Here is a 114,708-nt window from a genome sequence, read left to right as displayed (position 1 = left end):
CCCTGCCGCACCGGCGTCGAGGCGGCCAAGACGATCTGGCGGTTGCAGCCCGACACGTCGATTCTGTTCTGGTCGAATTACTCGGACGAGGCCTATGTGCGCGGCATCGCGCGGATCGTGCCCCAAGGGGCCGCTTACGGTTACATCCTCAAAACCGCCTCGGAAGAGCGCTTGCGTCTGGCCTTGCGGGGGCTGTTCATCGAGCAGCAGTGCGTGATCGACCGCGAGATTCGCGGCGTTCAACTGAAGGCCCACGATCAGTTGTCCGGGCTGAGCGACGGCGAATACGAAGTGCTGCAGGACATCGCCCTCGGCCTGACCGACCGCACCATCGCTACCCGCCGCAACCTGTCGCTGCGCAGCGTGCAGAACCGGCTGCAGCAGCTTTACGAAAAACTCGGCGTCTACCAGCCCGATGCGGCTGGCGAGCGCAGCACCGCCTTCAACCTCCGCGCCCGCGCGGTCAACGTCGCCCTGCTCCGCCGCCTGCTCAACCGCACCGCGCTGGAACAGGCCGAAGCCGAACTGCAACTGTGGCTGAAAAACCCGGCGCGGCATCGGGTTGGACGGGACTGAGAGAAGATCAAGAGCGTCTGCCTGGGGGCAGACTGTTTCGCCTTCGGCGACTTACTTTTGAAAAGCACCAAAAGTAAGCAAAAGTGCCTGCTCCTGGTTGGGCCCCTCGTACCTCGGGGTTCCTTCACTCCGGTCTCGCTCCGTGGGCCCGCCGCCATCCGCCATCCATGGCGGGGGGCGGCTCTCGCGGCATCCATGCCGCTCGGCCCACTCCGCGAAACCTGCGTTCAGCCTGCACCAAGGTCGCGTTTTGCGGTGACTGGACTTTTTGTGTACGAAGATCAAAAGCAGATCAAAGGCAGATCAAGGGCGGGCCAAGCGCTGAGGACTTGTGGGAGTGAGCTTGCTCACGAAGGGGCCGGTACATCCATCGGATATCTGGTGTTTTGAATAAAGTATTCGCGAGCAAGCTCGCTCCCACAGAGAGGGGGGCTATCAGCAAAGATCTCGGCGCCTGAGCTGGCCTCTTCCCGGCTAAAGCCGGGCCCACTAAAAGCAGCGCGTACAGTCAGTAGGATTGACTCTGACTGTAGGACCGGCTTCAGCCGGGAAGCCTTTGATCTTGATTTGCTTTTGATCTTCATGCGGTAAAAGTCCAGACACCACAAATGCGACTTGGGTGCAGGCCGAACGCAGACGACGCGCAGTGGGTCGAGCCGCATGGATGCGGCGAGAGCGCCGTCAGGGCATGGATGCCCGTTCGGCGCGGGCCCACGGAGCGTCGTCGGAGTGAGGGAACCCTGACGAAGGAAGGGCCCAACCAGGAGCAAGCACCCTTGGTTACTTGGGGTGCTTTTCCAAGTAACTCGCCGAAGGCGAAATGTCTGCCGTTAGGCAGACCCATCTCAGCCGCACCGCAGTGTCGCTGTGGGGAACGCGAGATCACCTCCGCTTGTCGATTAAAGCGAGACCGCGACGCGTCGCTCAACTGAACGACGCCACCCAGGAGTATTGCCTATGTGCAGGAACCACACGCGTAACCCCATCCTCTGCCTCATCCCGCCGTACCTGCTGGATCAAATCGCTCGCAACGGCAACAAGGCCCAGCGCGAAGCCGCCCTGCGCACCCGGGCCAAGGACAACACCTTCCGCTCCCTGCGCCTCAGCGCGCAACCCGACCGACGCGCCGTGCACCTGGCCGCTGCAGCACCCACCGGCAAACGCCGTTCGATCTACACCGCCGACGGTGGCGAAACCCTGCCCGGCACCCTCGTACGCGGCGAAGGCCAACCCGCCAGCGGCGACATCGCCGTCGACGAAGCCTATGACGGCCTCGGCGCCACCTTCGACTTCTTCTTCGACGTCTTCGACCGCAACTCCATCGACGACGCCGGCATGGCCCTCGACGCCACCGTGCACTTCGGCAAGGGCTACAACAACGCCTTCTGGAACTCCGCCCAGATGGTCTTTGGCGACGGCGATCAGTCACTGTTCAACCGCTTCACCATCGCCCTCGACGTGATCGGCCACGAACTGGCCCACGGCGTCACCGAAGACGAAGCGGGCCTGGTCTACTTCAACCAGGCCGGCGCGCTCAATGAATCGATGTCTGACGTGTTCGGCTCGCTGATCAAGCAGTACGCCCTGAAACAAACCGCCAAGCAGGCCAGTTGGCTGATCGGTGAAGGGCTGTTCACCGACAAGATCACTGGCAGCGCCCTGCGCTCGATGAAGGCCCCGGGCACCGCCTTCGACGACAAAGTGCTGGGCAAGGACCCGCAACCCGGTCACATGGACGACTTCGTTCACACTTACGACGACAACGGCGGCGTGCACATCAATTCGGGCATTCCCAACCATGCGTTCTATCAACTGGCGACGCGCATCGGCGGTCATGCCTGGGAAAAGGCCGGGCGCATCTGGTACGACGCGCTGCGCGACTCGCGTCTGCGCCCCAATGCCGGCTTCGTTCGCTTTGCGCGGATCACCCACGATGTCGCCGGCCGGCTGTACGGTGTAGGCGAAGCAGCCCAAATCGCGGTACAAGAAGGCTGGGCGGCCGTGGGCATTAACGCGCAATGATCCGCCATGGCCATCTGGCAAAAGAAGGAGCCACGAACATGCGTATCTCATTCAGCGAAAGCGGCGGGGTCGCCTATTTTCCCGGGCTGAGCAAGCCTAACACCATTGAAGTGGATGCCCTGCCCGAACCCGATCAGCAAGAGCTGCGGCAACTGATCGACGCGTCCCGGTTCTTCGCGCTGCCCGAAGGTCGGCGCCCGGCCCGTGCGCTGCGCGGCATGCAGCATTACACGCTGACCATCAGCGAAGGCGACCGGGAGCGCACGGTCTGCGTCCCCGCCCCGGTGGAATCCGGCCCGCTGCAGGGCCTGATGCAATGCGTCAGGCGCCACGTGTCCGGCTAGACCCATGACCGCGCGCCGGGCAAACCCCTAGCTCGGCGCCATCACTCCCTGCTCATCAGGAATGCCGTGACCAACCTTCTCTCTCCTGTCCTCCGTCACTTCACGCTAACAGCCTGCAGTGCCGACGCGTCACACGGTGCCGATCGATGATGCCTGTCCGCCGCCTGTGCCTGGTCCTGGGCGACCAGTTGTCCTTCGACCTGGCCTCCCTTGCCGACCTCGACCCCCAGCGCGACGCCGTGCTGATGGTCGAGGTCATGGAAGAAGCCACCTACGTCGCCCATCACCCGCAGAAAATCGCCCTGATCTTCAGCGCCATGCGCCATTTCGCCCAGGCGCTGCAGGAGCGCGGCATCATCGTTCAGTACGTAGCGCTGGACGACCCGCTGAACACCGGCTCGGTGCCGACTGAATTGCAGCGCTGGCACGCGTCGTTGCAGGCCGAAGAAGTCCACGCCACCGAGTGCGGCGACTGGCGCCTGGAGCATTCGATCAGGGAATGCGGCCTGCCGCTGGTCTGGCACAGCGACACGCGCTTTCTGTGCTCCCGCGAAGAGTTTGCCAAATGGGCCAGCGGCAAGATCCAGCTGCGCATGGAATTCTTCTACCGCGAGATGCGCCGCAAGCAACGGTTGCTGCTCAACAGCGACGGCACGCCCGTAGGCGGCGCCTGGAACTTCGACGCCGACAACCGCAAGGCGCTGCCGAAGAAGGTCTCGGCGCCCTACCCGGCGCGCTTCGCCCCGGACGCCATCACCCGCGACGTGCTGGAGCTGGTGCGTGAGCGATTCGCCAGTCACTACGGCTCTCTGGACAATTTTGACTACCCGGTGACCCACGAAGACGCCCAAGCGCTGTGGCAGTACTTTCTCGATTACGGGCTGGCGGCCTTCGGCGACTATCAGGACGCCATGGCCATGGACGAGCCCTTCCTCTTCCATGCGCGCATCAGTGCGGCGCTGAACATCGGCCTGCTGGATCTGCGCCAGCTGTGCAGCGACGTCGAGTCGGCCTACTGGTCGGGAGGTGTCGCGTTGAACGCGGCGGAGGGCTTCATCCGCCAACTGATCGGCTGGCGGGAATACGTGCGCGGCGTTTACTGGCTGAAGATGCCGGATTACGCCGACGGCAACTCATTCGGCAATACCCGGGCGCTGCCGGAGTTCTACTGGACCGGGCAGACCAAGATGAACTGCATGAGTCAGGCCATCGGCCAGAGCCTTGAACACGCCTACGCTCATCACATTCAGCGGCTGATGGTCACCGGCAACTTCGCCCTGCTGGCCGGCATCGCGCCCAAAGAGATCTGCGAGTGGTACCTGGCGATTTACATGGACGCCTTCGACTGGGTCGAGTTGCCCAACACCCTCGGCATGGTCATGCACGCCGACGGCGGTTATCTGGGTTCCAAGCCCTATTGCGCCAGCGGCCAGTACATCAAGCGGATGTCCGATTACTGCGGCAGCTGCGCGTACAAGGTCAAGGAAAGCACGACGGAGGACGCCTGCCCGTTCAATTCGCTGTACTGGCATTTCGTGATGCGCCACAGCAACCTGCTGCGGGGCAATCAACGGATGAGCATGGTCTACAAGAACCTCGACCGCATGACCGAAGCAAAACAGGACGCGCTGTGGCAAAGGGGCGAGTCGCTGCTGAGCAAGCTCGACGCCGGAGAGGCGATTTGAAGAAGAGCGAACTGCCGGTGAAAACCTGCGCCGTCTGCGGGCTGCCGTTCACATGGCGGAAGAAATGGGCGCGCTGCTGGGATGAGGTGCGTTACTGCTCGGAGCGTTGCCGACGGGGCAAGGGCTCCGAGTCGTGAAAGGGTTTATTCAGCATCGGTGGGCACACATGGGGTGCGACGACTGATCAGTGGAGCTGCGCGCGGCTGGCTCTGCCAATCAGTCTGATCAACAACTGCTGCTTGGGGCCTGCCGTGGTCTCGCGGGCCACCTTGATCAAATATTCCTGAGGAATAAGCCCTCCCGCTTCGGCCAAGGCTTCGTAAATGGCAAACAGCCGCGAATCAATCGTCGTCTCCTCCGCGCATTCGATCAGATAGGCAACTCCGGGACTGGCTTGTTCGTTCACAATGGATCCTCCTTGTAGGTCAGTTACTTCAAAGGAGAGGCAGGCGCGGCGGGAGTTCCCATTTTCTGGACTGGGCTTCCCCGAACGGTGGAACCCTTATGCCGGCGCGCCTGAATATCAGTTTTCGCTTGCCAAAATCCGGTTGCCCCCTTAAACAGAGCGTGCCGTTTCAGCACCTGCGACGACTTGCCACGCGTTTTCTGCCCATTGCGTCCTCGCAATCCGGCGTCGTAACAGGCCTGCCGAAACGCCCAGACACCTGCAAAGCATGGAGACGCCAGGTAAACCCGATGACAGGAAATACGTCAGACACACTCCCCCGCACCCGTCGCGCACCCAAGGGTGAAAAGCGCCGCGAAGAACTGCTCGACGCCGCGCTGCAACTGTTTTCACTGGAAGGCTACACCGGCGCCTCCATTGCCCGCATCGCCGACATCGTCGGCATCTCGGTGGCGGGCGTGCTGCATCACTTCCCCAACAAGGTCGCCCTGCTGATGGGCGTGCTCGCGCGCCGCGACGAGGTCAATCACAAAGTGATCAGCAGCTTGCACAGCGAGCCGACGCTGCAGGGCTTCGTCAGCGGCCTGCGGCAAATCAACCGTTCCAACGCAACAGCGCCCGGCGTGATTCGCGCGTTCAGCATGCTCAATGCCGAAAGCCTGGTGGACAGTCACCCGGGGTGGCAGTGGTTTCAGTCCCGCTACGTGACGATTCACGGGCGCATGCGCGCACGGCTCGACCATCTGGTGGTGACCGGCGAAGTGCGGGGGGATGTGGATCTGGACGCGATCGTTCACCAGATTCTGGCGATGATGGACGGGCTGCAGCTGCAATGGCTGCGCTTCCCGGAGACGGTGGATCTGGTGCAGCGTTTCGACAGTTACATGGCTCAGGTCGAGCGCGACATCCGCGCATAAAAAATGAGGCGATCCGGGCTGGCCGGATCGCCTCATTCTCTGTTACTCAAGCTCGGATTGTCACTCGGGGTCCGCGCCTGGCCAGCGCCGGGGAAACGCCCGACGCCAGCCCACTGCTCAGCCCTTTCCCGCTGTGATCACTCAGTACTCGGTGTTGCCGTCGTAGTCCGTGTTGCCATTGGCTGCGTCGGTGTCTTTGGCCTGATCAAGCACGCCGCCGGTCTTCACCGCTGGCAGGGTCACTTTGACCGAGTTCAGCGCCGAACGTGGCAGCGGGTTGCTGGTGGTGGTCGACAGTTCCTGACGGAACGGGTTAACCAGCTTGGCGTTCAGACGGATGTCGTCCGAGGCCGCGCCCAGGCTGATGTTGAAGGTGTCGGCATCGATCACCCACTGCTTGCTTGCCTCGTCGAAGTACGCCAGCGAACGGTCGTTCAGTTCGATGGTAACGTGACGGGTTTCGCCCGGCTGCAAGAAGACCTTCTTGTAGCCTTTCAGCTCTTTGACGGCACGTTCGACTTTCGGGTTCTGCTGGCCGACGTACAGCTCGGCGACTTCGGAACCGGCACGCTTGCCGCTGTTGGTCAGGTCGAACGAGACCTTGATCGGCGTGTTGCCCACTGCAACGCCCGGGGTTACCGAGATGTTGTTGTAGGTGAACTGGGTGTACGACAGACCGTGACCGAACGCGAACAGCGGTTTGGTGTTGGTCTTGTCGTAGCCACGGTAGCCGAGCATGGTCAGGTCGTTGGCGTAGCTGATTTCCTTGACCTTGGTGCGTGTGTTATCGAAGTTCGGGAAATCCTTGTACAGCGGATTGTCTTCGATGTTGCGCTCGATACTGATCGGCAGCTTGCCCGACGGGTTGACCTTGCCGAACAGGATCTCGGCCAGGGCCTGACCACCGTTCTGACCCGGGTAGAAGGCGTGCAGCGCAGCCGGCACCTGGTCGATCCAGTCGCTCATTTTCAGCGCGGTACCGCCGTGCATGGTCACCACGGTGTTCGGGTTGGCCTTGGCGATGTTCTGGATCAGCTCGTTCTGGTATTCAGGCAGATCGAAGCTGTGGTCGAAACCTTCACCTTCGTATTCAGCGCTGTTACCCACGGCAACCACGACCGCGTCGTATTGCGACAGGTCGGACGGTGCAGTCAGCGAAGCGGTCGACATTTGCACGCCCACCAGGCCGCCCATGGTCGACAGGTAACCGTCACGGCGCGAGTACTCAAGCTTCACGTCGTAAGCCTTGCCGGCTTCCAGCTTGATCTTGCCGGAAACAGGAATGGTCGGCGGAATGCTCTTGTTGGTGATGTTCTCACCGTCGCCGTTGTCGATGACCTTCTCGCCGTTGACCCACAGACGCACGGCGCCGTCGGCACGGACTTTGAAGACCTGGTCGCCGCTGATGGTCGGGGTGACCTGACCGCTCCAGCGAATCGAGGTGTTGGCGGTGTCGCCGTTGCTCGGCACCTTGTCGCTGGACCAGTCCAGGTTGACGTAAGTGTCGATCTGGGTGGCCGATGGGTCGCCGGACCAGGTGGCGTTGTTGAAGTACTCGGTCTTCATGCCAGCGACGCTGTTGCCTTTGCTGTCGGTGGTGGTCCAGTGCATGGCTGTCGGGTCGAGGGACAGGGTGTCAAGGAACTCGACCTGAGCGCCCGGGGCGATCTGGCGCAGACCGCTCAGTTCGCTGATGTAACGGGTAGCGTCAACGTGAGCACTGCCGAAACCGGTCGGTGGTGCGTACTTGGCCAGGTCGCCAACGACGGCGATGCGCTTGACCTTGTTCTTGTCCAGTGGCAGCACGTCGCCCTGGTTTTTCAGCAGCACGATACCTTCGCGAGCGATGTTCAGGGCGACCTTGTTGCTGGTGGCGCTGTTCATGTTGTGCGTGGTCAGCGGTGCAAACTTGTCGAACTGGTACAGGTAGATGTTCTTCAGGATGCGGCGGACCTTGTCGTCGATGGTCGCCATGTCCAGCTCGCCACTGTCCAGGTACGGCTTGAGCACCGAACTGTTCATCTGGCCGCCCATCATATCCAGGTCGGTGCCGGCCTGTGCTGCTGGCAGACCGTGCACGACAGCGTTGTAGTCGCTCTGTACCAGGCCCTTGAAGCCCCATTCCTTCTTCAGGATGTCGGCGATCAGGTGCTTGTTCTCGCAAGCGTACTCGCCATTCACTTTCTGGAACGAGCACATCATCATCGCCACGGTGCTGTTCTTGGTGGCGGATTCGAACGGCGGCAGGGTCATCTCGCGCAAGACGCGCTCAGGCATGACCTGATTGAGGATGAAGCGGTTGGTTTCCTGATCGTTACCCGCGTAGTGCTTGGCTTCCGCCCAGACGCGACGCTGCTGGATACCGTTGATGACCGCAGGGCCGAGGCTGGCACCGAGGAACGGGTCTTCACCGGAGAGATATTCGAAGGCACGACCGCTCCACGGCATGCGGTACAGGTTCATGCCGGGGCCGGTGACGAACTGGTAGCCGCCGCTGGCAGTGTCGTAGCCCAGGGCGCGACCGAAGTCGATGGCGCGGCGCGGGTTGAAGGTGGCCGCCAGGTTCGGGCCGGACGGATAGACCACGCCCGGATCGTTGCCTTCGCTGGTGTAACGGATGCCTGCGCCGCCGTCGGCGCCGTGGATCTGTGGCACGCCGTACTGGCTAAGGGGTTTGACGTCCCAGCCGCCGATGCCGCCGATGTAGGCCAGCTTTTCTTCCTGAGTCATCTTCGCCAGGGTTTTTTCTGCCGCTTTGTCAGCGCGCAGTTCCTTGGCCGCCAGTTGCTCTTGGGTCGTGGTGTCGGCTGCGTTGGCGTGGCAGATGGCCAGGCTCAACAAAGCCAGTGCCGAGTGGGCACCGAAAGTTTTACGGTTTCGCATAGGGGACGCTCTCCAAGTATCACCCGCGCTCATTTGTCGCAGTTGACACGCCACAAGCCTTTGTTTCAGGCATGACTCGGCCTATACCGAAGTTCTCGAAAGAACATCGGTGAGCGGGAAAGTGGCGTTACAACGTGACGATGAGTGTGGGCAATTTGATCTTCTGTAACTAACGTTAATGGCGATGAGCCACCGAACTGCACGAGCGTTGCCCGAGACGTTTAAATTAAGGCAATTGTTTTCAAGTGATGTCAAACAAAAAAATCAATCTCGAACAAACTCGACATTTTTTGATACATCATCTGAACTCTTGCTAAACCTACAGGTCTGTAGGTTTAGCAATTTTCACCGCTGGACCCCTAAAACCCCGTAAATACAGGGTTTCAGTCATGGGGAAGGCGGTGAGCCAGCGCTGGACACCGGCGTCGGGATCATTTCAAACACATGACAAACATTGGAGAAACATCACATGAAACTGCCAGCACTGGGCGCCATCGCTGCACTGACTCTGTCGTTTGCAACTGCAACTATGGCCGCTGACTCCGACACTCAGGAAACTATTTCTGGCGCAGCAGATTCCACTGTCATGACCCAGACACAAGATACAAAAGCCGTTAAGAAAGCCACCAAACAGAATCAGGCCGATGAAAACAAGCGCGGTCGTCCAACCGCCAACACTTCGTCTGCGACAAACTAACGCACTGCCGTTTAGTTGCTGTTAAGCAGCATACTGTTATTGCACATTATGTATTCACCCCAGAGGTCTCGTCAGAGGCCTCTCTTATTTGAACCGGTGCTGTGTCCATTCATCTGTCCCCTATCAATAGCCAACAACTCACCGCGCACTCGGCCGAAGCGCTGTGTGCCTGGCTGTTGGCCAATGCCGGGCTGAAGACAGGTGATCTGGAGCGGGCACAGCGACTGGCCCAGGAATCGGAAGGCAGTTCGCTGACGGAATTGCTGACTCGCCTGGGGTTGGTCTCGGAACTGGACCTGGCCAGGGCGTGGGCCTCGACGCTGCAAGCGCCCTTGCTGCTGGCGGAAAACGTGACGCTGTCGGGTGAACCGCTGCCGGAATTGAGCGAGCGCTTTCTGCGCCACTATCGCCTGCTGCCCATCGGCGCTTATGCCGATGGCGTGCATGTGTTGGCCGCCAACCCGGGCAATGCCTATGGGCTGGAGGCCGTGGCCTACGCTTGCCAGGCGCCCGTGTACGTGTCGGTCGGTGCGGGCAGTGAGGTCGACGGGCTGATCGAGCGTTATTACGGCCAGGGCCGTTCGGCCATGGGCTCGCTGATTGAAACCCTCGACGAACACGGCGGCGCCGAAGAAGACATCGAGCACCTCAAGGACCTCGCGTCCGAGGCGCCGGTGATCCGGCTGGTCAACCTGATTCTGCAACGGGCCGTCGAGCAACGCGCCTCCGACATTCATATAGAGCCCTTTGAAAGCCAGCTGAAAGTGCGTTACCGCATCGACGGTGTGCTCCACGAAGCCGAGGCACCGCCCTCCAGTTCTTCGGCGGCAATCATTTCGCGACTGAAGATCATGGCGCGGCTGGACATCGCCGAGCGTCGCCTGCCCCAGGATGGCCGCATCATGCTGCGCATTCAGGGTAAAGAGCTGGACTTGCGGGTGAGCACGGTGCCCACCAGCTTCGGCGAGTCGGTGGTGATGCGTCTGCTGGACCGGCAGACCGTCAGCTTCGACTTCCCCAGCCTGGGCATGGACGGCGAGCGCCTGCAGAACTTCCTCGGCGTGCTGGAAAACCCCCACGGCATCCTGCTGGTCACCGGCCCCACCGGTTCCGGCAAAACCACCACGCTGTACACCGCGCTGTCACGGCTCAACACCGCCGAGCGCAAGATCATCACGGTTGAAGACCCGGTCGAGTACCAGCTTGAGGGCATCAACCAGATTCAGGTCAAGCCGGCCATCGGCCTGGACTTTGCCGGCGCCCTGCGCTCCATCGTCCGCCAGGACCCGGACGTGATCATGATCGGCGAGATGCGCGACCTGGAAACCTGCCGGATCGCCATTCAATCGTCGCTGACCGGTCACCTGGTGCTCTCGACGCTGCACACCAACAGTGCCGCGGCGAGTATTACGCGATTGCTGGACATGGGCGTCGAGAGCTACCTGATCGCGTCTACCGTCAAAGGCATTCTGGCCCAGAGGCTGGTGCGCCGGCTCGATCCGCTCACGCGCGTCGCCTTCGAAGCACCGCCGGAACTGGTCGCCGAACACGGTCTGGAGCGCTTCACCGATCAGCGCCCGATCACCCTGTATCGCCCCGCCAGCGAGTTGCCCGGCGGCGGTTATCACGGCCGTAGCGCCATCACCGAATTGCTGGTGATGAATGAAGAGCTGCGCGGCCTGCTGATGCGCCAGGCCGATGCCTCGACGCTGGAGCAAGCGGCCCGTCGCGGTGGCCTGCGCACCTTATACGAGGAAGGCCTGCGTCAGGCCGTGGCCGGCGTGACCTCCCTCGAAGAGGTGCTGCGCGTGACGCGCGGCGACTGACCATGGCCCATTTCAAATACCGCGCACTGGATGCCGACGGCGTCGCCCAACACGGCACCCTCGAAGCTGCCGATCAAAACGCGGCGACAGCGGCCCTGCACAAGCGCGGTCTGCTGTTGCTAAGCCTTGAAGCCAGTGCCAACAGCGGCCTGCGCGCGGCCATGCGCCGGGGTGCGATGAACGGCGCGGCGCTGGTGAGTTTCACCCAGCAACTGGCGACCCTGCTCGGTGCCGGCCAGCCGCTGGAACGCGCCCTGACCATCCTCCTCAAGCAGACCCACGAGCCCAAGCGCCAGGCGCTGCTTGAACGGATTCGTGAACAGGTCAAGGCCGGTAAGCCGTTGAGTCAGGCGTTGGAAGAAGAACACGGCCAGTTTTCCAGCCTGTACATCAGCATGGTCCGCGCAGGCGAAGCCGGCGGCTCCCTGGAAAACACCTTGCGTCAACTCAGCGAATACCTGGAACGCAGTCAGATGCTGCGCGGCGAAGTCATTAATGCACTGATCTACCCGATCTTTCTGGTGGTCGGCGTGCTCGGTTCGCTGGCCCTGCTGCTGGCGTACGTGGTGCCGCAGTTCGTGCCGATCTTTCGTGACCTGGGCGTGCCGATTCCCTTCATCACCCAGGCAATCCTGTGGCTGGGGGAATTCCTCAGCGCCTACGGCTTGCTGCTGCTCGGCGCGATCGTCGGCCTGATCTGGACCGTCGCGGTCCTGCGCCGGGATCCGCAACGACGCCAGCGCCATGACCGGCGCCTGCTGTTTATCAAAGTCATCGGCCCGCTGCTGCAGCGGATCGAAGCCGCGCGTCTGGCGCGGACCCTCGGCACCCTGCTGAGCAACGGCGTTGCGCTGTTGCAGGCGATGACCATCGTCCGTCAGGTGTGCGGCAACTTCGCCCTGCGCGCCCAGGTCGAGCAAGCCACCGAGTGGGTCAAGAGTGGCGGCACGCTGGCCCAGGCATTCGGCGAGCAACCGCTGCTGCCGGAACTGGCGCTGCAAATGATCGAAGTCGGCGAACAGGCCGGCAACCTGGACGGCATGCTGCTCAAGGTCGCCGACGTGTTCGACGTCGAGGCCAAGCGCGGCATCGACCGTCTGCTCGCGGCCCTGGTGCCCAGCCTGACCGTTGTCATGGCGGTGATGGTGGCGGTGATCATGCTCGCCATCATGCTGCCGCTGATGAGCCTTACCAGTAACATTTGAGGAAATACACATGTCCCGATTCAACCCTGCCCAAGGCCGTCGCCAGGGCGGTTTCACCCTGCTGGAAATGCTCGCCGTGATCGTGCTGCTGGGCATCGTCGCCACCATCGTCGTGCGTCAGGTCGGCGGCAACGTCGACAAGGGCAAATACGGCGCAGGCAAGGCGCAACTCGCCAGTCTCGGCATGAAGGTCGAAAGCTACGGCCTGGACGTCGGCACGCCGCCGGCCAATCTGCAGCAGCTGGTGACCAAGCCGGCCAATGCCACCGGTTGGGCCGGCCCGTACGCCAAGCCCTCGGACCTGAAAGACCCGTTCGGCCATGCGTTCGGCTACCGCTACCCGGGCGAGCACGGCAGCTTTGACCTGATCTTCTTCGGTCAGGACGGCCAGCCTGGCGGTGACGGCTACAAGGCCGACATCGGTAACTGGGAATAACATGCACGCCCTGCCCCGCGCCCGCGGCTTCACCCTGTTCGAATTGCTGGTGGTGATCGTTCTGATCGGCATCAGCGTCGGCCTGGTGAGCTTTGGCGTGGGTCGGGGTTTACATGCGGCCAGTGAACGTCGCGCGCTGAGCGAAGTGGTTCAGTCCCTGCGCGCCGCGCGGGTGCAGGCGATCGTCACCGGGCAACCGGCGCAGACGCGTTTCGATCTCGGTCATGGGCGCCTTCAGGGCCCCCACATGAAACCGGTGCAGCTGCCCACCGACATGCGCGTGCAACTGCAGACCGCTGACGGCCTGGGCCCGGCGTTCGAGTTCTACCCGGACGGCGGTTCCAGCGGCGGCCATCTGCTGTTGGCCCGGGGCGACAAACACTGGCGTGTCGACATCAACTGGCTGACCGGCAACGTTCAGTTGCGCACGCTCAATTGAGGCGTCAGCGCGGTTTCACACTGCTGGAGATGCTTGCCGCCCTCGCCGTGCTGGCGGTGTGCAGCAGCGTGCTGGTGGTGGCGTTCGGGCAGAGCGCGCGGGCCTTGCAGCAGGCGCAACGCAGCGACCGGCTGAGTCTGGCGGCGCGGTCGCTGATCGATGAAGCCAGCGCCAGTCGCTTGCAGCCGGGTCGCACCGAGGGCAAGTGGAGCGGCGTGAACTGGCAGATGGACGTCAGCGCGCTGCCTCGCGGCAATGCGCCGGCCACGGCCTGGCGGCTGGACCTTGAGGTGAGCGACGGAGCGCGCCGCGCCCATTACAGCAGCCTGCAAGTGCGCAGCGCGGGCACCGGAGCCGGGCAATGACGCGTCGAAGCCAGGGTTTCACGCTGCTCGAAGTTTTGGTGGTGCTGAGTTTGCTCGGCGTGCTGCTGACCATGGTCGGCGCAGCGATCACCGGGGCCAACCGCGCGATGGCCAAGGCCGAGCGCTACAGCACGCGGCTAGATGAAATACGTTCGACGCAGAATTTTTTGCGCAGCGCCATCGCTCAGGCGCTGCCCCTGGCGGCCAGCGGTGCCGAGCCCGGCCAGGCGCCGGTGTTCGAGGGCGACGCCCAGGCCATGAGCTTTTATGCGCCGCTGCCCGCCACACTCGGCGGCGGTTTGTACCGGCACAGCGTGACGCTGGCGGCCGGTCAGCGTTTGCAAGTCAGCCTGGAGCGCTTGCGCGGTCAGGCCTTGCTGCCGGCCGAGGAGCCCCAGGTGCTGCTGCATCAGGTGCGTTCGCTGCAGTTGAGTTACCGCGGGGTGTCGCCCACCGGTGAATCCACCGCGTGGCTTGATCACTGGCCGTGGCCGGGACGGTTGCCCGTCAGTGTGCGCATCGACGCGCAGCTGGCCGGCCCCGTGCCGTGGCCGTTGCAGAGCATCAACCTGCGCCTGGACCTGTCCGGCGAGGCGCACACGTTATGAACGGCCGTCGGCAAAAAGGCGTGGCGTTGCTGCTGGTGTTGTGGGTGCTGGCATTACTCAGCACCCTGCTCGCCGGCTTGCTTGGCTGGGTGCATTTGCAGAACCGCCAGGCCCTGTGGCAACGCCAGCACACCCAGGCGGTGCTCGCGGCAGAAGCCGGGATCGGCATGGCGGTGCTGGCGCAGCTGGATCGCGACCCGCGGCAACACTGGAAAGCCGACAACCAGCCCCACGGATTGCGTTTCGACGAGGCCGCGCTGGCGGTGAGTCTGGGCAGCGAGACCGGCAAGCTCGACCTCAACGCAGCGCCGGCTGAATCCTTCGCCCGCCTGCTGGTGGCGTGCGGCGCGAACCCGGACCTGGCGCGGCAAGTGGCCCAGGGCCTGGAACAGCGTCGCGGCGGTGGCCGGGCACCGCTGCGGATGGTCGAGGAAGTGCGTGAACTGCCGGGCATCGGCCAGCCGATGTACCAGTGCGCCAGCTCCCACGTCACGTTATGGAGCGGCCTGGCCGCGCCCGATCCGCGCATGGCCTCGCCCTGGCTGCGGCAAGCGTTGGGTCTGCCGCAAGCGGGCCCCGCGACCGAAGACGCAGGCCCGGTCATCAGTATCCGAAGCCAGGCGACATTGCCCGGCGGTTACACCACGACGCTCAACGTCACGTTGTTATTGAACCCATCGAAGGAGGGAGCGCGACCGTATCGCGTTCTGCGTTGGCAAGAATGAAGCAATCACTTTTACAGCAGCTGGCGCCCTTGCAGGCCCGGGTGCGCAGTCAGTGGCGTGACAGCCCGGCGCAGCATCTGTGGCAGGCCTGGCTCGAGGAGTTGCAGGCGCTGCTGCCCGCCGGCGTCCGCGCAAGGCTGATGCCCCAGGTGCGCGAGCGCCTGATCGACTGGCCCTTGCCCGAGCACATTGCCCACGAGACCGGCGAGCGGCTGATCCTGATGCTCCCCGCCGGCATGGTCCTGGCGCAGCCGCTGCAGTTGCCGCTGGCGGCGCTGCGCGATCTGCACAGCGTGGTGGGTTTCGAGCTCGACAAGTACACGCCCTACCCCCGCGAGCAGATGCATTACGTCGCGCGGGTCACTAGCAAAGGCAAAGCCCTGGCGCAGGTGCTGCTGGTGGCGGTGCTGCGCGAGCGTTTGCAGCCGGTCATAGACACCTGCACGGCACGCGGCCTGCCGCTGTACGCCGTGGATGCGCGCAACGCCAAGGGCGAGCGGCTGAATGTCGATCTGCTGCCCGCCCAGCTGAAGCCAGCGGTGGCAGGCTCCGCACGCCTGCCGCGTTTCCTTGCCGTGGTCTGCGGCGCCTTGCTGCTGACCTGCATGGTGCTCTGGCTGGACGCACGCACGGCCCAGGTTGAAGCGATGCAACAGCACGTCGACGAACAACGCAACCAGGTGCAAGCCGTGCAGAACCTGCGCCGCGAGCTGATCAATACCCAGGGCGCCGCGCGTTACCTCGCTCAGCAAAAGGCCGCGCAGCCGACCACCTCCAGCGTGCTCGCCGACCTCACCGGTTGCCTGGGCGCCGACACCTGGGTCGAGCAGTTGGAGATTGCCGAGGGTGGCAGCGTGTCGATCACCGGCCAGAGCGTCAAGGCCAGCGCCCTCATCAGCCGCATGAAAGACTGCCGTACCCTCACCGACGCGCAGTTCCAGGGGATCATTCAGCCCGACGCACAAACCGGCAAAGAGCGCTTTTCCCTGCGCGCCCAATTGCGCAAGGAGGCCGCCGATGCGCCGTGAACTGACACCCCGTGAGCGTCGCGGCGCCGCGCTGATTGCCCTGGCCCTGGTGCTGTGGGCGGCCTGGTGGCTGCTGGTGCAAAGCTGGTTTCTCGACCCGTTGAGCGACTTGCAGGACCAGGCCGACACCCTGCGCCACCAGGAGCAGCGCTATGCCGGCGCCCTCGCCCAGCGCGACAGCCTCGAGCAGCAGTTGCAGGCCGCGCGCCGCGACCCGTCGAGCCGCAGCAGCCTGTTGCCCGGCGAAGACCCCAGCGCCGTGGCCGCCGATCTGATGCAACGCAGCCTCGATCTGGTCAAGGCTCACGCCGATCAAGGCCCCGGCTGCCAGGTCACCCAGCGCATGCCGATCACCCCCGAGCGCGACAGTGCCGAGCCGTATCGTCAGGTCAAAGTCAGCCTGACCCTGGACTGCGCCATGGAGCCGCTGGTGGCTTTGCTACACGAACTGGAATACGGCCAGCCGTTTCTGTTCATCGACAACCTGAGCATTCGCCGCGCCACCTCGGCGCCAGCCACTGGCGGCGCCGGACGCTTGCAGGTTCATCTGCTGTTGCGCGGGTATCTGCAACAGGCCGCGCCGCACAAGGCGCTGCCGTCCAACGCCCCCGCCGCCGAGCCAGAGACCGAATCCCGGCAGCAGCCTGATCCCGCCGAGCAAGCCGATCTGGATGAGCAACCTGAACCACCGACACCGTCCGAGGAGCCTGACGCATGAAGTTCGACTCCCTTACCCTCGCGCTCGGCGCGGCCACGGTTGCCCTCGCAGCCGTCGCCGTCAGCCTGAGCATGGGCGCCGTTCAGGACATCGACTGGTTGCCGGCCGGCGAGGCGCGCGAAGCCACACCATCGGCCGGGCCTGCGGCATTGCCTGCGCTGCCGGCCCAGGCCCTCGCACTGACGTGGCAGCAATCGATGTTCAGCCCGGAGCGCAAGCCTGATCTGGTCACTGGCAAATCCCAGGCCTCGTCCCTGGATGGCATCAGCCTGAACGGCGTGATCATCGACGGCGCTTCGCGCTGGGTGCTGCTGCAACTGCCGCAGAAGCGCCGCCTCAAGCTGGCCGTCGGCAGCACGCTGGACAACGGCTGGACCCTGGATTCGGTCACGCCGCAAAACGCCACTTTCAGCCATCAGGGCCAGACCCGCGAACTGCGTCTGCCCATGCTGCGCCTTCCGCCGCCGTCGAAAGTCCCCCCTATTACCCTTCCAAACGTACCCACACCATGAACAATCGCACCTCTGAGTTTTTCCGTTTACGCAGCCCGTTGTTGTGCCTGGCCACCGCCGTGGCCCTGGCCGGATGCGCGTCCACTCCGGAACGTTTTGAAAACGATCCGGCCCTGATGCAGGAAGCACTCAATGGCACCGGCTCGCAGCGCGGCCCGGTCAGCGATCCGGTCGAAGCGCCGAGCCCGAACAACCCTGGCGCCAGGCCTGCGCCTGCGCGCCAGCAGATCATTCGCGGCAACCAGACGTTCGTGCGCGGTGCGGGACCGGCGCAGACTGGCGCGGGGGGGAAAGGTGCGTCGGCCGCCGCCGGTGACATCACGTTCAACTTCGCCAACCAGCCGATCGAAGCGGTGATCAACACCGTGCTCGGCGATTTGCTGCACGAGAACTACAGCATCAACCAGGGCGTGAAAGGCGACGTCAGCTTCTCCACCTCGCAGCCGGTGAACAAACAGCAGGCGCTCTCGATTCTGGAAACGCTGCTGTCGTGGACCGACAACGCGATGATCCGCCAAGGCGACCGTTATGTGATCCTCCCGGCCAACCAGGCTGTGGCCGGCAAGCTGGTGCCGGAAATGCCGGTGGCGCGACCGGCTACCGGGCTGTCGGCGCGGTTGTTCCCGCTGCACTTTATCTCGGCCACCGAGATGCAGAAGCTGCTCAAGCCTTTCGCCCGTGACAACGCGTTCTTGCTCGTCGATCCGGCGCGAAACGTGTTGAGCCTGGCCGGTACGCCGGATGAACTGGCCAACTACCAGGACACCATCGACACCTTCGACGTCGACTGGCTCAAGGGCATGTCCATCGCCGTGTATGGCCTGCAACGCGCCAGCGTCGGCGAGCTGATGCCCGAGCTGCAGAAGATGTTCGGCCCGGACAGCGGCATGCCGTTGGCCGGCATGGTCAAGTTTCTGCCCATTGAGCGGACCAATTCGGTGGTGGCGATTTCTTCCCAGCCGCGTTACCTGAGCGAAGTCGGTGACTGGATTCACACCATCGACGAAGGCGGCGGCAACGAACCGCAGATGTACGTCTACGACGTGCGTAACATGAAGGCTTCGGACCTGGCCAAATACCTGCGGCAGATCTACGGCAACGGCCAGATCAAGGACGACAGCGCGGCCAAGGTCGCGCCGGGCCTGCGCACGCGTTCGCTGTCATCGCTCAACGGCAGTGGCACCGGCAGCAGCGGCGGCATGGGCGTGGGCGGCCAGGGCCTCAACGGCAGCTCCGGTATGGGCGGTGGCATGGGCGGCGGCCTGGGTTCGGGCATGGGTGGCGCCAACGGCGGTTTGCAGAACGGCACTCAGCAAGGCGAAGAAGAGCAGGACGGCGAAACCTCCGAGGACAGCGCTGACAGCAGCACTCAGGGCGACAGTTCGGATGCCGCAGCCAGCGGCTCGGGCGCCAGCAAGCGCCTGGATGACAGCACGCGGATTACCGCGCAGCAGAGCAGCAACCAACTGCTGATCCGCACGCGCCCGGCCCAGTGGGCCGAGATCGAATCGGCCATCAAGCGTCTGGACAACGCACCGATGCAGGTGCAGATCGAGACGCGGATTCTTGAAGTGAACCTGACCGGCGAGCTGGACCTTGGGGTGCAGTGGTACCTCGGCCGGCTGGCCGGCAATTCCACCAGCACCACCGTCGCCAACGCCCCTGGCAGCCAGGGCGCGCTGGGCGGCGGCGGTGCAGGCCTTGGTGCCGATTCACTGTTTTACTCATTCGTCAGCAACAACCTGCAGATCGCGCTGCATGCGCTGGAAACCAGCGGCCGCACCCAGGTGCTGTCGGCGCCGTCGCTGGTGGTGATGAACAACCAGCAGGCGCAGATTCAGGTCGGTGACAACATCCCGATCAGCCAGACCACCGTGAACACCAACGTCTCGAACACGACCCTCAGCAGCGTGGAATATGTGCAGACCGGCGTTATTCTCGACGTCGTGCCGCGCATCAATCCGGGCGGCCTGGTGTACATGGACATCCAGCAGCAGGTCAGCGATGCCAACGATGCCAATGGCACGGACAGCAACGGCAATCCGCGCATTTCGACGCGCTCGGTGTCGACTCAAGTGGCGGTGCAAAGCGGCCAGACCGTGTTGCTCGGCGGCCTGATCAAACAGGACAACGCCGACACCGTGTCTGCGGTGCCGTATATGGGCAGCATTCCCGGCCTGCGCTGGCTGTTCGGCAACACCGTCAAGAGCAAGAAACGCACCGAGCTGGTCGTCCTGATCACTCCACGGGTCATCACCAGCAACAGCCAGGCGCGGCAAGTGACCGATGACTACCGTCAGCAGTTGCAGTTGATCAAACCGACGCCGCCAATGAGCAACCGTTAAGTCGGCTGTTTGATCGTTCCCGCGCTCCGCGTGGGAATGCCGCCCCGGACGCTCCGCGTCCCCAGACCTCACTCGGTAACGGGATTGCGGGCAAGGCGACGCGGAGCGTCTCGGGATGCATGCCCACGCAGAGCGTGGGCACGATCAGATACACAGTGGGCATGCACGATCGCGCGGTTGCTTACGCCACGGCCGGCCTCAAATTGCTTTACTCGCGCACGTGAAACTCTGGGCCGCCCGCGCACACCAAGACAGTACCCCTGACTGGCGGGTATGAGCCCGAGAGAGAGCATGCAATTGGACAGCAACGACGGTTTGCATTTTCATGACGATGAGCTGGCGCAGGCGCGGCGCTTTAACAAGAAGCTGGCCTGGCTGCCGCGATTTCGTATCCGCAACCGCTTCACCCCCCTTCTAATTCAGTCGCTGTTGCGCGTCGGTCAGCTCAATGGCGCGGCCAGGCTGGCCCGCCATGGCCTGCACGCTGAAAGCACGATGGCGAACCTCGACGGTCATCGGGTGCCGCTGCGGATCATCCGGCCCAAGGGCAAGGCCAAAGGCGTGGTGCTGGACATTCATGGCGGCGGCTGGGTGATCGGCAACGCGCAGATGAACGACGGCCTGAACATGGCGATGGTCCGGGCGTGCGATGTGGCCGTTGTTTCGGTGGATTACCGGCTCGCCGGGTCGACGCCGGTGCAAGGGCTGATGGAGGATTGTCTGGTTGCAGCGCGCTGGCTGCTGGGTGACGGTTGCCCGGAGTTTGCCGGGCTGCCGGTGATCGTCGTCGGCGAATCGGCAGGCGGGCATCTGGCCGGGGCGACGCTGTTGCAGCTCAAGGCCTGGCCGGAGCTGTTCAAGCGCGTGTGCGGCGCCCTCCTCTATTACGGGGTTTACGACCTGACCGGCACACCGAGCGTACGCACGGCGGGGCCAGATACGCTTGTGCTGGACGGCCCGGGCATGGTCGACGCCCTGCGCATGCTGACGCCGGACATCAGCGACGCGCAGCGTCAGGCGCCGCCGCTGTCACCGCTGTATGGCGATTTCACAGGCTTCCCGCCGGCACTGATGTGGGTCGGCGAACTGGACCCGCTGCGCGATGACACCCTGCAACTGGCGGATCGCTGGGCCAAAATCGCCGGGGTCGAAGCGCACCTGTTGCCCGACGCGCCCCACGGTTTCATCCATTTCCCGACCATGATGGCCGACCGCGTGCTCGACCACAGCCGCACCTGGATTCGTCAGCGCATTCAATCTGCGGCGGATTGACCGCTTTGGTTTTAGTATCGCGTGCAGCCATTGAGATTCCCGGTGATGCCGGTCCCACTTAAAGCAAACCGATCGAACCCCTTGCGCGCTCCCGGGTCTGCTCATCTATCGCTTACCCGGAGAACCTTCGATGTCCCCGCATCACACCCTTGTCCTGCTCGCCCGTTCGGGCTACGCCGCCCGCGGCGTTCTGTACCTGATCATCGGCATTTTCGCCTTGCTGGCTGCCCGTGACTCGTCACGCCCCAAAGACAGCCACAGCAGCCTCGAAGCCCTGTTCAGCCAGCCCTTCGGCCACATTCTGGTCGGGCTGGTGGTTGCGGGCCTGCTCGCGTTCGCTGCCTGGCGGGTGTTGCAGGCGACGCGGGACGTTGACCATCACGGCAGCGAATTCAAGGGCCTGGTGATCCGTGGCGGGCTGCTCGCGGGCGGGCTGGTCAACGGTGCGCTGGCGTTCTTTGCCCTCGGCCTGCTGATCGACGGCCTGCGCAGTTCTGGCAGTGGCGGCGGCGGTCAGACCCAAGACCTGCTTGCCACCCTGCTGTCGTGGAAGCACTCCAACTTGGTCGTCTACCTGGTTGCGCTGGTGCCCCTTGGCGTCGGCATCGCGCATTTCTTCAAGGGCTGGAAAGCCTCGTTCGAGAAGTATTTCGAGGCCGACGAAGAGGTCATGAAATACGTGACCCCGGTGTCCCGCTTCGGCCTGATCGCGCGCGGCGTGGCATTTGTCGAAATGGGCGTGCTGCTGGCCATCAGCGGTTCGAGCTATCAGGCGATGCACCCGCCCGGTCTGAAAGACGCGCTCAACGCCTTGCAAAACCTGCCCGCCGGTGGCGTGGTGTTGATGGTCATGGCGCTGGGGCTGATCGCGTTTTCGGTGTACAGCTTTGCCGAAGCCGCCTGGCGCAGGATCAACATGGACGTTCCTGGCATGGCGCATGCCTGAGTCTCAGTTCAATGCGCCCTCTTCAGGGCGCTGCTGCTGAATCGGCAGCTCGATGCGGAACGTCGTGCCGACCCCTTCCACGCTGTGCACGCTGATCGTTCCGCGATGCTTTTGCACAATCCCGTACGACAGCGACAGCCCCAGACCGGTGCCCTGGCCCACCGGTTTGGTGGTGAAGAACGGGTCGAAAATCTTCGGCAGCACCTCCGGGGCAATGCCGCTCCCGGTGTCGCTGATCTCAAGCCACACGCTGTCCCCCTGCACGCCGTTGCGCAAGGTAATGGTGCCGCGCTCCGGGCCAATCGCCTGGGCCGCGTTCACCACCAGATTCATGATCACTTGATTGAGTTGCGCCGGCAGGCATTCGATGTCCGGCAACGGCACATAGTGTTTGACGATATCGGCCTTGTACTTGACCGCATTGGCGGCGATGTTCAGCGTCGAATCGATGCCACGCTGCAGGCTCGCCCACTGCCATTGCGGGTGGGTGTCGGCCCGGGAGAACTCCTTGAGGTCCTTGATGATTTGCGCGGCGCGGGCCACCCCGTCTCGCGACTCCTGAATCAGCAACGGGATTTCCGCCTCGACGAACGCCAGGTCCAGACGCGTTTTCAAGGCAGTGAGCGATTGAATGACCTCAGCCGATCCAAGCTGATCCCCGGCCGCTTTGTAGGCCTCAAGCACTTCCTGGATTTTGCCGAAATAGACCGCCAAGGTGCCGAGGTTCGACGAGATGAAACCGATGGGGTTTTTGATCTCGTGGGCGATGCCGGCGGCCATCTGCCCCAGTGAGGCGAGCTTTTCAGCACCGATCATCTGGCTCTCGAGCTGCTTGCGCTCCTCGATCTCGACTTGCAACGCGTGACTGGCCTCCCTGAATGCCCGGGTGCGCTCCTCGACGCGCTGCTCCAGTCCTTCGTTGGCCGCCCGCAGGTCCTCGTTGACCCGGTTGATCACCTGATAACTGTGCAGCAGCCAGCGACCCAGCAGCACCAGCAGGCAGACGGAAATGATCGAGAATATCTGCAGGAGCAACATGATCGACCAAGCGCCTCAATCCGTGGACTCATGCCCTTGTGTCGGCCCGCCGAAGGTGAAGTTGAGGGGGCGATTTATATTGCGCGAAAGCCGCGAGGTCTTGCCATATCTCGACTAACCTTGCGGCATCCAGGTGTCCTTTCCGGTGATGATGCCAGTCAGGATGGCAGCCAGGGCACGGGCACGATGTCGGTACGAACGGGGGTCAATCATGGAAGCCTCAACCAGTGTTTCGTTGCAGCAACGCCCCACCGTCCTGCTGGTAGACGATGAAGAATCGATTCTCAACAGCCTGCGCCGTCTGCTTCGCGAGCAACCCTATGATGTGCTGCTGGCCACCAGCGGCGAACAGGCCCTGGCGATCATGGCCGACAAGCCGGTTGATCTGATCGTCAGCGACGCGCGCATGCCGGGCATGGACGGCGCCGCGCTGCTGGCGCGGGTCTACAGCCTGTACCCGGACACCACGCGCATCCTGCTGACCGGCTACGCCGACCTTGAAACCATCGTCAAAGCCATCAACCAGGGCCATGTGCATCGTTACATCGCCAAGCCCTGGACCGACGAAGAGCTGGTGCTGACCCTGCGTCAGTCGCTGGCATTCCAGTTTTCCGAACGCGAAAGACAGCGCCTTGAACAGCTCACCCAGCGGCAGAACGATGAGCTGAAAAGCCTCAACGCCACCCTGGAAAAACGCGTGCTGGCGCGCACCGCCGAATTGCAGCAGACCGCCGACATGCTCGATCTGGCCTATGAGGAGCTCAAGCACAGTTACGCCACCGGCACCGAGGTGTTTTCGATGCTGGTAAATCAGCGTCTGCCCGTGGACAAGCAGACCAATCGCGACGTCATCGACCTGGTCAATGCCTGCAGCAGCCAACTCAATCTGGACGAGTCCACCCGGCGCGACCTGTGCATGGCCGCCGCGCTGTACAACATCGGCAAACTGGGCTGGAGTGACACGCTGATCAATACGCCCTCGGACATGGTCAGCCACGCCGACCGAGACACCTGGCGCAGTTACCCGCGGCAGAGTGAATCATTGCTGATGACCCTCGAACCCATCCAGGACGCCGCCAGTCTGATTCTGCATCATCAGGAGCGCTGGGACGGCAGCGGCTTTCCGGCGCACCTCAAGGGTGAAGCGATTCCCTACGGCGCACGGCTGCTCAAGCTGGTCGTCGACTTCATCGAACTGCAGCGCGGGCTGATTCTGGAAAGACACCTGAGCAGCGGCGAGGCCTTGCTGTTCATCCGCCGCTACGCCGGCAAGCTCTACGACCCCGGCCTGATCGAGGATTTCGCCAAGGCCTGCGCGGCGTACCTGGACGATGCGGTGCTCAACGACCCGACCGTCAAGGCCGTCACCACTCGCGAGCTGGTGCCGGGCATGATTCTGGTGCGCAACTTGAACGCCGACAACGGCATGCTGTTGCTGAACGCGGGTAAGGTGGTCAACGCCGCGCTGATCGACAAACTGGCGGCCTTCGAGGCCATCGAGAACAAGACCCGCTACAGCATCTTCGTGCGCCTCCCCGAACACGTGCCCGGGTCAGAACCGCCGAAAACCCACTGGACTCAGGTCGGTTGATGCGCTGAGCACTCGCTTGATTGCGGAGTGATCGATCCGCAGTGATCGGAACCGCAGCCTGTTTTTCCCCGTGCGCCCGCTCCCTAGCATGGCTCCACTCATTACGGTGGAGCTTTCCCATGCACGACTTACACGTTGTTTCAACCCACGCGGCGCCCGCGTCTGCGGCATCTTCCTCCTGGCGCGACTGGCTCTCGGTGTATTCCGTGGCGTTGGGCGCGTTTGCCTTTGTCACGTCCGAATACCTGCCGGTGGGCGTTCTGCCGCAGATCGCCGACAGCCTGAACGTCACCGATGGCGTGGCGGGGCTGATGGTCACCGTACCGGGGATCGTCGCGGCGATCTCCGCGCCGGCGGTCATGCTCGGTGCCGGGCGCATGAACCGCCGGTTTCTGCTGCTGTTGCTGAGCCTGCTGCTGGTGATGTCGAATCTGCTCTGTGCGGTATCACCGTCGCTGGCGATCATCCTGCTGGGGCGCGGACTATTGGGGATTTCCCTCGGCGGCTTCTGGGCCGTGGCGATTGCGGCGGCCGGGCGTCTGGTCAGCGAGTCGAGGGCGGCGAAGGCCACGGCGCTGATCTTCGCCGGCATCACCCTGGCGACGGTGTTCGGGGTGCCGTTCGGTACGTTCGTCAGCACGGCCTTTTCCTGGCGCATGTCCTTCGTCGTTACGGCCGGCCTGGGGCTGATCGCTCTGGCGGCGCAGGCGTACACCCTGCCCTCGCTGCCTTCCAGCGAAGGACTCAACGCCCGCGCGCTTCGGGCATTTCTGTCACGGGGCACGGCGCGGCGCAGCATGCTGTTGCTCGGCACGGTGGTCGCCGCGCACTTCACCGCCTACACCTACGTCGCGCCGTTTCTCGGGCAGTACGCCGGGTTCTCGCCGAACGCGATCACCGGGGTGCTGCTGGGTTTCGGGCTGGTGGGCATGCTGGCAAACTTCGCCATGGCCGGGACCCTCACCACGCATTTGCGCGCGTCGCTGGGCGCGGTGATTGTGCTGATGGTGCTGGCGCAGCTGGCGTTGCCGCATCTGCAAGGCGTCGGGGTGATGCTGGCGGTGCTGGTGTGGGGCGTGGCGTACGGCGCGATTCCGCTGGGTGTCAGCAGTTGGATGCAGCTCACCTCGCCGCAGTTGCCGGAGGCCAGTTCGGCGATGCTGGTGACCATGTTTCAAATGGCGATCGCCTCGGGCTCGCTGTTCGGCGGGCTGATGGTCGATCACCAGGGCGTCTCGGCGGCGCTGTGGCTGGGCGCGGGTTTGGGGCTGCTGGGCCTGGCGGTGATGCTCAGCTTCGGTGTCGCCCGCGCGCCCATCGCTCAGGCGTTGCAGCGCTGAGTCAGCCCTTGAGAATGTTGTCCTTGAAATAGTCGATCAACACCCGCAACCGGGGTGCCGTCTGCTTGGACGCAGGCCAGAGCATCCACAGGTTGCCGGTGTGGTCGGTATAGTCCCCAAGCACCACCTTCAGCCTGCCGTCGGCCAACGGCGCGCGGATGGAAAAATCAGGCAGGCAGGCGATCCCGACACCGTCGATCGCCAGATGCGCAAGCGGATCCGTCGTCGTGCAGGTCAACGCCCGCGAAAGGTTCGGCTGAATGTGCGTGTCTCCGACGCGCAACGGCCAGCGTTCGATCATCCCGGTGGCCGGAAACTTGTGCAGCAGGCAGGTGTGGCGAATCAGCTCGTCGGGGTGCGCCGGTTCTCCGCAGCGCTCCAGGTACGCGGGCGATGCCACCAGTTGCAGCTGGAAGCCGCCGAGCTTGCGTGCAGTCAACCGCGAATCGTGGGGCGCACCGGTGCGGATCACCGCGTCGAAGCCCTCCTCGATCACGTCCACCATGCGGTCGGACATGTCCACTTCCAGTTCGATGTCCGGGTACGCGCGCATGAACCCCGCCAGCACCGGCATGATCAGCACGTTCTGAATCGGCACGCTGATGCGCACCTTGCCCCGTGGCGTGGCGGACAGTTCGAGCAGCTCCAGCTCAGCGGCTTGGACCTCGCTGACGATGCGCTTGCAGCGATCCAGAAACCGTTCGCCTTCGGTGGTCAGGGTGACGCTGCGGGTGCTGCGATGGAACAAGCGCACGCCAAGCCTCTCCTCCATGCGCGCCACGCTCTTGCCCACGGCGGACGAAGAGATTTCCAGCAAGCGTCCCGCTTCAGTGAAGCTGCGGGTTTCGGCCACGGTGATGAACGCCGTGATGCCGCTGAGACTGTCCATCATGGGTGGTTGGCTCTTGGCTGAAAGGGGTTGATTCATCGTTGAGTGAGACGGGTTGTAGCACTGACGGTGGGGGTGACTCCAGACTCGATTGCGGGACCGGCGATGATCACGACTGTGGACCCAGTTGTGACCTCGACCGTGGGACCGGCGTTAGCCGTGATCACTTCAGTGCTTCATGTTCAGCTGCGATTAAGTATGCGGGCGCTAGGTTAAGGGAACGGCCATGAAAGAGCGTGGACCCGCTCTTTGAAAACGCAGGCCTTTGCGAACACATTCGCGAAATCCCGATAGGTGGACTAGCTTGAAAAGTACACACCCATTGGAAGCAGAGGGTAATTGCTGCGTGCGTCACTAGATATTAATGGAGGAATTAGTGTTGTTCCCGACAGGGACGGTGTTGAATCCGACCAAACTTGAATAAACACCTTACTGAACAGATGCTGTCTGCCATCGAAATAACAGCGGCCCCAGCGTTGATAAACAGGCTGAAATATGAACCCGCACGAACAATTGTCACAACGAGCTGATACGCCCGGGTTCATTGGCCCTGACAGCAAACATCCAAGACAGAACGCCTACACTCCACAGACATTATTTTCATATTTGAGCGACTAACCTGCGATTCAATGATCCGCCAGAACATGTTTAACCGACGCGCCTGATCGGTATATCCGGCGAAGATCACACTGCTGATCAACCTTACGCATTTAATAATAACTGACGATCCGGGCATCACTGTGCTTGCGGTTCGCGTTGCAAAACATCGGACTTCACGGGGACGTTCAAACTATGAATGAGGCATTTCTTCCTTTCTCGCGACCGAGCCTCGGCGATGAAGAAGTGGCGGCGGTGACCCGCGTGCTGCGCTCCGGCTGGATCACCACGGGCCCGGAGTGTCAGCAACTCGAAGCGCAGTTCGCCGAGCGGGTCGGTACACGGCACGCGGTGGCGGTTTCGTCCGCGACAGGCGCCATGCACATTGCTTTGCTCGCGCTGGGCGTCGGCCCCGGCGATGAAGTGATCACGCCCTCGCAAACCTGGGTCTCGACGGCCAACATGATCTGCCTGCTGGGCGCCACCCCGGTGTTTGTCGATGTCGACCGCGACACGCTGATGACCGACGCCGATTTGATCACACAGGCCATCACCCCGCGCACCAAAGCCATTGTCCCGGTGCATTACGCCGGCGCCGCCTGCGACCTCGATCCTATTTACGCGCTGGCAGACCGCCACGGCATCGCGGTCATCGAAGACGCCGCCCACGCGGCCGGCACGGGCTATAAGGGCAGGCCGGTGGGCAGCCGTGGCACGGCGATTTTTTCCTTTCATGCGATCAAGAACATGACCTGCGCGGAAGGCGCGATGTTCGTCACCGATGACGCGAAACTGGCGGATCGGGTGCGTCAGTTGAAATTCCACGGCCTCGGCGTCGATGCCTACGACCGCCTGACCCTAGGCCGCAAACCCCAGGCCGAAGTCATCGAACCCGGCTTCAAATACAACCTGGCGGACATCAACGCCAGCCTGGCCCTCGTGCAACTGCACCGGCTCGATCACATGAACGCGCAACGCCGCCGGCTCGCCGAGCACTATCTGCAGCGACTGGGAAACAGCCCGGTCATGCCGCTCTCTCAGCCCGTTTACCCGCAACAACACGCCTGGCACCTGTTCATCCTGCGCATCGACCCCGAGCGCTGCGGTCTGGACCGCGACGGGTTTATGAAAGCCCTGCAAGAGCGCGGCATTGGCACCGGCATTCATTTCATCGCCACTCACCTGCACCGCTATTACCGCCAGCGCTTCCCGGACGTGCACCTGCCGAACACCGAGTGGAATTCGTCGCGGCTGTGTTCGATCCCGCTGTTCCCGGACATGACCCGCGACGAAGTCGAGCGCGTCGTCGGTGCCATTGAATCCATCGTCGGAGCGCGCCCTTGAAAGCCTATCCCGTCCGCTGTGTGTCCGTTGTAATCCCGGTCTACAACGAGGAGCAGAGCCTGCCCGAGTTGCTGGACCGCACCGAGGCCGCTTGCGCCCTGTTGAACTGCGCCTACGAAATCGTGCTGGTCGACGATGGTAGCCGCGACGCCTCGGCCGACCTGCTTCAAGAGGCCGCCGAGCGACAAGGCAGCCACGTGGTGGCGGTCATTCTCAATCGCAATTACGGCCAGCACGCGGCGATCATGGCGGGTTTCGAGCAATGCAAGGGCGACGTGGTGATCACCCTGGACGCCGACCTGCAGAACCCGCCCGAAGAAATCCCGCGTCTGGTGCGCCTGGCCGAACAGGGTTACGACGTGGTCGGCACAGTGCGCAATCATCGGCAGGACTCCGCCTGGCGGCGCTGGCCGTCGAAGCTGATCAATCTGGCCGTGCAGCGCTCCACCGGCGTGGCGATGAACGACTACGGCTGCATGCTCCGCGCTTATCGGCGCACCATCGTCGACGCCATGCTCGCCTGCCGTGAGCGCAGCACTTTCATCCCGATCCTGGCCAACAGCTTCGCCCGGCACACCACGGAAATCCTGGTCGAGCACGCCGAACGCGAACACGGCGATTCCAAATACAGCCCCATGCGCCTGATCAACCTGATGTTCGACCTGATCACCTGCATGACCACCACGCCCCTGCGGCTGCTGAGCATCGTCGGTGTCGGCATGGCGCTGCTGGGCGTGCTGTTTGCCCTGGCGCTGGTGGTCCTGCGCCTGATGTTCGGCGCGCCGTGGGCCGGGCACGGCACGTTCGTCCTGTTTGCGGTGCTGTTCGTCTTCACCGGCGGGCAGTTCATCGGCATGGGCCTGCTCGGCGAATACCTCGGCCGCATGTACAGCGACGTGCGCGCACGGCCGCGTTTTTTCATTGAGAAAGTCGTGCGCGGGTCCCCCCAGACAGCGCTCGAAGCCGTCCCCTCTTCTGCCCCCGCTTACGCCCACAAGGTCGCACCATGAACAAGAAAGCTGTCGTTTTTGCTTACCACGATATTGGCTGCGTTGGCCTGCAGGCCCTGCTCGACGCCGGTTATGCGATCGCGGCGGTGTTCACCCACGCCGATGATCCGAAGGAAAAAACCTTCTTCGGCTCGGTGGCCCAGCTGTGCGCTCAGCACGAGATTCCCGTGCACGCGCCGGAGGACCCCAATCACCCGCTGTGGCTTGAGCGCATCGCCCGGCTCGAACCCGATTTCATCTTCTCGTTCTACTACCGCCAGTTGCTCAGCGAACCGCTGCTGGCCTGCGCAAAAGACGGCGCGTTCAACCTGCACGGTTCGCTGCTGCCCAAATACCGTGGCCGGGCGCCGGCCAACTGGGTGCTGGTCAATGGCGAAAGCGAAACCGGCGTGACCTTGCACCAGATGGTCAAGCGCGCCGACGCAGGGCCCATCTTCGCCCAGCAACGTATCGCCATCAGCACGACGGAAACGGCGCTGACCCTGCATGGCAAATTGCGTGAAGCCGCTGCGGGCCTGCTCTCGGAAACCCTGCCACTGCTCGCCCGGGGCCAGTTGTCGGGGACACCCCAGGATGAATCTTCCGCCACCTATTACGGCCGCCGCACCGCTGCCGACGGCTTGATCGACTGGTCGCTGCCGGCGATCCGACTGGGCAATCTGGTGCGTGCTGTGACCCAACCCTACCCCGGCGCCTTTTGCCCAGTCGGCGAACACAAATTGATTGTCTGGGCCGCGCGAGCGGAGGCCGGTAACAGGGGCGAGGCGCCCGGCACGGTGCTCGGTTGCGAGCCCTTGCGCGTTGCCTGCGGCGAAGGCTCGCTGGTAATCAGCGCCGGCCAGCGCGGTGACGACGGCCTGTACCTGAGCGGCGCGCAACTGGCTCGCGAGTTCGGTCTGGTGGAGGGTTCGCGCTTGCAGGGCATTGACCCGCGCCGCCCGCTCCGGCGCACCCGCGTGCTGATCCTCGGGGTCAACGGCTTCATTGGCAATCACCTGTCCGAGCGTCTGCTGCAGGACGACCGCTACGAAATCTACGGCATGGACATCGGTTCGGACGCCATCGAACGCCTGCGCGCCAGACCGAATTTCCACTTCATCGAAGGCGACATCAGCATCCACTCCGAGTGGATCGAGTACCACATCAAGAAGTGCGACGTGGTGCTGCCGCTGGTGGCCATCGCCACGCCCATCGAATACACACGCAACCCGCTGCGAGTGTTCGAGCTCGATTTCGAAGAGAACCTGAAAATCGTCCGCCACTGCGTGAAGTACAACAAACGGGTGATCTTCCCGTCGACCTCGGAGGTGTATGGCATGTGCCAGGACGCCAGCTTTGATGAGGACACCTCGAACCTGGTGGTCGGCCCGATCAACAAGCAGCGCTGGATCTACTCAGTGTCCAAGCAGTTGCTCGACCGGGTGATCTGGGCCTATGGGCAGAAGGGTTTGCAGTTCACCCTGTTCCGCCCGTTCAACTGGATGGGGCCGCGGCTGGACCGCCTGGACTCCGCGCGTATTGGCAGCTCGCGGGCCATCACTCAGCTGATTCTGCACTTGGTGGAAGGCACGCCGATCCGCCTGGTGGACGGCGGCGCGCAGAAGCGCTGCTTCACCGATGTTGTCGACGGCATCGAAGCCTTGGCGCGGATCATCGAAAACAAGGGCGGCCACTGCAACGGCCAGATCATCAACATCGGCAACCCCGACAACGAAGCCAGCATTCGCCAGTTGGGTAGAGAGTTGCTGCGCCAGTTCGAAGCCCACCCGCTGCGCCACAACTTCCCGCCCTTCGCCGGGTTTCGCGAGGTTGAAAGCCAGTCGTTCTACGGCAAGGGCTATCAGGACGTCAGCCACCGCAAACCGAGCATCGACAACGCACAGCGGCTGATCGGCTGGACACCGACCATCGAGCTGAGCGAAACCATCGGCAAGACCCTGGACTTCTTCCTCCGCGAAGCCATGGCCGAGAAGGCAGAACTGACCGTCACCACCGGCGCGCGCGGCTGATGATGGCCGGCCTGCGCATCGATGTCGACACCTGGCGCGGCACCCGCGACGGCGTGCCGCGACTGCTGGACCTGCTCGACGAAGCGCAGGTCAAGGCAACGTTTTTCTTCAGCGTCGGCCCGGACAACATGGGTCGCCATCTGTGGCGCCTGGCGCGTCCGCAATTCCTCTGGAAAATGCTGCGCTCCCGGGCGGCGAGTCTGTACGGCTGGGACATTCTGCTGGCAGGCACCGCGTGGCCCGGCAAACCGATTGGCCGCGACCTCGGGCCGCTGATGCGCCGCGCCCGGGACGCCGGTCACGAGGTGGGTTTACACGCTTGGGATCATCACGGCTGGCAGGCCAATGCCGGGCGCTGGAGCGAGGCCGGGCTGACCGATCAGATCCAGCGCGGCGTTGACGTTCTCAGCGATATTCTCGGCCACCCGGTGACCTGCTCCGCCGCCGCTGGCTGGCGCGCCGATGAGCGCGTGGTGCAGGCGAAAGAGGCATTCGGCTTTCGCTACAACAGCGATTGCCGGGGCACGTCGATATTCCGCCCGGTGCTGGCCGATGGCGCGCTGGGCACGCCGCAGATTCCGGTGGACCTGCCGACCTACGACGAACTGGTGTCGCCACAGCTCGACGCGCGGGCGTTCAACGACGACATCCTCGGGCGCTTCGCAGCATCGAAGCTGAACGTCTACACCGTTCACGCCGAGGTCGAAGGCATCTTCATGGCCCCGGCTTTTCGCGCGCTGTTGAGTGAGGCGAAAACCCGTGGCATCCACTTTCAGCCCCTCGGTGCGCTGCTGCCGGATTCACTGGATCAGGTGCCTTCAGGCCAGTTGGTCCGCGGCGTTCTGCGCGGCCGCGAAGGCTGGCTGGGGGTGCAGCGATGATCAAAGCCGAACAGCGCAACATCGCCCTGCTGGTGCTGGCCTTCGCCGCGTTCTATTTGCTGCCGCTGGGGTTCCACGGTTTGTGGATTCCCGATGAAACCCGCTACGCCCAGATCAGCCAGGAAATGCTGCACAGCGGGCACTGGGCCGCGCCCCATTTCATGGGCCTGCGCTATTTCGAGAAACCCGCCGCGGGCTATTGGCTGATTGCCGTGGGCCAGGCGATTTTTGGCGAAAACCTGTTTGGCGTGCGGATTGCGTCGGCGCTGAGCAGTGGCTTGAGCGTGGTGCTCGCGTACTGGCTTGCCACGCGGATGTGGAACGACCCGCGCAAGAGTTTCGCCAGTGCGCTGCTGTTCATGAGCTTTGTGTTCATTGCCGGGCAAGCCGGTTACGCCAACCTCGATCCTCAGTTCACCCTGTGGGCCAACCTGACGCTGGTCGGGTTCTGGTGCGCCGTTCACAGCAGCGGGCGCGCTCGACTGGGTGCCTGGGCGCTGATCGGTCTGGCCTGCGGCATGGGCTTTATGACCAAGGGCTTTCTGGCCTGGGCACTGCCGGTGATGATCGCCCTGCCCTACATGCTCTGGCAGCGACGCGTCGGGGAACTGCTTCGCTATGGGCCGCTGGCGGTGTTGATTGCCATCGTCGTGAGCCTGCCGTGGGTCCTCACGGTGCATGCCCAGGAACCCGACTTCTGGCGGTTCTTCTTCTGGCATGAGCACGTGCGGCGCTTTGCCGGGGCCGATGCCCAGCACGCCGAACCCTGGTGGTTTTACCTGCCGCTGCTGGTGGTGTCCTGCCTGCCGTGGGCGGTGCTGCTGCCCGTCACGTTCCGCCAGGCCTGGCAGCACCGGCGTCGACCCGAGATTGCCTTTCTGCTGCTGTGGCTGCTGGTGCCGCTGGCATTTCTCAGCATCAGCAACGGCAAGCTGCCGACCTACCTTCTGCCGTGCCTGCTGCCGGTGGCACTGTTGATGGCCGATGGGCTGATCGAACGCCTCCGTCAGCGTCAGCTCACAGCGTTGCGCGTCAACGGCTGGCTCAACGCCGCCGCCGGTTTACTCGGACTGTTGGCGCTGGTGTACCTGCAACTCAAACAGCCGCTGTACGACCACGAACCGCTGCACCTGTTACTGGCGCTCGTCGTGCTGACCGGCTGGTGTGCGAGCAATGCGCTGCAAGGTCTGCGTCCGATGAAGTATTGGGCCGCGCCGGCATTGGGCGGTTGGCTGCTGGTCGCGTTGTTGCCGGCGGCTCTCCCTTATGACGTCGTGCACAACAAGACCCCTGACCAGTTCGTGCTTGCCCATCAGGCGCAACTGGCGGCGAGCACCCACCTGTTGAGCAATGACCTGGGCGCTGCCTCGGCCCTGGCCTGGCGCCTGAACAGAACCGACGTATCGTTTTTCAATACCTGGAACGAGCTGGAATACGGACTGGGCTATCCCGATGCGCAAGGCCGTGAAGTCACCCTGAAAAGGATCAACACTTGGATGACCAAAGCCCGCAGCGAGGGCCAGGTCGGCGTGGTCATGCGCGGCAGAAGCGACGAGGAGCTGCGCGAGCTTGAGCTGCTGCCCAAAGACGCCGAGCGCTTCGACGAAGGTAATCTGATCATCCTCATTTACCCGAAGACGGCGCCATGACCTGGCTGCTGCTGTTGGGCACCTGCGGGCTGACATGCCTGGGCCAGGTCGCGCAGAAGTGCGCGGTGGAGCGTTGGCACGGCACATTTCCGGGGGTGCTCGCCGCATTGCGCTCGTTCTGGCTGTGGCTGGCAATGGCGTGTCTGGGCCTGGGTTTGCTGGGCTGGCTGCTGGTGTTGCAGCGCCTGGAGGTCGGCATCGCCTACCCGATGCTGGGGCTGAATGTGGTGCTGATCACTTTGGCCAGCCGCTTTGTTTTCAAGGAATCCATCGACGCCGTGCACTGGCTGGGTGTCGCGCTGATTCTGGCCGGCGTTGTGCTGCTCGGGCGCCAGGCATGAGCCGGTCAGCTCTGAGGTGCTCACCGGTGAAGCGCGGGGCAACGGCGTGGGCGATGGGCAGCGTGCTGCTGGTGAGTTCGGCGCAGTTGGGCATGCGCTGGGGCATGAGCCGTCTGCCCTCGCCTGCGCTCTGGTTTGAGCCGGCGAGTCTGCTGCGATTCGAGCCTGCAGCCGTGCTGGTGATCGGCGCCGCGATCATCGCTTACGCCCTGTCGATGCTCGCCTGGCTGCTGGCACTGCGCGACCTGCCGCTAAGTCGCGCCTATTCCCTGCTCAGCGTCAGCTACGGGCTGGTGTATGCCCTCGCCGCAGCGCTGCCATTTTTCAACGAGACGTTCACGGTATCGAAAACTTTGGGCGTCATGCTGATCGTGATGGGCGTGCTGACCATCAACCTTCGGCGCATTTCCAGCACTCCTCCACAGGGCTTCTCTTCATGAAAATCAGCGTTTTCGGTAGCGGGTATGTCGGGCTGGTGCAAGCCACCGTCCTTGCTGAAGTCGGCCACGACGTGGTCTGCATGGACATCGACCAGGCCAAGGTCGAGCAGTTGCGGCAGGGTCAGGTGCATATTTTCGAACCGGGGCTGGCCAGCCTGGTGCGGGAGAACCTGGAAAACAAACGCCTACAGTTCACCACCGACACCCAACTGGCCGTCGAACACGCTGAGGTTTTGTTCATCGCCGTGGGCACCCCGTCCCGCGATGACGGCTCGGCCGACCTGAGGGGCTTTTTTGCGGTTGGCGAGGCCATCGCGACGTACCGGTCCGAGCCGCTGATCATCGTTGAAAAGTCCACGGTGCCCGTCGGCAGTGGCGACGCCCTGCGTGCACACATCGACAAAGCCCTGCGCCAGGCTGGTCGCTTGCTGCAGTTCGATATCGTTTCCAACCCGGAATTTCTCAAGGAGGGTTCGGCGGTCAACGACTGCCGGCGCCCGGACCGTATCGTCATCGGCTGCGACAACGACGCCGTGCGTAAGGTGATGCGTGAGTTGTACGCGCCGTTCAACCGCAACCATGACCGGATCATGTTCATGGACCTGCGCAGCGCCGAGCTGACCAAGTACGCGGCCAACTGCATGCTGGCGACCAAGATCAGCTTCATCAACCAGATCGCCGAACTGGCCGAACACCTGGGCGCGGACGTCGAGTCGGTGCGGCTGGGCATCGGCGCGGATTCACGCATCGGCTACGACTTCATCTACCCCGGCTGCGGTTATGGCGGCTCGTGCTTCGGCAAGGACATTCGCGCCTTGATCCACAGCGCCCGGGAAGCCCACTGTTCCAACGACCTGCTGGCGGTAGTCGAAGCCATCAACGAGCGGCAGAAGAACAAACTGTTCGAGCGGGTGAAAGCCTTTTACGAAGGGGATCTGCGCGGCAAGACCTTTGCCTTGTGGGGCCTGGCGTTCAAGCCGAACACCGACGACATGCGCGACGCGCCGAGCCGGGTGCTGATGGAAGCGCTGTGGGATGCCGGGGCCACGGTTCGCGCGTTTGACCCCGAGGCCATGCAAGAGACGCAGCGCCTTTACGGCAACCGCAAGGACCTGATTCTGATGGGCACCCCGGAGTCGACGTTGAACGATGCAGACGCGCTGATCATCTGCACCGAGTGGCAACAGTTCAAGGCCCCGGATTTCGAACTGATCCAGCAACGCCTCGCCGCGCCAGTGATCTTCGACGGCCGCAATCTGTACGACACCGAGCGCCTGGCCCGCAGCGGATTTCACTACTTCCCGATTGGCCGCGGGGAATCCTGTGAATTGCCGATCCCGCAGAAGCAGTGGCTGCCGTATAAAAGCGTGGCGGGTGGAGCGATGGTCTAGCGGCCGACGCCTTCCCGGCTGAAGCCGGTCCCACATTAGGGCCGCGCGCCGGCGCCACTGGATGCACACGATGCTTTTAGTGGGACCGGCTTCAGCCGGGAAGAGGCCCGCGTGTTCGCCATAAGTTTTGATCGTTCTCGCGCTCCGCTTGGGGATGCAGCCCGGGACGCTCCGCGTTCATGAACGACGGTCTGCACCCGGGGCGGCAGTGACGAAATAGTAAACCCGTCCTCCAATCTCGACGCGGTCTAGCACCCGCAACGGTAATTGAGGCGTGGACTGGCTTTCCATCACCACGACCCTGTCAGCCCCCGGTGCCAGAAAACGGTCGAGTTCAGCACCAGACATCACACTGTCAAGCTGGCTCTGGCTGTAGAACACGCCAGCGCCCGCCAAGCGTTCGCTGGGTTGGAACAGCGCTACGCTCACACCTTGCTGTTGCAGGCCATGGATTTTCTCGGTCAATAGCAGGAATGACAGCTGCCTGTCCTCCCGCGGCGCCAGCCATTGCGCTGCCCCCAGGTAGGTGACAACCACCAGCAAGACACCCGCCCCGCTGACCCCTCGACGATGGCGCACCACCGCCGCCACAAACGCGGACCGTGCTGCATGCACGCGGATCCTGGCCCCCAGCACCAACGCATATTCGGCAGCAATCACCGCAGCGGCCGGCGCCAACGACATCAGGTAAACCGTGCGCTTACTCGACGCCAGTGTCAGCAACAGGAATTGCGCGCCCAGCCACAGGGTGAAGAACAACAGATAGCGATTGCTCATCAGCTGCTTGCGAAAGTGCCAAAGCCCCAGATAGACCAACAGATTCCACGGCAAAAACGCTTCCGGCAGTTTTGCCAGGTAGTAATAAAACGGCTCGTAATGCCCGGCTTCGGTAAACGAACCGCTGAACCGGCCAACGCTGTTGGTCCACAGCACTTCTTTCAATGACGCGGAACCGCCCTGCCCGTACAGAAACCCCAGCCAGACAAGAAGCGGCACCAGCGCCAGCAGCGTGAGGGCTGCCGGGCGAATCCAGTCAACAACCTCCAACCGCTTCTTGCGCACCGTCTCGATGACCAACCAGAAGAAAATCACGACACCCGGCAACGCCAAGCCCAGCACCCCTTTGCTCAAGATCGAAATCACGATGCCCAGCGTGAACGCGAGCCAAGGGTCTAGTACCGGCGCCCCGCGTCGCGCGCGCTCGCTGGCGTGGAAAAACGCCAGCAGCGCCAGGGTCACGCCGAGGGACAGCAATGCATCTTCGCCCACCTGCCGCGCGTTGCTCCAGAAGCTGGCCGTTGTCGCCAGCATGAACGCCGCCAGCCAGGCCACAGAGGCCGGGCGTCCAAACCGTACGAGCATGCAGTAAAGGAGCAACACGCTGAAGAGCCCGGCGAACGCCGAGGCCAGCCGCACCGCCAATGGCGTAGCGCCGAAGACGCGGATCGCCGCCGCATCCAGCCAGACGCTCAGCGGGGGCTTCTCAAGAAAAGGCTGTCCGTTGAGGGTCGGTGTCACCCAGTTGTTGCTCAGGTGCATCTCCATGGCGATGCCTGCCACCCGCGGCTCCGTCGAGTTTTGCAATTGGTGATTGCCCAACGCGAAGAAAGACAGAACAGCCGCCAGCACGAGCAACGAGAGCGCACGAGAAGTCATCAAGGGAATACCGGCTGGGGAGCGAATCATCAGTTGATGGGTGTCGGCAGTATAGGCGGCGCTTTGTTGAAGTCTTGTCAACGCCCCGTCACCACTGGATCGAGCGGCGGGGTGTTTCAGAGGATGACTGACAAACGCGCACTTGCGAATGATCACTGGCATACTCTCCGCCGCTATTAAAAGTGCCCATGCGTTTATAAATGAGCAAACGAATATTAAACACTGACGGAGTTTTCACACACAGGCCACACAACTTTAACGACGCCAGCCCGACAGTCCATGGATGACTGTTATGAACACGCTTTTACAGGAGTTACGATTTGAAACGTATTAGAAACCCTTAAAAAATTGACAATAAATTTATTTGCGCTATGTGCCCACCGGTGAATAACGGTAAACGAGGCGCAGCGCCAAATAACTGGAAACTCGATACACCTGTCCAAAGGATTAGACACATGCGGATTTACCCATCGGCCCCAGCCCGGTTCCTGCTGTTGGCAACCGGCACATGGCTCGCCCTCTTTTTTCTCACACGCCTCGTTTTATTCACCACCCATCTCGACGAAGCCGGCAATCAAGTAATAGCCACTTTCGCCACCGGGCTGCTCTATGACCTGGCCTTCCTCACCTACGCCGCCCTGCCACTGGGGATATATGTCCTGCTCTGCCCGCCACGCTTATGGCGCGCTCGCGGGCACCGCTGGTTCCTGCAAGGGCTGATGACAGTCAGTATGTTCGTGATGCTGTTTGTCGCCGTGGCCGAATGGCTCTTCTGGGACGAGTTCGGCGTGCGATTCAACTTCATCGCCGTGGACTATCTGGTGTATTCCGACGAGGTCCTCAATAACATCCTCGAGTCCTACCCCATCGGCAAACTGCTCGGCGCGTTGGCGATCGTTGCCATCGTATTGAGTGCAATCATCAGTCGCGCCGTCGCAGCCTCGATCAAAGCCCCGACGCCGCCGCTGCGCAGCAGGCTGGCCGGTATCGCGCTATTGCTGGCCCTGGCGGCCATCAGCCTGCAATTTGTTGATCAGGATAATCCTCGCGGTCTGGGTGGCAACGCTTATCAGCGGGAACTGGCGAGCAACGGCCCGTACCAGTTTTTCGCCGCGTTCAGAAACAACGAACTGGATTATCAGCAGTTCTACGCCACCCTGCCCGACCCGCAAGTCGCCGAGCAGATGCGCCGGGAGCTGACCGAGCCCAACAGCCGATTTGTCGGCACTGACCCAGTGGATATCCGACGCACGATCGACAATCCGGGGGCGACGCGCAAAGCCAACATCGTCCTGGTGACCATTGAAAGCCTGAGCGCCAAATACCTGGGCAGCAACGGCGACACGCGCAACCTGACCCCCTATCTGGATGCATTGCGCAAGCAAAGCGTCTACTTCAATAACTTCTACGCCACCGGCACCCGAACCGACCGCGGCCTGGAAGCCATTACCCTGTCCATCCCGCCGACGCCGGGACGCTCCATCGTCAAACGGGTGGGCCGCGAAAGCGGGTTCGCCAGCCTCGGCCAGCAACTGGCGGGCGTCGGTTACGACAGCGTTTTCGTTTATGGGGGACGGGGCTATTTCGACAACATGAACGCCTTCTTCAGCGGCAACGGCTACCGCGTGGTGGACCAGAGCAGCGTCAATGAACAGGACATTCACTTCAAAAACGCCTGGGGCATGGGCGACGAAGACCTGTACCAGCAGGCGCTCAATCTGGCGGATGCGGACTTCGCTGCGAACAAACCGTTTCTGTTGCAGTTGATGACCACTTCAAACCACCGCCCTTACACCTTCCCCGAGGGACGCATTGACATCCCTTCGGGCAACGGTCGCGACGGCGCGGTGAAATACACCGACTACGCCATCGGCAAGTTCCTTGAAAGCGCCCGCCAGAAACCGTGGTTCGACAACACGCTGTTCGTCTTCGTCGCCGACCACACGGCAGGCAGTGCTGGCAAAGAAGACCTGCCCATCGATAACTACCTCATTCCGCTGTTCATCTACGCGCCGAAGATGATCCAGCCGCGGGAAATCTCTCAATTGGCGAGTCAGATCGATCTCGCGCCGACGCTGCTGGGGCTGCTGAATCTGGATTATCAGTCCACCTTCTTTGGCCGCAATCTGTTCTTCGATTCGGCGTTGCCGCCCCGGGTGGTGGTCGGCAATTACCAGCACCTGGGACTGTTCGACGGCAAGGATCTCGCCATCCTCAGCCCGCGCCAGGGGCTGCGTCGCCACGACAATGCGCTGGGTGAAAGTGTCGAAAGCAAGGCTACGCGTGACGACCCGCTGATTGCGCGCGCCATCGCCTATTACCAAGTGGCAAGCGAAGGATTCAAACAGCATCTGCTGGACTGGAAGCCTGACGGCTTCAAGCCTTGACCGGAAGGCGGGGACCGTAAGGGCCTGCGGCAGAAGAGCGGTGAGTGGACGCCATCCGATCATCGCTCGGAAGCCGACAGCATCGCTTTGGTAAACGACAAGATATTCACGGCAGCCGAACCTATTTTTGACAAACGCCTGTCTAGGATCGCGCAACGTATAAAGTGGCGGGTTTTAACTATGTTGGTGGTCGAGGATCTGGTGTTGGACACAAGCAAATACCGGGCGACCCGCGCGCAAAGATCGCTCAAGCTCAACCCGACCAACATCGACATCCTGGCACTGCTGATGCTGAAAAGTCCCGGCATTGTCAGTAAAGAAGAAATCGCGGAAATGCTGTGGGGCGAACTGGGCGTCAACAAGAGCAGTGGCGTCGGTACACGCGTGCATCAAATCAGAAAAGTGGTCGATGATGGTTTTGCGTTTCCCCTGCTTCATACGGTGTATGGCGTCGGCTATCAGCTGCGCAAATAACCTGTTGTTAACGCCTCACGTTGTTGTCAATCACCCGCTTTCATCGCCAGTTGCTTCCAGTCTTGCGGATTAAGTACGCCTCTGATGACCGGCCGGCTGCGTTTGTCCAGCGAGATAAATACCGCGCTGTCGTATTCGCTGGTATCGGCATGGGGGTAACCCTGCTTGCCCTCTATCTGACTGATGCAACCGCTATGGGTGACTAACACCAGATTGCGGTTATTCGCCTTGTGCGCCATGACCTGGCCGAGGTTCATCTTCTCGCAATCAAACAACCATTCCTGGGACGCAACCGGGTGGCCGAACAGGGATTCGGCGGTTTGCGCCGTGCGCGTAGAGGGGCTGGCGAGGACATCGGTCTGGTCCAAACCCAACTGGCTCAATGAACGTCCCACTTCGGCAGACACCTGGCTGCCGTTGCGGGTAATCCCGTCCTTTGGCCCCAGGCATTCATTATCGGAGCGGTCGCAACGCTCGCCGTGACGCATCAGCACCACCACTTCGCCTTTCTTCCAGCTTTCGTAAAGGCCCGCCCTGCTCATGTTGTGCCCGCTGGCGAGTTCAATGGGCGAACGGGGCCAGTAGGTGTAACCCGTCAGCAACAGCAGCGACACGACAATCGCGGCAGCGGTCAGCAAAACACGGAATTTGGTGGCACTTTTAAGTAACTTACCCGCCGTGGGCGCGGGCGGGACATTGATGTGTTCGCGCATCGTGTTGCTCCGACTGTTCAGTCCATCGGCAGATGGAAATCTGCGTCATTGAATGACAACGAGCGTAAACAGCGATGCATGGTTATTTGGTAAACGGCACGTGAAAAAAACAGTGGCTGTAAAACGTTATTCATTCCCGACCCGTGGGGAGAACGTCACGCCGTAGTTTGTGAGGAAGTCTCTGCTTCGTCTCATGAGGACGCTACAGGCTTTAAACATAATAGAGTTTTCACATTCCCTTCACTGCGGTTTGACCTGCGCGTGTCTATGTTCCACCAGCGGCCGGCAATAGCCGGGCAAAGTTAATCATTCATGCTTATCGGGACATTCCAACGTGCGAAGCGAACGATCACGATTTTATGCCTGGAACTTGGGTTTACCGATCGCCATTGCGCTGGCGATATTCGTGGTCTTCGACCTCACTTCCCTGGACGAAATGATCAGCAACTGGCTGTACTACCCCAACCACGAGTTTCCCTACGGCCACAACCGCCTGTTCGAAAACCTGACCCACCGCTGGCCGCGGATCATTCCCGACCTCACCGGGGAAGCCGCGATCATCGGCTCAATCCTGTCGTTTATCTGGCCGCTGTTGAAACCGGGGCGACACGACCGGCTGATCAGGTCGCTGGAGACAATGCGCATTGGCCCGGTGCTGCGCTTTACCGCTCGCTACCGGCGGGACTTCCTGTACATCGTCGTGTCGTTTGCAATCATCACCGGCATGATCCATTTTTTTAAGAGCCACACCAGCATCTATTGCCCCGTGGAAACCACGCTGTACGGCGGGACCATGGAGAAAAAGGAATGGTTCGAGAATTTCAGCCTGTTCCATGAAGCCGGCGCCGGTCGCTGCTGGCCAGGTGGGCATGCCTCCGGCGGCTTCACCATGGTCGCGCTGTACTTCGTCGCGCGGCGTCATCAGTGGCGCCACGCCCGTGCGATCCTCTACGCTTCGATGGTTCTGGGCGCGATCTACGGCACGACGCGCGTCCTGCAGGGCTGGCACTTTATGTCGCACACGTTTTGGGCCGGGGTGATTGTGTGGATGGGCGCACTGCTCACCGCCCTTGCTTTTTATGGCTGGCGGCAACTGGCACCCTCCGCCGAAGCAACCCCTGGCGCATTCGCGGCCATCGCTCGATAGGCCACACATCCCCTCGCATTACTGTCACACTGGCGACCGCCGAGCAAAATGATGGCTTCGGGCTATATATCCGTTTAGCTTAGGCGGTCCAGTAATGGACCTGCCATGCGCTGCCGACGCGGCAGCGATGGCTGCGTACTCCCTGCCGTTCATCCCGTCGCGGAAATCTATTCCATCGTCCCAAGTCCATCCTTTTTCGAATGACAGCGTCGAGAAGTCGCCCATGAAGTCGGACAACGTACAAATCGGCCCCCTGGATTTTCTCTTGGGCGGCGGCGAAATGGGGCAGCGGATCCGGGACTTCGACTGGGCGTCGACATCACTGGGCGATCCGGCGGGCTGGCCGCAGTCCCTGCGTTCGGCCATCAGCATCTGCCTGCATTCGAGTTTCCCGACGGCTATCTATTGGGGAGAGGATTTCTGCCTGCTGTACAACGACGCCTGGGCGCCGATTCCGGCGGATCGCCATCCTGCTGTGCTAGGCCGCCCGGCGCGGGAAGTCTGGTCTGCCATCTGGGACGTCGTCGGCCCGCAGTTCGAGGCGGCCTACCGGGACGCTGAAGGCTTTTCGACGTTCGACCAACTGTTGATGATGGAACGCGGCGGGCGGGCGCAGGAAAGCTGGTGGAACTACAGCCTGACGCCCATTCGCGGCGAAAACGGCCGCATCGCGGGCATCCTCAATCAGGGCCACGAGGTCACTGACCGGATTCTGGCCGAACGCCGCCGGGCGCAAGAACTCGTCCGCCAGCGCAAGATGTTCGAGCAGGCGCCCGGCTTCATCACTGTTCTCACGGGCCCCCGGCACCGCTTCGAATTCGTCAATCAGTCCTACACCCGGCTGTTCGGCGAGCGCGACTACGTGGGCAAGACCATTTACCAAGCGTTCCCGGAGCTGGTCGGCCAAGGGTTTTACGAGTGGCTGGATGCGGTCTACAGCACCGGCGAAAGGCTGGTGCAGCAACGCACCCCGATCCAGCTCAGTCATCCCGACGCCCCCTCCGAAGTGCGTTATCTGGATTTCATCTACGAACCGCTGCTCGATGAAACCGGTCAGGTCACCGGTATCTTTTGTGAAGGCTACGACGTGACCGAGGCGCATCTGTCCCGCGCCGCGCTGGAGGCCAGTGAGGCGGCGTTGCGCGAGGAGACCCGCACCCTGGAAACGCTGAACCGGGTGAATGCCGAGCTGGCCCTGGAGCTGGACCTCAAGCGGCTGGTGCAAACGGTGACCGATGCCGGCCGCGAGATGACCGGCGCCGAGATCGGCGGGTATTTTCACAACGCCGCGAGCGATCATTTTGACCTGTTCACACTGTCTGGGGTCCAGTCGCCGGAACTGGCACGGCTGCCGGGCCCGCGCGCCAGCCCGGTGTTCTCGCCGGCATTCCTGACCGCCGGCGTCATGCGTTCCGACGACCTACTGTTGGACCCGCGTTATGGGCGAATTTCCCCGCATTTCGGCCTGCCGACAGGGCATGTGCCGCTGCGCAGTTATCTGGCGGTGTCGGTTGTGTCTCGCTCCGGCGAGGTGCTGGGCGGCCTCTTTTACGGCCATCCCGAGGCCGGCCAATTCACCCCGCGCCATGAAAAATTGATGTCGGCCCTGGCCGCGCAGGCTGCCATCGCCATCGATAACGCTACGTTGTTTCAACAGGTTCAGAGCGCCAACGAAACCCTCGAACAGCGGGTGCTGGCCCGTTCCCAGGAATTGTCCGAGGCCCATTTGGCCCTGCGTCAGGCGCACAAGATGGAAGCCGTGGGGCAGCTCACCGGCGGCATTGCCCACGATTTCAACAACCTGCTCGCCGGTATCATCGGCAGCCTCGAAATGATCGAACGACGTATCGCCAGCGGCCGGGTCGATGGCCTGGAACGCTACGTCAACGCCGCCCACGACTCGGCCAGTCGCGCCGCCACCCTCACCCAACGGCTGCTCGCGTTCTCCCGTCGTCAGACCCTTGATGCCAAGCCTACCGACGTCAATCGGCTGGTGGCAGGCATGGGTCAGCTCATCGCCTCCACCATCGGCCCTTCCATCAGCATAAGGACCATCGCCAGCGGCGACCTGTGGCTCAGCAAGATCGACGCACCGCAGCTCGAAAGCGCGCTGGTCAATCTGACGCTCAACGCCCGCGACGCCATGCCCAGCGGCGGCGAACTCACCGTGCAGACCCGCAACGTTTCGGCTGACAGCGTCCCGGGGGTGGCGGCGCAGCTGCCCGCAGGGGACTTCGTCGAAATCAGCGTCAGCGACACTGGCACCGGCATTGCCTCGAACATCCTCGACCGGATCTTCGACCCGTTCTTCACCACCAAACCCATCGGCCAGGGGACAGGCCTGGGGCTGTCGATGATCCACGGCTTCGTTCACCAGTCCGGTGGCACCATTCAGGTGTGCTCGACCCAAGGCGCCGGCACGACGATCTCGCTTTACTTGCCGCGCTACTTGGGTGACCGCCAGCAGACGCCGGCGCGCTGCCCGTCGCAGACCCACAGCCGCGGCGAATCGGTGCTGGTCATTGACGACGAGCCCCACGTGCGCATGTTGATGTGCGACGCCCTGCGCGAACGCGGGTACCAGGTCAGCGAAGCCATGGACGGGCCATCGGGCTTGCAAATGCTCCGTTCGATGGCATCGATTGATCTGCTGGTGACCGATGTGGGCCTGCCCGGCGGCATGAATGGCCGACAGGTCGCCGACGCGGCCCGCGCCCTGCTGCCTTCCCTCGATGTGCTGTTTGTCACCGGTTACGCGGAAAATTCGGCGGTGGGCGGCGATCAACTGGAGTCCGGCATGGCCGTGTTGCTCAAGCCGTTCGGGATGGACAGCTTCGCGCAAAAGGTCGGCGAAATCCTCGCAGCGGCGGCGCCCCGGGACACCACCCAAGCCACCTGCGATGTCGTGGACGGCTGCTGAATCCAGTCGGCCCCGGGCAAGGTCATCCGATAGCGCCCGTCGCCCGGAGAATACGGGGCTTTGGCCCGGCGCATCCGACCTCGACCAATCAGTCAGTTTTTTTCACCCTGTCACGGAACTCACAGGGCCGGCATGCCCCTAACCACGACGTCAGCGAACCGGCAAAACGCCGGTTCCACGAGAGGTTTAGGTTTCCATGTCTTCCAGCACCCCATCCGCCGCCATAGGCCAACCAGACGAGCAGCGCACGTCGCCGCGTCGTCTGATTTTCATCTCGGTCCTTGTCGCCACCATGGGCGCACTCGCTTTCGGGTACGACACGGGGATCATCGCGGGCGCCCTGCCCTTCATGACTTTGCCCCTCGACCAGGGCGGTCTAGGCCTGAACCCGGTCAGCGAAGGGCTGATCACTGCATCGCTGATCGTCGGCGCCGCCTTCGGCTCACTGGCCAGCGGCTACCTGTCCGACCGCTTTGGCCGACGCGTGACCCTGCGCATGCTGTCGCTGTTGTTCATCGTCGGCGCCCTGGGTACGGCAACGGCGCCGTCGGTGCCATTCATGGTCGCCGCGCGCTTTCTGCTGGGCATCGCTGTCGGCGGTGGCTCGGCCACGGTGCCGGTGTTCATCGCCGAAATCGCCGGGCCGTCGCGCCGGGCGCGACTGGTCAGCCGCAACGAGCTGATGATCGTCAGCGGCCAGTTGCTGGCTTACGTGCTGAGCGCCGTGCTGGCTGCGTTGCTGCACACCCCCGGCATCTGGCGCTACATGCTGGCCATTGCAATGGTGCCGGGCGTGTTGCTGCTGATCGGTACGTTCTTCGTGCCGCCGTCGCCGCGCTGGCTGGCCTCCAAAGGCCGCTTCGATGAAGCGCAGCACGTGCTCGAGCAACTGCGTGACACCAAAGACGCCGCCAAGCGCGAAGTCGAGGAAATGAAAACCCAGGAAAAACAGGCCCACAAGCACGTCGCCGCTCGCGAGTTGCTGCGCCAGCCATGGGTGTTGAAGCTGTTGCTGATCGGTGTCGGGCTGGGCTTTACCGCGCAGTTCACCGGCGTCAACGCGTTCATGTACTACACGCCGATCATCCTCAAACACACCGGCATGGGCACCAACGCTGCGCTGACTGCGACCATCGGCAACGGCATCGTCTCGGTCATCGCGACCTTGCTGGGCATCTGGGCCATCGGCCGTTACGGGCGTCGTCACCTGCTGATGACCGGTCTGGTCATCGTGATCATGATGCAGGCGGCGCTGGGTAGCGTGCTGATGTTCATGCCGCAGAACCTGACCCAAAGCTATGCCGCACTGGCCTGCATTCTGGTGTTCCTGCTGTTCATGCAGATGTGCATCTCGCCGGTGTACTGGCTGCTGATGTCCGAGCTGTTCCCGATGCAGGTGCGCGGGCTGCTGACCGGCACGGCGGTGTCGATGCAGTGGCTGTTCAACGCGACCGTCGCGTTCCTCTTTCCGATCGCGGTGGACACCCTCGGCAACCCGACCTTCTTCGTATTTGCGGCGATCAACATCGGCTCGCTGATCTTCGTCTTCCTGTGCCTGCCGGAAACCAAGGGCAAGTCCCTTGAGCAGATCGAGAAGCACATGAAGAAGGAGCTTTGACGCACCGAGCGTTCAGCCGAGCAATTCGGTGATCCAGCGCACCTGCTGCGCGGTGTCGCGAAGCTTGTCTTCCGGCACCGCCTGCCGCGCCCGCTGCAAGTCGGCCAGGGTGCGCAGTTTATAGGGCAGCACGCGCCGCCACTTTTCCAGAAACGCCGGACTGCGCGCCGGCATCAGCAACGGCCCGAAGTACAGCGCTTCGGGGCTGTATGCCACCGGCCCAGTGTGTTCGGCAACGATGATTTCGTAGTCGAAGCGGTTCTCCCGCAGGATTTCTTCATGGACGATGCGGTAACCGTTGTCCATCAACCACTGGCGCAGCTCAGGCTCGCCGCCGTTGGGTTGCAGGATCAGGCGCTCGCTTCCATTAAGACGCGATTTGCCCTTCTCGAAGATGTCGCGAATCGTCTCGCCGCCCATGCCGCAGATACTGATTGCGCTGATGCCGTCTTCCGTCTCAATCGCTCCCAGGCCATCGGCCAGACGCACACGGATTCGCGCCTCGAAGCCGTTCTCGCGAACGGTACGCTCCGCCGCCCTGAACGGCGTCGCCGCCACCTCCCCCGCCACTGCCATCGCAATGAGCCCACGGCGCATCAACGCCACCGGCAGGTAGGCGTGATCGGAGCCGATGTCGGCCAGTCGCGCGTCGGCCGGCACCCGCGCCGCCACCCGCTCCAGACGCCTGGACAATGTGTGTTCGTTCAACGTTTGCAGCCCCTTCTCTCGCCACCGCCCGGCACGACCTGCCGAAACGGGGCGTGAGTCTGTCGGGCTGTGGCGAGGATTTCAACTGCGTTGACGCGTGGCCGGCGGATTGAGCGTCGGGTGCTAAGGCAGCTTGGCGATGACCTTGATCTCGAAGTCGAAGCCATACAGCCAGGTCACGCCGACGGCCGTGATGGTCGGGTGCGGCGCTTCGCCCCAGAACTCCGGCACCACTTCCCAGGCCTTTTCGAAGGTCGACTGCGGATCGACCATGAACACGGTGACGTCAATCACGTCATCGAAGGTGCAACCGGCGGCATTGAGAATGGCATTGAGATTGGTGAAGGCCAGGCGGACCTGGGCGCGCAGATCGGGCTCGGGCGAGCCATCTTCGCGGCTGCCGACCTGCCCCGAGACAAACAGCAAGCCGGCGGATTTGATCGCCGGCGAGTAGCGATTGCGCTCGTACAATGCGTGGCGGCCGGGCGGGAATACAACGTCACGAACAGTCATGGGCTTTCTCCTTCAGCGGAGCGGGATGCTCCGTGGTTTCGATGGGCAGACTGTAGGGCGGCGGATTCGCTGGATAAACCAGCAGCCTTGATCAAGACTGTTTGCATTCTCCAAACAATCAGGTGGCGCGATGGACCGTTTCGACGCGATGCAGGCGTTCGTTCGAGTGGTAGAAACCGGCAGTTTCACCAAGGCCGCCGGCACGTTGCACATGAGCAAGACCACGGTAACGCAACTGGTGCAGCAGCTCGAAGCGCGGTTGCGGGTCAAGCTGCTCAACCGCACCACGCGCAAGGTCAACGTCACCGCCGACGGCGCGGTGTTCTACGAACGTGCGCTGCGCGTGCTGGCGGATCTGGACGACGCGGAAACCGGTCTGTCCGTTGCCTCCGCGGCGCCACGAGGGCGTTTGCGCGTTGACGTGCCCAGCCCGTTCGCCCGCATGGTGCTGATCCCGGCGCTGCCAGACTTCAACGCCCGCTATCCCGACATCCAGATCGACCTGGGCGTGAGCGACCGGATGATCGACCTCATCGGCGAAAACGTGGACTGCGTGGTGCGCGGCGGCGAACTCACCGATCAATCGCTGATGGCCCGGCACATCACCGACCTGAAGCTGGGCGTCTACGCGTCCCCAGCGTATCTGCAGCGCGCAGGCACGCCGGCTAATCCCCGTGACCTCGAAGACCCGCAGCACCGCATCGTCGGCTACCGCTGGGCGCGCACCGGGCAGCTGTTCCCGATGGTGCTGCAGAGGGACGGCGAAAGGGTTCAGGTGCAGAGCCGCTATTTGCTCTCGGTGGACGACGGCAATGCGTACCTCGCGGCAGGTCTTGCCGGCATGGGCGCCCTCTGGCTGCCGCAGTACATGGCCCAGCCGTCCGTGCACAGCGGTGAGTTGGTTGCGCTGTTCGAGGACTGGCAGCTGGAGTCGATGCCGATGTACGTGGCCTTCCCGCCCAACCGGCACATCAGCATCAAGCTGCGGGTGTTCATCGACTGGGTTGTGGAGTTGATGGGCGAAGGGTACAAAAGCCGATCTTCCGCAACGATTAAACAAGGATGAAAGTGCGATGGACGAAGTGATCAGCTACCGACAAGCCATGGTCGAGGACGTGACGGCAATCTGCGAACTGGGGCAGCTACTCAACGCCATTCACCACGCGGAGCGTCCCGATATTTACACAGATGAAACCCTCGATCACACCCGCGATGCCCCTCACTGGCTGAGCTTTCTTAACAACCCGGAGCAGGTGGTTTTCCTGGCGTTCGTCGGGGATCGAGCGGCGGGGTTTGTCAGCGCGGGGATGTTTTCAGCAGGTGGGCCTTTGATGCAGCCGATGGCATTCGCGCGGATTGGCTCGGTGTGCGTGGCCCAGGTTTTCTGGGGGAAAGGCCTGGGCCGTGGGTTGATTGAGCACGTGAAAGCATGGGCGCTGGAACGCGGCGCGCAGGACATTCGGCTGTCGGTGTGGGGCTTCAATACCCATGCGCGGCGGCTGTATGAAGAGCTCGGGTTTGAGACACGGGCTTATGAAATGGGGATGCGGTTGTTGTGACTGCCGTTCATCGCACCTGACAGAGCCCTTGTAGACGACCGGTCAGTTTTGTCTTAAGGTGCTGCGCATTATGAAGAAACCCAACCTGGAAATGCGCCAACACATCATCGACGTCGCCAAGTCGCTGATGACCCACAAGGGCTACACTGCCGTGGGCCTGGCAGAAGTGGTGAGCGCGGCGGGCGTGCCCAAGGGCTCGTTTTACTATTACTTCAAATCGAAGGAAGAGTTCGGCGCCGCGTTGCTCGATGAGTACTTCTCCGAGTACCTCGGCCGTGTCGACACCGTCATGACGCGATCAGGCACCGGCGTCGAAAAGCTGCTGGCCTACTTCGATTACTGGATCGAGACCCAGGGCACCGATCATCCGGAAGGCAAATGCCTGGTGGTCAAGCTGGGTCCGGAAGTCTGCGACCTGTCCGAAGACATGCGCAGGGTGCTGGAGGCCGGCACCGCGAAGATCATCAAGCGCATCACCGCCTGCGTCGACATGGGCGTGGCAGACGGCAGCCTGCACATCGAAGAAGACAGCGAGGCTTTCGCCGAAACCCTGTATCAACTGTGGCTGGGCGCTTCCCTTCTGGTGAAGGTGAACAAGTCCACTACCTCCTTCGACACGGCCATGAGCCTGACCCAACGCCTGCTGCGGTAGCAGGCGCTTTTTTTTCAAAGATTGGTAGACGACCGGTCAAATATGCGAGTAATTATCAATGACTGACATCAGCAACAGCACCGACTTGTTTTCCCCCGTGCAGATGGGCGCCATCAAGATGGCCAACCGCATCGTCATGGCACCCGTCACCCGCAGCCGCTACGAAGAAGACGGCGTGCCCGGTGAACTGCACGCCATTTACTACGCCCAGCGCGCCACCGCCGGGTTGATCGTGGCCGAAGCCACCAACATCTCCGCCCAGGGACGCGGCTATGCAGCGACGCCCGGGATCTGGAGCAAAGCGCAGGTCGCCGGCTGGCGCAAAGTCACCGACGCCGTGCACGCGGCTGGCGGCAAGATCGTCAGCCAGCTCTGGCACGTGGGCCGATTCTCCAGCGTCGACCTGCAGCCCAACGGCGAAGCCCCGGTCGCGCCGTCCGCCATTCAGGCCGAGGGCAACACCTACACGGTCGACGGCTTCGTCCCGGTGTCGATGCCCCGCGCGCTGGAAACCGACGAGATCCCCGGCATCATCGAGCAGTACAAGCACGCGGCCGAGAACGCCAAGCGCGCAGGGTTCGACGGCCTCGAGGTCCACTCGGCGAACAGCTACCTGCTCGACCAGTTCCTGCGCGACTCCACTAATCAGCGCACCGATCAATATGGCGGCTCGATTGAAAACCGCGCGCGGCTGACGCTGGAAGTCACCCAGGCCATCGTCGACATCTGGGGCCATGACCGCGTGGGCATTCGGCTGTCGCCGGTCACGCCGGATGCGGGTAATACGCCGCCGGACAGCAACGTCATGGCGTTGCACGGGTACCTGATTCAGCAGTTGAACCGCTTCAATCTGGCGTACCTGCACTTTGTCGAAGGCGCGACCGCCACCTCCCGTGAAGTCCCGGAAGGCGTCGACATGGATGCCTTGAGTGCCCAGTTCAACGGTCCGTTCATTGGCAACAACAACTACGACCTGGACATGGCCGTGGAGCGCCGCGCCCAGGGCAAGATCGACGCCGTCGCGTTCGGTCGCCTGTTCATCTCCAACCCGGACCTGGTCGCGCGTCTGCGCCATGGCGCCGAACTGACCATCGCCCCGCGCGAAACCTATTACGGCGGCGGCGCCAAGGGCTACACCGACTGGCCGCTGGGCACTTACTAACAGCGCTGGCAACCGCAGCGTTTTCTAGCACCGCATTCACTAACGACTGAACGGCAAGGCTTTCTCAGGAAAGCCGACGCTGCCCGCACGCCTTGAATTTGAGGAAACATGATCATGAATTATCTGGACCAGAAAACCGCCATCGTCACCGGTGCGTCTTCAGGCATCGGCGCTGCAACCGCCCGAGAATTGGCCGCCCAAGGGGTTAACGTCGTTGCTGCCGCGCTGGATGAGAAAGGCCTCGCCGCGCTGGTCAGCAAACTCCGCGCAGCCGGTTACGAGGCGTCCAGTTTTGTCACCGACGTGACCGACGCTGAACAGACGCGCGCTTTGGCGCAGTTCGCCAAAGACACCTACGGCTCGGTCGACATCCTCGTCAACAACGCCGGCCTGATGCTGTTCTCCCACTGGGTTGACCTCGTGACCCAGGACTGGAACGCCATGATCGACGTCAACATCAAGGGCTACCTGAACACCATCGCCGCCACCCTGCCCTTCATGCTTGAACAGAAATCCGGGCAGATCCTCAACATGGATTCGGTGGCAGGCCACCAGGTCGGCCCCGGCGCCGGCGTCTACAGCGCGACCAAATTCTTCGTGCAAGCCATGACCGAATCCATGCGCAAGGAGCTGGGCGTGCACCATGGCATCCGCGTCAACACCGTCAGCCCCGGCGTCATTAACACCGGCTGGGCGGACAAAGTCACCGACCCCGCTGGCCGCAAAGCGGCACATGCGCTCAACGAAATTGCCATCGCGCCGGAAGACATCAGCCGCGCCATCATCTACGCGCTGAATCAGCCCGCCAACGTCACCGTCAACGACCTGATCATTTCACCCACCCGACAGGACTGGTGATTGCGCGGCTGTTGGTCATTGAAGCCATCGCCTATCTAACTCAAACCCTGGAGTCATCAACATGAGCAAGAACATCAAAGCCGTTGCTACACACGAGTACAACGCTGTCATCACTACCGCCAGCCGCTACGTTAAAGGCCTGCGCGAAGGCAGCGTTGCGACGATCAAGCAGGCCTTTCATGAAGAGGCGGTGATGTACGGTTTTACCAACGGCCAATTGCTGGGGGGGCCGATCAGCAACTTGTATGACTTTGTTGAAAGCAACGGTAAAGCAGCGGACATCACGACGCGGCTGGATGTGCTGGCGATTACGCCGACTACGGCTGTGGTGCGGGTGGACATGGAGAAGGACGCCATTGGGGCGGATTACAACGACTACCTGACGTTGATCAAGATCAATGGCGACTGGAAGGTGATTGCCAAGGTTTATCACCAGTTTGAGGGGTAGGTTTTTACTGCGATGAATTTTATGGACGCAGGTCTTGGTGTTTTGGCTTCGGGACTTGCGTGCCGGGTTCTAGCGGCTGGGTATTGAGCGTTCTTTGAGTCGCAGCGTAAGTTATTTGGGAGACAGCAGAGATGGTATTAGTTGAGTACAGCGCAGGTTTGCCGTGCAGTGCGGATCAGGCGTGGAAGGTGCTGCGGGAGTTTGGCGGAATCGCGGACTGGCATCCGGCGATTGTGAAGAGCGGCATCAAGGGTGAAGCCGGGATTTTGCGGGTGGGTGCGGTCCGGCGGCTGGCGCTCGCGGACGGTGCCGTATTGCGGGAGCGTTTGACTGAATTTGACGATGGGCTCAGGGCGTTGGCTTACGTGTTCGAGGAGTCGCCGTTGCCGGTGGATGGGTATCGGGCGCAGATTCGAGTGGATGAGGTTGCGGGGTCGGTCGATCGTTGTGTGGTGCGCTGGAGTGCTGGGTTCGAAGTGCGGGAAGCCGGGACTGAGGCGGAATTTGAGGGATTGGTCAGGGAATTGATTGTGCAGGGGCATGAGGGTTTGGAGGGGACGGTTCTGGGTTGATTGTGTCTGGACTGGCAGAACTGATACAAAAGCCAGGCTCGAAGCGATGCATCCCCAATGAGTAAACACCCACTTCAGGAGCGAAACGCTTGACGTCAACCGACCTGCAGCGCCTTTACAACAAAGCCTGGCTGTTCGCCTCCCACGCCCACGTCGGGCAACTGATGAAAGGATCGAATCTGCCGTACACGACCCATGTCGCGATGGTGGCGAACGAATTGATTTTCGCGGATCGGGAAAGTGACATTGGTGACCTGACCATCGCGATGCCCGCCGCGCTTCTGCACGACGTAATCGAGGACACGGGGACCTCGGAAGAGGCACTGGCTGAGGTGTTCGGCGCCGCTGTCGCCTCGACCGTCGCCTGCCTGAGCAAGAACCTGATCGTGCCTTTCTCGGACGAGGGCTATTTCCAGGCGATCGCGGCGCATTCCCGGGAAGCGGCGGCGATCAAGTTGTGTGACCGGATCACCAATCTCCAATCCGCGCCATCGACGTGGTCCCTGGAAAAGCGCGCGTCTTATCACGAGGAATCTGCGCAGATTCTGGCGGCGCTCGGGCCTACCAATGACTATTTGAATCGCCGGCTTACCGATGCGATGGCGCGCTACAAATCCTTGCACGTCGATCAGCAGCGGGAAATCTGACGTCCTTTCCGTGTGCAAGGTGAAGCGCTACCCCGGTCACTCATCAAACATGCCGGCACTGCAGCTGTTACAGGCGAATGAGGTAATTGTGGGCGACCGTGCTCGCGAAGACTCCGGTACATCCGCCATGTCTTCAGCGGCTGGAATACTGTCACCGCAGCTCGGAAATCTCGATCAGATTTAAATCGGGATCACGCACGTAAACCGACCGAATCGGCTCCGTCGCGCCGGTGCGCTCAACCGGCCCTTCCACGATCGGCCACGCCTCGGCCTGCAAATGCGCGATCACCGCGTCAAGGCTCTGGCTGGCAATGAAGCACAGGTCCAGCGCGCCCGGCACCGGGAGGTGAGCCTTGGGTTCGAACTCGTGACCGCGCTCGTGAACGTTGATCTTCTGGTTGCCAAAGCGAAACGCCAGACGGCCGCTGCCGAAGGTTTGCAATTCCATGCCCATCACGCGCACGTAGAAGTCTTTACAGGCCTCAATATCGATGGTGGTCAGGACCAGATGGTCAAGGTGATCAATCATTTGCGTACGCTCCGTGGGGGTATTGGCCAGCGCCATACCCCAAGTGTTGTGAAACTGATGGTGAGTTCTGAAAGCCATTGCGGGTGGCGACTTCCTGCAGGTACAGGCGCTTCATTCGGGCTGCTCATGACGATTAGATGAGGCCGCGCGCGCGCCACTGCTCGCGGGTAGCGGCGTCGATGCCCACACCGCTGAGTACGGCGTCTGTGTGTTGGCCCAACGTCGGGGCGCGGGATCGAACTCGCCCCGGGGTGCTCAGCAATTTGGGCACTACACCGGGTAAGGTGACCGGCGTGCCGTCATCCAGTTGGCTGGGCAGCAGCATGTCCCGCGCCTGATAGTGGGGGTCGGCGGCGATGTCGGCGGCGTCGTAGATTTTCCCGGCCGGGATATTCGCGTCTTTGAGCGCAGCCAGTACTTCGTCCAGTCCTCGCTCGGCCGTCCAGGTGGAGATCGCCGCATCGATGCGCGCGACATGGCGCACGCGGCCGTCGTTGTGCTCAAGCTCCGGGTCATTGGCCAGGTCCGGGCGGTCGATCTTTTCCATCAGGCGCTTGTAAATGCTGTCCCCATTGCCGGCGATCAAAGCGTACTTTCCGTCCTGGCAACGGTAGGCATTACTCGGCGCGATCCCCGGCAGGCTGCTGCCAGCGGGTTCCCGCACCGCCCCGAACACCGAATGCTCGGGGATCAGGCTTTCCATCATGTTGAACACCGATTCGTACAGCGCGACGTCCACCTGCTGACCGGCGCCCTGATGCTGTTCACGGTGACGCAGCGCCAGCAGCACGCCGATCACCCCGTGCAGGGCCGACAGCGAATCGCCGATGGACACGCCCACGCGCACCGGCGTACGGCCGGACTCACCGGACAGATGCCGCAAACCGCCCATGGCTTCGCCGATCACGCCGAAGCCCGGCAGGTCGCGGTAAGGCCCGGACTGGCCGTAACCCGAGACCCGCAACATGATCAGCCCGGGGTTGATGGCGCTCAGGGTCTCCCAGCCCAGCCCCCATTTCTCCAGGGTGCCGGGGCGGAAGTTCTCGATGAGGATGTCGGCGTCCTTGACCAAGCGCTTGACCACGTCGTGGGCTTCGGCCTGACGCAGGTCGAGGGTCACGGACTGCTTGTTGCGCGACTGAGCGGCCCACCACACCGACGTGCCGTTGTGCAGCAGGCGCCATTTGCGCAGAGGGTCGCCGGAGCCTGGCGGCTCGATCTTGATCACCTCGGCACCGAAGTCCGCGAGGATCTTCGCGGCGAACGGCCCGGCGATCAGTTGGCCCATCTCGATGACCTTGATGCCATCCAGCGGCAGGCTCATGGGAATTCCTTATTGTTGGAGAGGATGTCGGGATCATCCTCTTAAACCGCACAGCAGGGAATATTGCGCACTGGGCGTCGTCCTCCCTTTGAACGCTTTTAACGAGGAGAGCCACATGCCAAGAATCCCACCCCGTCCGTTGATGTGCGGGCTGATCCTGCAGCTGGCCGGAATGGCCATGGCGCAGGCCCACGAAGGACACATTCAAGGCGATACCGCCGATCCAGTGACAGCCGAGGCGCCGTTCATCACGGACAACAATGTCGCGATGGACAAGATGATGGCCGGAATGGGCGGCAAGCCCAGCGGCGACGTCGACCGTGACTTCGTCACCATGATGACCGCGCATCACCAGGGCGCCATCGACATGGCGTTGAGCATGCTCAAGTACGGCCACAACGAGCAGCTCAAGCGCATCGCCCAAGAAATCATCGTCGACCAGCAGCAGGAAATCGCCGCCATGGCGATGGCCGTAGGCGACCCGCTGCCGCCCTCGGTGGCCTCGCCAACCCAGTCGCCCGATACACAGCCCTGAGCGCCACTCCTGACATCACGAAATGAAGGACCACCCCATGACTTTTTCCCGCTTGCCACTGTCACTGTTGACCAGCGCCCTGTTGACCGCCTCTATGTCGAGTTTCGCCGGACAGATTCCGGGTAAGGCGTCGGCCAAGGACATTCCGGTGTCCCACAGTGACCGGGTTTATGCTGCCGAACAGTTCTCCAATACGGTGTCGGTAACCGACCCGGTGGACAACAAGCTGCTCGGCGTAATCAGCCTCGGGGACCCGCAACCCGGTAACCTCAGCCCGCTGTACAAGGGTGAAGCGCTGGTGCACGGGCTAGGCTTCTCCCCGGATCACAAAACCCTGGCGGTGGTGTCCATCGGCACCAACTCGGTGTCCTTCATCGACACCGAAACCAACACCGTCAAGCACAAGACCTACGTCGGCCGCGCGCCCCATGAAGCGTTTTTCACGCCCAACGGCAAAGAGGTCTGGGTAACCGTGCGCGGAGAGGATTATGTGTCGGTGATCGACGCGAAAACATTCGAGGAAAAGACCCGCATCAAAACGCCGGCGGGCCCAGGCATGCAGATTTTCTCGCCGGACGGCAAATACGGTTACGTGTGTTCGTCGTTCAACCCGGAAACCGTCGTGGTCTCGGTGGCCGACCATAAAATCGTCGGTCACTTGCAGCAGGTCAGCCCGTTCTGCCCCAATATTGCCGCCTCGGCGGATGGCAAGCAGGTCTGGTTCACCCTCAAGGACGTGGGCAAGGCCCAGGTGTTCGACGCAGCACCTCCATTCAAGCTGATCAAGACGCTGGACATCGGCCCGATTGCCAACCACGTGAATCTGGTCAATAACGCCAACGGTTCGTTCGCGTACATCACCGTGGGTGGGCTGAATGAGGTGCAGGTCTACCGCACCGACACCTTCGAAAAAGTTGCGACGATCCCGGTCGGCAACCTCCCCCACGGCGTGTGGCCCTCGGGCGATGGCAGCCGCGTCTATGTCGGGCTGGAAAATGCCGATGGGTTCGCCGTGATCGATACGCTGAGCAACACAGTCATTGCCACGATTCCCATTGGTCAGGCACCCCAGGCAATCGCCTACGTGCCGAACGCGGTGGAGAAAGGTCCGGGCACCGACAACCTCAAGCCGCTGGGGGTGGCCGGCCAGGCCGTGCACCTGACACTGAACGCCGTGGGTAAAACCGCCGAACAGCCGCCGACCAGCGTCAGCCTGTTCAATCAGGGCCTGACGCAGGTGTTGCAAGCCGCCGTCACTGGCTTGGAACCGAAGCAACCCTACACCCTGGCGTTGGCCGACAAAGCCGATGGCAGCGGGACATTGCAGCCGTTGTCAGGGTTCATGACCAACCCGGCAGGCTCAGCCATCGTCAACGCCATCGGGCCGATTCGCCAGATCGTGCAAAGCGAAACACCCGAGCAGCGCCGCTATCTGGTGGTCGTCGCAGGCAAGCCGGATCAATTGGGCGGGCTGGTGCAGGTTCAGGCGCCGTAAACCGATCACAGGCCGGGGCTGCCTGTCCTGAGTATCGCCCATGACACGCGCCTCAGGCCGGCACGGTCAGCCCCGTCCATTGCTCGAACAGCGCCCATCGGTGTTCGGGCATCGGTCGCCAGAACGTTACCGGCGCGAGACCGTCGGGATCAGCCCGGCGTCGCGGTAGTCCTGAATCAGCGCATCAAACAGCTGGATGTCGGAACGCGTGCGGGCAATCAACTGCGCCCCGGCCACCGCGGTGTAGATCGCCAGCGCGCGGCGTTCGCACTGCACGGCGCTGCTGGCCTGGCACGCACGGATGAATGAACGTCCCAGCGTCCAGACCTGGCAGGCGATGGTCGCAGCGGGCCAGGCCCAAGGCTGAATCCCCGACGTTGGCACCCCGAATCCGGGGTGCCAACCGAGGCAAGTTGATCTCACCCAGACGTCGAGCAGTGCATTTCCGCCAAGAAAGAGGTTAATTCGTCATCAAGCTGAACCGATTCAGGTCGATATCCCGGTGATCTCTCTTCCTATGGACAGCCCTGACATGAACCTTAGACGCCTCAACATCGCCCCCCGCTCGCTAATTTGCTTTGGCTTTTTTGCCGTACTGATCGCCGCCGTCGGACTGTTCTCGCTGCTGCAAGCGTCGAAGCTCAAAGACGCAAGGGACGCCCTGCAGGACAACGTGCTCCCCACCCTCCTCGCCATCGCAGACATCAAAAACGACCTGCTGACCATCCGTCTCGGCAACACCAGCCTGCGAGCTGCGCAAAGTGCCGCGAGTAACGAGTCCGCCATGAAGCGCGTCAGCCAGGGCCGCGGTGATCTCGAGAATGATGTAAAGCGCCTCAAATCGCTGCTGATCAGCGAGCGTGGCTTGAATGCCTACGCGCAGATGGAGCGCGACATGCAGGCTTACCTCGCCGTTCACGCGCGCTTTCTCGACGCCGTGGCGCAGAAGCGCGATGACATTATCGTTTCATTGACCGAGCCGTCCGGCGAACAGACCCGCGCGGCCGATACGCTCGCGAAAGACATCGCCACCATCGCCGAGCTGGCCAACGAGAAAATGCACGCCTCGGATGTCGCGGCAGAGGAAAGTTACGATCAGGCCCGCAATGTCATCATCGCTGCCATCGTGGTGGCGCTGGCCGCCACCCTCGCCCTGGCCGCGCTGTTCACCCGCAGCCTGGTGGCGCCGATCGCCAAAGCGTTGGCCGTGGCCGAAAACATTGCCGCCAACGACCTGAGCAAGCCGATTCAAGTGGACGGCTCCGATGAGCCAGGCCGCCTGCTGCACGCGCTGTCGGTGATGCAGCAGAACCTGCGCCACACCCTCTCGGAGCTGGGCCATTCGTCCAATCAACTGGCCTCGACCTCCGAAGAAATGACCGCCGTGACCGAGGAATCCCTGCGCGGGGTTCAGCGTCAGAATGACGAAATCAATCAGGCCGCCACGGCCATCAATCAAATGAGCGCCGCGGTGGAGGAAGTCGCCAATAACGCCTCTCTGGCCTCGACGGCGGCGCGCGATTCCAGCGACTCGGCGGAACAGGGTCGTCTGCGGGTCAACGAAACCATCTCGGCGATCAACGAGTTGCACGACTCGGTCGGCGCCACTGCGAATGAAATCAACGGGCTGGCCGGCCAGGTGCAGAACATCAGCGGCGTGCTGGATGTGATTCGCGGCATCGCCGATCAGACCAACCTGCTCGCCCTCAACGCGGCCATTGAGGCCGCTCGCGCGGGCGAAGCCGGACGCGGTTTTGCGGTGGTGGCCGATGAAGTCCGCGCCCTGGCGCACCGCACCCAGCAGTCCACCGCCGAGATCGAAAAGATGATCGCCTCGATTCAGGGCGGCACCCACAAGGCGGTCACGGCCATGGGCCAGAGCAGCGAACGCGCGCGGGTCAGCCTGGACGTCGCCGGTGCCGCCGGTCGTGCCCTCGCCGACATCAAAACCGCCATCGTGCTGATCAACGAGCGCAACGTCAGCATCGCTACGGCCACGGAAGAACAGGCCCAGGTCGCGCGGGAAGTCGATCGCAACCTGACCAGCATTCGCGACCTGTCGCTGCAGACGTCTGCCGGTGCCAATCAGACCTCGGCGGCGAGCAATGAGCTGTCACAACTGGCGGTGGGCCTGAACGGTCTGGTGATGCAATTCAGAACTTAATCGGACGCGAGTGATCGCACCTCTGAGCCGTCTGTTTGCGGCATCAAACGATTTCGGAGGTGAAAGCATGAAGTTTGTGAAGCTGGGTTCCACGGGGCTGGACGTGTCGAGGCTGTGCCTGGGGTGCATGACGTTTGGCGACCCGGACGCCGGCACGCACCCGTGGACGCTGGATGAGGACGCCAGCCGTCCTATCATCAGGCACGCGGTCGAGCAAGGCATCAACTTCTTCGACACGGCCAACAGCTACTCGGCGGGCACCTCGGAAGTCATCGTTGGCAAGCTGCTGAAGGAATTCACCCGTCGCGAAGAAACCGTCATCGCGACCAAGGTGTTTTTTCCGGCCAACATGTGGGAAGGCTCGAAGCGACCCAACGAACAGGGGCTGTCGAGGAAAGCCATCATGGCCAACATCGACGCCAGCCTGACGCGGCTGGGCACCGACTACGTCGACCTGTACCAGATTCATCGCTGGGATTATCACACCCCCATCGAAGAAACCATGGAAGCGCTGAACGACGTGGTACGGGCCGGCAAGGCGCGCTACATCGGCGCGTCGTCGATGTTCGCCTGGCAGTTCGCCAAGGCTCAGCAGGTCGCGGCGGCCAACGGCTGGAGCCGCTTTGTGTCCATGCAGAACTACCTCAACCTGGTGTACCGCGAAGAACAGCGCGAGATGATTCCGCTGTGCCTGGATCAGGGCGTCGGCCTGATGCCATGGAGCCCGATGGCCCGTGGCAGACTCACCCGGCCCCATGGACAGCAGACCGAACGCACCAAGACCGACATTTCTGGCCAGTCGTTTTACGAGGGGACGGAAGCCGAGGATGGTCGCGTCATCGACGTGGTCGAGCAGATTGCCGGCGAGCGTGGCGTGCCTATGGCGCAGGTCGCGCTGGCGTGGGTGTTGGCCCAGCGTGGTGTGTCGGCGCCAATAGTCGGAGCTTCCAAGCCGCACCATCTGGACGATGCGATCGCGGCGCTGGAGCTGGTCCTCAGCGATGACGAAGTGAAACGCCTTGAGGCGCCCTACGTTCCTCACGCCGTGACGGGCTTCGCGTGAAGCCCCACGGTCATTCCGGGCTTGCCACCGGCCGGGCCGTCGTGTTGTTCGACGGCACCTGCAAGCTCTGCAATGGCTGGGCGACCTTCATCATCAGCCAGGACCGCGAGCACCGGCTAACGCTGGCCGCCGTGCAGTCGCCCGAGGGTCAGGCGCTGCTGAAATGGGCGGGATTGCCCCAGGATCAGTTCAACACCATCGTCTTGGTGGAAAACGACCGCTTCTATGTGCGCTCGGACGCGATGTTCAAGATTCTGGCTCACCTGCCCGCGCGATGGCACTGGCTGCTTCTGGCACGGATATTCCCGAGGGTGCTGCGTGACTGGCTGTACGACAAGATCGCGCTGAACCGCTACCAGCTGTTTGGCCGTTACGACACGTGTCGCTTGCCCGCTGCGGATCACCCCGATCGCTTCCTGGGCAAGAACGCCCTCAAGTAGCGAGCAGGTGACACCAGCGCCGGGGTGACGGGATGCGGTCAGTGACGCGGCTTGCGCGCCCACGCTCCGAACATCACGTCGCCGATGTAGATGCCTTCTGACTGCGTGCGCTCCTCATCAAGGCGCTGCTGCAGGGTATCGATGTCGACCTCGTCGGCGGTCGCCACGCTCAGGGTGATGATCCGGGGCAAACACGCACGGACGATGTAACCCAGGGCGTAGGCCTTGTCGGGGGTCTGCACGATGCATTCGGCGCGCACGTTCTCCACGGCCAGACCGGCCTTGCTCAGAATCCCATGAAGATGAAAGCCGATGTGCAGGTCGGCGCCTTCGCGGGCGATCATCTCGCGCAGCCAGCCCTGGGCCTGGCGGTGCAGGGCGAAGCCGTCAAGGCTGGCCGGGACCATCGTGGTGTCATGCTCCTGGAAGACCATGACGCCGCCGGGCCGAAGCAGCCGGCCCAACGCGGTCGCTGCCGCCACGGTGTCGGACTGATACATGAGCACGCGGCGGCCGACGACCGCATCGAAAGTCCCCAACGATGCCGGCACGTCCAGCAAACCGCTCTGAACAAACGTCGGCAACGCCAGTTGACCTTCAATGGCCCGGCTGCGCGCCGTGGCAAGCGCCGCGTCATCGTGATCAATCCCTACCACTTCCCCCGTTTCGCCTACCAGCCCGGTCAGCAGAAAGGCCACATCCCCCGATCCGCAGCCCACATCCAGCACGCGCATCCCTGTGCCAATGCCGGCATCCATCAACAGCTGAGTGGTGAAATCGGGTCTGGCAGTCGTCATGGGAAGCGCTCCGGAAAAGTGCGCGAAGTCTGCGCTACGGGCGGCATGGGGTGCAATGGATGTGGGTGACCCAGCGCTCCGGGTCACCCGCCAAGGACTATTCCTCGACCCAGTCAATCCAGCGCACGCCGACGACAATGCCCCAGTTGCCCTGCGCATTGGGTCTGCGCCAGTAGGCAGCAGGCTGTGAGCGCAGAAACGCCAGCGCGTCGTCGTAACCGGCGAACTTTCGCTCATCGCCCTTGGGGCCTACGGTGTAGCCGTTTCTGCTGCCCAGCGAAGGCACAAAAACAGATCCATCGCGGGCCTGTGGCACCATCAACGACGAGCGATCTACTTTTTTGGCTGATCGTCCTCGGTGGCTTCAGCGGCTTCGGGCACCGCAACGTCCTCGGCTTGTACCAGCCCTGCGCCCGTGAAGCCAAGAATGCCGGCGAAGCGTGCTTTCAGCAGCGCTTCCCGGGCGTTGAGAAAGTCCAGGAAACGGCTGGTCTGATACAGCCCGGCATCGGCCGGAATCGAATGGTCCTCGACGAAGGCGCTGCTGCGGCCTTCGAGCCAGACGTCAAACGGTTGGTCGGACTTCTCGATGTTATCCAGGTAGGGCAACAGCTGCAGGTTGCTGATCCGGTCCTTGCTCTGCAGGAACGCGTCCACCGTCCATTCCGAAACACCCTGGCTCAGCAGCCTGGCTTTGGTCAGGCTGGCCTGGGGGAAAATATGGTCGATGTGGTATTGCGCGCTTCCCCATCGTTTGTCCGGGTGCAGCAGTGACAACGCGAAGAACGTCGTCCAGTCCTGATAGGTGAGCGCCAGCAGGTCATCCAGGCTGCGCGGGTCGGTGAAGTCAATCTGGCTTTGCCGGCGCAGACCCAACAACAGCGCCCGTTCTGGAAACTCGGTGCTAACCACCAGACTCTCTTGAATAATCTTGCGGGACTGGCTGATGGTGCCATCGGATGAGCCGCCGAATGTACTGGCCAGCAGCGCCTTGACCAGCCAGCGGTGCATGGCCTGCATCGCTTCGACGTCACGGGCGTTGGTGGAATTGAAGCGAATCGAGGTCTTGAAGAAGTAGTACGCGATGGGCAGTAAGGCGTTGGCACTTGTCAGCGTCTCGCGGTCGATGCCGAAATCGTTGGCCAGACGCACGGTCATCTCCAGGGCGGTTTTTATGCCGTCCCAGTTGTGCCGGATCAGATCCAGATTTTTCTTGGTGAAATTCGAAACCTTGTACGCGTTGGGCAGATCGGAGAGCACCAGGCACGCTTTCATGACCCAATCTTTGTCGAAGCTGTTGTTCCGGGCGAGGCCGCTGTTCAGGTAATCGACGTAGTTGTAGATCTCTTCCCGCGCATTCAGATCGCCCCATGTGGTGGTGATCGTCGACAGCAGAAGGTCGGACTTACTGAGCTTGGTCCCGCCCTCGTTGGCCCGCACAAAAATATCCAGCACCCGCTCGAGGGAGCGACTGGTTTCGGTGAAATAAGCGATCGACTCGTCGACCCACACCGAGTGATACAGCTTCTTGAGGTTGCGCTCGACAATCCGGCAGTCCGTGCGGGAAGTGTCTCTGGACTCCAGCGAATCGAGGAGTTTCTCGACATAGGCGTCGAACAGCTCCTTGTCGTCGAACTGCATGATGCTGTTGACGGGGAACCAGTGTGTCCCCTCCTGCTCCGCCGGCGCGGCGGCAAAAAAGGCCAATCCATAAGAAATGTCCGACTCGGATTCCTCGTCGCTGGCGTCTTTCAGCAGATCGAGGAACAGACTCTGGCGCACCCATGAATCAGGGTTCTGCCAGCGCTTGCCTTTGAGCTTGACCTTGTAAGTGCCGCGCAAGCCGATCAACAGCGATGTCAATCGCTGCTGACCGTCCAGAACCAGCGTCAGGTGCTGGTCGGTGACGATGGCAGTTTCGTTGTGAAAATCGCCGTATTTGAAATCTTCGACGAATTTGTAAATGTCCAGGGTCTTGGCTTGGGCGGGTTCGATGTCCCAGAAAAGGAATGAGCTGATCGGGTAACCCTTGAGCAAGCTGTCGAACAGCCGAACGATCTGATCCGGCGTCCACACGTACGGGCGCTGAATGGCAGGCAAATAGTAGTCACGGTTCAGGCGTCGGATGACACCTGCGATAGAGCTGGATTTATACGCCACTCGAAGTTCATCCCTGGGATAACACGACAGGCCAGCGTCGGTAATCTGCAACGGCCGAGCGCGACGGTATATCAGCAGACTCCGGCCCGCAATGTGCTGCGGTGAGCTAGTTCCCACCGCCAAAGGGACCCGCGCGACTGAAGGATGTCCCTATATATGGGATGACCAATCACATATTGAGGTATCGGGACATGTCGTCTATGGTGGACGTCAGTGCTCCCTATCAGCTCCCTTTATAAAAACAACAGGAAGTCCCATGCCCACGCCATCTCTGGATTCGGGCCTGCACGCCAGCACCATGAAGCGCCTCAACCTCAAGTTGATCCCCTTCCTGATGCTGCTGTACATGGTCGCGTACATCGACAAGTCGAACATTTCCGTTGCCGCATTGCAGATGAATGCCGAGCTGGGCCTGACCGCCCGCATGTATGGCATCGGCGTGGGACTGTTCTTTCTGACCTACATCCTTCTTGAAGTCCCCAGCAGCGTCATCCTCACGCGGGTCGGCGCGCGGCGCTGGATTGCGCGGATCATGATCACCTGGGGCATCGTTGCCGCGGGCATGGCGTTCGTGCAGAGCGCGAATCAGCTGTACGGCATGCGCCTGCTGCTGGGCGCCGCCGAGGCAGGTTTTACCCCGGGAATCATTTATTACCTGTCGCAGTGGTACCCGAAGACCGATCGGGCCAAAGCCATGTCGTTCTTCTACATCGGCGCCGCACTGGCGTCGGTGATTGGCTTGCCGCTGTCAGGGGCGTTTCTGCACCTGGACGGGTATTTCGGCGTCAGCGGCTGGCGCTGGCTGTTTCTGCTGGAAGGCCTGCCGGCGGTGATCCTTGGGGTCGTGGTGTTGCGCTACCTGCCGGATTCGCCGCAAAGCACACACTGGCTGCACGCCGATCAGAAAGACTGGCTAAGCCGCACCATCGCGGCTGAACAGGCGAACTCGCCGATTTCCCACCATGCCGCCTGGCAGACTGCGTTTCGCAGCCGTCAGGTCTGGCTGTTGAGCCTGTTCTGGCTGCTGCAAGCGTTCGGCACCATCGGCATCACGCTGTTTTTGCCGCTGATCGTCAAATCGGTGTCCGGCCAGGAATCGTTCACTGTCAGCGTGCTGTCGGCGCTGCCGTTCTTGTTTGCCTGCGTGTTCATGTATTTCAACGGCACCCATTCCGACCGCAAGGGCGAGCGTGGCTGGCACCTGGCGCTGCCGCTGATGGCGGCCGGAGTGCTGCTGGCGCTGGCGGTGTGGACCAGCAATCCGTGGCTGGCCTACGGATTGCTGGTGGTGGCGGTCGGCCTGAACTGGGCGGCCACGCCGGTGTTCTGGGCGACGACGACCGAATACCTTTCGGGCGCTGCGGCCGCGGCGTCCATCGCGCTGATCAACTCCATCGCCAACATCGCCGGCCTTGGCCTGCCGCCCGTCATGGGCTGGATCAAGGACGCCACCCAGAGCTACGACTACGCGCTGTTGCTGGTATCGGCAGCCCTGCTGGCCGGCGGTGTGCTGGGACTGTTCCTGGCTCGCGCGCCCCGTGCAGCGCCTGTCGCTGCCACCGCAACTGCTGCCGCTGCTCCTGCCACTCATATCACCCGAGGTCTAGATGAAGCCAAGGCTCCTTAAAATCGCCCGCTTGCCGGCCATGCTCAATGACGCGCTGAACGCGACCTATGAGGTGGTGGAAGCCGATCAGAACGGCACTGGCGTTGGCCAATCCACCGCCGACATCTGCGCCATGGTCGCCAATGGCGAATCCACGGTCAGTCGGCAGTTGATCGAAAGCCTGCCTGCGCTGGAAGTCATTGCCGTGTTCGGCGTGGGCTACGACGGCGTCGACATGGCGGCGGCCCGTGATCGGGGCATTCGTGTCACCCACACCCCCGATGTGCTCACCGAAGACGTGGCAGATTTTGCCATGGCCTTGATGCTGGGCATCGCCCGCAACCTGCGGGTCGCCGACCGTTTTACCCGCTCGGGCGCCTGGGCAAGCGGTCCCATCGCTTTCAGCCGCAAGGTCAGCCGGGCGCGCCTGGGCATCATTGGTCTGGGCCGTATTGGCGCCGCCATCGCCCGCCGGGCTCAGGGCTTCGACATGTCGATCGCCTACACCGGGCGACGGCCGCAGGACGTCGAGTTCACCTATTACGCGTCGGCGGTAGAACTGGCCGCAGCGGTGGATTTCCTCGTGGTCGCGGTCGGCGGCGGCGCCAGCACCCACCATCTGGTGGACGCGAAGGTGCTGGAGGCGCTGGGCCCCAAGGGCTATCTGATCAATGTCGGCCGTGGCAGCGTGGTTGATGAAAATGCCCTCGCCCAAGCCCTTGCCGAGGGTCGTCTGGCGGGCGCGGCGCTGGACGTCTACGAAAACGAGCCGCACCCCGCCGCTGCGCTGCTTGATCTGGACAACGTCTTGCTCACCCCGCACATGGCCAGCGCCACGTGGGACACCCGGCAGGCGATGTCCGATCTGGTCATGGCCAACCTCCACGCCTGGCACAGCGGCGCAGACTTGCCCACCCCTGTTCCGGAATAGCCCGACGTGGCCTGCGGCTCGCGGCATTGATTACGGTGCCGCAGGAGCCCTGATTCGTTGCCTGTCTGAAAGCAGGGTTTGGCGGTATGGTGTGGCGTCCCCTACTCAAGGAAGATCCATGGCCGCTCATACCGCCAGCCACGCTCAAAAGCACCTCGCCGTTCTCATTGATGCAGACAACGCACCTGCCGCCATCGTCGAAGGCTTGTTCGAAGAAATCGCCAAATACGGCGTCGCCAGCGTCAAGCGCATCTATGGCGACTGGACCGGGCCGCAGCTTGGCGGCTGGAAGAAAGTCCTGCTCGATCACTCGATCCAGCCCATCCAGCAGTTCGCTTACACCAAGGGCAAGAACGCCACCGACAGCTCGCTGATCATCGACGCCATGGACCTGCTGTACACGCGGCGCTTCGACGGCTTTTGTCTGGTCTCCAGCGACAGCGATTTCACTCGCCTGGCCTCGCGATTGCGCGAAGAGGGCCTGACCGTGATCGGCTTTGGAGAAGAGAAAACACCCCGGCCGTTCGTGGCGGCCTGCGACAAATTCATCTACATCGAATTGCTGCGCGAAGAGGTGATCGCCGCCGCCAGCGCAGAGCAAACGCTCGACGCTCCCGCGCAGTCAGAAATGGCCAAACCCGCAGCGACCGAGACGGCAAAACGGCCCAAGGCGCCTATCAGCTTCATCGCAAAAATCCTCGACGACATCGCCGACGAAGACGGCTGGGTCCAGCTCGGTGCCCTCGGCACCAACATCACCAAGCTGCGACCGGAATTCGACCCGCGCACCCATGGCTACAAAAAGCTCAGCGACCTGATCAAGGGCTACCCGCAAGCGTTCGAGCTGCAGGGCAGACCGGCGTCCAGTGGCACAGCGGTGATGTACGTCAGGCACAAACAAAACGGTAAATAACCCGATCCGCTTTTTTCATGTATGGAGCCTTGCATGCCCATCTACTCAGTCGACTATCGCTTCAAAGACCAACCCCGCCACCACCGCTTCGAGCTGAATCAGCCTGAGCTGTCGGTGAGCGAAGCCGCGATGCACCTGCTTGAGCTGCATTTCGGCGACAGCGAAAACAGCCTGATCATGCCCAATGCCGATGCCCTGCCGGATGAAATCACCGAACAGGCCGGCCAACTCGGGCTGACGGACATTCACGTCACGCAAACGGCGAACGACGACGCCGTGTAGAAACGTTGAACCCTGCAGCGGCACCTGCATCCGATCACTACGACTGAACATTTCCCGACTGACAGGTGCCAAATGATCGAGATCAACAGCTACACGACCGTCAAACGCCGGGAGCGCGTGCCCCATGACGTATTCGCCCACTACTGGCGCGACGTCCACGGCCCGCTGTGCTCGCGACTGCCCGGCCTGGGCTTGTACATCCAGCACCACTTCTCCCGGCAGCAGGATGCGCACCTCTGGCCCCTCGCCGATGGCATCAGCGAGATTCAGGATTACGAACTGGACGGTGGGGTGGAGATCGGTTTTGAATCCGCTGCGGACCAGAAGCAGTTTCAGGAGGCCAGCCCGATCCTGTTTTCGGACGAGCAGAACATGTTCGACGAAACCCTGGCCTACGCCCTGCCTCAAGGCTCGTTGACCCTGACCAATTCGCTGGCGGATGAGCGCTTCAACGGCACCGACACCTTCGACCGCATTCACGTGCACTTCAGCCCCCGCGAAACACTGCCGCAGCTGCATGCCTACCTGAAGTCAAACCTGGGCCCGCTGCTGGCAAGCGCTGAAGGGGTGGTTAAAGTCTGTCTGCACCTGTGCGAGCCATTCGAGAACGACGGCCAGCACCCACCTGCGCCGAACGTTGCGCACTTCGCCAACCCGGCGCGCGCGGAATTGGCCGTGCTGGAAATCGCGTTCACCTCGCCCCTCGCGCGTCGTCGTTTTTTCCAGAGTGACGTGTTCCAGAACACCTTGCCTGAGCAGTCAAAGCACATTGCCCAGCTCAAGACGTTCGCCGTTTCCGGGCTTTACACCTACGTGCGCGACAAGTCCCTGACCACCGCAGGATTGCGCGGCAGTCGGGCAGCCGAGCTGATTGAATACCTGGGCGCGGTGAACCAGGTTGGGCCGGATGTCGAGGCGCTGATGCTGAAAGGCACCCAGGCCAGCTAGTGGTTCTGTCGGTGGCCGTGGCTCACGGCTGCCGACAATTGAATGACCTGGGAGCACCCCCTGCCGCCTCAGATTGATCTAATCCATGCATCAAAGGATGAAAAAATAACGATTATCGTCGTCTAAAAATTGCCACAGAATCTCCAGTTACAAGCGCTTACAAACTCAAAAAAAAACGCTGGAGAACATCATGCATCAACCGCCAAGCCAGACCTCCTCCGGGAAGTCCAGGGCAGGAATGGTCTTCCGGGTCACCTCCGGAAACTTTCTTGAACAGTTCGACTTCTTCCTCTTTGGCTTCTACGCCACCCAGATCGCCTCCGCCTTCTTTCCCGCCGGCAACGAGTTCGCCTCGTTGATGATGACCTTCGCTGTCTTCGGCGCAGGTTTTCTGATGCGGCCATTGGGCGCTGTGCTGCTGGGCGCGTACATCGATGATGTCGGGCGCCGCCGTGGCCTGATCGTGACGCTGGCGATCATGGCCAGTGGCACCTTGCTGATTGTTCTGGTGCCGAGTTACGCCACGATCGGGCTGTGGGCACCGGCGCTGGTCTTGCTCGGGAGGCTGCTGCAGGGATTCTCCGCAGGCGCAGAGATGGGCGGCGTGTCCGTCTATCTCGCCGAAATGGCAACGCCGGGGCGGAAAGGTTTCTACGCCAGTTGGCAATCAGCCAGTCAGCAGGTGGCCATCGTTGTCGCCGCCGCCCTGGGTTACGGCCTCAATCAATGGCTGGCCCCGGCCGAGCTGTCGGCGTGGGGCTGGCGCATTCCATTTGCCGTCGGCTGCCTGATCATCCCGTTCATCTTCCTGCTGCGCCGCAGCCTCGAAGAAACCGCTGAGTTCAGCACGCGCAAACATCGCCCGACGATGAAGGAAGTGTTCGCAACACTGCTCGGCAATGCCAGTGTGGTCATCCTCGGCATGCTGATGGTGGCGATGACCACCACCGCCTTTTACATGATCACCGTCTACGCCCCGACCTTCGGCCGCTCGGTTCTGCAGCTGAGCACCAGCGATGCGCTGATCGTTACCCTGCTGGTGGGGGTGTCGAACTTTTTCTGGCTGCCCATCGGCGGCGCATTGAGCGACCGACTGGGGCGCAAACCGCTGCTGCTGGCGATGTCATTGCTGACGCTGCTCACGGCGTATCCGGCGCTGTCATTCCTGGCCCAGGCGCCGACCTTTGCCCACATGCTCGAAGTGCTGCTGTGGTTTTCATTTCTCTACGGCATTTACAACGGCGCAATGATTCCCGCCCTCACCGAAATGATGCCCGTCGAGGTACGCGTCGCCGGTTTCTCCCTCGCCTACAGCCTGGCGACGGCGATCTTCGGCGGCTTCACGCCGGCTGTTTCCACCTGGCTCATTCACCTGACCGGCGACAAGGCAGCGCCGGCCTACTGGATGATCTTCGCCGCCCTGTGCGCCTTTACCGCGACGCTGGTGCTGTACCGCCGTCTCGCCACTCAGTCACTTGCCACTGCTTGAAGGACCTATCATGAATCCCTTACTAAAACCGCTCTGCGTGATCGCGCTGGCCAGCTGCGCCTACGGCAATCTTGCCTACGCCGAAGAGCTGACCGTCATGACCTCCGGCGGCTTCACTGCCGCCTATCAACACCTGGGACCGCAATACGCCGAGCACAGCGGCAACACACTGAAAACGGTGCTCGGCCCGTCGATGGGCAAAGCGGCGGAGGCCATCCCCAACCGGTTGAGTCGCGGCGAGCACGCCGACGTGGTGATCATGGTGGGCTACGCCCTGGATGACTTGATCAAGCAAGGCAAGGTCGACGCCGCCTCGCGTGTCGAACTCGCGGATTCGCGCATCGGCATGGTGGTGAAGGCCGGCGCAGACAAACCTGCCATCACCACGGATGCGGAGCTGAAAGACACCTTGCTGGCGGCCAGTTCAGTGGCCTATTCAGACAGCGCAAGCGGCGTCTACATCGAGAAAGAGTTGTTCAAGAAACTCGGCGTTCAGCCGCAGATGGCGCCCAAAAGCAAGATGATCGAACGCATTCCGGTGGCCTCCGTTGTGGCCAAGGGTGACTACCAGCTCGGCTTCCAGCAGGTCGCCGAGCTGTTGCCGATCCCGGGGGTCACTTTCGTCGGCAAGATCCCGGAAGACGTGCAGTCGGTGACCCGCTATGCCGCCGGCATTCCGAAAAATGCCGATCACCCCGTCGAAGCGAAGGCACTGCTGAAGTACCTGTCGTCCCCCGACGCCCAGGCCAGCATTCGCGAAACCGGCCTGGACTCAGTCCCGCGTTAACGTCCCGGGCAGCGCGCGAATTCGCTGCTCCAGCGCCAGTGCCGCGGGCGTCAATGTGCGTCCGCGGCGTTTCAGCACCCCCATCTGCCTGACCACCTCCGGCTCCACCAGCCGCACTTTCGCCAGAATCGGGTGGGCGGAGATCGGCATGGCAATGGAGGGAACCACCGCAATGCCCAGCCCCGCCTCGACCAGCCCTAGCACCGTGGTCACGTGGCGTGCTTCGCAGACGCTGTGCTTGCCCGGCTGCAGCCCGGAAAGCGCGCGATCCAGCACCAGGCGATTGCCCGAAGATTTGTCCAGCGTGATGCAGTCGTGTTCGCACGCCTGAGCCCAAGTGACGGCGTCGAGGGTCGCCAGCGGATGGTCGCGGCGGCAGGCAACGACGTAGTGCTCTTCAAGCAGCGGACTGAACTCGATTTCCGGCGCGAGGTTGCCGGTGAAGCTCACCCCGAAATCCGCTTCGCCAGCAGCCACCGCCGCACTCACTTCATTGGCCGACACGTCGATGAGTCTGATCTTCATCAGCGGGTATTGCCCGTGAAAGCTGCGTATCGCATGGGGCAAGAAGTAGTAGGCCGCTGAAGGCACGCAGGCCACGGTCAACGTGCCCCGGCGGTTCGCGCCGCCGTCGCCGATGCTGAGCAGGGCCAGATCCAGGTCATCCAGCAGACGTTCGACCTGGGGCAGAAACGCCCGCCCGACGTTGGTCAACGAGACCTTTCGCGTGGTCCGCTCAAACAGTTTGACCCCCAGGGCGGACTCGAGCTTTTCGATGCGGCGGCTCAGCGCCGACTGGGTGATGCGGATGGACTCGGCGGCCCGGCGAAATCCCTGGTTTTCAACCACTGCGCGAAAAGCCTGGAGGTCATTGAGGTCGAAATTAATGTTCACGGCAAGGCGTCGCTTTGATCGAAGACGGGCATCAATGGTAAGGCGCAACCCATTCGCGAGCCATCCCCCGGGCGACTCTAATGGCGCGCCGCTGGTGTGAATCGGATCGGATTGATTAGTACAGCGTGTCGGCGATCCGGCCTGGCAGCGCCTTGTCATACGCCTCGCCGTCGATGGCCGCTTGGGACACCTCTTTGAGGATCTGCCCCGCCGTCGGCAGTGCGCTGCGCGGTACCTGCTTTGATGCATCCCACAGCCCTGCCCTGATCACCGCCCGGCTGCACTGGAAATACACGCTGGTGACGTTGATGCGCAGTACCGATTTCGGCGCTTTCCCCTCGACCGCAAAACGCGCCAGCAGATCGGGCGCGATGGATATCTGTGCCGTGCCGTTGACGCGCAGGGTTTCGCCGACGCCCGGGACCAGAAACAGCAGCGCGACCCGCGGGTCTTCAACGATATTGCGCAGGGTGTCGATGCGGTTATTGCCGCGTCGATCCGGCAGATACAGCGTTTTGCTGTCTTCGATGTGCACAAAGCCCGGCTGATCGCCCCGGGGCGAAGCATCCAGTCCCCCAGGCCCTGACGAGGCGAGAATCAGAAAGGACGCCGCTTCGATGAACGGCCGGTAAACCGGGTGAATGTGGTCGACTTCTTTGACCAGCGACGGCGGCGCGATCGGGCCATAAATTGCTTCCAGCGCCTGCACGGTTGTCACGTTCGAGCTGTCTTCAAGATCCATCGTGGTTCTCTGCGGTTTCTTCTTGAATGAAAAGGGTCGGAATGCAATGACGCTTCATGCCCGTTCGGGGCAATAGTGCCTGATGCATGTGGCAGATTGAGCGGCGATCTGATTCACTGCCTGCCTTTTCACCGTCCAGCATCTGCACACCGGGTAAACAGGCATGAACCGTCGCAAGAAACTCAACCAGATACTCAGAGCCAACGCAAAAAAGGCGAGTGCCAAACTGGCGCCGAAGAACAAAGACACCTACGTCAGCAAGGCCGACCGGTTGAAGCTGGCTGAGGCCAATGCTGAAGCCACGACCGAATCCACCCCTGAAGCGGTCCACCCTTCCGAGACGGTTTGAACACCCTCCATTTGCGATGCGCCGCCTACCCCCGGTAGGACCGGCTTCAGCCGGGAAGAGGCCAGTGCGTACGCCATCAATCTTGCAGTGTGATTGCCGACGCCTTCCCGGCTAAAGCCGGTCCCACAGCGACGCGCGCTGTGTCAGTGGGACCGGCTTCGCCCGGGAAGAGGCCAGTCCATACGCCATCAATCTTGCAGTGTGACTTCCGACGCCTTCCCGGCTGTTACCGGTCCCACAGACAGCGCCGGCTTCAGCCGGGAAGCGTCTTCGATCACCGCCCGCACACGATCTGCATCGGCGGTAGTGACCGGGTTATAGACGATCATCGACAAGTCCAGGCGTCCGTCCACCGCGAAGTTCGAGTATTCCAATTCGATGATGCCGTGGGGATCGTGGCGCAGACGCTTGGTGCCTTCGCCCTGAAGCCGCACGTCGTTGTCCCGCCATAACGCAGCGAACTCCGCGCTCAGGGTGCACAGTTCTTCGGCCAACCGGGTGACCTCGGAAGCGGCACCGGCACGGGTCGCGTCCGCCCGAAACGCCGCGACGATGAAACGCGCGACCGCGTTCCAGTCAGCCTGCCGGGCCTGGGCGCGCGGGTTGCAGAACATCAGGCGCAAGATGTTGCGTTGCCCCACCGGCAGCAGGCTGTAATCGGTGAAGACCGCCGCCGCTGCGGCGTTCCAGGCCAGCACGTCCCACGTCGCCGTCTTGATAAACGCCGGGCTGAACGCGAGGGTGTCGAGGACACGTTGCAGACGGGGCGTCACCCAGTCGGGCGCGCTGTAGACCACTTCCGGCGGATGCCCGAAAGCGAGCATGAACAGGTGCTCGCGTTCGGGTTCGGTCATCAACAGACTTTCCGCAATCCGGTGCAATACCTGCGCCGAGGGTGCACCGCCGCGCCCCTGCTCCAGCCACGTGTACCAGGTCGCGCTGATATTGGCGCGCTGCGCGACTTCTTCCCGGCGCAAACCCGGTGTCCGTCGGCGAGCGCTGGAAAAGCCCAAACTCGCCGGGTCCAGACGCGCCCGGCAATCCTTCAAGTACGCGCCCAGCAGATGAGCAGACGGGTTGGCCATGGTGATCCTGTTGGTTTTTATACCCTGATAACGTCACGTCTTTTAAGCGGATAAACGTTACGCGCATCCTGCCGGCTTCAGCAAAAGGAGTTTTCAGCAATGCGCGTATTTCTTACCGGCTCCACCGGTTTTATCGGTTCCCGCGTCGCCCGGCAGTTACTTGCCGCGGGTCATCAAGTGCTGAGCATGACCCGTTCCCAGGCGGGCGCCGACGCATTACGGGCCATCGGCGCCGAGCCTCATCACGGCACCCTTGAAGACCTCGCCAGCCTCAGACGCGGCGCCGAACAGTGTGATGCGGTCATTCACACCGCGTTCGATCACGACTTCGCCCACTTCGTCGACAACTGCCAGAAAGACGCCCGGGCCATCGCCGCACTGGGCGAGGCGCTGGCCGGTTCGCAGCGCCCGCTGTTGATCACTTCCGCCACGCCGATGGGCTCGCCGGCACCGGGTGAGCCTGCCGATGAAGATCACTTCAACCCCGAGCACCCCAATCCCAGGGCAGCCTCGGAACTGGCTGGAGAGGCGCTGTTGCAACGCGGCGTCAACGTGGTGGTGGTGCGCCTTTCGCAAATCCACGATACGGTCAAACAGGGCCTGGTCACTGAACTCATCAGACACGCGCGGCAGACAGGCGTCTCGGCTTACGTCGATGAAGGCCTGAATCACTGGTCCGCAGCGCACATTTCAGACACTGCTCAGCTGTACCGGCTCGCGCTGGAAAAACACCAACCCGGCGCTCGCTATCACGCAACCGCCGAAAGCCACATCCCGTTTCGCCTCATCGCCCAAGCCCTGGGCGAAGGCCTTGGCCTGCCCGTTGTTTCAGTGCCAGCCGACGAGGCGATGGCGCAGTTCGGTTGGCTGTCGAGCTTTGTCGGGCGAGACATGGCGAGCCATAGCAGCAAAACCCGCGAACGGTTGGGCTGGGTGCCGACCGGGCCGGGTTTGATTAAGGATCTCAAAGGGTGTTTTGAACGAAGGTGAATGATCCGTAGAGACGCCGAGCTGCCGCTTCTAACGAAAGGCCCGTGCGCGAAACGGGCCTAGAGCGCGTCGGAACCCCATGAGAAGCGATAAACGCGCACAGGCGCCGGCGGCTGGCAGCGACCATTGTCCGCGTCGGCGCCGACGATCAACCACTCGGCCCTCGAGGTTGATCCCAGCTGGCGAGCCTTGTCGGCCATGAAACAGCGCTCCAGTTCAGCGGCGGGCACCAGGGCAAAGGCGGATGGATGCGTGCGCAGCCAGAGCGCCGCGTGTTCGGCGGCCGATTGATCGGCGAACCCGAAATGCACAACCGGCTGGCGCGCGAACAGCCAATGCCCTTCCCGCCAGCCGACCAGCACCAGTTCGGCGCCGTCAGTCAGCCGAGCCGCTTCCCCCATCAGCAGCTTGTGGGGATTGGGGCCGTCGGTGAACGGCTCGACGAAGCCACGGCCGAACCACAGGCAAAACCACGCCACCACCGCCACGCCAAACACGGCGCGGGCCTTCGGACGATGGCCGAACCAGCGTCGAAGCAACCAGGGAATCAAAGGCGCCGCCGCCAGCACTAGGCCGGGCAGCGCAGGGAAGATATAGATCTTGCGCTTGCCGGTGCTCAGGCAGAAAAACAGCACCACCAGAACCACCCAGCCGAGCAACAGCAATATCCGCGCATCGTGCTTTCGCAGTTGGCGACGCCAGGCGGGTACAAGCCACGGCAACGCCAGCACCAGCGGCAGCCAGTACTGGGGAATGACGGTCAGGAAATACCAGAACGGTTCGCGGTGATCCCAGGCCGATGCGTAGCGGCCACCGGTCTGGTGAAACAGGATTTCCTTCAGGTACGCCACTTCGTCAGGGCCACCCTTGAGCCAGACGGTGGCGAGCAGCGGGACAACCCAGACCGCACATCCCGCCAGCACCACCAGAAAACCGGCCGCCCAGCGTCTCCCCTGCCCCGGCATGACGGCCACCCCCGGCCATCCCTTTCGCACGGCGTAGGCGTAGGGCACGAGCATCAGCGCCGGCAGAAAACCCACCCCCTTGCTGATGATGCCCAGGCCCATGGCCAGACACGCGACGTAGAACCAGCCCCACGCCGGGCCCAGCAGCAGGTGCCGGACCATGCCGTAGAAACCAAGCGCGACCCACAGACAGAGGAAGCTGTCGATCTGGCCGGTACGCAGGATGCTGTAGGTCTGGTAAGTCGCCAGAAACAGCAGCGCGGCAATGCGGCCCACCCGGCGACACCACAGGCGCCGGCCCAGGTCGTACAACACCGCGGTGGCGGTCGCCGCAGAGAGCAGGCCCGGGATGAAGAGTGCCAACGACGGCGAACCGGTCAGCCAGGTGAAAAACGCAACCGTCCACATGAACAAGGGCGGCTTGTCGCCGTAGATTTCACCGGCTCGATGGGGGATCAGCCAACTGCCGCTGTGCAGCATCTCCAGTGCGACGCCCAGGAAACGTTCTTCGTCGACATTGAGCGGCTGCCGGATGCCAAAGCCGGCGCCGACCAGAATCAGCGCAAGCGCAACCAGCGCAAGGCACTGCAACGCGGGAGATTGGAAACGTCCCACGGGCTATTCCTTCAGGTCTTTGTGTTTGGCAATAAGTTGCAGGTTGCGCAGATAAACCACGAACCCAAATGACTGGCCGATGATGAATACCGGGTCTTCGCGGTAGATCGCATAGGCCAGCAACAACGCGCTGCCCACCATGCTCAGGTACCAGAAACCCACCGGAATCACGCTGCGTTTCTTGATTTCGCTGTACAGCCACTGCAAGACGAAGCGGCCGGTAAAAACCGCCTGACCGAGAAACCCGACTGTGAGCCAAAGCGTTTCGCGGGTGAAATTCATCCGGTCATCTCCTCGGGCTGCGCATTGAGTCGGGTGCGGCGCACCAGCCACCAGACGCCGAACAGGTCGAGAATGCCGACAAGCGCGCGGTCCAGATTGCCGTAATTGGAAACGCCCGCCTGGCGATGACGGTGGTGGACCGGATGGACGATCATTCGGCCGTGATGGCGCTGGATCAACGCAGGAATGAAGCGGTGCATGTGGTCGAAGTAAGGCAGTTGCAGAAACGCTGCTCGCTGGATCAGTTTCAGCCCGCAACCGGTATCGGGCGTGGCGTCTTTGAGCATGCGGCTGCGCAAGGCATTGGCGAAACGGGACGCCCAGCGCTTGCTCGCGGTGTCTCGGCGGTTGACGCGATGCCCCGCGACCAATGTCACCGGCTGGCCCGGGTTCCGGTCGTTGACCTGCCCCGTGTTGCGCACCAGTGCCAGCATGCCGGGCAGGTCCGCGGGATCGTTCTGGCCGTCGCCGTCCAGCGTCGCCAGCCATTCACCGCGGGCAGCGCGGGCGGCATGCCAGATCGAGGTGCTCTGCCCGAGGGACACCGCGTGATGCAGGATTCGCAGGGGCTCAAAACCTGAAGCCTTGATCTGCTGCAGAACCCGCAACGTGTCGTCGGTGCTGCCGTCGTCGACCACCAACACCTCGTATTGCTCACCGGCCAGCGCGGTGCGTATTTCATTGAGCAATGAAGGCAGGTTTTGCGCTTCATTCTTCGCCGGGATCAACACCGACACGAACACCGATTCACTCATCACGCCCACCGCTTCTCTTGTTTTGACTGACTGGCCTGTTTCGCTTGTGTGCCCGGGTAGAAATCGCCATACCAGCGCACGAACTCAGCCACGCCCTGCTCCAGCCCGACCTGCGGACTGAAGTCGATCCATTTCGCCAGGCCGGCAACATCGGCCCAGGTTTGCAGCACGTCGCCCGGCTGAAGCGGCAGGTAGTTGCGCCTGGCCTGAATCCCCAGCGCCGACTCCAGGCAGTCCACAAAGTCGAGCAGCTTCACCGGCGCGCCTCGCCCGATGTTGAACAGCTGACACGGCGCGACCCCGTCCATGAGCGGCGGGGGCCGCGGCATGAGCCGGGTCATCGACTCGATGATGTCGTCTACGTAGGTGAAATCCCGCGCCATCTCGCCGTCGTTGTAGATATCGATGGGCTCGCCTTTGAGGATGGCCTGGGTAAATTTGAACAGCGCCATGTCCGGCCGTCCCCATGGCCCGTACACGGTAAAAAACCGCAGCCCCGTCGCCGGAATCCGGTACAGATGCGAGTAGCTGTAGGCCATGAGCTCGTTGGCGCGCTTGGTCGCGGCGTACAGGGAAACGGGCTGTTCAACGGCGTCTTCCACGGCAAACGGCATCTTGGTGTTGGCGCCGTACACCGAACTGCTCGACGCATAAATAAGGTGCTTCACGGGGTATGCCCGGCAGGCTTCCAGGACGTTGAGAAAACCGACCAAGTTGGCATCGGCGTACACGCTCGGGTTATCGATGGAATACCGGACACCGGCCTGGGCCGCCAGATGAATGACCTCAATGAAGCCGGACGCGCTGAACAGGCCAAGCAGCGAGCCGTGGTCGACGATGTCGATTTGCTGGAACTGAAAGGAGGGGAAACGCTCAAGCTGCGCCAGTCGGGCACGCTTGAGGTCGACGCTGTAGTAATCGTTGAGGTTGTCGATGCCCACCACTTGAACGCCCTGGCTGCACAACGTTCTGGCCATGTGAAAGCCGATAAATCCCGCCACCCCGGTGATCAGCACCGTCATTGCGCGAGTGCCGGCCGGCGGCGAGCAGTCTGATTGAGTCCTGCATATCCTGAGCGTGAGACCGTGACGTTCATTTCATGAGTCCTTTTTACAGAACCCGCCAACCGCCCCGAGTTTAAGGCTGCATAGCTGATTCTGTCGGATGCTTGATCAAGCGACGTGAAACTGTGTCACAGCAATATTTAAGCAATGTGAACAGGGTTGACGTCGCATCGCGTGAGCCCCGCCAGACGTTCGACCAGCGCAATGCAGGTCTGTTGAGCGATCCCTCTAGCACAGCCTTGACGGCTTTCTGCCGACGGGAAAATCGTTGGCATTTATGGATGCCGTCACGGTCAACACCCCAGGGCGTCACGCCTTCAAACCCTTCATCCTCCATGTCAAAAGGAAAATGTCATGGCTTCAACAGACAGCAAGCCCACCATCGATTACACCGTACGAACCGGCCCGGGCACCGTGCAAGTGGACCCCTCCACGGGGGCCGATCAAACCTGGAGCATCATTCTTCAGCCGGACGGCAAGATCCTCGTCGGCGGCGAAAGCTTCCAGACCGCCATTGGTTATCCAGGCTCGCCGGGCGATGAAAGCTACGGAACACGCGGCAGCTTCACGTCGGTGCGCCTGAACAGCGACGGCAGCCTGGACAGCAGTTTCAGCCAGGACGGGATTGCCCTCGTGCCGGCCAGCCTGGATCCGGAAGATGAGGCTTACTACGTCATGGCCGTGCAGGCCGACGGTAAAGTCCTGTCGGCGCAGCCTGGGCTTGGCGGTTTGAAAGTCGAACGCTTCAACCTCGATGGCACCCTGGACACCACGTTCGGCAAAGGCGGCGCCGCAGCCCTTGATGTACCGATCAGCACCGATGGAATGGCGATTTACGCCACAGCCGATGGTTCGGTGTATGTCAGCGCTCGCGGCACCTCGCAAGCCGTGGTGTTCAAGCTGGACAGCAGCGGTACGCCGGCGGAAAACTTCGGTGTCGACGGCACACTCGTCCTCAACCCGACCGGCTATTACGGAACCGGCAATATCGCCACCGTTGTGCAGCCCGACGGCAGCGTATTGCTCGGCAGCTGGCTGTACGTGGGCTCCGAGGGACCCCACGACCCGGGCGATCCGGTGTATGCCGTTCAGCGACTTGCAGCCGACGGCAACCTGGATACGACGTTTGGCGTGGATGGCGTGGTGTACTTCGATACCGCCCTGGGGCTGGACTACCGCGCTGCGATCACCGTGCAAGCCGATGGCAAGCTCATCATTGCCGGCGAGAGTTCTGACAACACCGCCTTCAACGTACTGCGGCTGAATGCCGATGGTTCCTTCGATACCTCCTTTAGCGAGGACGGCAAACTCACGATTCAGGTGCCTCAGGGCGAGAAGAACTATGCCCACTCGGCGATCGTTCAGCCCGATGGCAAAATCCTCATCGCTGGCGACGTGATCACCCGCCTGAACGCCGATGGCAGCCTGGACACCACCTTCGGCAGCCAGGACGGCCAATACCACCTAGACGGCTCCAGCGAGGCCAATCACCTGATTGGCAACGACACGGCCGAGATCATCCGCGGCCTGGGCGGTGACGACGTGTTGCAAGGCGCCGGTGGCCGTGACGTGCTGACAGGTGGGGACGGCGCAGACATTTTCCGTTTCAGCCAGATCAGCGACAGCTATCGCACCGCTACCGAAACCGGCAGCGACCGGATTCTGGACTTCGACGCCTCCCAGGACCGTGTAGACCTGATTTCACTGGGGTTCACCGGCCTTGGCGACGGCCACAACGGCACGCTGGCGATCCAGGCCAATGCTGACGGCACCCGCACCTATCTGAAAAGCTTCGATGCCGACGTTGACGGGCAGCGTTTTGAACTGGCGTTCGAAGGCAATCTGACGGGGCAATTGAACAGCAACAACCTGGTGTTCACCGCCCCCACCGTCGAAGGAACGGCCGGCAAGGATGTGATCACGGGGAGTGCCATGTCGGAGGTCATCTACGGCCTGGCCGGTAACGACCGCATTGATGGCGGCAGAGGCTCGGATGTGATCATCGGGGGCGCGGGTGCCGACCTGCTGAGCGGCGGCGACGACCCGAACCTTTCAGTCTACGGCCGTAATGGCATCAATGACGCTGACGTGTTCCGCTACACGGCAGCCAGCGACAGCTATCGCACCGACAGCCAGAGCTTCGTGGACCTGATTGTCCGGTTCGCCAACAACAACGACAAGATCGACGTGTCGGCGTTGGGTTACACGGGTTTCGGTGACGGTACCGGGACCACACTGAAAATGATCTATAACGACGACCTAGACCGCACCTACCTCAAGGACGTGGAAGCGGACGCTCAGGGCCATCGCTTCGAAATCGCCCTCACCGGCGACTGGACCCTGGACCTGCGCAACTCCGACATGATCTTTGCGCAGGCGCAGGAAGTAACCCTCGTGGGCATGGCCAGCGAGGCTGTTCTCGGCTAACAGGCGGGGTGCGACGAGGGGAACGGCTCATGCGCGTTCCCCTCGTTCAACGCTCAGAGCCGGTGACCCGCATCAACCCACTCGTTATAGGACTTCAAGATCCGCATCGGTGTACCTGCAATCATCCAGCCCCTACTCCCGTCTACAGCCTTCGATTTCATGACCCCATGCTTTGGCTGCGCGTGCCCGCGAACATCAAATCTACGAGCCATCGGCGTGTCGTGACATGGATGACGCCACTGAATCAATGGGCCGTACGGATAATGACCTTACCGGAGGCATGCCCGGTGGCGACTTTCTCCAGTGCGGCGCGGGTCTCGTCCAGGGTGAAGATCGAGTCGGTCACAACCTGCAGTTGCCCTGCACTGAACTGCCGCACCGCCTCTTGGAGATACGGCGTGGCGCTGGCAAAGAACACGGCTTCCCCAGCATGGTCTTCGCGGGATTCGATGTCGAACTCAACGAGGGTCGCAATCCGTCCACCCTTGCCGAGCACCGACCAGGAGCTTTCCAGCGTCGGGCCCCCGACCGTGTCGAGCACCAGGTCGATGTCACGCAGGGTGGTGAACTCCTCGGTGCGATAATCGATCGCCTCCTCTGCACCGAGGCTTTTCACCCGCTCGATGTTGCGCGCCGAAGCCGTGGCGATGACATACGCGCCCGCCAGATGCGCCAGCTGCACCGCCATGCTGCCCACACCGCCCGCTCCCCCATGTATCAAGACGCGTTGGCCGGGCTTTAATTGCCCCACCTCAAACAACGCCTGCCGCGCGGTACCGAACGACGTCGGCAACGCCGCCGCCTGCTCGAAACTCATGGAAGCCGGGATCAGACATAGCTCGGTGGCGGCAATTATCAGCTGCCGGGCAAAGGCGCCACCCGCAGTGGGCGTGCTGCGGCCGAACACGCGATCACCGGGTTTCAGGTGGGTCACCTGCTCACCGACGCTGCTGACGATGCCGCTAAAATCTGTGCCCGGGGTGTATGGCAGCTCAACGGGAAAGACCGGCTGCATGTACCCGGCGATGATCTTCAGATCCAGCGGGTTGACGCTGGCGGCCTCGACGCCCACAAGGACCTCGTCAACGCCTGGCTTGCTCAGATCGACGTTGTGCAGCGTGACGACCTCAGGGCCGCCGAATACAGAAATGGACGCTGTTTTCATGATGGCTTTCTCTTCGTTGTTCAGGCTTGAGGGAATTGACCGAGCTGCAGGAACAGACCAAACCAATCCTCCATGTGCCACGTGGTAACGACCCGCCCGTTCTCCAGTGCGTGAAACTCATGCAAACGGAAGCTCACCTGTTTGCCCGTCGCGGCGATGCCAAACAGCTCGCCGAGGTGGGTGCCGGTTATTTCAGCCCGTACGGCGACCTGACCAGGGGCCTGAACCATGTCGTGGATGACGATGCGCACATCCGGAAACGCGTCGGCGAGGCTGCGGATAATCGGCTTGATGCCCTCGGGGCCTTGGCCTTGCCCGGGTGCCAGGGGGATGTCATCCCAGTCGGCAGCCAGCACGCTGTCGACGAGGTCGGGATTGTTCTCGCTGAAGGCGCGGTAGAGGGTCTCAACGGCCTGGCGTTCGGTCTGAAGGCGGGTGGCAAGTTCTGCGGTAGACATAAGGTTGCTCTCGGCGTGGGGTATGGCGAGAGTGTGAGCGCAGGGCTACCATCCGTATAACAAATGGCTCGTATATAGGTTTATTTGATTTATGGATTTTCATGGCATCGATCTGAACCTGCTCGCCGCCTTCAACGCCTTGATGAACGAGCGCAACGTCACGCGCGCCGCCACCCAGGTCGGCGTCAGCCAACCGGCCATGAGTGCCGCGCTTTCGCGCTTGCGCACGCTGTTGGGCGATCCGCTTTTTTTGCGCAGCCCTGACGGCCTCCTTCCAACGCCCCGTGCCCGTGAGTTGGCCCAACCTGTCGCCGAGGCGCTGAGCCAGATAAAAGCCGCGCTGGTGACGATGCCTGGTTTTGTCCCGGCCGACGCCGTGCTCACAATGAATCTTGGCTTGTCGGACTATCCCGCCTTCGTGCTGCTTCCCACGCTGCTGCAGACCTTGAGCGAACACGCGCCACACCTGTCGATCAACGTTCACGCAGTGAATGACCGCGACCATGCCGTGGACATGCTGGATGCGGGAGTGATTGATGCGGCAATTGGCGTATTGCCGAGCCATCAAGACGGTCGTATTTTCACGCGACCGATTCTGCGTGACGCTTTCGTCACCCTCATCGCCCATGGCCATCCGGCAGCCCTGCGCGGCATGGACATGGACACTTACCTCTCGCTGCCCCATGTACTGGTCTCGCCCGAGGGTGATCGACACGGCTTGGTGGATCAGGCGTTGGCTCAGTTGGGCAAGCAACGCACCCTGGCACTGACGCTGCCGCAGATGTTCGCGGTGCCGGCGATCATCGCGTCTTCCCGCATCACTGCCACCGTCCTGAAACGCATCGCCCTCAGCTCGCCCACGGGAGGGAAATTGGTCCTGTTCCCGCCGCCGGTCGCGCTGCCGGAGATCACCTTTCATCTCATCTGGCATCGTCGTGGCAACGGGAATCCCCCTCAGGAATGGCTCAGAGGCATGATCGAATCGGTTGCATCGGGGCTTTAAAGACAGCTGCGGCCTGATACGGCGCATCAACCCACCGGTAACCGACATGGCTAGTCGCTGCCACTCCCAGGCACGCGGCCGCGATATTGGAACGCCGTGCGATTGCGAAGTGTGCTCAAAAAGGAGATTAACGGCCCGGCCCGACCATCGACAGGGCGATGGCCTTGCCGGGCGACGGGCCACAGCGCATCATGCGCGATTGTTTATTTCCCGGCGCAGACTATCGATGGCCCACCATCCCGCCCCATTTCCTTTCAACGAGGAAGAGCGTGTCCTCTCGCTCGAACACCTGGACGTGCTGGACTCTGGCAGCGAGAAGGCATTCGACGACATCGTTCTACTGGCCACCACCCTGTGCGACGCGCCCATTGCGCTGGTGTCCCTGGTGGATCGAGATCGCCAGTGGTTCAAGGCCTGCATCGGCCTCGGGGTGCGGGAGACCCACCGGGATCTGGCGTTCTGCGGCCATGCGATTCTCGACCCCGCGCAGGTGCTGGTGGTTGAAGACGCCGCCCTGGACCCTCGTTTCGCTTTTAGCGCGCTGGTGCTCGGGCCGCCCTACATTCGTTTCTACGCAGGCGCCCCTATCGTCACGGAAAGCGGTGTCGTCCTCGGCACTGTCTGCGTGATCGATACCCAGACCCGGCAGCTGAGCGAACGTCAATCCCTTGCGTTGCAGGCCCTGGCCCGGCAAGCCGCTGCCTTGCTGGAAGCCCGATTGCTGGGCAAGCAGCGGGCACGGCAACTCGCGCAGTTTGAGGAACAGTTCAAGCAAGCCGAGCAGAACCCCAGCGAAGTCACCCCGCTGCTGCAGAACTCGCGCTGCATTTCATCGCTGGGCATGCTCACCGCAAGCATTGCCCATGACTTCAACAACCTGCTGCAGAGCGTCAGCGCTGCCTTTCAAATGACCCGCCTGCGTTCCCGCCGGCCTATCGACGTCGAGCGTTTCGCCGAGACCGGTCTGCAGGCCGTGGAGCAAGGCCGGCAGCTCATCAGTTATTTGATGTCGAGCGTACGCGGTGACGGGCCTGAACTCATCTGTATCGACGTGACCGCACGCCTTCACGCGGCGCAGTCGCTGATGCGCCACTCGATGAGCGAACGCATCGATCTCAGCTTCGATTTCGCTGAGTGGGGATGGGGTGTGCTGTGCATGGAGGCCCAACTCCACGCCGTGGTCATGAACCTGCTCACTAATGCGCGCGATGCGCTGAAGGGTACCGGCCAGGTCCATGTGTCGACCCGATGGGTGCACGTGGAAGATGATCTGTCGCTCCAGCAGGGCGACTACCTGGTCGTCAGTGTTCGGGACAACGGCCCCGGCATGACTGCCGAGGTCGCGCACCAGGTGTTCGAGCCCTTCTTTACGACCAAGGCGGTTGGCGAAGGTACGGGGCTGGGGTTGGCCCAAGCCAGGGATTTTGCGATCAAATCTGGCGGCGATGCGCGCATCGACACAGCGCCCGGCGCCGGTACGACCGTGAGCCTGTACCTGAGAATCCTGGGCTGTATCGCGACATCGGAAGCGGTTTAGCCGCCATCACATTGCGTGCTCAAGCGTGCCGCTTCGGCCCGTAACGATTTGTCCTGTACGTGGCGGTGCACAGGTCCGCCCCCTGCCCGGCCGAAGCAAAATCATACGCGACGACATTTCTTTTACATTCAAGCGCTATAGTGGCGGCCCTTGTTGGGGAGTAGCCTGCTCTGGACTCATTGTCCCAGAGCGTTCGTGTCAACATTCTCGGCGGCCTGCCGTGGCACGAACACCTTCGGGTTGGCGAGACCAACGATGCATCCATGCCTAAAGTCGGGCGTGTGGTTGCGTCGTTGACTCACAGCCCGACTGGAACATAGCCGTGAACCCGATTTCCCTCATCCTTCTTGCTCTGGCCATGTCCACGGACGCTTTCGCAGCGGCCATCGGAAAAGGCGCGAGCCTGCACAACCCTCGTTTTATCGAAGCGCTGCGCACCGGCCTTATCTTTGGTGTCATCGAAGGCATCACGCCACTGATCGGTTGGGGCATCGGCCAGGCCGCGACGTCCTACGTCAAGAACTGGGACCACTGGATCGCCTTCACGCTCCTGCTGATCCTCGGCGTGCACATGATCTACAACGGCCTCAAGCATGAAGACGCCGAAGAAGAAAAACCCAATCAGCACTCCTTCCTGATATTGGCGGTGACCGCCTTCGCCACCAGCATCGATGCGCTGGCAGTGGGCGTTGGCCTGGCCTTCGTCAACGTGAATATCCTGGTGGCTGCCGCCGCCATTGGTGTCGCCACGACGGTAATGGTCACGATCGGCGTGATGCTCGGCCGTGTGCTGGGAACGGTGGTGGGCAAACGTGCTGAAATCGTCGGTGGGGTTGTGTTGATGCTGGTCGGGGCGACGATTCTCTACGAGCATTTGTCGGCGGCGTAACCCCGCACGAGCGCAGTTGACCGTGCCCTTCAGACCTCAACCCGGAGGGTTAATACCCGACGCCACGAACCCCGCCGGACGCCCTGATGGATTCGCCCGTGACCCAATGAGAATCACCGGAAGCCAGGAACACAGCCAGAGGGGCAATGTCCTCTGGCTCGCCGAAGCGTCCCAGGGGCGTTCCCGCCAGTATTTTCTCTCCCAACTCGCCCGCGAAATGCCCGGCCGTTGCGGGCGTATTGGTGTGGCCCGGCAGGATCGAGTTGACCCGGATACCGCGCGGCCCCAGCTCCCTGGCCAGCGCGAAGCTCAAGGTGTCGACGGCGCCCTTGGTGGCCGAGTAGACACTGGAGGCCAGGTAGGGGTCTGTACTCAGGATCGAGCTGATATTGATGATGCTTGCCCCAGGCCCCATCAGCTTGACCGCCTCTCGCACCGCGAGCAGGTAGCCCAGCACATTCAGGTTGAATTGCGTGTGGAAGGCTTCTTCGGTGAGGTCATCAATCATCTGGAACACCGCCACCCCTGCGTTATTCACCAGGACATCCAGCGTCCCGTAGTGCTCGCGGACCGTGTTAAACAGACGCGCGACGTCAGTCCCCTGGCTCATGTCCGCTTGCACGGCAATGGCTGAGCCGCCGTGGGTAGTGATATGAGTGACCACAGCATCGGCGTCGGCCTTGCTGGAGGCGTAGTTGACAATGACGGTGGCGCCCTGGGCAGCCAGCGCCTTAGCGATACCGGCGCCGATACCTTTCGAGGCACCCGTGACTACCGCGATTTTTCCGTTGAGTTTCATACCGTGACCTTTTGAAATGAGGTGTGATTGAGCTTCGTTACTGTCCGTCGTGAGCACCGGTCGTGATTGCCGGGCCTTGAACGAGCTGCGTGGCGCCAGTATTCGGCCAACCTGCGGATCGGCGTTTGCCGATTGTTCGCACATCCTTGCCTGATCTTCTCACTTAGCTTGCCAAGCACTGCGGTGTAGCTCACGGTGGGGGTATGCAAACTCCAATCGCAGAACTGCGCCGCATTGTGACGAGCGCCAGGAACACATGGACGGACACCGGCCTGCCCCGCGTGGCCATGGTCTGCGCCGAGGCCTGCCCGGACCAGGTCTATCAGCCGATGCTGCACCTGGTGCTCCAGGGCACGAAAACCCTGTCGATAGGCGAAGAGGTTCTTCGGTACACCGCTGGCCGTTATTTTCTGGTTCCGGTTGATGTACCCGCCACGGGGCAGATCCACCCCGAAGCGGCCGATCAACCCTATCTCGCGGTCAGCCTGGCACTGGATCTCGAGGTGATTGCAACGCTGCTGATGAACGTGAACACCACACCCGCGGCGGCGCAAAATGTTTGCTTCCAGGCGGTGCGAGCCCCCGATGAAATGCTGGACGCCTGGGTGCGAATGCTGAGGCTGGTCGACCGTCCCAATGAGGCTCCGGTTCTGGCGCCCATGATCGAGCGCGAGATTCTGTACCGTGCGCTGCAGGGGCCCCTGGGGGGTGTACTGCGTGACATGGCGCGGCCAGATGGCCGGATGACCCAGATCCGCCGCGTCACTCAGTGGATTGGCGAGCACTACACCGAGCCATTGCGCGTCGAGCCCCTGGCGCTGATGGCCGAAATGAGCGTTGCCGCCTTCTATCGGCATTTCAAGTCGGTCACGGCCATGACACCCCTCCAGTATCAGAAACGCCTGCGCTTGTTGCGGGCTCGCTGGTTGCTGCTGTTCGACACGCTGGACGCCACCTCCATTGCCTACAGGGTCGGCTATGAGAGCGCCTCGCAATTCAGTCGCGAATACGCGCGGCTGTTCGGCCTGCCCCCGGCACGGGATGCCGCGCGGTTCAGGCCGCCTTTCGCCGCAGCAGGCCAGATCACCACGCCGAACCGCAGCCTCCTGCCCCGTCGCTAGACGCCCGGAAGATCGGTGATGACCGTACCCTCGATGCTCTGCGCAAACCCGCCGCCGAACACCTGCGACGGTGCCGCAAAACCTGGCCGTCGCTCACCGCCCAATACCCGACGTGCGGCCTCAACTGCGGCCAGCGGCGTGTAGGTATAGCCGTTCACGGTTTCGATGATCGACCGTGCCACCGAGCCATCTGCTCCGGTGATCTCAACCGCCGCACGGGCTCGATGGGCAGCACGCGCTGCAGCGTCGGGGCCGTCGGGAAGCCGTGAGAGGTCGCCCTCCGGAAACGCTTCGCCCGAGAGGTGCACAAACATCGTGATGTCGGGAATGGCGGTCGCATGCCACGCAGTGACCAGGTCCCCGAAGGACAATGGCACACAGAGCAAAGGGCCCTGACCAAAATCAAATGCACGGGACTGAGCCTCAGGCGTTGCGACCAGCTCACCGTCCACCCTCGCCATCACACCGACGCCGATGATTTCGCTGACGCTCATGGCTGACCCCCGAGACATTGCCCCCGGGACTTGCAGCGCGATGCGCAGTGAACGCGGCTGGACAACGCGACGGGCGACATGCACGGCCAGCGCGTCGGTCGGAACGACATCCCACCCGACGCCCGGCAATAGCATGACGTTCTGTGCAGCGGCTTCACCGCCCAACCGCTCAGCCAGCCGGTACACATTGATCTCTGCGGTGATGTCCAGATAGTCCACGCCGGCGTGGATGCAGGCGCGCATCAAAGGCTCGGCTGTCTGCACGAATGGCCCGGCGAAGTTGAGCAGCACCGAGATCCCTGACAGCGAAGCGGCGGCATCGCCGTCGGCATCGAACACTCGATAAGGCACGCCCAGCCGGGCAGCCAGCGTTTCGAGGCGCTGACGATTGCGCCCGGCGATCTCAAACTGCAGCCCCTGAGATCGCGCGCGCTCCGCCGCCATGCGCCCGGTGTAGCCCGTGGCGCCGTAGATCAGAAGTGTGCTCATAGCGCGTGCTGCCATTTTTTGTAGACGAATTCGAGACTGTAGCCATCCGGATCAAGCACGTTGGCGGCGTAGTAATCGGGGTCGTAGTGCAAGCGTGCGCCCGGCGCACCCTTGTCGACCGCTCCTTGATCCATGGCGGCGGCGTAGGCGGCGTCCACTTCAGCCTTGCTGCCGGCGACAAACCCGACGTGGACAGCACGTCCTTCAACAACCCCCTCACGCAGCCAGAAAAACACCCGGCCATTCGCGCCGAACCCCTTGAGGTCAGGATGACCCGGCGGGCCGTCCTTGCCGTCGTAATCCAGCCGAGCCGTAATACCCAGCTTGCTCAACGCTGCGTCGTAAAAACGGATGGAACGTGGGATGTCGCTCACTGACAGAAAAATATGATCCAGCATTCTGAAAACCCTCCCGTGGTCAGATGTTGTAGCCGCCGGCGACTTCGAGTGTCTGAGCATTGATCCAGCCGCCTTCGTCGGACAGCAACATGGCGATGACACGCGCAACATCCTCCGGCTCGCCAACCCTGCCAAGCGCCGTCTGGGCGGCCAGCATTGCTTCGAACTCATCGTTGAGGCCGCCGCCCAGTTCAGTGCGAATCGCGCCCGGTGATACGGCATTGGCGCGTATCCTCCTGTCGCCAAATTCCTTGGCCATGTAGCGGGTCAACACTTCAAGCCCGCCCTTGAACGCGGCGTAGGGTGCAACGCCTGCAGTGGCCACTCGTGTCGTGGCGCTGGTGAGATTGACGATGCTGGCGTTTTCGGCCAGTAAAGGCAGTAGCGCCTGAGTGAGGAAAAATGGGCCTTTGAGGTGCACATTGAACAGCCCGTCGAACTGCGCTTCGCTGACCGTCGCCAAGGGGTTGAAGACACCATAGCCGGCGTTATTGACCAGGCCATTCAGCGTGGTGGTCGCCCAGGTTTCGTGAAGCGCCGTGACCACGGACGCTCGGAACGCCTCGAAGCTGCTGACGTCGGACACGTCGAGTTTCAGCGCAACGGCTTTCCCTCCGGCCTGTTCGATGCGTTCAACGACTGACGCCGCTGCCTGGGGGTTGGCGTTGTACGTCAGGATGACACCCATACCCTTTCTCGCCGCATGCTCTGCTGCGCTTGCTCCAATGCCGCGGCTGCCACCCGTAATTACGATAACGCCCATGTCGTGATCCTCTGTGATTCAAACGTGGCTCCACAGTACCCATCACAGCGTTCCAGGACGTGTCCGTTCCTCCTCCAAACCTGCCCGTTTCTGCTTTTCCCTTGCGCGGCATGACGCTCCGCCCTCAGCATGCTGCCCATGGAAAAACAATTGAATGAGCTCAGACTGCTCGCTGCCAGCGCTGAAAACCGTCGCACCGAAACGGGCATCCCCCGCGTCGCCATGGTCCAGGGCAAAATTCCCGAGCACCTGCTGGCGGCGGTGTATGACCCGATGATCAACGTGATTCTGCAGGGCAGCAAAAGCATGACCGTGGCCGACCGGACGCTCAGGTACGACCCCGCCACCTACTTCGTCATGTCCATCGATCTGCCAGCGGTGGGTTCAGTGCATCCGGCCGTAACGGGCGAGCCGTATCTGGCGGTCAGCCTGACGCTGGACCCGGCGGTGTTGTCCACGCTGTTTGCCGATCTGCCCAAACCTGCCAGCCGCCCCGAACCCCACGCCGGGTTTCCAGTGGCGTCAATGACGGGTGACTTGATGGACGCCTGGGTGCGAATGCTGCGCTTGATGGGCGACCCGGAAGCGATCGCCGCCCTCGCCCCGGTCTATGAACGGGAAATCATCTTCCGCGTCCTCCAGGGCCCGCTTGGCTGGATGTTGCGCGAAATCGCCGCGCCGGACAGCGCTATGGCGCGGGTCAACATGGCCATCCAGTGGATTCGCCGTGACTTCGCCGAGCCCTTGGGCGTGGAGCGGTTGGCTGAACACGCCTCAATGAGCGTCTCGGCGTTTCATCGCCATTTCAAGGCCGTCACCCACTTGAGCCCCTTGCAGTACCAGAAGCGGGTTCGCCTGTTGCAGGCCAGAACGCTGATGGTCGCCAATGCCAGGAGCGTCATGGCGGCTGCGCTTGAGGTCGGCTACGAGAGCGCCACGCAATTCAGTCGCGATTACGCCCGGGTATTCGGGCTGCCCCCGGCGCGGGATGCGAGCAGGATTCTCAGGGATACGGGCGTGGTCGGGCGCTGAAGGCACAGAACACGAATGTATGCAGTCAAGAAAAAATCGGCAAAACTGCCCAAACTCAAGATTTTCCGGCTGGACTGAAGAAAAATTGCGCGGCCACGGCCGCTGTCAAGGATTTGCCCAGTGAAGCACAGTGCACGCGCCAGACAGCAGGGATCGGCGAGGCTTTTCAGTTTTTACAGGAGTAAAAATTCATGAACTGCCTCATCCGCAAGGCAACGGACAAGGACGCCACCGTGATCAGCCAGGTCATCGTGGCGGCGCTGCGCGAGTCCAACAGTCAGGACTATTCAGCAGCCGTCATCGCGCAGGTTGAGCTGAGTTTTTCCCCGCTGGCGATCCTGGGTTTCATAGCGCAGCGGCAGGTGTACGTGGCGACCTTCGGCGAAGAGATCATTGCTACGGCGAGCCTCGATCAGGCCACGGTCCGAAGCGTATTCGTCGCACCGACACACCAGGGCCAGGGCGCCGGGCGCGCGTTGATGGCGGCGGTTGAATCAGCCGCCGCCACCCACGGCGTCCTTCAGTTGCGCGTGCCCTCTTCCATCACGGCAGAGGGCTTCTACCGTTCACTGGGCTACTCGACCGTTCGGGATGAATACCACGGCGAGGAGCGGACGATGATCATGGAGAAGTCGCTGATATCTCCGGCTTAGTCAGCGACGCCATACCCGGCCTTCTGCGCTGACCACCCAGGGCGAGCGATCGGCAACAATCTGCACCCCACCGACCCAGCGCTCCGCCGGCCCGAGATCAAGCCAGTTCAGCTCGCCGCGCACCACGCGCTCACCCAGCGCGGTCAACCGGACAAGGCGCCTGGGCCATTCACTGCCCGGCTGTTCGTGGACCAGCGGCCGGGGCGCCTCGATGAGCGGCCTGAGCAGCGCGTTGAACATCATGTCGCCCAGATATGGCAGCGGCTCATAGGTGTGCATGAGATGGCCGAAGACCTTGCCGGCCGCCATCTCGCCTTTCTCCGCAAGGATGCGCAGGGTCAGTCGCTGAGTCAGGCCCAGGCCATCCTCTGCGCCGGGCAGTTCTTGCAGTTGTCTCGCCAACGCGGGACCGAGCAATGGCAGCGCGCAATGGTGCTGTGCCGCGAGCTCGGCCCAGCGCGTCGGGTCCGCTGCGGTGTAGGCGGCCCATACCTGCCGGGCCAGTGCCAGAGCGTTTTCACCGATGGCGCGCCGCTGGGGCCAGAGCCAGGCGAGCACGTCCGGGTTGAGTTGCCCGATGCCGATGAACCGCTCGACACCCGGCACGCGGCTGATCTCGATCAGTTCCAGCCTGCGCGGCATGCTGGGCAGACTCGCCAGCAGACGCACCAGAAACAGCTGATCGTACGCATCGGCCTCGCACCACAGCACCAGTTCACTGTTAGCGTTCAGACGGGCCAATGCCTCACGCTGAATCGCCTGTCGTTGCTGAACGTCACGGGGTGACAGTCCAAATGCCTGCTCGGCAAACGCGGCACGTACCGCCCAATACTCATCGTCGGGCAGCGCGGGAACCGGTCCCATGACCATCGGGTCGTCGAACATCTGGAACGAGCCTGCGAAGCCGACAACGCGCAGGCTGCGCTCGATGTCGTTGCCGCAGCGCCAGTGCTGAACCTGTGCTTCCCCCGTCGCCGCAAAATCCGGATGGCGGGCGGCAAATGCGACAGCGTCGGCATGAGCGATCAATTTGGGCCAACTGGCGAAACCCGCCTCGCGGGCCACCAGCCAGTGGGTGTCGGCGAGCCGGTAGTCGGGTCCGGGCAGGCCCATTGCGCGCAGTTGCGCCCGGGCGTCATCGGCTTCGCCGGTTTTAAGTGATTTAAGCAGACGTTTTGCGTGCTTACGCAGCGCAGGCAGGTCGAGCAGACCGTGTTGACGGGACGCATTAATGGCAGGCATGCCAACTCCTTACAGGGCTCGGTCCGCCGACAAGCCGGGAGCTGGAATGAATGATTGGGGAAACGCTTGCCTTGGGGAACCCCTTCGCGCGGACCGCAGGCGCAGCAGACGCCTGGGGCAGACTTTAGCGGGAAGGTCGCAAGGATGCAAAGGTCGCGGCGGGAATGCCTTCGGGGTTGTGTGGCATTACGCCGTAAGTGTGACCTCACGGCGCATGCATCCCTCGGTCCGTTACTCGTGCTCGCGCCTTGGCGAGGACGGTCCTGACGTTACGTCAAACCAGCCCCATTTCCGGATGATCCTGAGCCACGCCTACCAGCTCCACTGACACGGCATCCGCTGCCGATGATGTGTTGGCCAGCAACGCTGGAGCGTCGGCAAATACCATGGCTTTTGCAGGGAGACCGCCTTTGAAGTCACCGTCCAGCACCAGTTCGAAGCGATGCCCTTGCACATCAGGATCAAGGTCTTTCAGGTAGACCCGGGTGTGCTCGGCGTTGGTGGTGAACTTCAGGGTGCCGTCATGGCCGTCGCCGAATCCGGTGAAGCCGAGGCCCGAGACGTCGATTGTGTCGTGGGCGGCATCGAAGTCGCCGATGCGGTCTGCATGGCCGGCGGTGGCCGTTCTGTAGCTGTCGGACACAGAGGTAAACAGAAACAGATCGGAACCTGCGCCGCCGAACAGCACGTCGGCATCGGCGCCGCCGATCAGGGTGTCGTTGCCGCTCCCGCCGAGCAAGCGGTCATGGCCGGCGCCGCCCCAGAGCAGATCCGCCCCCGGCCCACCGTTCAATGTGTCTGCTCCGTCCTTGCCGTTGAGCGAGTCGGCCTTGGCCGTTCCGACGATGACATCGGTGCCATTCCCGCCGTCAATGGCGTTCAGCATCGGGTTGGTCCCGACGTGGTCACCCGCGCCTTGCAGCGATACGGCGCCCTGCTGCAGATGAGCGAAGGTGTTGCCGTAAACGGAGTTGCTGCCTGACTGGCCGCTCTCCTCCGCCACGCCGAAGGTGCTTTTGTCGCCGCCGGTGATGATGTTGTCCGCGAAGGTGTTGTGGTCAGCCGGATGAAGCTTCCCGGAGACGCCGCCGCGATCGTCGAATGGCTGGATCAGCACTTCAGGGATGCCGGCCTTCTGCGCGTTCTCGTGAATCAGATTGCCGCGCACCTCAACGTCCGTGCTGCCATAGACACGCACGCCAGAGGTGCCGTTGTGGTGGATGTCCACGCCGCTGATATCGACGCCGCTGGACAGTTTCACCAACACCCCTTCCGCCGTATTGCCGTAGACCTCGCCACCCTCGATGGTGATGTGATGCGGCGAGGGGATGTTTTCGCTGCCGCGCTGGACGACGATGCCACCGCCGCCATTGTCGTGGGAGACGTTGTTGAGCAGCGCCAGGTCGTGGGTGGTCGTGACAACGTTGAAACCGTGCCGGTCATTGTCGTACGCCAGGTTGTTGCGAAAGGTGCTGTCGATCAGGTAGTCGGCAACGAACCCGTCGAGCCCGTTGCCATGGGACACGCTGTTTTCGATGAGCATGTTGGCCGTGCGCTCGTGGGGATCGAAGCCGTAGCCCGAGCAGTCGCGGATCTCGACGCCGGAGAGCGTGACGTTGCTGTCCTGACCCGGCTGGCCTGGCAGAAACCCGTTGTACCAGCCATCCACCTTGCCCGTGGTCGAATCCCGGTTGCCGTCGAGGGTGAGATTGCTGACGCCGAAATCGTGGGTCGCCTCGCCGCTCGCCGAGCGGATGAGGCCGGTGACCGCCTGGTCGGTGCCATCGGCCAGCTTGAGCACCGTGGCGCCCATGCCCTCGCCCTTGATGAACACATTGCTTTTGAGCATCAGCGCGCCGTCGGCAGGCTTTCCGCCCGGGGTCAGGGTCCAGGTGCCCGCGGGAATATACACATCGCCGCCGCCGGCTTTCGCCGTAGCATCGATGGCGGCTTGAATGGCTGCGGTATCAGACGTATGTCCGTCACCCACAGCGCCGAAATCCCGGACATTGAATTGCAGGGTCATAACGTGCTCCGTTTTCAACTGAAGAGACGGAGGCAGTATGGGCATGTCGTGTGAAAAGCGAGTTATCTGACGGGATATATGACAGGCGGTGGGAAATCAATTCTCGATTTTGCCTGTGGCGCTCCGCCGCAGGATCAAGGCGCTTCCCGGCCAAAGGCGGTCCTACTGACTGCATGCAGGTTGCAGGACCGGCTTTAGCCGGGAAGGCGTCAGCGTGACTTTACTGCGCCGAGCGCCGTTGTCCGTTGTGGATTCAACGCCCCAGCAACACGGCCTGCATGCGTGTCTGCGCGTCTTGAACCACCTTGGCCTTGGCATTCAGGTCCTGCAACAGCGTGTTCAATTCAGCCTGCACCTTGGGGTCCGTCACTTGAACCACCGAGCCATTGATCTGGATCTGCGCCTTGTGAGCGTCGACGTAGTCCGCCACTTTCAGGCCCGATTCGAAGGTGCCGTTGACTTGCGGCATGACGGTCAGGAGCGTGTTGGCCGGTACGCTGACGGTGCGATCATAGGCGCTGTCATACACGGCTTTCAGATCGTCCGGCTGCTTGAGCTGGGCATGGGCTGCATCAGCTTTCGCCAACGTTTGCTTGAGCTGCACGACGAGGTCGTTCACGCCGGCTTGCACCGTCTTGAGATCATCGCGGCGCGCGATCACATCGCCCAATGAGCGGAACGCGCCTTTCTGCACGAAACCGTTCAGGGGTTTGGTGCTGGCGTCCATGCCACTGTTGAATTCAGTGATCACGGCATAGTGCTGGGTGTAATCACCGAAGGACTTCGATTCATCCGGTGTCAGTGTGGGCACGTGCACGCCGGGCTTGTCGATGATGCGGGTTTGCAGGAACTGCTTGAATGCGGCGCGCTGGTCAGGCTCGCTGCTGCCGCAGGCGGTCAGGAGCAGCGGCAGTGCGAGGGCGAGTAACCAGTGGCGGCTGAATGAGACGGTCATTGTCGGTGGATCTCCAGGAAGTGAAAAAAGCCGTTGGCAGAGAAATCGTGCTTCAAGGCGGTACGGCGTGCGGGTTCAGTCGGCAGCTTGCCGATGCCGGTGTACCGTCTGTACGCGTGATGCTAGATAGCCGACGCGCCCATAAATTCCGTTTGGATCCCGTTATTTTGTGGTTTTTGCGCGGTACCGCTCACTCGCCGTCGGGATCAGGCCGGGCCAGAGCGTGATGCCCAGGCTCGGCGCTGAGCCTTGGCGTCATGGGCTTAGAGACGAATATCCTCCGGCCGCTGAATCGACGCTTCGATCCGTGTGCCGGTGATCTGTTCTTCATTGGAGAAACCGTCATACCGCGCCAATTCCCCGAAGCTGATGCCCGTGAGCGTCTCAATCTGAGTGACGCTGCGTCGATACGTCCTTAACGCGCCAAACACCAGCTCCAGCTTGCCCAGCTCGCGGGTCTGGTCGATCACGTACGCGCTGGCCGAAGGTTTGCCGTCATCGCCGAGAAACGCGACAACTTTCCAGAAGGCTCTGGGGATTTGCACCCCTCGGTACAGCGGGTCGTCACTGCGCAGCACCGGTCCGGTGAACACCGTTGCGCGCTCTTTCCAGCGGCGGGTGTTTTCCAGGATGAAGTCTTCGAGCTCCAGCCAGGTTTTCTGATTGAAGGCGGACATCTGCGGCGAGCAGTTGGTGAAATGAAACGTGTCCTGATTGGCGGTCTGCGCCTCGTCACCCCAGTTGGGGTCCTGCCGCCGCACCAAATGACCGCGATCGAGCAAGTTGTCGCGGTACAAATCCTCGCCAAGCTGCGCCTCGACCGGCAGGCGGCCGTCATAGGCCCAGGTGTCCTGACGCCGCACGATCTCGACGCTGCTGCCACCCTCGATGTTCACGCCGACGTACAGCGCAATGCGCCGACTCCGGGACATGCTGATGGAGAAATGGGTGTAGTCCAGACGGTTGCCGGGATTCCCCACGGGGAATACGTCATCCGGCGTCGAGGTGGTCGGCCAGGGCACGACGAATTCCCCGAGAAAATCACCGCTGTAGCCCGCTCGACCTTCCAGTTGCGCTGCCGGCGTGATCCGCGCCTGCGGGGCTGACCGCAGGGCGGTAGCATGGGATGACGGTTCGGTCGTGATGGGCTGAAGATCAGCCAGACGGGGGCGGTGGGCGAGATTCACCTGAGGGTTATGTGTCGGCATCCTGCTTACCTCTTGATTGAAGAAGGCCCTTCGCGGGTCCTGTTGATACAACGAACACGATCATGTGCCGCTGAGTGTGAATATCACATGACCTGACAGCATGGTTGGTATCGGTGAGCGGCGTGCTCGAGAAGGTCCCTTCCCGGCTGGAGCCGGTCCCACAATTTGAAGCGCGCGCGGTCAGTGAGACCGGCTTCAGCCGGGAATGGGCGCGGAGCGTCCTAAGATGCATACCCACGCGGAGCGTGGGCACGATCGGAAATAGCAGACCGCGTACGTCCGGTAGGCCCGGCTGCGATTGTAGGACCGGCTTCAGCCGGGAAGTCCTTGATCTGCGCAGCGCTTTTGATCTTCGTACACAAAAAGTCCAGACGACACCCATCGCGACTTGGGTGCAGGCTGAACGCAGGTCTCGTGGAGTGGGCCGAGCCGCATGGATGCGGCGAGAGCGCCGTCAGGACATGGATGTCCGTTCGGCGCGGGCCCACGGAGCGGGACCGGAGTGAAGGAACCCTGAGGAACGAAGGGCCCAACCAGGAGCACAAGCCCTTGGTTACTTGGGGCTTTATCAAGTAACTCGCCGAAGGCGAAACAGTCTGCCCCCAGGCAGACGCTCTTGATCTTCCATCAGCCGCACCACTGACGGCAATGGACAGCGAGCGTAAGTTGTCCCGCCACAATACTTGCTATCATCCGCCCCCGCGCGCACGAAGGGCCGAGCCCCCCGCCTGTCTTTCGACAACTGCGCCACATGATCAGATCGCAAAACCGGTTAACGCCCCCAAAGGAACCCGAATGCAGCACGCTACGTTGAACCGTTTCCATGCTGGACTGCTGGCCCTGTTGCTGCTGTGCGTGACCCTGCCAGCGTTTGCTCAGGCCGCGCCGGCCCCAAAGGCCGCGCCGCAGGCCGCCAGCCAAGGCGATGCAGCGCCTGAAGTCGAGGCACCGAGCCTGGATGATCTGAACGAGCAGCTTGACCAGATCCGGCAAAAAGTTACCGTCAGTGCCAATGACGACTTGCTGTCGAGCCTGCGTCAGGCCGCGTTGCAGGTGCAGAAGCAAGCCGATGAGCTGATCGCCAAACAGGCCGTTGACATCGAGCACCTGAACGATCAGTTGAACATCCTTGGCCCGGTGCAACCCGACGAAGCGCCTGCCCTGACCAGCCAGCGCAAGGCGTTGACGGCCCAGAAAAACGCGCTGGTCAGCGACGAGCGGCAGACCAATACGTTGAGTCAGTCGGCACGGGACCTGGCCACTCAGATCTTCAGCCTGCGCCGCAGCCTGTTCGATTCCCAGATCAGCACCCGTACGGCAAGCCCGCTGAGTTCGGCGTTCTGGTCGACCCTGATTCGCCCTACCGATGACGACCTCAGGCGCATGAACGGTTTGCTGGACGACGTCCGCAGCGTGTTCATCAGCGCACTGGCGCCCGGCAACCGCATGCTGTTTGCCAGCGTGGTGATCGGCGCGCTGCTGATCTGGGTGGTGGTGCGCCGCCTGTTGGAGAGCCTGCTGATCCGCCTGATGGTCCGTTGGTTGCCCGAAGGCCGTCTGCGTCGCAGCGCCCTGGCACTGGCCGTCGGGCTGTCGACGGTGGTCACCATCACCGCCGCGACGTCCTTGCTGCGTTGGGGCATCGTCAGCAATGCGGTGCTTAGCAACGACGTGGTCAACCTGCTCGACCAACTGCAGACGCTGATCACCTTCTGCGCCTTCATCGTCGGCCTGGGCCGCGCGCTGCTGATGCTGCCACACCCTTCGTGGCGCCTGCCGAAGATTCCTGACGAAATTGCCACCGCCATGGGCCGATTCCCGCCCGTGCTGGCCTTGGCGCTGATGGTCATCGGCACCCAGGAACGCATCAACAGCGTCATCGCCAGCAGCCTGGCACTGACCGTCGCGGTCAACGGCCTGACCGCACTGGCCGTTTCACTGATGTTCTTCTTCGGCCTGGTGCGCTACCGCCGCACCCGCCGCCGCTTTGCAATCGAACGTCCGGGTGGCCTCGCCGGGTTGATTCCGTTCGTCGTGGCAGTCTGGGTCGGCCTGAGTTTGCTCGCGTTATTGAGCGGCTACCTGACGCTGGCCTACTTCCTCGCAGTTAAGCTGCTGTGGATGAGCGTGGTGGCTTCGACCGCCTATCTGCTGGTGGCGTTCTTTGGCGACGTCTGCGAAACCCTCCTGTCGCCCAAGCAACCGGGTGGCATGGCACTGGGTTCGGCACTCGGCCTGTCGCCGCGCCATCAGGCCCAGGCGAGCACCATTCTGGCGGGCGTTGGCCGCAGTTTGCTGCTGCTGGCCGCCGTGCTACTGGCCTTTCTGCCCTCGGGTTCAAGCCCGGGCGAGTTGCTCGAAAGCTTCACGCGGATGGAAGTCACCGACAAATCCCTGGGCGCCCTGAACATCGTTCCAAGCGACATCCTCATGGCGCTGGGTTGCCTGGTACTTGGCATGCTGGGCGTGCGCGTGCTCAAGGAATGGTTCGGCGAGCGCCTGCTGCCGGAAACCAACATGGACGCCGGCATGCAGGCGTCCCTGGTGACCCTGATCGGCTACATCGGGTTTGTGCTGGTGATTGCGGTGGTGATGTCCACCCTGCACATCAGCCTGACCAACCTGACCTGGGTAGTGAGCGCCCTGTCGGTGGGGATCGGTTTTGGTTTGCAGGCCATCGTGCAGAACTTTATCTCCGGCCTGATCCTGCTGACCGAGCGGCCAGTCAAAGTCGGGGACTGGGTAAGTCTGGCGGGGGTCGAGGGCGATATTCGCCGGATCAACGTGCGCGCCACCGAGATCCAGATGTCCGACCGTTCCACGGTGATTGTGCCGAACTCACAGTTCATTACCCAGAACGTGCGCAACGTGACCATGGGCAACGCACTCGGCGTGGTCGGGATTTCCCTGACGCTCCCGCTGGAAACGGATGTCTTGCAGATCCGCGAACTGCTGTTGCAGGCGTTTACCGAGCACGAAGCCGTCCTCGACACGCCAGCGCCCTCGGTCACCTTCAAAGACCTGACCAACACCGGCCTTATCATCAGCGCCACGGGTTACGTCAACAGCCCGCGCTCGGTGGGCGGTGCGCGAAGCGATCTGTTGTTCACCGTGTTGGGTCGCCTGCGGGAAATGGGCATCGCCCTGTCGGCACCGCAGAGCATGGTGTTGATCAACGACGGGCTGGGCAAGGAACAGCCGCCGGCGGCAGCGGAGTGATCACCCCGCCCCATTGAGACACGCGGCGTGGCAGTCGACCGTTGCATGACTCTCGCGCCGCGCGGCCACCGGAATCAGCTTACGTTTTTGTTCGGGTCCTCGGCATGGGCCCAACGATAATCCAGACGCGGCGCGAACACTTTGATCCGGCGCTTGATCTTGATCAGGATCGGGTCATGCACGGGCTCCGGATCTTTCAGGAAGACGGTCAGCACGGCACTCAGCGCGTACAGCCCGCAAAAGGCCCAGACCACGCCTTCTATCCCGTAACTGTCATTGAAGATCGCGACCACCGCCGGGCCCACCCATGTCGACGCCCCTGCCCCGAGGCTCAACACCGACAATGCAGCGGCCTTGTTGTTCGGCGCCAGTGCGGGTGCGAGCGCCGAGAGCGGCACGAAACACGCCAATGTCAGGCCGTAGAAGGCGCCGAAGATCGAGGCGATCAGAAAGTCGTGGGGAAACGCCTGCGGCATGAAGAAGAACAACGGGGTGCTGATCGTGCTGCCCACCGCGCCAAACCACAGGATCGTGTTGCGATAACCGATCTTCGTGCTGATCACGCTAGAGCCCAGATTACCGATGATGTTGAACACGAAGACGATGGTCAGCAGGCGCAGCCATTCTTCGAGGGTGAAGCCGACGGTGTGCATAAAGAATCCGGGCATGACCACCAGAAAACCGAACATCGACGAGGTGTTGATCACCCGAACGATCCCGGCCAGCGACACTTTGGGGCGCGTCCACATGATGGTGATGTTCTTGGCCATCGACACGAGCGGCCGCTCACCCTCGGGCGCCAGCCGACGCATGCCATGGGCTTCACGCATCCCGATCAGACCAATCGCGCCGCCGACGACCACCAGTGCAAAGGACAGCCAGAAGGTCTGCAATGCGCCGATCAGCGGGATAGCGACACTTGCCACCAGAGAGCCCAGCATCGGCAGGCCCGCCGCGTAAGCCACCCAGAACCAGCCCACGGCCATGCCCATTTTGCGAGAGGGCGTGGAAGCGGCGATCCATACCAGAAAGCCATAAGCGAACAATGGGTAGCCGAAGCCGCGCAGGCCGTAGGTCAACAGAATCATTGAGTAGCTCAGGTCCTGCAGTCCGTAGATCAGGAAGAGCACCTCAAACACGCTCCAGATGATTAATCCCAGGAACATCACCCGTTTCGGGCCCCAGATGTTGGAGAGTGCGCCGGCAAGCCAGGATGAAATCCCGACCGTGACGCCATAGAGGGTGAAGATCATGGCGACTTCATCGCCAGGCATGCCGCGTTCACTGAGAAAGGGCGAAAGGTAGCCGAGTTCTACGCCATCGCCGATCATGAAGATCAGTAGGCCGACAAAGCCCCAGAACATGGGATAGGGAATGCCTACTTTGTCGCAGAATCGTGAGAGTGGAGTGTTCGGAGTGGATTGATCGCTCAATTTTCCGTTCCTTTTTGATGCAGGACGCTTGGGCGCGCCGATGAGTGGCCTCGATGAGGTTGAAAGGCAGAGGGGGTGGCACAGATTTCCGCTTCGGGCAGCGAGCAAAACAGGCTTGATGGGTAGCGCGCGGGGTCGGACGTGCAGCGGCTATCGTCGACCCATTAATCTATGTTTTTCTAGATTTTCGAGCCCGTAGCCCGCTTTTTATGCCAGATGAAACGATTAATCACAACCGGACACCGGTGCTACAGGTGCGACAACGTGCCCGGTTGTATCGCCTGAGGAGCATAGGGGCCGGGGGATAAGCCAGTGCCATTTGTGGATAAAAATAAATACATCTTTTTTGCAGGAAGGGCTCTGTTTCGGCATTCTTGGCGATGTTTCGCCATCATGTTTACACGCATCCGTGCAGCCGTAACGCAATCCCGGTCCCACACCCGAAGAAGGACCTTCCCATCGGAACGATCAAAAGCATCAGGAGGCGGGCATGTCTATAACCTCTGGCACCCAATTAATCCCAATGCGGGAGCGCACCATGCAATATCCAATCGCCATTGAGTGAGGCGACGACACGACAGCCATCGGCATACAGATTCCGGACATTCCCGGCGCGGTGACGGCTGGCGACACGTTTGAAGAGGCTTACAACGCGGCGGTCGAAATTGCCCACATCTGCCTTGAAGAGCTGGTTGCCGACGGTCACCCCGTGCCCATGCCGTCGTCTGCTCGGGCTTATCACGGTCATGACGACTTCGTAAACATGGGCTGGGGTATGGTCGAGATCGACATTACCCCTTATCTGGGCAAGACCGAGAAGGTCAATGTCACCTTGCCGGGATTCGTCATACAGCGGATCGACCGTTATGTTCGCGACCACAACGTCAAAAGCCGATCTTCGTTCCTGGCGGATGCGGCGCTGGAAAAACTCGGGCGGATTTAAGCCACAGGTGGCCGCGACAACTCCACGAGCTCTTGGCAGGACCGGCTTCAGCCGGGAAGGCGCTGGGTCTGACACCGCACCAGTGACAGCCTCACCAGGGCTTGCGGATTTTTCCGCCCCACGGCCATGACGATGGGGAGGTGAAGGCGTGACGCATCTGCCCGGCCGTTATCGCGCGTGCACCGGCGTCAAAAGCGAGCGCCGTTTGCAAGGCCGGCCAGCAAGGGTTGGGTAAACAGGCTGGCACCCGCAACCCGCAATCGAGATGCTTATCACGGGCCTGGGTCGAAGTCAGGTGGCGAAAGGGATGTTTGCCGCTCGCAAGCTCGTAGATCACACACGCCACGGCGTAGATGTCAGTGCGTGCCGTGAGCGAGTGATGTTCAAGCAGTTCCGGTGCGGCGTAACCCGGTGTCCAGGCGTTAAAACGCTCGCGGCTCAGGTGTGGCAGACCGGACAGGATGCCCTCCTCGGCTTGGCCGAGCCCAAAGTCGAACAGCCGCACGCCCTCTTCACTGAGCATGATGTTGCTGGGTTTGATGTCACCGTGAACGACGCCGCGAGCGTGGGCGTAGGCCAGGGCGTCCAACAGCGGCAGAACGATCTCCCGCAGTTCTTTCCACGGCAGTCCCAGCGGCCGCTCGCAGAGCATTTTGTCCAGCGTCAGGCCTCGCATGAGTTCCATGGTGATGAAGGCCCGCTGGCATGAGGTGTCGACGTGAAACCCATGCACACGCAGCACGTTGTCATGGCGCAGGTATCGGGTCAGGCAGAACTCGCTGTAGAGCACCGCGCTGGCGTCCGGCGACTCGACGAAGTCTGGGTTGAGGACTTTGAGCGCGACGTAAGGATCGGGATCTCCGTATTGCTCGGCCAGCAGATCGCGCGCGCGGTAGACCGCGCCCATACCGCCGGCACCGAGCAGGCGCTCGATGCGATAACGATTCGCCAGAATATCGGGCATTGCGCTCAGTCCGGCTGAAGTGAGCACCCGAGCCGGTTCAGGTTTTTCAGAGGGGGTGAAGGCGAAATAGGTGAGGTCGGCAGGCGGTTCATCGCGGGGAGAATCAATCACTGCCTGCCCGTCCGGGTTCGAGTGCACGGGATTGGTCATCCGCGAATCACCACGGCAGTCAGGTTATCCCGGGCGGCGCCGCGCAACGCGTCATCGAACAGACGCTTGAGCGCTGTTTCCGGCACCGCATGGTTCAGCGCGTGGCCCAATGCATCACTGCTCAACCCTTGGTACAGACCGTCGCTGCACAGCAAGAAGGCATCGCCCGAAAACACCTCAAGTTCCAGCACCTCCAGCGTCAGTTGCTCGGCAGCGCCCACTGCGCGGGTCAAGGCGTGCGCGCCGGGATGGGCCTGGGCCTGCCGAGCATTCATCTGTTGTTCGTCGATCAATTGCTGTTGCAGCGAGTGGTCCCGGGACAGCTGATACAAGCGCTGACCGCGCCACAAATAGCAGCGGCTATCACCCGCCCAGACGCACGCCGCCCGGTTTTCCTCTGCCAGGAGCGCAACCACGGTGCTGCCGATGATGTTGTCGTGTCGGCCTGCGCTGACAGTCAGCTCCTGGCCCAATCGACGGTTCAGCCAGTGCAGGCATTGTCGAATGCGGATGAGCCGGTCATCGAAATCTCCATGGACGGGTAGCTCCGCCAGACTGGCGACGATCATCTGGCTGGCGATATCACCTGCCTGATGCCCGCCCATGCCATCGGCGACCACCCACAGTCCCTGCTCGGGACGCGCCAGAAACGCATCTTCGTTGCGTGTCCGGACCTTGCCGCTGTGGGTCCGGGCAGCGCTGCGCCAAGGGCCGGCAATCGCCATCACAGTTGTGCCGGCATGCGGAAGCTGCGCAGCACGGTCATGTCGAATGGGTTTGGCGAGCGCTGACTGGTCAACAGGTAGCTGGCCCGCAGCCCGCCGACATCGGCCTTCAGCACCAGCACGTCGCGACCGGTCAACTCCTCCCGCTGCAGCGAATCCAGCAAACGGAACAGCGACCACGGCCCCGTGCTTTCTTCGATGCCCAAAGGTCGGCCAACCATTCTGTCGAGCACCAGACTTGTTCGACCGGCCTCGGCGTCCGTGGGCCACTTGAAGGACACCGGAACGATCGGGCCATGCCGATATTCGAGGGTTTTGTCACCCAGCTTGAATTCGGAACGACTGACCGACGGGTCCAAGGTGTGAGGCTCGAGCTTGAACTGCACTTGAGGCTCGCCCGGATTGTCCGCGAAAAACCCCTGCCGGATGATCCGGGCCGCATTCATCTGCTCGAGGTACGCCCGGGAGATCGGCAGGCTTTGTCCGTCGATACTGCGCAGACGATGACTGCCCTTCTCGCCACCCACGAACGGCCGTAGGAATCCGTCGAAGAAGCGGTCGGCAACACCCTGAACCTTGAAGAACTCGCGAAAATCACTGAGCGCGACATCGCTGGCACTGTCGGCTTTGAACGGGTAGCGCTTGCTGATCGCCCTGGCGTAAAAACCGTACACCTCACTCTGGTAGTGCTGGTTCACGTGCTGATAGGCGTCGCGAAGGACCAGCCGCCATGCGTCCTCGGCCAGGGTGTTGAACCACGCGCTTACCGGAGGCGGCAGGCGAGAGGATGCACCGCGCACACTGCTCAAGGCATCACGCTGGCCGCCCATGCGTGACTTGGCCATGTCAAATGCCGCCTGCTCGGGGGAACTGGCTCGACCGAGGCTGGCCATCTGCATTTGCAGCTCGTTGAGTGCGGCCAGAACGGGGGTCAGATCTGCGGCCGGGCCGTCCTTGTCGTCAAGCAGGCGGTGCAATGGATCGAAACGGTTCTGCAGTGATTTGCGTGCGGTAACCGGTACCGATGCACTCAGCGCTGCAGAGGCTTTACCGGATGCGGCGATTGCCAGTTTGGCCGCCTTCGCGCCCGTTTCCGCGAGCTGCGCGGTGGTATCGACAGCGTTTGTCAGCGCAACAACAGGCGTTAAACGGGTGTTCTCTCGAACCTCCCTAAGCAGGTTGATTACTGGAGAATGAGCCGACGTCAGGCTGGCCAGCTGTTCCGCACTGTCGGCAAAATCGAAAGGCCCGGGCAGCTCGACCGCGCTGACCGCTTCGCCCCAGCAATCGGCGTAATCGCGAAAATAGAGCTGTTCCAGTTCGACCATCAGGCGCCGCATGTCCATGTCGCTGAGGTCAGTGCCTTCGCCCAGTACCCAATTGTCCCGCAGGATATCGGTCACCACCCGGGAGCCTTGCACCGAGAAATACTGCTCGTAGCCGTGTCGGGTGTAGAACCCCGGTATCACATAATCGGCACCGACGAACAGCCCCGCCTTCGGGCCGAGGTGCTGGTCAAAACTGTAGTCCGGCAAGGCATCCGCCTGCTCACGCAGCATCCGGTAGATGACGTTCGCCAGAGACTCACCGCGCAGCACCTGCCGTGCCTGTGCCACGCGTTGATCATTGAGGCCGTGGACGAAGGGCAGCTTCAGTAATCGTTCGAAGTGGCTGTTCAGACTGTTTTGCACGGCGAAGTTGCCGGGGTACAGCTCAGACCAGTCAGCGGCGACCCGCTCCTTGAGCCAGGCCGCATCGCGCCGGTCTTTCAAGCCCAGCATCAAATAGGCCCGCAGGCTTTTGAGCAAACCTTCGCGGTTCTCCAGGTTGGCGGCAATCTGTCCCTCCAGCATCATCGCCACCTGGGGCAAGAGCAGCCGTTCCAGCTCGCGCTCGTAGGCAGTTGCGACGACTGGACTGACCACCTCACCTTGATAAAGGCCACCACGCACCTGGTAACCAACGCCCCCTTTGTCGGAGAAGACCTGCGTCGCCGCATAGCGGGTATCCAAAGCTTTCAGCGTTGCGAGCAGGTCATTCGGGGCCGTGTTCGCCGACCGTTGCTCGGCCCGGATTCTGGCAAGCGCACTCACACTGTCGAGCCTTTCATAGTTGCCGGAAAAGCTCACGGCCCAGAGCGTGCCGAACAACGCCAGCGACGCCAACGCCCCCACATACAGCGCGCGCTGTGCCCAATGGATACGGCGGCGCTCGCGCATGTCCAGGCCTGCAAGGTCCGCCTCCGGAAAGATGACTCTGCTGAGCAGGTGGTTGATGAATCGGGATCGCCCGCTGCCCAATGTCGGCCGCGTATCTGTGCTGAGACCCGACCCCATACCCTTGCCGACAACGGACACGTGCATGTCCTGATCAAGGTGCGCTGCGCTGGTGAGGTAGAAGCCCCGCAGCTGGCTGGCCGACTGATAGCGATTGCCTGTGAACGCCAGTTCTACGAACACGCATACGCGCTCGCCGATGCGACTGAGTTGATGAGGGAAATCCAGAATGCTGCCACGGCGCGAAGCATCACGCTCTTGATGAATGCGAGTGATGACCTGACTGTTCAACCGAACCAACAGTTCGGCGAACTCGTTGCGCAGTACGTCGGCATCGGTGCCGCTCTGGCCTTTCCGGAAACTGGTACCCAGGACCTGATCGCTTTCCTCACGGGTCAGTTGATCGAAAAACACGTCGAAGCCCGCAAGGCTGTCGGCCTTGCTCAGCACCAGATAGACCGGCACCTCCAGGTGCAGCTTTTGACGCAGCTCCTGCAAACGCGCACGCACCTGTCCGGCGAGGGTCTCGAGTTCGGGGTCACTGGCGTGGAGCAGCGTGTCGACCGGGAGGGTGACGAGTACACCGTTCAGAGGACGTTTGCGGCGATATTTGCCCAGCAGGCCCAGCAACGTGCACCAGGCGCTGCGGTCGATGTCGGCGCTCGGCTGGGTCAGGTACCGCCCTGCGGTGTCGACGAGTACGGCGTTGTTGGCAAAATACCAATCGCAGTGGCGAGTGCCCCGGGTGTCTCGGGTGAGCTTGCGCTCGACGCTGTTCAGCGGAAACTCGAGCCCTGAAAAGTCCAGCAGGCTGGTCTTGCCGCTGCCTTCGGGCCCGATCAGCAGGTACCACGGCAGCTCGGTGCGCCAGTGCTCACTGCGGCCGCGATACAGGCTCGAGGTCTTCAGGGTTTTCAGCGCGTCCTTGAAACGCGTCGTCAGTTCAGCCTGCTCCTCATCGATCTGATCGTCGCGCAGGATGCGTGCCTGACCCTCTTCACTGCCTTCGACCGCCGTCTTGCGCTCCCCGGCGCGCCAGCTGACATAGACCATCGCAAGGCCCCAGAGCAGGAACAGCGAACTGATGGTCAACAGCCGAGAGGTTGAACCCTCCCAGAACTTTCGGTCGTCAACCGCCAGGGCCGGCCCGAAGAACCAGATCATCAGCGCCACGAGCAATACCAACAGCAGCGTCCACACCCACGTCTGACGCAAAAGCGCGCCGGTTTTCTTGAAAAGGTTTTTCATCACACGTCTCTGTTTACGGCTGGGGCTGGGGCTGCGATCGGGGGTGAACGGCAAGCTGATCAGACGGCTGATAGGGCTGCAGAACGGCATTGCGGTGCTCACGCAGCACCCAGGCGAAGCCCGAATACATCACAACCAGACAGACCAGGGTGAAGCCCACCACCATCCAGGTGGGCACGATGCGAACAAGGCTGCGGCGCTGATTGCTCAGGCCTTCCCAATGGGGTGACAGCTCGCGAGGCGCATCACCCCGCAGCTGGCGAATTTGCCGGTAAACCGCGTCGCGAATGTTTTCGAGTTCCTGCACCCCACGGGTCTGCACCCGGTAGCGGCCCTCGAACCCCAGAGACAGGCATAGGTACATCAGCTCCAGCATCGGCAGGTGCTTGACCGGGTTTTTCGAGAGCCGATCCAGCAGCTGAAAGAATTTCTCACCACCGAAGGTTTCCTGGTGAAACCGGCTCAGCAGGCTCATCTGCGACCACTCGCTTTCATTGCCCCAGCCGCTTGTTACCACGGCCTCATCCAGCGCAGTACAGAGCACATAGCGGGCGCCAGCGACCTGACTGCTCTCGGCGCCATTGTGCAGCGCGCGCGCTTCAAAGGTTTTCAGCACGTGCGCCAGATGCCCATGGAGCGCGCTCATGTCCTGGGGGATATCACCGCTCTTGAGCCGGACCACTTCGGACAGCAACTCCGATGCAGCTGCCACCAGCGGGTTCATGCCGACATTGAACGTCTGCGCCGGTTGCAGGCGCGCGGCGTAGACCATGCGTTCTTCCAGTTGCTCGAAGCGCGGCGGCGGCGTGGAATCCGTCATCGGCCTGGACGCCGGGCCATGGCCGTGCCGGCTGACCAGGACGGTTTTGTCGTCCTGGCGGTAGTCGTTATTCTTGATCATGGCGGTCAGTTCCTGATGGCCCAGAAATTGAGCTCAAGCTCGGCGAACTCACCGGACACATGGAACGCGAAACCGCCGGAACGCTCGAGCTGCTCCAGGTCTTCGGAGCTGAGCTCGAGGACGAAGTAGGTTTTTTTCGAATGGAACGCAATCTGCCGCGGGGCCACGGGTAACGGGGTGAGTTTGATTCCGGGCAGGTGCAGGTTCACCAACTGGCGGATTCGTTCCACCGGTGCAACCTTGAAGTGCGCGGGCAGACGATGGCGCAGTTCCTCGGCGTCACAATGGGCACTCGCCGCCACTACAAAAGACGCCGAACCCAGCAGCGTGCGATCGTGCAGCGGCGAGACCGTGATGCCGTATTGGCGCGGCTGCAGCACCAGCTCAATGGCGTGTTGTTCCAGCACCATCGACAGCATGTGCCGAAGCGCTTCCATCACCTTGCGAAAGCACTCCCCTTGATTGCTGTGCCGATAGCGGCTGTCCAGCCGCGGGCGCTTGCTGTCACTCGAGAAGGTCGCCAGATCAGCCAGCAGCGTCAGCAGCGCGCGATAGAGTTCTTCCGGATGCACATGCTCGAGGCCGAGGTAGTGACGCAGCAGCAATTCGGCACGATTGATCAGCTGAAGCATCATGAAATCGCCCACTTCCGTGCCGGCTACCGTGCCACTCGAGCGAATACGCTCCGCAATGCTGTCGCCCCGGTGACTGAGCATGCTGATGACTTCCTTCAGGCACGAAAGCAGATAGCTGGAAGCGTGGGACTGGAGGTAGGTCGGTATGAAATCCGGAGCAAGGCTGACCACGCCGTCAGGGCTAGTGTCGAGCACCTCGCAGATTTTCAGCTTCACGTACGCGTGATCGCTCTGCTGTTCGCCCAGCAGCAATCTGAAATCCGGACGACCGCAACTGACCTGACACGCTGCGTCATCGCCCGCGTTTGAATCGGCGACTTGCGCTTCATAGGCGGTGTAACGGGCCAGCACGTCGGACTGTTCCGGTCGCCGCGCCTCCACCAGATTGCCAGTGACCAACGGCAACGCCAGGTAAACAGGCGTGTTGCAGGTATTGGGCGGTATGTCGAGCGCCAACGACTCCGTATTGCCGATCAGTTCGAACAGGCTGCCGTCCGGGAAGATACCGGAAGCATGGCTAATCACCAGTTTGCCCATGTTGAGAAACTGCAGGTCGATCTCCAGCGTAAGGAATCCCCAGGCGTAGCCACCCATTAACCGAGTGCGCATTTTCAGCTGGTGGTCGTAATAGCGGTCGTTGTGTTGGAAATGCTGAGGGCGCAGCAACATGCCCTCCTGCCAGATGACTTTGTCGGCATTCATGGCTGGTCAACCGCCTCGGCGAGCTCTTGGCGTGAGGGGTGAATGCCGCTGTCGTCAAGGGTCAGGTCCACTTCGGTAGCGGTTTGCGGCGCGAGGTAAAGCGTGGAGCGCCACGAGCTTTGTGACAGGTCGCGGTACGCTGCGACCACGCCGACGTAGCGACTGCCCTTCTGCACACTGAGCTTGAGCTCGACTGTTTCGCCCGGACGCAGCTCAAGCTCCTCGGTGGCGACCATGTCCGGGGCCAGGGACTCTTTGGCCCGTTCATACAGGCTGAAAAAGTCAGCATTCTCGAAGGCTACCGCATGCTTGAGTTCGTACAGCCGCACCACAATCGGTGACGGACGGCCATTCAGATCGGGATTCAGCTGATCACTGGCCGTGAGCCTGAGATTGAGTTTGGTCAGGTGTGAAAACGGCGAAAACGTCGAACAACCTGCCAGCATCAGCAGGGCCATCAACGCAGTCAGCGTGTGTGGAAATACAGTTGAGCGGCGAAACATGGGCTTCATCCCCGGTGATCCGTGTGGAGGGTGGAAATCAGACGAATTTGCTCTTCATAGGCGTGGGCGAAGTCTCGCGCCAGCAGGCGCTCGCTCCAGTCATTGTCCTGACGCAACGCCTGGTGATAACGGCCAAATGCTCTCCAGCGACTGCCGGAGGTTACGAGCAGTGGCGGGTTGTCGCGCTCGAACCGCAGGGTGAGTTGCTCCGGAGAAAAATGCTCCAGCGTCGCGCGAATGGCTGCGCGACTGGCGGCCAGCAGGGCCACCTGGTGCGCCTGCACGTCATGGAATGCTCGAGTGACCGCGACCTCAGCCGGTAACTGCCCGGGCTTGCCAGGTCGCAACAACGCCGACAGCGCTTCGCCGGCATCGACAGCTGATTTCAGCGGGTTGCGCTGAGCGCCCGGCACGCTGGTCTGGGAAAGTCGCAATTCATTTTTCAGCTCGCTCCGCGTGTGCAGGTTTTGCTGGAGCCCGCCGACACACTGCCTGAGTAAACGACCGGCATTGAGCGCCAGCGCTTCCCGGGCATCCTGGTCAAGCTCATCGAATTCGATGCCCAGCGCTTCGGCAAACCGGGTCCAGAAATCATCGTTCTGGCGCTCGACTTCAAACGCTGCGGACGTGGGTGCTGCAGGCGCCGCGGGTTGTGCTGCTGGATCTGCAACCAGCTCGGGTACGCGCAGGCTGTCCATATCCACCCGGGCATAGTCAGCGCGTTGTTGGCCGTCCTTGATGACGGCACCTGGCGAAATCAGCTCGTCGATGTACGAGTGGACGCGCTCCTGCTGGTCGAGCGCAGTCAGCGGGTCGAGGTCCAGAAACGAGTCGTCCGGGATGATGCTGCCGGCCGCCTGCGCACGGCCCACGACACCGTCAACGCAGGCCGGGTCCCCCATGAGTCGCGCACGCAGGTCGAAATCGCCCAGTACATACCGGCTACCGTGCTCGATGCGCACGGCCTGGCCCTTGGGCAGCCGCGCCCCGCTCTCCCCACTCAGTACGCCGTTGCTGCTGGTGTCGGTGAGAAAATAGCCGCCATCGCAGTAGCTGATCGTGACGTGGTGGTGGGACACGTGCCGATTGTGGTCGGGAATGACCCAATCACAGTCGGCGCCACGTCCGATCACGCCACCCGCCTGCCTGAAGGTCTTCTGGCACAGGTCCGCCGGCACGAATTGCCGGGCACTCTGCATTTCAAAAACCAGTTCCATGGTGATGCTCCTTACGGTCAGTTACCGCGGTTGACCGCCTGCGGATCACCCAGAGGGCGATAGGTGTTGTCGTTGAACGAGTAATTGCCGCTGCAACCCGACAGGCCACAGAGAAGAACAAGGGTCAGCAGAACGGCTTGCCGGTGACGAGCAAACATCAGGGGATCTCCAGAAGTGAGCGCAAGGCTCCGACAGTGGGCGCTATGGAAAGCGAGCAGGGAACCGGGCGGTTTGTCTTACGCATTGACGTCACCCAGATTGATGTTGAGGCGTCCAAGGCGGTACAGCAGCGTGCGCCTGGGCAGGCCAAGCTCACGCGCCGACAGGCTCTGATTGCCTTGGTTTTTGCGCAGGCAGTCGAGCAGCAAGGCGCGCTCGACCTGCTCAAGGCGTTCGCGCAGGTCCAGGCGGGCTCGTTTAGGCACAACGTCCGCGCGCAGGGTGAAATGCTCGGCAAGCAATTCGCCGTCTTCACACAGCAGAACGGCGCGCTCGACCAGCCCCTTGAGCTCGCGCACGTTGCCGGGAAAGGCATAACCGGACAAATGATCGAGTGCTGCGTCGGACCAGCACAAAGCGTCCCTTTGTAGAAATGCGCAGGCCCTGTCGGCAAAATGACGGGCCAGATCAACGATGTCATCGCCGCGCTGGCGCAGGGCGGGCAGCTCGATGGGGAATTGCGAGAGGCGGTAGTAGAGGTCCTCGCGAAACGTGCCCTCACTGACCATTGCTGCCAAATCCCGGTGGGTTGCTGCCAGGATGCGCACGTCTATTTTGTGCGTGTCGTTGGAACCCAGTGGGCGGATTTCTCCCTCCTGGAGTACGCGCAGAAGCTTGGCCTGCAGCGACATCGGCATGTCGCCGACTTCATCGAGCAAGAGGGTGCCGCCGTTGGCTGCGTCGAAGAGTCCGGCGCGATTGCGCAGAGCCCCCGTGAATGCCCCCTTGCAATAGCCGAACAACTCGCTTTCCAGCAGGCTTTCGGGCAGTGCCGCGCAGTTCTGCACGATAAAGGGCTGGGAGCGGCGCGGACCATAGTCATGGATGGCACGGGCCACCACTTCCTTGCCGGTGCCCGTCTCCCCGCGCAGCAGAACGGTGTAGGGGCTGTGCAGGACTTTGCTGATCATCGAACAGGTCTGACGCATTGGCGCGCTTTTGCCGATCAATCCGTAGGCGCTGATGCTTGGCACGCTGATGCGCACCGGATGCGAATCATCGACGCGTCGTCTCAAGCGGTGGAGCAGGTGCAGTTGACTCAGCACGAACGCGCCCAGTCGGCCAAGGGAGTCGGCAAAGGCCTGTAGCTCAAGGTGTCGACTGCTTGCGCAAACGAGCAAGCCTTCGACCGTCTGTTGCTCGTTGACGATAGGTACACACAGCAGCGACTGCCAGGGCGCCGCCCTGGTCGGCAGGAAGC

The 114,708-nt window shown here is 62.2% G+C and carries 102 protein-coding genes, 7 pseudogenes and 1 riboswitch (2 of these 110 only partly in view); of the genes and pseudogenes, 68 read left to right on the top strand and 41 right to left on the bottom strand.

Annotated features, from left to right (window positions below; genetic code table 11):
- The 5 genes from FX982_RS18155 to FX982_RS18135 form a co-directional block, all read left to right on the top strand.
- A protein-coding gene (locus FX982_RS18155; RefSeq protein ID WP_172611903.1) for a response regulator transcription factor crosses the window boundary here: on the top strand, positions 1–576 show its 3' portion. Its footprint begins 171 nt before the window's first position; the window shows 576 of its 747 coding nt (coding positions 172–747); its start codon lies beyond the left edge, outside the window; the stop codon is at positions 574–576.
- A gap of 957 nt (positions 577–1,533) precedes the next feature.
- A complete protein-coding gene (locus FX982_RS18150; RefSeq protein ID WP_172611902.1) occupies positions 1,534–2,598 on the top strand; it encodes a M4 family metallopeptidase in 1,065 nt (354 codons plus the stop codon).
- Positions 2,599–2,636: 38 nt separating this feature from the next.
- Positions 2,637–2,942, top strand: coding sequence for a protealysin inhibitor emfourin (locus FX982_RS18145; RefSeq protein ID WP_172611901.1), 306 nt, complete (start codon positions 2,637–2,639; stop codon positions 2,940–2,942).
- Between the two features lie 146 nt (positions 2,943–3,088).
- Positions 3,089–4,627: a cryptochrome/photolyase family protein gene (locus FX982_RS18140; RefSeq protein WP_172611900.1), complete on the top strand. Its 1,539-nt coding sequence runs from the start codon at positions 3,089–3,091 to the stop codon at positions 4,625–4,627.
- Positions 4,624–4,764, top strand: coding sequence for a DUF2256 domain-containing protein (locus tag FX982_RS18135; RefSeq protein ID WP_122534744.1), 141 nt, complete (start codon positions 4,624–4,626; stop codon positions 4,762–4,764). The genes FX982_RS18140 and FX982_RS18135 overlap by 4 nt, the downstream gene beginning before the upstream one ends.
- 47 nt (positions 4,765–4,811) lie before the next feature.
- Here the strand turns inward: FX982_RS18135 and FX982_RS18130 are convergent, their stop codons facing one another.
- Positions 4,812–5,033 (bottom strand): hypothetical protein, encoded by a 222-nt coding sequence (locus FX982_RS18130; protein WP_172611899.1) that lies wholly within the window; start codon positions 5,031–5,033, stop codon positions 4,812–4,814.
- 290 nt (positions 5,034–5,323) lie between these two features.
- Here FX982_RS18130 and FX982_RS18125 point away from each other — a divergent pair, with 290 nt between their 5' ends.
- Entirely contained in the window at positions 5,324–5,950 is a 627-nt protein-coding gene (locus tag FX982_RS18125) for a TetR/AcrR family transcriptional regulator (protein WP_172611898.1), read from the top strand.
- A gap of 141 nt (positions 5,951–6,091) precedes the next feature.
- Here FX982_RS18125 and FX982_RS18120 read toward each other — a convergent pair whose 3' ends face one another.
- Positions 6,092–8,833 (bottom strand): beta-glucosidase, encoded by a 2,742-nt coding sequence (locus FX982_RS18120; RefSeq protein WP_172611897.1) that lies wholly within the window; start codon positions 8,831–8,833, stop codon positions 6,092–6,094.
- Positions 8,834–9,302: 469 nt separating this feature from the next.
- Here FX982_RS18120 and FX982_RS18115 point away from each other — a divergent pair, with 469 nt between their 5' ends.
- The 14 genes and pseudogenes from FX982_RS18115 (at position 9,303) to FX982_RS18050 (ending at position 21,955) form a co-directional block, all read left to right on the top strand.
- Positions 9,303–9,530 (top strand): hypothetical protein, encoded by a 228-nt coding sequence (locus FX982_RS18115; protein WP_122534740.1) that lies wholly within the window; start codon positions 9,303–9,305, stop codon positions 9,528–9,530.
- A gap of 107 nt (positions 9,531–9,637) precedes the next feature.
- Positions 9,638–11,356, top strand: coding sequence for a type II secretion system ATPase GspE (gene gspE / locus FX982_RS18110; protein WP_172613096.1), 1,719 nt, complete (start codon positions 9,638–9,640; stop codon positions 11,354–11,356).
- A gap of 2 nt (positions 11,357–11,358) precedes the next feature.
- Positions 11,359–12,561: a type II secretion system inner membrane protein GspF gene (gspF, locus tag FX982_RS18105; RefSeq protein ID WP_172611896.1), complete on the top strand. Its 1,203-nt coding sequence runs from the start codon at positions 11,359–11,361 to the stop codon at positions 12,559–12,561.
- 10 nt (positions 12,562–12,571) lie between these two features.
- Positions 12,572–12,997 (top strand): type II secretion system major pseudopilin GspG, encoded by a 426-nt coding sequence (gene gspG, locus FX982_RS18100; protein WP_172611895.1) that lies wholly within the window; start codon positions 12,572–12,574, stop codon positions 12,995–12,997.
- A gap of 1 nt (position 12,998) precedes the next feature.
- On the top strand, positions 12,999–13,436 hold the full coding sequence (locus tag FX982_RS18095) for a GspH/FimT family pseudopilin (protein WP_172611894.1): 438 nt from the start codon (positions 12,999–13,001) through the stop codon (positions 13,434–13,436).
- Positions 13,437–13,465: 29 nt separating this feature from the next.
- The gene (locus FX982_RS18090; protein WP_254074817.1) at positions 13,466–13,801 is read left to right on the top strand and encodes a general secretion pathway protein GspI; all 336 of its coding nucleotides are present in this window, start codon (positions 13,466–13,468) and stop codon (positions 13,799–13,801) included.
- Positions 13,798–14,409 carry a prepilin-type N-terminal cleavage/methylation domain-containing protein gene (locus FX982_RS18085; RefSeq protein ID WP_172611892.1) on the top strand — a complete coding sequence of 204 codons (612 nt, stop codon included), beginning with the start codon at positions 13,798–13,800 and terminating at the stop codon, positions 14,407–14,409. Before FX982_RS18090 ends, FX982_RS18085 begins: the two co-directional genes overlap by 4 nt.
- Positions 14,406–15,134 (top strand): general secretion pathway protein GspK, encoded by a 729-nt coding sequence (locus FX982_RS18080; protein WP_172611891.1) that lies wholly within the window; start codon positions 14,406–14,408, stop codon positions 15,132–15,134. Before FX982_RS18085 ends, FX982_RS18080 begins: the two co-directional genes overlap by 4 nt.
- A complete protein-coding gene (locus FX982_RS18075; protein WP_172611890.1) occupies positions 15,131–16,162 on the top strand; it encodes a PilN domain-containing protein in 1,032 nt (343 codons plus the stop codon). The genes FX982_RS18080 and FX982_RS18075 overlap by 4 nt, the downstream gene beginning before the upstream one ends.
- Positions 16,152–16,742: pseudogene (gene gspM, locus FX982_RS18070) on the top strand (type II secretion system protein GspM); the annotation flags it as partial. The gene FX982_RS18075 and the pseudogene gspM, both read left to right, overlap by 11 nt.
- A gap of 134 nt (positions 16,743–16,876) precedes the next feature.
- A complete protein-coding gene (locus FX982_RS18065; RefSeq protein WP_172611888.1) occupies positions 16,877–17,392 on the top strand; it encodes a general secretion pathway protein GspN in 516 nt (171 codons plus the stop codon).
- Positions 17,389–19,737, top strand: coding sequence for a type II secretion system secretin GspD (gene gspD / locus FX982_RS18060; RefSeq protein ID WP_172611887.1), 2,349 nt, complete (start codon positions 17,389–17,391; stop codon positions 19,735–19,737). The genes FX982_RS18065 and gspD overlap by 4 nt, the downstream gene beginning before the upstream one ends.
- A gap of 291 nt (positions 19,738–20,028) precedes the next feature.
- Positions 20,029–21,009 carry an alpha/beta hydrolase gene (locus FX982_RS18055; RefSeq protein ID WP_172611886.1) on the top strand — a complete coding sequence of 327 codons (981 nt, stop codon included), beginning with the start codon at positions 20,029–20,031 and terminating at the stop codon, positions 21,007–21,009.
- Positions 21,010–21,139: 130 nt separating this feature from the next.
- Positions 21,140–21,955: a DUF1206 domain-containing protein gene (locus FX982_RS18050; RefSeq protein ID WP_172611885.1), complete on the top strand. Its 816-nt coding sequence runs from the start codon at positions 21,140–21,142 to the stop codon at positions 21,953–21,955.
- A 3-nt stretch (positions 21,956–21,958) separates the two neighbouring features.
- On the opposite strand, the pseudogene FX982_RS18045 reads toward FX982_RS18050, so the two are convergent.
- Positions 21,959–22,867: pseudogene (locus FX982_RS18045) on the bottom strand (ATP-binding protein); the annotation flags it as partial.
- A gap of 337 nt (positions 22,868–23,204) precedes the next feature.
- Between FX982_RS18045 and FX982_RS18040 the strand changes: the two are divergent.
- Together FX982_RS18040 and FX982_RS18035 are read left to right on the top strand one after the other, a co-directional pair.
- Positions 23,205–24,584, top strand: coding sequence for an HD domain-containing phosphohydrolase (locus FX982_RS18040; RefSeq protein ID WP_172611883.1), 1,380 nt, complete (start codon positions 23,205–23,207; stop codon positions 24,582–24,584).
- Between the two features lie 119 nt (positions 24,585–24,703).
- Positions 24,704–25,924, top strand: a complete 1,221-nt coding sequence (locus FX982_RS18035) for an MFS transporter (RefSeq protein WP_172611882.1) — start codon at positions 24,704–24,706, stop codon at positions 25,922–25,924.
- Position 25,925: 1 nt separating this feature from the next.
- On the opposite strand, the gene FX982_RS18030 is transcribed toward FX982_RS18035, so the two are convergent.
- Complete coding sequence (locus tag FX982_RS18030) at positions 25,926–26,813, bottom strand: LysR family transcriptional regulator (protein WP_172613095.1); 888 nt, start codon at positions 26,811–26,813, stop codon at positions 25,926–25,928.
- 792 nt (positions 26,814–27,605) lie between these two features.
- Between FX982_RS18030 and arnB the strand changes: the two genes are divergently transcribed.
- From arnB to FX982_RS17990, 8 genes and pseudogenes are all read left to right on the top strand, one after another.
- Complete coding sequence (gene arnB, locus FX982_RS18025; protein ID WP_172611881.1) at positions 27,606–28,754, top strand: UDP-4-amino-4-deoxy-L-arabinose aminotransferase; 1,149 nt, start codon at positions 27,606–27,608, stop codon at positions 28,752–28,754.
- The gene (arnC, locus tag FX982_RS18020) at positions 28,751–29,764 is read left to right on the top strand and encodes an undecaprenyl-phosphate 4-deoxy-4-formamido-L-arabinose transferase (RefSeq protein ID WP_172611880.1); all 1,014 of its coding nucleotides are present in this window, start codon (positions 28,751–28,753) and stop codon (positions 29,762–29,764) included. The genes arnB and arnC overlap by 4 nt, the downstream gene beginning before the upstream one ends.
- Positions 29,761–31,773, top strand: coding sequence for a bifunctional UDP-4-amino-4-deoxy-L-arabinose formyltransferase/UDP-glucuronic acid oxidase ArnA (gene arnA / locus FX982_RS18015; protein ID WP_172611879.1), 2,013 nt, complete (start codon positions 29,761–29,763; stop codon positions 31,771–31,773). The genes arnC and arnA overlap by 4 nt, the downstream gene beginning before the upstream one ends.
- Positions 31,773–32,654: a 4-deoxy-4-formamido-L-arabinose-phosphoundecaprenol deformylase gene (gene arnD / locus FX982_RS18010; RefSeq protein ID WP_172611878.1), complete on the top strand. Its 882-nt coding sequence runs from the start codon at positions 31,773–31,775 to the stop codon at positions 32,652–32,654. The genes arnA and arnD overlap by 1 nt, the downstream gene beginning before the upstream one ends.
- Positions 32,651–34,303 carry a lipid IV(A) 4-amino-4-deoxy-L-arabinosyltransferase gene (gene arnT, locus FX982_RS18005; protein ID WP_172611877.1) on the top strand — a complete coding sequence of 551 codons (1,653 nt, stop codon included), beginning with the start codon at positions 32,651–32,653 and terminating at the stop codon, positions 34,301–34,303. Before arnD ends, arnT begins: the two co-directional genes overlap by 4 nt.
- Positions 34,300–34,644, top strand: coding sequence for an EamA family transporter (locus tag FX982_RS18000; RefSeq protein WP_172611876.1), 345 nt, complete (start codon positions 34,300–34,302; stop codon positions 34,642–34,644). Before arnT ends, FX982_RS18000 begins: the two co-directional genes overlap by 4 nt.
- A gap of 53 nt (positions 34,645–34,697) precedes the next feature.
- Positions 34,698–35,103, top strand: a pseudogene (arnF, locus tag FX982_RS17995) (4-amino-4-deoxy-L-arabinose-phosphoundecaprenol flippase subunit ArnF).
- Entirely contained in the window at positions 35,081–36,475 is a 1,395-nt protein-coding gene (locus FX982_RS17990) for a UDP-glucose dehydrogenase family protein (protein ID WP_172611875.1), read from the top strand. Before arnF ends, FX982_RS17990 begins: the two are co-directional and overlap by 23 nt.
- Before the next feature lie 177 nt (positions 36,476–36,652).
- On the opposite strand, the gene FX982_RS17985 is transcribed toward FX982_RS17990, so the two are convergent.
- On the bottom strand, positions 36,653–38,131 hold the full coding sequence (locus FX982_RS17985; protein ID WP_172611874.1) for an ArnT family glycosyltransferase: 1,479 nt from the start codon (positions 38,129–38,131) through the stop codon (positions 36,653–36,655).
- 455 nt (positions 38,132–38,586) lie between these two features.
- Between FX982_RS17985 and FX982_RS17980 the strand changes: the two genes are divergently transcribed.
- Both FX982_RS17980 and FX982_RS17975 read left to right on the top strand, forming a co-directional pair.
- The gene (locus FX982_RS17980) at positions 38,587–40,518 is read left to right on the top strand and encodes an LTA synthase family protein (RefSeq protein WP_172611873.1); all 1,932 of its coding nucleotides are present in this window, start codon (positions 38,587–38,589) and stop codon (positions 40,516–40,518) included.
- 87 nt (positions 40,519–40,605) lie between these two features.
- Positions 40,606–40,992, top strand: coding sequence for a winged helix-turn-helix domain-containing protein (locus tag FX982_RS17975; protein WP_172611872.1), 387 nt, complete (start codon positions 40,606–40,608; stop codon positions 40,990–40,992).
- A 26-nt stretch (positions 40,993–41,018) separates the two neighbouring features.
- Here FX982_RS17975 and FX982_RS17970 read toward each other — a convergent pair whose 3' ends face one another.
- The gene (locus FX982_RS17970; RefSeq protein WP_172611871.1) at positions 41,019–41,705 is read right to left on the bottom strand and encodes a histidine phosphatase family protein; all 687 of its coding nucleotides are present in this window, start codon (positions 41,703–41,705) and stop codon (positions 41,019–41,021) included.
- A 334-nt stretch (positions 41,706–42,039) separates the two neighbouring features.
- Here FX982_RS17970 and FX982_RS17965 point away from each other — a divergent pair, with 334 nt between their 5' ends.
- The 3 genes from FX982_RS17965 to FX982_RS17955 all read left to right on the top strand — a co-directional run bounded on the left by FX982_RS17965 (position 42,040) and on the right by FX982_RS17955 (position 47,390).
- Positions 42,040–42,852, top strand: coding sequence for a phosphatase PAP2 family protein (locus FX982_RS17965; protein ID WP_172611870.1), 813 nt, complete (start codon positions 42,040–42,042; stop codon positions 42,850–42,852).
- Positions 42,853–43,075: 223 nt separating this feature from the next.
- Positions 43,076–45,772: an ATP-binding protein gene (locus FX982_RS17960; RefSeq protein WP_216843191.1), complete on the top strand. Its 2,697-nt coding sequence runs from the start codon at positions 43,076–43,078 to the stop codon at positions 45,770–45,772.
- Positions 45,773–45,968: 196 nt separating this feature from the next.
- Positions 45,969–47,390: a sugar porter family MFS transporter gene (locus FX982_RS17955; RefSeq protein WP_122534716.1), complete on the top strand. Its 1,422-nt coding sequence runs from the start codon at positions 45,969–45,971 to the stop codon at positions 47,388–47,390.
- Between the two features lie 12 nt (positions 47,391–47,402).
- Here the strand turns inward: FX982_RS17955 and FX982_RS17950 are convergent, their stop codons facing one another.
- Both FX982_RS17950 and FX982_RS17945 read right to left on the bottom strand, forming a co-directional pair.
- A complete protein-coding gene (locus FX982_RS17950) occupies positions 47,403–48,098 on the bottom strand; it encodes a tRNA (adenine(22)-N(1))-methyltransferase (protein WP_172611869.1) in 696 nt (231 codons plus the stop codon).
- Positions 48,099–48,221: 123 nt separating this feature from the next.
- Complete coding sequence (locus tag FX982_RS17945) at positions 48,222–48,611, bottom strand: RidA family protein (RefSeq protein ID WP_108119461.1); 390 nt, start codon at positions 48,609–48,611, stop codon at positions 48,222–48,224.
- Between the two features lie 130 nt (positions 48,612–48,741).
- Between FX982_RS17945 and FX982_RS17940 the strand changes: the two genes are divergently transcribed.
- The 8 genes from FX982_RS17940 to FX982_RS17905 all read left to right on the top strand — a co-directional run bounded on the left by FX982_RS17940 (position 48,742) and on the right by FX982_RS17905 (position 54,509).
- Entirely contained in the window at positions 48,742–49,677 is a 936-nt protein-coding gene (locus FX982_RS17940; protein ID WP_172611868.1) for a LysR family transcriptional regulator, read from the top strand.
- A gap of 7 nt (positions 49,678–49,684) precedes the next feature.
- Positions 49,685–50,170, top strand: a complete 486-nt coding sequence (locus FX982_RS17935) for a GNAT family N-acetyltransferase (protein ID WP_172611867.1) — start codon at positions 49,685–49,687, stop codon at positions 50,168–50,170.
- Positions 50,171–50,240: 70 nt separating this feature from the next.
- Entirely contained in the window at positions 50,241–50,822 is a 582-nt protein-coding gene (locus FX982_RS17930; RefSeq protein ID WP_172611866.1) for a TetR/AcrR family transcriptional regulator, read from the top strand.
- Positions 50,823–50,880: 58 nt separating this feature from the next.
- Positions 50,881–51,984 (top strand): alkene reductase, encoded by a 1,104-nt coding sequence (locus FX982_RS17925; RefSeq protein WP_172611865.1) that lies wholly within the window; start codon positions 50,881–50,883, stop codon positions 51,982–51,984.
- A gap of 114 nt (positions 51,985–52,098) precedes the next feature.
- Positions 52,099–52,842 (top strand): SDR family oxidoreductase, encoded by a 744-nt coding sequence (locus tag FX982_RS17920; RefSeq protein ID WP_172611864.1) that lies wholly within the window; start codon positions 52,099–52,101, stop codon positions 52,840–52,842.
- Positions 52,843–52,903: 61 nt separating this feature from the next.
- Positions 52,904–53,290 carry a nuclear transport factor 2 family protein gene (locus tag FX982_RS17915; protein WP_172611863.1) on the top strand — a complete coding sequence of 129 codons (387 nt, stop codon included), beginning with the start codon at positions 52,904–52,906 and terminating at the stop codon, positions 53,288–53,290.
- 131 nt (positions 53,291–53,421) lie between these two features.
- The gene (locus tag FX982_RS17910; protein WP_172611862.1) at positions 53,422–53,862 is read left to right on the top strand and encodes an SRPBCC family protein; all 441 of its coding nucleotides are present in this window, start codon (positions 53,422–53,424) and stop codon (positions 53,860–53,862) included.
- Positions 53,863–53,951: 89 nt separating this feature from the next.
- Positions 53,952–54,509 (top strand): HD domain-containing protein, encoded by a 558-nt coding sequence (locus FX982_RS17905; protein ID WP_172611861.1) that lies wholly within the window; start codon positions 53,952–53,954, stop codon positions 54,507–54,509.
- Positions 54,510–54,660: 151 nt separating this feature from the next.
- Here FX982_RS17905 and FX982_RS17900 read toward each other — a convergent pair whose 3' ends face one another.
- Together FX982_RS17900 and FX982_RS17895 are read right to left on the bottom strand one after the other, a co-directional pair.
- The gene (locus FX982_RS17900) at positions 54,661–55,038 is read right to left on the bottom strand and encodes a VOC family protein (RefSeq protein WP_172611860.1); all 378 of its coding nucleotides are present in this window, start codon (positions 55,036–55,038) and stop codon (positions 54,661–54,663) included.
- Between the two features lie 133 nt (positions 55,039–55,171).
- The gene (locus FX982_RS17895; protein WP_172611859.1) at positions 55,172–56,362 is read right to left on the bottom strand and encodes a CaiB/BaiF CoA transferase family protein; all 1,191 of its coding nucleotides are present in this window, start codon (positions 56,360–56,362) and stop codon (positions 55,172–55,174) included.
- A 115-nt stretch (positions 56,363–56,477) separates the two neighbouring features.
- Between FX982_RS17895 and FX982_RS17890 the strand changes: the two genes are divergently transcribed.
- Together FX982_RS17890 and FX982_RS17885 are read left to right on the top strand one after the other, a co-directional pair.
- Positions 56,478–56,897 (top strand): DUF305 domain-containing protein, encoded by a 420-nt coding sequence (locus FX982_RS17890; RefSeq protein WP_172611858.1) that lies wholly within the window; start codon positions 56,478–56,480, stop codon positions 56,895–56,897.
- A gap of 37 nt (positions 56,898–56,934) precedes the next feature.
- Positions 56,935–58,392 (top strand): YncE family protein, encoded by a 1,458-nt coding sequence (locus tag FX982_RS17885; protein WP_172611857.1) that lies wholly within the window; start codon positions 56,935–56,937, stop codon positions 58,390–58,392.
- Positions 58,393–58,518: 126 nt separating this feature from the next.
- Here the strand turns inward: FX982_RS17885 and FX982_RS17880 are convergent.
- Positions 58,519–58,665 (bottom strand): annotated as a pseudogene (locus FX982_RS17880) (TetR/AcrR family transcriptional regulator); the annotation flags it as partial.
- Here FX982_RS17880 and FX982_RS24670 point away from each other — a divergent pair.
- The 4 genes and pseudogenes from FX982_RS24670 to FX982_RS17865 all read left to right on the top strand — a co-directional run.
- Positions 58,664–58,759 (top strand): annotated as a pseudogene (locus tag FX982_RS24670) (glutathione S-transferase); the annotation flags it as partial. The pseudogenes FX982_RS17880 and FX982_RS24670 sit on opposite strands and share 2 nt — an antisense overlap.
- 165 nt (positions 58,760–58,924) lie before the next feature.
- A complete protein-coding gene (locus FX982_RS17875) occupies positions 58,925–60,556 on the top strand; it encodes a methyl-accepting chemotaxis protein (RefSeq protein ID WP_172611856.1) in 1,632 nt (543 codons plus the stop codon).
- A 67-nt stretch (positions 60,557–60,623) separates the two neighbouring features.
- On the top strand, positions 60,624–61,619 hold the full coding sequence (locus FX982_RS17870; protein WP_172611855.1) for an aldo/keto reductase: 996 nt from the start codon (positions 60,624–60,626) through the stop codon (positions 61,617–61,619).
- On the top strand, positions 61,616–62,059 hold the full coding sequence (locus tag FX982_RS17865) for a thiol-disulfide oxidoreductase DCC family protein (RefSeq protein WP_172611854.1): 444 nt from the start codon (positions 61,616–61,618) through the stop codon (positions 62,057–62,059). Before FX982_RS17870 ends, FX982_RS17865 begins: the two co-directional genes overlap by 4 nt.
- A gap of 38 nt (positions 62,060–62,097) precedes the next feature.
- Here FX982_RS17865 and FX982_RS17860 read toward each other — a convergent pair whose 3' ends face one another.
- From FX982_RS17860 to FX982_RS17850, 3 genes are all read right to left on the bottom strand, one after another.
- Entirely contained in the window at positions 62,098–62,856 is a 759-nt protein-coding gene (locus FX982_RS17860) for a methyltransferase domain-containing protein (protein WP_172611853.1), read from the bottom strand.
- Between the two features lie 97 nt (positions 62,857–62,953).
- Positions 62,954–63,142, bottom strand: coding sequence for a hypothetical protein (locus FX982_RS17855; RefSeq protein WP_254074816.1), 189 nt, complete (start codon positions 63,140–63,142; stop codon positions 62,954–62,956).
- A gap of 47 nt (positions 63,143–63,189) precedes the next feature.
- Positions 63,190–65,016, bottom strand: coding sequence for a DUF262 domain-containing protein (locus FX982_RS17850; RefSeq protein WP_172611852.1), 1,827 nt, complete (start codon positions 65,014–65,016; stop codon positions 63,190–63,192).
- Between the two features lie 256 nt (positions 65,017–65,272).
- On the opposite strand from FX982_RS17850, the gene FX982_RS17845 reads away from it, so the two are divergent.
- The 7 genes from FX982_RS17845 (at position 65,273) to FX982_RS17815 (ending at position 71,972) form a co-directional block, all read left to right on the top strand.
- Entirely contained in the window at positions 65,273–66,643 is a 1,371-nt protein-coding gene (locus tag FX982_RS17845) for an MFS transporter (protein ID WP_172611851.1), read from the top strand.
- On the top strand, positions 66,624–67,553 hold the full coding sequence (locus tag FX982_RS17840) for a 2-hydroxyacid dehydrogenase (RefSeq protein ID WP_172611850.1): 930 nt from the start codon (positions 66,624–66,626) through the stop codon (positions 67,551–67,553). Before FX982_RS17845 ends, FX982_RS17840 begins: the two co-directional genes overlap by 20 nt.
- 118 nt (positions 67,554–67,671) lie before the next feature.
- Positions 67,672–68,466, top strand: coding sequence for an NYN domain-containing protein (locus FX982_RS17835; RefSeq protein WP_172611849.1), 795 nt, complete (start codon positions 67,672–67,674; stop codon positions 68,464–68,466).
- Between the two features lie 33 nt (positions 68,467–68,499).
- Positions 68,500–68,748 (top strand): hypothetical protein, encoded by a 249-nt coding sequence (locus tag FX982_RS17830; protein WP_172611848.1) that lies wholly within the window; start codon positions 68,500–68,502, stop codon positions 68,746–68,748.
- 72 nt (positions 68,749–68,820) lie between these two features.
- Complete coding sequence (locus tag FX982_RS17825; protein ID WP_172611847.1) at positions 68,821–69,696, top strand: EthD domain-containing protein; 876 nt, start codon at positions 68,821–68,823, stop codon at positions 69,694–69,696.
- A 190-nt stretch (positions 69,697–69,886) separates the two neighbouring features.
- Positions 69,887–71,185 (top strand): MFS transporter, encoded by a 1,299-nt coding sequence (locus FX982_RS17820; RefSeq protein ID WP_172611846.1) that lies wholly within the window; start codon positions 69,887–69,889, stop codon positions 71,183–71,185.
- A 10-nt stretch (positions 71,186–71,195) separates the two neighbouring features.
- A complete protein-coding gene (locus FX982_RS17815) occupies positions 71,196–71,972 on the top strand; it encodes a substrate-binding domain-containing protein (RefSeq protein WP_172611845.1) in 777 nt (258 codons plus the stop codon).
- Here the strand turns inward: FX982_RS17815 and FX982_RS17810 are convergent.
- Entirely contained in the window at positions 71,958–72,866 is a 909-nt protein-coding gene (locus FX982_RS17810) for a LysR family transcriptional regulator (protein ID WP_122534688.1), read from the bottom strand. The two genes, FX982_RS17815 and FX982_RS17810, sit on opposite strands and share 15 nt — an antisense overlap.
- Before the next feature lie 115 nt (positions 72,867–72,981).
- On the bottom strand, positions 72,982–73,608 hold the full coding sequence (locus FX982_RS17805) for a pyridoxamine 5'-phosphate oxidase family protein (RefSeq protein ID WP_172611844.1): 627 nt from the start codon (positions 73,606–73,608) through the stop codon (positions 72,982–72,984).
- Between the two features lie 163 nt (positions 73,609–73,771).
- Here FX982_RS17805 and FX982_RS17800 point away from each other — a divergent pair, with 163 nt between their 5' ends.
- Positions 73,772–73,957 carry a DUF2986 domain-containing protein gene (locus FX982_RS17800; protein WP_172611843.1) on the top strand — a complete coding sequence of 62 codons (186 nt, stop codon included), beginning with the start codon at positions 73,772–73,774 and terminating at the stop codon, positions 73,955–73,957.
- A 188-nt stretch (positions 73,958–74,145) separates the two neighbouring features.
- Here FX982_RS17800 and FX982_RS17795 read toward each other — a convergent pair whose 3' ends face one another.
- Positions 74,146–75,042, bottom strand: a complete 897-nt coding sequence (locus FX982_RS17795) for a helix-turn-helix transcriptional regulator (protein ID WP_172611842.1) — start codon at positions 75,040–75,042, stop codon at positions 74,146–74,148.
- Between the two features lie 99 nt (positions 75,043–75,141).
- Between FX982_RS17795 and FX982_RS17790 the strand changes: the two genes are divergently transcribed.
- A complete protein-coding gene (locus tag FX982_RS17790) occupies positions 75,142–76,032 on the top strand; it encodes an SDR family oxidoreductase (protein WP_172611841.1) in 891 nt (296 codons plus the stop codon).
- A gap of 59 nt (positions 76,033–76,091) precedes the next feature.
- On the opposite strand, the gene FX982_RS17785 is transcribed toward FX982_RS17790, so the two are convergent.
- From FX982_RS17785 to FX982_RS17770, 4 genes are read right to left on the bottom strand one after another with little or no spacing between them, the layout of a single operon-like run.
- Positions 76,092–77,612, bottom strand: a complete 1,521-nt coding sequence (locus FX982_RS17785; RefSeq protein WP_172611840.1) for an ArnT family glycosyltransferase — start codon at positions 77,610–77,612, stop codon at positions 76,092–76,094.
- A 3-nt stretch (positions 77,613–77,615) separates the two neighbouring features.
- Positions 77,616–77,894, bottom strand: a complete 279-nt coding sequence (locus FX982_RS17780) for a lipid-A-disaccharide synthase N-terminal domain-containing protein (RefSeq protein ID WP_172611839.1) — start codon at positions 77,892–77,894, stop codon at positions 77,616–77,618.
- Positions 77,891–78,649, bottom strand: a complete 759-nt coding sequence (locus FX982_RS17775) for a glycosyltransferase family 2 protein (protein WP_172611838.1) — start codon at positions 78,647–78,649, stop codon at positions 77,891–77,893. Before FX982_RS17775 ends, FX982_RS17780 begins: the two co-directional genes overlap by 4 nt.
- Entirely contained in the window at positions 78,649–79,671 is a 1,023-nt protein-coding gene (locus FX982_RS17770; protein ID WP_172611837.1) for an NAD-dependent epimerase/dehydratase family protein, read from the bottom strand. Before FX982_RS17770 ends, FX982_RS17775 begins: the two co-directional genes overlap by 1 nt.
- A 396-nt stretch (positions 79,672–80,067) precedes the next feature.
- Between FX982_RS17770 and FX982_RS17765 the strand changes: the two genes are divergently transcribed.
- Positions 80,068–82,140 carry a calcium-binding protein gene (locus tag FX982_RS17765; RefSeq protein WP_172611836.1) on the top strand — a complete coding sequence of 691 codons (2,073 nt, stop codon included), beginning with the start codon at positions 80,068–80,070 and terminating at the stop codon, positions 82,138–82,140.
- A 244-nt stretch (positions 82,141–82,384) separates the two neighbouring features.
- Here FX982_RS17765 and FX982_RS17760 read toward each other — a convergent pair whose 3' ends face one another.
- Positions 82,385–83,305, bottom strand: coding sequence for an NADP-dependent oxidoreductase (locus tag FX982_RS17760; protein ID WP_172611835.1), 921 nt, complete (start codon positions 83,303–83,305; stop codon positions 82,385–82,387).
- Between the two features lie 20 nt (positions 83,306–83,325).
- Positions 83,326–83,763 carry an ester cyclase gene (locus FX982_RS17755; protein WP_172611834.1) on the bottom strand — a complete coding sequence of 146 codons (438 nt, stop codon included), beginning with the start codon at positions 83,761–83,763 and terminating at the stop codon, positions 83,326–83,328.
- Positions 83,764–83,854: 91 nt separating this feature from the next.
- Between FX982_RS17755 and FX982_RS17750 the strand changes: the two genes are divergently transcribed.
- From FX982_RS17750 to mntP, 3 genes are all read left to right on the top strand, one after another.
- A complete protein-coding gene (locus tag FX982_RS17750) occupies positions 83,855–84,766 on the top strand; it encodes a LysR family transcriptional regulator (protein WP_172611833.1) in 912 nt (303 codons plus the stop codon).
- 226 nt (positions 84,767–84,992) lie between these two features.
- A complete protein-coding gene (locus FX982_RS17745) occupies positions 84,993–86,303 on the top strand; it encodes an ATP-binding protein (protein WP_172611832.1) in 1,311 nt (436 codons plus the stop codon).
- Between the two features lie 148 nt (positions 86,304–86,451).
- A riboswitch (yybP-ykoY riboswitch) is annotated at positions 86,452–86,613 on the top strand.
- 12 nt (positions 86,614–86,625) lie between these two features.
- Complete coding sequence (gene mntP / locus FX982_RS17740; protein WP_172611831.1) at positions 86,626–87,192, top strand: manganese efflux pump MntP; 567 nt, start codon at positions 86,626–86,628, stop codon at positions 87,190–87,192.
- Positions 87,193–87,241: 49 nt separating this feature from the next.
- Here the strand turns inward: mntP and FX982_RS17735 are convergent, their stop codons facing one another.
- Positions 87,242–87,991 carry a glucose 1-dehydrogenase gene (locus tag FX982_RS17735; protein ID WP_172611830.1) on the bottom strand — a complete coding sequence of 250 codons (750 nt, stop codon included), beginning with the start codon at positions 87,989–87,991 and terminating at the stop codon, positions 87,242–87,244.
- 203 nt (positions 87,992–88,194) lie between these two features.
- Here FX982_RS17735 and FX982_RS17730 point away from each other — a divergent pair, with 203 nt between their 5' ends.
- Positions 88,195–89,112, top strand: coding sequence for an AraC family transcriptional regulator (locus FX982_RS17730; protein ID WP_172611829.1), 918 nt, complete (start codon positions 88,195–88,197; stop codon positions 89,110–89,112).
- On the opposite strand, the gene FX982_RS17725 is transcribed toward FX982_RS17730, so the two are convergent.
- The 3 genes from FX982_RS17725 to FX982_RS17715 are packed head-to-tail and all read right to left on the bottom strand — an operon-like array spanning position 89,109 to position 91,256.
- A complete protein-coding gene (locus FX982_RS17725; RefSeq protein WP_172611828.1) occupies positions 89,109–90,095 on the bottom strand; it encodes a saccharopine dehydrogenase family protein in 987 nt (328 codons plus the stop codon). The two genes, FX982_RS17730 and FX982_RS17725, sit on opposite strands and share 4 nt — an antisense overlap.
- Positions 90,092–90,493, bottom strand: coding sequence for a VOC family protein (locus FX982_RS17720; protein WP_172611827.1), 402 nt, complete (start codon positions 90,491–90,493; stop codon positions 90,092–90,094). Before FX982_RS17720 ends, FX982_RS17725 begins: the two co-directional genes overlap by 4 nt.
- Before the next feature lie 19 nt (positions 90,494–90,512).
- Positions 90,513–91,256: an SDR family NAD(P)-dependent oxidoreductase gene (locus FX982_RS17715; RefSeq protein WP_172611826.1), complete on the bottom strand. Its 744-nt coding sequence runs from the start codon at positions 91,254–91,256 to the stop codon at positions 90,513–90,515.
- Positions 91,257–91,394: 138 nt separating this feature from the next.
- Here FX982_RS17715 and FX982_RS17710 point away from each other — a divergent pair, with 138 nt between their 5' ends.
- A complete protein-coding gene (locus tag FX982_RS17710; protein WP_172611825.1) occupies positions 91,395–92,288 on the top strand; it encodes an AraC family transcriptional regulator in 894 nt (297 codons plus the stop codon).
- 191 nt (positions 92,289–92,479) lie between these two features.
- On the top strand, positions 92,480–92,941 hold the full coding sequence (locus FX982_RS17705) for a GNAT family N-acetyltransferase (RefSeq protein WP_172611824.1): 462 nt from the start codon (positions 92,480–92,482) through the stop codon (positions 92,939–92,941).
- Here the strand turns inward: FX982_RS17705 and FX982_RS17700 are convergent, their stop codons facing one another.
- From FX982_RS17700 to FX982_RS17685, 4 genes and pseudogenes are all read right to left on the bottom strand, one after another.
- Positions 92,942–94,183 (bottom strand): DUF1835 domain-containing protein, encoded by a 1,242-nt coding sequence (locus FX982_RS17700; protein ID WP_172611823.1) that lies wholly within the window; start codon positions 94,181–94,183, stop codon positions 92,942–92,944.
- 508 nt (positions 94,184–94,691) lie between these two features.
- A pseudogene (locus tag FX982_RS17695) lies at positions 94,692–96,209 on the bottom strand (right-handed parallel beta-helix repeat-containing protein); the annotation flags it as partial.
- Positions 96,210–96,462: 253 nt separating this feature from the next.
- A complete protein-coding gene (locus FX982_RS17690) occupies positions 96,463–97,164 on the bottom strand; it encodes a DUF3053 domain-containing protein (protein ID WP_172611822.1) in 702 nt (233 codons plus the stop codon).
- A 263-nt stretch (positions 97,165–97,427) separates the two neighbouring features.
- Positions 97,428–98,372 carry a DNA/RNA non-specific endonuclease gene (locus FX982_RS17685; RefSeq protein ID WP_172611821.1) on the bottom strand — a complete coding sequence of 315 codons (945 nt, stop codon included), beginning with the start codon at positions 98,370–98,372 and terminating at the stop codon, positions 97,428–97,430.
- A gap of 795 nt (positions 98,373–99,167) precedes the next feature.
- Between FX982_RS17685 and FX982_RS17680 the strand changes: the two genes are divergently transcribed.
- Entirely contained in the window at positions 99,168–101,591 is a 2,424-nt protein-coding gene (locus tag FX982_RS17680; RefSeq protein WP_172611820.1) for a DUF3772 domain-containing protein, read from the top strand.
- Positions 101,592–101,665: 74 nt separating this feature from the next.
- Here FX982_RS17680 and FX982_RS17675 read toward each other — a convergent pair whose 3' ends face one another.
- Positions 101,666–103,024: an MFS transporter gene (locus FX982_RS17675; protein WP_216843190.1), complete on the bottom strand. Its 1,359-nt coding sequence runs from the start codon at positions 103,022–103,024 to the stop codon at positions 101,666–101,668.
- Positions 103,025–103,446: 422 nt separating this feature from the next.
- Between FX982_RS17675 and FX982_RS17670 the strand changes: the two are divergent.
- Positions 103,447–103,524: pseudogene (locus FX982_RS17670) on the top strand (type II toxin-antitoxin system HicA family toxin); the annotation flags it as partial.
- Between the two features lie 83 nt (positions 103,525–103,607).
- Complete coding sequence (locus FX982_RS17665; protein ID WP_254074935.1) at positions 103,608–103,967, top strand: type II toxin-antitoxin system HicB family antitoxin; 360 nt, start codon at positions 103,608–103,610, stop codon at positions 103,965–103,967.
- Positions 103,968–104,058: 91 nt separating this feature from the next.
- On the opposite strand, the gene FX982_RS17660 is transcribed toward FX982_RS17665, so the two are convergent.
- The 9 genes from FX982_RS17660 to FX982_RS17620 all read right to left on the bottom strand — a co-directional run.
- Positions 104,059–105,081 carry a serine/threonine-protein kinase gene (locus tag FX982_RS17660; protein WP_172611818.1) on the bottom strand — a complete coding sequence of 341 codons (1,023 nt, stop codon included), beginning with the start codon at positions 105,079–105,081 and terminating at the stop codon, positions 104,059–104,061.
- Positions 105,078–105,806 carry a PP2C family protein-serine/threonine phosphatase gene (locus FX982_RS17655; RefSeq protein WP_172611817.1) on the bottom strand — a complete coding sequence of 243 codons (729 nt, stop codon included), beginning with the start codon at positions 105,804–105,806 and terminating at the stop codon, positions 105,078–105,080. The genes FX982_RS17660 and FX982_RS17655 overlap by 4 nt, the downstream gene beginning before the upstream one ends.
- Complete coding sequence (gene tssM, locus FX982_RS17650) at positions 105,806–109,330, bottom strand: type VI secretion system membrane subunit TssM (protein ID WP_172611816.1); 3,525 nt, start codon at positions 109,328–109,330, stop codon at positions 105,806–105,808. The genes FX982_RS17655 and tssM overlap by 1 nt, the downstream gene beginning before the upstream one ends.
- A 13-nt stretch (positions 109,331–109,343) precedes the next feature.
- Positions 109,344–110,231: a type IVB secretion system protein IcmH/DotU gene (gene icmH / locus FX982_RS17645; protein ID WP_172611815.1), complete on the bottom strand. Its 888-nt coding sequence runs from the start codon at positions 110,229–110,231 to the stop codon at positions 109,344–109,346.
- Between the two features lie 5 nt (positions 110,232–110,236).
- The gene (tssK, locus tag FX982_RS17640) at positions 110,237–111,568 is read right to left on the bottom strand and encodes a type VI secretion system baseplate subunit TssK (RefSeq protein WP_172611814.1); all 1,332 of its coding nucleotides are present in this window, start codon (positions 111,566–111,568) and stop codon (positions 110,237–110,239) included.
- Positions 111,565–112,071, bottom strand: coding sequence for a type VI secretion system lipoprotein TssJ (gene tssJ, locus FX982_RS17635; RefSeq protein WP_172611813.1), 507 nt, complete (start codon positions 112,069–112,071; stop codon positions 111,565–111,567). Before tssJ ends, tssK begins: the two co-directional genes overlap by 4 nt.
- Positions 112,072–112,076: 5 nt before the next feature.
- Positions 112,077–113,288 carry a type VI secretion system-associated FHA domain protein TagH gene (gene tagH, locus FX982_RS17630; RefSeq protein ID WP_172611812.1) on the bottom strand — a complete coding sequence of 404 codons (1,212 nt, stop codon included), beginning with the start codon at positions 113,286–113,288 and terminating at the stop codon, positions 112,077–112,079.
- A 17-nt stretch (positions 113,289–113,305) separates the two neighbouring features.
- Positions 113,306–113,446, bottom strand: a complete 141-nt coding sequence (locus FX982_RS17625; protein ID WP_172611811.1) for a type VI secretion protein — start codon at positions 113,444–113,446, stop codon at positions 113,306–113,308.
- Between the two features lie 78 nt (positions 113,447–113,524).
- Positions 113,525–114,708, bottom strand: partial view of a sigma-54 interaction domain-containing protein gene (locus tag FX982_RS17620; RefSeq protein WP_172611810.1) — the 3' portion only. It continues 334 nt past the right edge of the window; only the last 1,184 of its 1,518 coding nucleotides appear in the window; its start codon lies off the right edge, out of view — the gene reads right to left on this strand; its stop codon occupies positions 113,525–113,527.

The organism is Pseudomonas graminis (assembly GCF_013201545.1).
Lineage (GTDB): Bacteria > Pseudomonadota > Gammaproteobacteria > Pseudomonadales > Pseudomonadaceae > Aquipseudomonas.
Note: the sequence above shows the minus strand (reverse complement) of the source record. Positions and strands in the feature narration are given on the sequence as shown.

Bases quoted from the DNA above. Each gene is read 5' to 3' on its own strand.
- FX982_RS18150 (WP_172611902.1), top strand. From the start codon at position 1,534: ATGTGCAGGAACCACACGCGTAACCCCATCCTCTGCCTCATCCCGCCG.
- FX982_RS18145 (WP_172611901.1), top strand. From the start codon at position 2,637: ATGCGTATCTCATTCAGCGAAAGCGGCGGGGTCGCCTATTTTCCCGGG.
- FX982_RS18140 (WP_172611900.1), top strand. From the start codon at position 3,089: ATGATGCCTGTCCGCCGCCTGTGCCTGGTCCTGGGCGACCAGTTGTCC.
- FX982_RS18125 (WP_172611898.1), top strand. From the start codon at position 5,324: ATGACAGGAAATACGTCAGACACACTCCCCCGCACCCGTCGCGCACCC.
- FX982_RS18120 (WP_172611897.1), bottom strand. From the start codon at position 8,833: ATGCGAAACCGTAAAACTTTCGGTGCCCACTCGGCACTGGCTTTGTTG.
- FX982_RS18115 (WP_122534740.1), top strand. From the start codon at position 9,303: ATGAAACTGCCAGCACTGGGCGCCATCGCTGCACTGACTCTGTCGTTT.
- gspF (WP_172611896.1), top strand. From the start codon at position 11,359: ATGGCCCATTTCAAATACCGCGCACTGGATGCCGACGGCGTCGCCCAA.
- gspG (WP_172611895.1), top strand. From the start codon at position 12,572: ATGTCCCGATTCAACCCTGCCCAAGGCCGTCGCCAGGGCGGTTTCACC.
- FX982_RS18095 (WP_172611894.1), top strand. From the start codon at position 12,999: ATGCACGCCCTGCCCCGCGCCCGCGGCTTCACCCTGTTCGAATTGCTG.
- FX982_RS18090 (WP_254074817.1), top strand. From the start codon at position 13,466: ATGCTTGCCGCCCTCGCCGTGCTGGCGGTGTGCAGCAGCGTGCTGGTG.
- FX982_RS18085 (WP_172611892.1), top strand. From the start codon at position 13,798: ATGACGCGTCGAAGCCAGGGTTTCACGCTGCTCGAAGTTTTGGTGGTG.
- FX982_RS18080 (WP_172611891.1), top strand. From the start codon at position 14,406: ATGAACGGCCGTCGGCAAAAAGGCGTGGCGTTGCTGCTGGTGTTGTGG.
- FX982_RS18075 (WP_172611890.1), top strand. From the start codon at position 15,131: ATGAAGCAATCACTTTTACAGCAGCTGGCGCCCTTGCAGGCCCGGGTG.
- FX982_RS18065 (WP_172611888.1), top strand. From the start codon at position 16,877: ATGAAGTTCGACTCCCTTACCCTCGCGCTCGGCGCGGCCACGGTTGCC.
- gspD (WP_172611887.1), top strand. From the start codon at position 17,389: ATGAACAATCGCACCTCTGAGTTTTTCCGTTTACGCAGCCCGTTGTTG.
- FX982_RS18055 (WP_172611886.1), top strand. From the start codon at position 20,029: ATGCAATTGGACAGCAACGACGGTTTGCATTTTCATGACGATGAGCTG.
- FX982_RS18050 (WP_172611885.1), top strand. From the start codon at position 21,140: ATGTCCCCGCATCACACCCTTGTCCTGCTCGCCCGTTCGGGCTACGCC.
- FX982_RS18040 (WP_172611883.1), top strand. From the start codon at position 23,205: ATGGAAGCCTCAACCAGTGTTTCGTTGCAGCAACGCCCCACCGTCCTG.
- FX982_RS18035 (WP_172611882.1), top strand. From the start codon at position 24,704: ATGCACGACTTACACGTTGTTTCAACCCACGCGGCGCCCGCGTCTGCG.
- FX982_RS18030 (WP_172613095.1), bottom strand. From the start codon at position 26,813: ATGGACAGTCTCAGCGGCATCACGGCGTTCATCACCGTGGCCGAAACC.
- arnB (WP_172611881.1), top strand. From the start codon at position 27,606: ATGAATGAGGCATTTCTTCCTTTCTCGCGACCGAGCCTCGGCGATGAA.
- arnA (WP_172611879.1), top strand. From the start codon at position 29,761: ATGAACAAGAAAGCTGTCGTTTTTGCTTACCACGATATTGGCTGCGTT.
- arnD (WP_172611878.1), top strand. From the start codon at position 31,773: ATGATGGCCGGCCTGCGCATCGATGTCGACACCTGGCGCGGCACCCGC.
- arnT (WP_172611877.1), top strand. From the start codon at position 32,651: ATGATCAAAGCCGAACAGCGCAACATCGCCCTGCTGGTGCTGGCCTTC.
- FX982_RS18000 (WP_172611876.1), top strand. From the start codon at position 34,300: ATGACCTGGCTGCTGCTGTTGGGCACCTGCGGGCTGACATGCCTGGGC.
- FX982_RS17990 (WP_172611875.1), top strand. From the start codon at position 35,081: ATGAAAATCAGCGTTTTCGGTAGCGGGTATGTCGGGCTGGTGCAAGCC.
- FX982_RS17985 (WP_172611874.1), bottom strand. From the start codon at position 38,131: ATGACTTCTCGTGCGCTCTCGTTGCTCGTGCTGGCGGCTGTTCTGTCT.
- FX982_RS17980 (WP_172611873.1), top strand. From the start codon at position 38,587: ATGCGGATTTACCCATCGGCCCCAGCCCGGTTCCTGCTGTTGGCAACC.
- FX982_RS17970 (WP_172611871.1), bottom strand. From the start codon at position 41,705: ATGCGCGAACACATCAATGTCCCGCCCGCGCCCACGGCGGGTAAGTTA.
- FX982_RS17960 (WP_216843191.1), top strand. From the start codon at position 43,076: ATGAAGTCGGACAACGTACAAATCGGCCCCCTGGATTTTCTCTTGGGC.
- FX982_RS17955 (WP_122534716.1), top strand. From the start codon at position 45,969: ATGTCTTCCAGCACCCCATCCGCCGCCATAGGCCAACCAGACGAGCAG.
- FX982_RS17945 (WP_108119461.1), bottom strand. From the start codon at position 48,611: ATGACTGTTCGTGACGTTGTATTCCCGCCCGGCCGCCACGCATTGTAC.
- FX982_RS17940 (WP_172611868.1), top strand. From the start codon at position 48,742: ATGGACCGTTTCGACGCGATGCAGGCGTTCGTTCGAGTGGTAGAAACC.
- FX982_RS17935 (WP_172611867.1), top strand. From the start codon at position 49,685: ATGGACGAAGTGATCAGCTACCGACAAGCCATGGTCGAGGACGTGACG.
- FX982_RS17930 (WP_172611866.1), top strand. From the start codon at position 50,241: ATGAAGAAACCCAACCTGGAAATGCGCCAACACATCATCGACGTCGCC.
- FX982_RS17925 (WP_172611865.1), top strand. From the start codon at position 50,881: ATGACTGACATCAGCAACAGCACCGACTTGTTTTCCCCCGTGCAGATG.
- FX982_RS17920 (WP_172611864.1), top strand. From the start codon at position 52,099: ATGAATTATCTGGACCAGAAAACCGCCATCGTCACCGGTGCGTCTTCA.
- FX982_RS17915 (WP_172611863.1), top strand. From the start codon at position 52,904: ATGAGCAAGAACATCAAAGCCGTTGCTACACACGAGTACAACGCTGTC.
- FX982_RS17910 (WP_172611862.1), top strand. From the start codon at position 53,422: ATGGTATTAGTTGAGTACAGCGCAGGTTTGCCGTGCAGTGCGGATCAG.
- FX982_RS17900 (WP_172611860.1), bottom strand. From the start codon at position 55,038: ATGATTGATCACCTTGACCATCTGGTCCTGACCACCATCGATATTGAG.
- FX982_RS17895 (WP_172611859.1), bottom strand. From the start codon at position 56,362: ATGAGCCTGCCGCTGGATGGCATCAAGGTCATCGAGATGGGCCAACTG.
- FX982_RS17890 (WP_172611858.1), top strand. From the start codon at position 56,478: ATGCCAAGAATCCCACCCCGTCCGTTGATGTGCGGGCTGATCCTGCAG.
- FX982_RS17885 (WP_172611857.1), top strand. From the start codon at position 56,935: ATGACTTTTTCCCGCTTGCCACTGTCACTGTTGACCAGCGCCCTGTTG.
- FX982_RS17875 (WP_172611856.1), top strand. From the start codon at position 58,925: ATGAACCTTAGACGCCTCAACATCGCCCCCCGCTCGCTAATTTGCTTT.
- FX982_RS17870 (WP_172611855.1), top strand. From the start codon at position 60,624: ATGAAGTTTGTGAAGCTGGGTTCCACGGGGCTGGACGTGTCGAGGCTG.
- FX982_RS17860 (WP_172611853.1), bottom strand. From the start codon at position 62,856: ATGACGACTGCCAGACCCGATTTCACCACTCAGCTGTTGATGGATGCC.
- FX982_RS17845 (WP_172611851.1), top strand. From the start codon at position 65,273: ATGCCCACGCCATCTCTGGATTCGGGCCTGCACGCCAGCACCATGAAG.
- FX982_RS17840 (WP_172611850.1), top strand. From the start codon at position 66,624: ATGAAGCCAAGGCTCCTTAAAATCGCCCGCTTGCCGGCCATGCTCAAT.
- FX982_RS17835 (WP_172611849.1), top strand. From the start codon at position 67,672: ATGGCCGCTCATACCGCCAGCCACGCTCAAAAGCACCTCGCCGTTCTC.
- FX982_RS17830 (WP_172611848.1), top strand. From the start codon at position 68,500: ATGCCCATCTACTCAGTCGACTATCGCTTCAAAGACCAACCCCGCCAC.
- FX982_RS17825 (WP_172611847.1), top strand. From the start codon at position 68,821: ATGATCGAGATCAACAGCTACACGACCGTCAAACGCCGGGAGCGCGTG.
- FX982_RS17820 (WP_172611846.1), top strand. From the start codon at position 69,887: ATGCATCAACCGCCAAGCCAGACCTCCTCCGGGAAGTCCAGGGCAGGA.
- FX982_RS17815 (WP_172611845.1), top strand. From the start codon at position 71,196: ATGAATCCCTTACTAAAACCGCTCTGCGTGATCGCGCTGGCCAGCTGC.
- FX982_RS17805 (WP_172611844.1), bottom strand. From the start codon at position 73,608: ATGGATCTTGAAGACAGCTCGAACGTGACAACCGTGCAGGCGCTGGAA.
- FX982_RS17800 (WP_172611843.1), top strand. From the start codon at position 73,772: ATGAACCGTCGCAAGAAACTCAACCAGATACTCAGAGCCAACGCAAAA.
- FX982_RS17795 (WP_172611842.1), bottom strand. From the start codon at position 75,042: ATGGCCAACCCGTCTGCTCATCTGCTGGGCGCGTACTTGAAGGATTGC.
- FX982_RS17790 (WP_172611841.1), top strand. From the start codon at position 75,142: ATGCGCGTATTTCTTACCGGCTCCACCGGTTTTATCGGTTCCCGCGTC.
- FX982_RS17780 (WP_172611839.1), bottom strand. From the start codon at position 77,894: ATGAATTTCACCCGCGAAACGCTTTGGCTCACAGTCGGGTTTCTCGGT.
- FX982_RS17775 (WP_172611838.1), bottom strand. From the start codon at position 78,649: ATGAGTGAATCGGTGTTCGTGTCGGTGTTGATCCCGGCGAAGAATGAA.
- FX982_RS17770 (WP_172611837.1), bottom strand. From the start codon at position 79,671: ATGACGGTGCTGATCACCGGGGTGGCGGGATTTATCGGCTTTCACATG.
- FX982_RS17765 (WP_172611836.1), top strand. From the start codon at position 80,068: ATGGCTTCAACAGACAGCAAGCCCACCATCGATTACACCGTACGAACC.
- FX982_RS17760 (WP_172611835.1), bottom strand. From the start codon at position 83,305: ATGAAAACAGCGTCCATTTCTGTATTCGGCGGCCCTGAGGTCGTCACG.
- FX982_RS17755 (WP_172611834.1), bottom strand. From the start codon at position 83,763: ATGTCTACCGCAGAACTTGCCACCCGCCTTCAGACCGAACGCCAGGCC.
- FX982_RS17750 (WP_172611833.1), top strand. From the start codon at position 83,855: ATGGATTTTCATGGCATCGATCTGAACCTGCTCGCCGCCTTCAACGCC.
- FX982_RS17745 (WP_172611832.1), top strand. From the start codon at position 84,993: ATGGCCCACCATCCCGCCCCATTTCCTTTCAACGAGGAAGAGCGTGTC.
- FX982_RS17735 (WP_172611830.1), bottom strand. From the start codon at position 87,991: ATGAAACTCAACGGAAAAATCGCGGTAGTCACGGGTGCCTCGAAAGGT.
- FX982_RS17730 (WP_172611829.1), top strand. From the start codon at position 88,195: ATGCAAACTCCAATCGCAGAACTGCGCCGCATTGTGACGAGCGCCAGG.
- FX982_RS17725 (WP_172611828.1), bottom strand. From the start codon at position 90,095: ATGAGCACACTTCTGATCTACGGCGCCACGGGCTACACCGGGCGCATG.
- FX982_RS17720 (WP_172611827.1), bottom strand. From the start codon at position 90,493: ATGCTGGATCATATTTTTCTGTCAGTGAGCGACATCCCACGTTCCATC.
- FX982_RS17715 (WP_172611826.1), bottom strand. From the start codon at position 91,256: ATGGGCGTTATCGTAATTACGGGTGGCAGCCGCGGCATTGGAGCAAGC.
- FX982_RS17710 (WP_172611825.1), top strand. From the start codon at position 91,395: ATGGAAAAACAATTGAATGAGCTCAGACTGCTCGCTGCCAGCGCTGAA.
- FX982_RS17705 (WP_172611824.1), top strand. From the start codon at position 92,480: ATGAACTGCCTCATCCGCAAGGCAACGGACAAGGACGCCACCGTGATC.
- FX982_RS17700 (WP_172611823.1), bottom strand. From the start codon at position 94,183: ATGCCTGCCATTAATGCGTCCCGTCAACACGGTCTGCTCGACCTGCCT.
- FX982_RS17690 (WP_172611822.1), bottom strand. From the start codon at position 97,164: ATGACCGTCTCATTCAGCCGCCACTGGTTACTCGCCCTCGCACTGCCG.
- FX982_RS17685 (WP_172611821.1), bottom strand. From the start codon at position 98,372: ATGCCGACACATAACCCTCAGGTGAATCTCGCCCACCGCCCCCGTCTG.
- FX982_RS17680 (WP_172611820.1), top strand. From the start codon at position 99,168: ATGCAGCACGCTACGTTGAACCGTTTCCATGCTGGACTGCTGGCCCTG.
- FX982_RS17660 (WP_172611818.1), bottom strand. From the start codon at position 105,081: ATGACCAATCCCGTGCACTCGAACCCGGACGGGCAGGCAGTGATTGAT.
- FX982_RS17655 (WP_172611817.1), bottom strand. From the start codon at position 105,806: ATGGCGATTGCCGGCCCTTGGCGCAGCGCTGCCCGGACCCACAGCGGC.
- tssM (WP_172611816.1), bottom strand. From the start codon at position 109,330: ATGAAAAACCTTTTCAAGAAAACCGGCGCGCTTTTGCGTCAGACGTGG.
- icmH (WP_172611815.1), bottom strand. From the start codon at position 110,231: ATGATCAAGAATAACGACTACCGCCAGGACGACAAAACCGTCCTGGTC.
- tssK (WP_172611814.1), bottom strand. From the start codon at position 111,568: ATGAATGCCGACAAAGTCATCTGGCAGGAGGGCATGTTGCTGCGCCCT.
- tssJ (WP_172611813.1), bottom strand. From the start codon at position 112,071: ATGTTTCGCCGCTCAACTGTATTTCCACACACGCTGACTGCGTTGATG.
- tagH (WP_172611812.1), bottom strand. From the start codon at position 113,288: ATGGAACTGGTTTTTGAAATGCAGAGTGCCCGGCAATTCGTGCCGGCG.
- FX982_RS17625 (WP_172611811.1), bottom strand. From the start codon at position 113,446: ATGTTTGCTCGTCACCGGCAAGCCGTTCTGCTGACCCTTGTTCTTCTC.